The organism is Mycobacterium sp. SMC-18 (genome assembly GCF_045310895.1).
GTDB lineage: Bacteria > Actinomycetota > Actinomycetes > Mycobacteriales > Mycobacteriaceae > Mycobacterium.
The window spans coordinates 55718-169912 of sequence record NZ_JBJIAL010000008.1 but is presented as its reverse complement, the minus strand read 5'-3'; the positions used below and the strand labels follow the sequence as shown (position 1 = coordinate 169912).

Annotated in this window: 111 protein-coding genes (1 of these 111 running past the window's edge); 44 read left to right on the top strand and 67 right to left on the bottom strand. The window is 67.5% G+C overall.

The genetic code is table 11. The features are described 5' to 3' along the window. From ACJH6J_RS09920 to ACJH6J_RS09900, 5 genes are all read right to left on the bottom strand, one after another. On the bottom strand, nt 1–485 hold the 5' portion of the coding sequence (locus tag ACJH6J_RS09920; RefSeq protein WP_406803907.1) for a TetR/AcrR family transcriptional regulator. It extends 121 nt beyond the left edge of the window; 485 of the gene's 606 nt are visible here — the first part of the coding sequence; the start codon lies at nt 483–485; its stop codon lies off the left edge, out of view. Further along, a complete protein-coding gene (locus tag ACJH6J_RS09915) occupies nt 478–1083 on the bottom strand; it encodes a TetR/AcrR family transcriptional regulator (protein ID WP_406803906.1) in 606 nt (201 codons plus the stop codon). The genes ACJH6J_RS09920 and ACJH6J_RS09915 overlap by 8 nt, the downstream gene beginning before the upstream one ends. 174 nt (nt 1084–1257) lie before the next feature. Next, nucleotides 1258–2937 (bottom strand): ribonuclease J, encoded by a 1680-nt coding sequence (locus ACJH6J_RS09910; protein ID WP_406803905.1) that lies wholly within the window; start codon nt 2935–2937, stop codon nt 1258–1260. After that, entirely contained in the window at nt 2934–3836 is a 903-nt protein-coding gene (dapA, locus tag ACJH6J_RS09905) for a 4-hydroxy-tetrahydrodipicolinate synthase (protein ID WP_318984366.1), read from the bottom strand. Before dapA ends, ACJH6J_RS09910 begins: the two co-directional genes overlap by 4 nt. 80 nt (nt 3837–3916) lie before the next feature. Continuing rightward, nucleotides 3917–4684 (bottom strand): GntR family transcriptional regulator, encoded by a 768-nt coding sequence (locus ACJH6J_RS09900; protein WP_318984365.1) that lies wholly within the window; start codon nt 4682–4684, stop codon nt 3917–3919. 101 nt (nt 4685–4785) lie between these two features. Between ACJH6J_RS09900 and ACJH6J_RS09895 the strand changes: the two genes are divergently transcribed. From ACJH6J_RS09895 to ACJH6J_RS09880, 4 genes are all read left to right on the top strand, one after another. Continuing rightward, nucleotides 4786–5703, top strand: a complete 918-nt coding sequence (locus ACJH6J_RS09895; RefSeq protein ID WP_318984364.1) for a proline iminopeptidase-family hydrolase — start codon at nt 4786–4788, stop codon at nt 5701–5703. Between the two features lie 29 nt (nt 5704–5732). Continuing rightward, nucleotides 5733–7139: an APC family permease gene (locus ACJH6J_RS09890; RefSeq protein WP_406803904.1), complete on the top strand. Its 1407-nt coding sequence runs from the start codon at nt 5733–5735 to the stop codon at nt 7137–7139. Between the two features lie 22 nt (nt 7140–7161). Then, nucleotides 7162–7560: a VOC family protein gene (locus ACJH6J_RS09885; protein ID WP_346415532.1), complete on the top strand. Its 399-nt coding sequence runs from the start codon at nt 7162–7164 to the stop codon at nt 7558–7560. A gap of 202 nt (nt 7561–7762) precedes the next feature. Continuing rightward, nucleotides 7763–8155 carry an Lsr2 family protein gene (locus ACJH6J_RS09880; RefSeq protein ID WP_318984361.1) on the top strand — a complete coding sequence of 131 codons (393 nt, stop codon included), beginning with the start codon at nt 7763–7765 and terminating at the stop codon, nt 8153–8155. A gap of 6 nt (nt 8156–8161) precedes the next feature. Here the strand turns inward: ACJH6J_RS09880 and ACJH6J_RS09875 are convergent, their stop codons facing one another. Next, the gene (locus tag ACJH6J_RS09875; protein ID WP_406802834.1) at nt 8162–9397 is read right to left on the bottom strand and encodes a winged helix-turn-helix domain-containing protein; all 1236 of its coding nucleotides are present in this window, start codon (nt 9395–9397) and stop codon (nt 8162–8164) included. Between the two features lie 101 nt (nt 9398–9498). Between ACJH6J_RS09875 and ACJH6J_RS09870 the strand changes: the two genes are divergently transcribed. Genes ACJH6J_RS09870 through ACJH6J_RS09860 form a run of 3 tightly spaced genes read left to right on the top strand, consistent with a single transcriptional unit; the run spans nt 9499 to nt 14925 of the window. Next, nucleotides 9499–11532: a toprim domain-containing protein gene (locus ACJH6J_RS09870; RefSeq protein WP_318984359.1), complete on the top strand. Its 2034-nt coding sequence runs from the start codon at nt 9499–9501 to the stop codon at nt 11530–11532. A gap of 12 nt (nt 11533–11544) precedes the next feature. After that, the gene (locus ACJH6J_RS09865) at nt 11545–13686 is read left to right on the top strand and encodes a DNA gyrase subunit A (protein WP_318984358.1); all 2142 of its coding nucleotides are present in this window, start codon (nt 11545–11547) and stop codon (nt 13684–13686) included. Nucleotides 13687–13692: 6 nt separating this feature from the next. After that, complete coding sequence (locus tag ACJH6J_RS09860) at nt 13693–14925, top strand: DUF4303 domain-containing protein (RefSeq protein ID WP_406803903.1); 1233 nt, start codon at nt 13693–13695, stop codon at nt 14923–14925. Here the strand turns inward: ACJH6J_RS09860 and ACJH6J_RS09855 are convergent. Both ACJH6J_RS09855 and ACJH6J_RS09850 read right to left on the bottom strand, forming a co-directional pair. Then, nucleotides 14913–15371 carry a dihydrofolate reductase gene (locus tag ACJH6J_RS09855; protein WP_406803902.1) on the bottom strand — a complete coding sequence of 153 codons (459 nt, stop codon included), beginning with the start codon at nt 15369–15371 and terminating at the stop codon, nt 14913–14915. The two genes, ACJH6J_RS09860 and ACJH6J_RS09855, sit on opposite strands and share 13 nt — an antisense overlap. A 4-nt stretch (nt 15372–15375) precedes the next feature. Then, the gene (locus tag ACJH6J_RS09850; protein WP_406803901.1) at nt 15376–16176 is read right to left on the bottom strand and encodes a thymidylate synthase; all 801 of its coding nucleotides are present in this window, start codon (nt 16174–16176) and stop codon (nt 15376–15378) included. A 73-nt stretch (nt 16177–16249) separates the two neighbouring features. On the opposite strand from ACJH6J_RS09850, the gene ACJH6J_RS09845 reads away from it, so the two are divergent. Together ACJH6J_RS09845 and ACJH6J_RS09840 are read left to right on the top strand one after the other, a co-directional pair. Continuing rightward, nucleotides 16250–16990, top strand: coding sequence for a dienelactone hydrolase family protein (locus ACJH6J_RS09845; RefSeq protein WP_406803900.1), 741 nt, complete (start codon nt 16250–16252; stop codon nt 16988–16990). Nucleotides 16991–17034: 44 nt separating this feature from the next. Then, nucleotides 17035–17952: a CoA ester lyase gene (locus ACJH6J_RS09840; RefSeq protein ID WP_318984353.1), complete on the top strand. Its 918-nt coding sequence runs from the start codon at nt 17035–17037 to the stop codon at nt 17950–17952. Here the strand turns inward: ACJH6J_RS09840 and ACJH6J_RS09835 are convergent. The 4 genes from ACJH6J_RS09835 to dapB form a co-directional block, all read right to left on the bottom strand. Then, nucleotides 17946–18425, bottom strand: coding sequence for a hypothetical protein (locus ACJH6J_RS09835; protein WP_318984352.1), 480 nt, complete (start codon nt 18423–18425; stop codon nt 17946–17948). The genes ACJH6J_RS09840 and ACJH6J_RS09835 overlap by 7 nt on opposite strands. A 140-nt stretch (nt 18426–18565) precedes the next feature. Next, a complete protein-coding gene (locus ACJH6J_RS09830) occupies nt 18566–19015 on the bottom strand; it encodes an NAD(P)H-dependent oxidoreductase (RefSeq protein ID WP_318984351.1) in 450 nt (149 codons plus the stop codon). Then, a complete protein-coding gene (locus tag ACJH6J_RS09825; RefSeq protein WP_318984350.1) occupies nt 19012–19482 on the bottom strand; it encodes a tetratricopeptide repeat protein in 471 nt (156 codons plus the stop codon). Before ACJH6J_RS09825 ends, ACJH6J_RS09830 begins: the two co-directional genes overlap by 4 nt. A 10-nt stretch (nt 19483–19492) precedes the next feature. Then, entirely contained in the window at nt 19493–20227 is a 735-nt protein-coding gene (gene dapB, locus ACJH6J_RS09820) for a 4-hydroxy-tetrahydrodipicolinate reductase (protein ID WP_318984349.1), read from the bottom strand. 35 nt (nt 20228–20262) lie between these two features. Here dapB and ACJH6J_RS09815 point away from each other — a divergent pair, with 35 nt between their 5' ends. Continuing rightward, nucleotides 20263–21165, top strand: a complete 903-nt coding sequence (locus tag ACJH6J_RS09815; RefSeq protein WP_318984348.1) for an NAD(P)-dependent oxidoreductase — start codon at nt 20263–20265, stop codon at nt 21163–21165. A gap of 12 nt (nt 21166–21177) precedes the next feature. Here the strand turns inward: ACJH6J_RS09815 and ACJH6J_RS09810 are convergent, their stop codons facing one another. Beyond that, complete coding sequence (locus tag ACJH6J_RS09810) at nt 21178–22086, bottom strand: SDR family oxidoreductase (RefSeq protein ID WP_318984347.1); 909 nt, start codon at nt 22084–22086, stop codon at nt 21178–21180. Nucleotides 22087–22197: 111 nt separating this feature from the next. On the opposite strand from ACJH6J_RS09810, the gene ACJH6J_RS09805 reads away from it, so the two are divergent. Beyond that, complete coding sequence (locus ACJH6J_RS09805; protein ID WP_318984346.1) at nt 22198–22758, top strand: TetR family transcriptional regulator; 561 nt, start codon at nt 22198–22200, stop codon at nt 22756–22758. Between the two features lie 14 nt (nt 22759–22772). Here ACJH6J_RS09805 and ACJH6J_RS09800 read toward each other — a convergent pair whose 3' ends face one another. Beyond that, a complete protein-coding gene (locus tag ACJH6J_RS09800) occupies nt 22773–23297 on the bottom strand; it encodes an Lrp/AsnC family transcriptional regulator (protein WP_212811765.1) in 525 nt (174 codons plus the stop codon). A gap of 89 nt (nt 23298–23386) precedes the next feature. On the opposite strand from ACJH6J_RS09800, the gene ald reads away from it, so the two are divergent. Together ald and ACJH6J_RS09790 are read left to right on the top strand one after the other, a co-directional pair. Continuing rightward, nucleotides 23387–24493 carry an alanine dehydrogenase gene (gene ald / locus ACJH6J_RS09795; protein WP_406803899.1) on the top strand — a complete coding sequence of 369 codons (1107 nt, stop codon included), beginning with the start codon at nt 23387–23389 and terminating at the stop codon, nt 24491–24493. 113 nt (nt 24494–24606) lie between these two features. Next, complete coding sequence (locus tag ACJH6J_RS09790; RefSeq protein ID WP_406803898.1) at nt 24607–25161, top strand: DUF4334 domain-containing protein; 555 nt, start codon at nt 24607–24609, stop codon at nt 25159–25161. Nucleotides 25162–25214: 53 nt separating this feature from the next. Here the strand turns inward: ACJH6J_RS09790 and ACJH6J_RS09785 are convergent, their stop codons facing one another. The 4 genes from ACJH6J_RS09785 to ACJH6J_RS09770 all read right to left on the bottom strand — a co-directional run bounded on the left by ACJH6J_RS09785 (nt 25215) and on the right by ACJH6J_RS09770 (nt 30488). After that, nucleotides 25215–26567 (bottom strand): pitrilysin family protein, encoded by a 1353-nt coding sequence (locus tag ACJH6J_RS09785; RefSeq protein WP_318984342.1) that lies wholly within the window; start codon nt 26565–26567, stop codon nt 25215–25217. Beyond that, the gene (locus tag ACJH6J_RS09780) at nt 26545–28824 is read right to left on the bottom strand and encodes a polyribonucleotide nucleotidyltransferase (protein WP_406803897.1); all 2280 of its coding nucleotides are present in this window, start codon (nt 28822–28824) and stop codon (nt 26545–26547) included. The genes ACJH6J_RS09785 and ACJH6J_RS09780 overlap by 23 nt, the downstream gene beginning before the upstream one ends. Nucleotides 28825–29153: 329 nt before the next feature. Further along, nucleotides 29154–29423 carry a 30S ribosomal protein S15 gene (rpsO, locus tag ACJH6J_RS09775; protein WP_020101924.1) on the bottom strand — a complete coding sequence of 90 codons (270 nt, stop codon included), beginning with the start codon at nt 29421–29423 and terminating at the stop codon, nt 29154–29156. A 90-nt stretch (nt 29424–29513) separates the two neighbouring features. After that, nucleotides 29514–30488, bottom strand: coding sequence for a bifunctional riboflavin kinase/FAD synthetase (locus tag ACJH6J_RS09770; RefSeq protein ID WP_212811768.1), 975 nt, complete (start codon nt 30486–30488; stop codon nt 29514–29516). Between the two features lie 80 nt (nt 30489–30568). Between ACJH6J_RS09770 and mntR the strand changes: the two genes are divergently transcribed. Beyond that, entirely contained in the window at nt 30569–31279 is a 711-nt protein-coding gene (gene mntR / locus ACJH6J_RS09765; protein ID WP_212811769.1) for a metal-dependent transcriptional regulator, read from the top strand. Between the two features lie 34 nt (nt 31280–31313). Here mntR and ACJH6J_RS09760 read toward each other — a convergent pair whose 3' ends face one another. From ACJH6J_RS09760 to ACJH6J_RS09710, 11 genes are all read right to left on the bottom strand, one after another. Then, nucleotides 31314–32819 carry an aldehyde dehydrogenase family protein gene (locus ACJH6J_RS09760; protein ID WP_406803896.1) on the bottom strand — a complete coding sequence of 502 codons (1506 nt, stop codon included), beginning with the start codon at nt 32817–32819 and terminating at the stop codon, nt 31314–31316. Between the two features lie 16 nt (nt 32820–32835). After that, the gene (locus ACJH6J_RS09755) at nt 32836–33684 is read right to left on the bottom strand and encodes an SDR family oxidoreductase (RefSeq protein WP_406803895.1); all 849 of its coding nucleotides are present in this window, start codon (nt 33682–33684) and stop codon (nt 32836–32838) included. Further along, nucleotides 33681–35282: an acyl-CoA synthetase gene (locus ACJH6J_RS09750; RefSeq protein WP_406803894.1), complete on the bottom strand. Its 1602-nt coding sequence runs from the start codon at nt 35280–35282 to the stop codon at nt 33681–33683. Before ACJH6J_RS09750 ends, ACJH6J_RS09755 begins: the two co-directional genes overlap by 4 nt. Nucleotides 35283–35290: 8 nt before the next feature. Continuing rightward, nucleotides 35291–36187, bottom strand: a complete 897-nt coding sequence (locus ACJH6J_RS09745) for an alpha/beta hydrolase (protein WP_406803893.1) — start codon at nt 36185–36187, stop codon at nt 35291–35293. 65 nt (nt 36188–36252) lie between these two features. Further along, on the bottom strand, nt 36253–37521 hold the full coding sequence (locus ACJH6J_RS09740) for an acyl-CoA dehydrogenase family protein (RefSeq protein ID WP_406803892.1): 1269 nt from the start codon (nt 37519–37521) through the stop codon (nt 36253–36255). Beyond that, complete coding sequence (locus ACJH6J_RS09735; RefSeq protein WP_406803891.1) at nt 37518–38384, bottom strand: SDR family oxidoreductase; 867 nt, start codon at nt 38382–38384, stop codon at nt 37518–37520. Before ACJH6J_RS09735 ends, ACJH6J_RS09740 begins: the two co-directional genes overlap by 4 nt. Before the next feature lie 22 nt (nt 38385–38406). Further along, nucleotides 38407–39309 (bottom strand): MaoC/PaaZ C-terminal domain-containing protein, encoded by a 903-nt coding sequence (locus ACJH6J_RS09730; protein WP_406803890.1) that lies wholly within the window; start codon nt 39307–39309, stop codon nt 38407–38409. After that, complete coding sequence (locus ACJH6J_RS09725) at nt 39284–39724, bottom strand: SRPBCC family protein (protein ID WP_212811777.1); 441 nt, start codon at nt 39722–39724, stop codon at nt 39284–39286. The genes ACJH6J_RS09730 and ACJH6J_RS09725 overlap by 26 nt, the downstream gene beginning before the upstream one ends. 55 nt (nt 39725–39779) lie before the next feature. Beyond that, the gene (locus ACJH6J_RS09720) at nt 39780–40985 is read right to left on the bottom strand and encodes a lipid-transfer protein (protein WP_406803889.1); all 1206 of its coding nucleotides are present in this window, start codon (nt 40983–40985) and stop codon (nt 39780–39782) included. Between the two features lie 123 nt (nt 40986–41108). Beyond that, a complete protein-coding gene (locus ACJH6J_RS09715; protein ID WP_406803888.1) occupies nt 41109–41774 on the bottom strand; it encodes a TetR/AcrR family transcriptional regulator in 666 nt (221 codons plus the stop codon). Nucleotides 41775–41868: 94 nt separating this feature from the next. Next, a complete protein-coding gene (locus ACJH6J_RS09710) occupies nt 41869–42528 on the bottom strand; it encodes a TetR/AcrR family transcriptional regulator (protein WP_346414962.1) in 660 nt (219 codons plus the stop codon). A 195-nt stretch (nt 42529–42723) separates the two neighbouring features. On the opposite strand from ACJH6J_RS09710, the gene ACJH6J_RS09705 reads away from it, so the two are divergent. From ACJH6J_RS09705 to ACJH6J_RS09655, 11 genes are all read left to right on the top strand, one after another. Then, the gene (locus ACJH6J_RS09705; protein WP_406803887.1) at nt 42724–43263 is read left to right on the top strand and encodes an Mce protein; all 540 of its coding nucleotides are present in this window, start codon (nt 42724–42726) and stop codon (nt 43261–43263) included. Between the two features lie 148 nt (nt 43264–43411). After that, nucleotides 43412–44281 (top strand): MlaE family ABC transporter permease, encoded by an 870-nt coding sequence (locus ACJH6J_RS09700; RefSeq protein ID WP_406803886.1) that lies wholly within the window; start codon nt 43412–43414, stop codon nt 44279–44281. Between the two features lies 1 nt (nt 44282). Continuing rightward, nucleotides 44283–45140: an MlaE family ABC transporter permease gene (locus tag ACJH6J_RS09695; RefSeq protein ID WP_406803885.1), complete on the top strand. Its 858-nt coding sequence runs from the start codon at nt 44283–44285 to the stop codon at nt 45138–45140. Further along, on the top strand, nt 45141–46697 hold the full coding sequence (locus ACJH6J_RS09690; protein ID WP_406803884.1) for an MlaD family protein: 1557 nt from the start codon (nt 45141–45143) through the stop codon (nt 46695–46697). Then, nucleotides 46694–47773, top strand: a complete 1080-nt coding sequence (locus tag ACJH6J_RS09685; RefSeq protein WP_406803883.1) for an MCE family protein — start codon at nt 46694–46696, stop codon at nt 47771–47773. The genes ACJH6J_RS09690 and ACJH6J_RS09685 overlap by 4 nt, the downstream gene beginning before the upstream one ends. Continuing rightward, a complete protein-coding gene (locus ACJH6J_RS09680) occupies nt 47766–48824 on the top strand; it encodes an MCE family protein (protein ID WP_406803882.1) in 1059 nt (352 codons plus the stop codon). The genes ACJH6J_RS09685 and ACJH6J_RS09680 overlap by 8 nt, the downstream gene beginning before the upstream one ends. Further along, on the top strand, nt 48821–49939 hold the full coding sequence (locus tag ACJH6J_RS09675) for an MCE family protein (protein ID WP_406803881.1): 1119 nt from the start codon (nt 48821–48823) through the stop codon (nt 49937–49939). Before ACJH6J_RS09680 ends, ACJH6J_RS09675 begins: the two co-directional genes overlap by 4 nt. Nucleotides 49940–49986: 47 nt before the next feature. Next, complete coding sequence (locus ACJH6J_RS09670; protein ID WP_406803932.1) at nt 49987–51165, top strand: MlaD family protein; 1179 nt, start codon at nt 49987–49989, stop codon at nt 51163–51165. Beyond that, entirely contained in the window at nt 51162–52412 is a 1251-nt protein-coding gene (locus tag ACJH6J_RS09665; protein ID WP_406803880.1) for an MlaD family protein, read from the top strand. Before ACJH6J_RS09670 ends, ACJH6J_RS09665 begins: the two co-directional genes overlap by 4 nt. Nucleotides 52413–52428: 16 nt before the next feature. Then, entirely contained in the window at nt 52429–53031 is a 603-nt protein-coding gene (locus ACJH6J_RS09660) for an Mce protein (RefSeq protein WP_406803879.1), read from the top strand. A gap of 11 nt (nt 53032–53042) precedes the next feature. Further along, nucleotides 53043–53822 carry a mannan-binding protein gene (locus ACJH6J_RS09655; RefSeq protein WP_406803878.1) on the top strand — a complete coding sequence of 260 codons (780 nt, stop codon included), beginning with the start codon at nt 53043–53045 and terminating at the stop codon, nt 53820–53822. A 9-nt stretch (nt 53823–53831) separates the two neighbouring features. Here ACJH6J_RS09655 and ACJH6J_RS09650 read toward each other — a convergent pair whose 3' ends face one another. From ACJH6J_RS09650 to ACJH6J_RS09635, 4 genes are all read right to left on the bottom strand, one after another. After that, entirely contained in the window at nt 53832–55316 is a 1485-nt protein-coding gene (locus ACJH6J_RS09650) for an aldehyde dehydrogenase family protein (RefSeq protein ID WP_406803877.1), read from the bottom strand. Then, nucleotides 55303–56421, bottom strand: coding sequence for a CaiB/BaiF CoA transferase family protein (locus ACJH6J_RS09645; RefSeq protein ID WP_406803876.1), 1119 nt, complete (start codon nt 56419–56421; stop codon nt 55303–55305). The genes ACJH6J_RS09650 and ACJH6J_RS09645 overlap by 14 nt, the downstream gene beginning before the upstream one ends. Continuing rightward, the gene (locus tag ACJH6J_RS09640; protein WP_406803875.1) at nt 56421–57572 is read right to left on the bottom strand and encodes an acyl-CoA dehydrogenase family protein; all 1152 of its coding nucleotides are present in this window, start codon (nt 57570–57572) and stop codon (nt 56421–56423) included. Before ACJH6J_RS09640 ends, ACJH6J_RS09645 begins: the two co-directional genes overlap by 1 nt. 73 nt (nt 57573–57645) lie before the next feature. Next, nucleotides 57646–58728, bottom strand: coding sequence for an AraC family transcriptional regulator (locus ACJH6J_RS09635; protein WP_406803874.1), 1083 nt, complete (start codon nt 58726–58728; stop codon nt 57646–57648). 29 nt (nt 58729–58757) lie between these two features. Between ACJH6J_RS09635 and ACJH6J_RS09630 the strand changes: the two genes are divergently transcribed. The 7 genes from ACJH6J_RS09630 to ACJH6J_RS09600 all read left to right on the top strand — a co-directional run bounded on the left by ACJH6J_RS09630 (nt 58758) and on the right by ACJH6J_RS09600 (nt 65496). Beyond that, nucleotides 58758–59609: a MaoC/PaaZ C-terminal domain-containing protein gene (locus ACJH6J_RS09630; RefSeq protein ID WP_346414946.1), complete on the top strand. Its 852-nt coding sequence runs from the start codon at nt 58758–58760 to the stop codon at nt 59607–59609. Next, complete coding sequence (locus ACJH6J_RS09625) at nt 59606–60808, top strand: lipid-transfer protein (RefSeq protein WP_406803873.1); 1203 nt, start codon at nt 59606–59608, stop codon at nt 60806–60808. Before ACJH6J_RS09630 ends, ACJH6J_RS09625 begins: the two co-directional genes overlap by 4 nt. Before the next feature lie 26 nt (nt 60809–60834). Further along, nucleotides 60835–61266: an SRPBCC family protein gene (locus tag ACJH6J_RS09620; RefSeq protein WP_346414944.1), complete on the top strand. Its 432-nt coding sequence runs from the start codon at nt 60835–60837 to the stop codon at nt 61264–61266. 1 nt (nt 61267) lies between these two features. Further along, the gene (locus tag ACJH6J_RS09615; protein ID WP_406803872.1) at nt 61268–62155 is read left to right on the top strand and encodes an SDR family oxidoreductase; all 888 of its coding nucleotides are present in this window, start codon (nt 61268–61270) and stop codon (nt 62153–62155) included. A 79-nt stretch (nt 62156–62234) separates the two neighbouring features. Further along, the gene (locus ACJH6J_RS09610; protein WP_406803871.1) at nt 62235–63020 is read left to right on the top strand and encodes an alpha/beta fold hydrolase; all 786 of its coding nucleotides are present in this window, start codon (nt 62235–62237) and stop codon (nt 63018–63020) included. Between the two features lie 18 nt (nt 63021–63038). Beyond that, nucleotides 63039–63881 carry an SDR family NAD(P)-dependent oxidoreductase gene (locus ACJH6J_RS09605; protein WP_406803870.1) on the top strand — a complete coding sequence of 281 codons (843 nt, stop codon included), beginning with the start codon at nt 63039–63041 and terminating at the stop codon, nt 63879–63881. Then, nucleotides 63871–65496: an acyl-CoA synthetase gene (locus tag ACJH6J_RS09600; RefSeq protein WP_406803869.1), complete on the top strand. Its 1626-nt coding sequence runs from the start codon at nt 63871–63873 to the stop codon at nt 65494–65496. Before ACJH6J_RS09605 ends, ACJH6J_RS09600 begins: the two co-directional genes overlap by 11 nt. Before the next feature lie 54 nt (nt 65497–65550). Here the strand turns inward: ACJH6J_RS09600 and ACJH6J_RS09595 are convergent, their stop codons facing one another. Beyond that, a complete protein-coding gene (locus tag ACJH6J_RS09595) occupies nt 65551–66399 on the bottom strand; it encodes an SDR family oxidoreductase (RefSeq protein WP_406803868.1) in 849 nt (282 codons plus the stop codon). Between ACJH6J_RS09595 and ACJH6J_RS09590 the strand changes: the two genes are divergently transcribed. Continuing rightward, nucleotides 66358–67398: an AraC family transcriptional regulator gene (locus ACJH6J_RS09590; RefSeq protein WP_406803867.1), complete on the top strand. Its 1041-nt coding sequence runs from the start codon at nt 66358–66360 to the stop codon at nt 67396–67398. The two genes, ACJH6J_RS09595 and ACJH6J_RS09590, sit on opposite strands and share 42 nt — an antisense overlap. Before the next feature lie 73 nt (nt 67399–67471). Here the strand turns inward: ACJH6J_RS09590 and truB are convergent, their stop codons facing one another. From truB to ACJH6J_RS09575, 3 genes are read right to left on the bottom strand one after another with little or no spacing between them, the layout of a single operon-like run. After that, nucleotides 67472–68374, bottom strand: a complete 903-nt coding sequence (gene truB, locus ACJH6J_RS09585) for a tRNA pseudouridine(55) synthase TruB (RefSeq protein WP_406803866.1) — start codon at nt 68372–68374, stop codon at nt 67472–67474. Continuing rightward, nucleotides 68371–69036: a 4'-phosphopantetheinyl transferase gene (locus tag ACJH6J_RS09580; RefSeq protein WP_406803865.1), complete on the bottom strand. Its 666-nt coding sequence runs from the start codon at nt 69034–69036 to the stop codon at nt 68371–68373. Before ACJH6J_RS09580 ends, truB begins: the two co-directional genes overlap by 4 nt. Then, the gene (locus ACJH6J_RS09575; protein WP_406803864.1) at nt 69036–69977 is read right to left on the bottom strand and encodes a metallophosphoesterase family protein; all 942 of its coding nucleotides are present in this window, start codon (nt 69975–69977) and stop codon (nt 69036–69038) included. Before ACJH6J_RS09575 ends, ACJH6J_RS09580 begins: the two co-directional genes overlap by 1 nt. Nucleotides 69978–70139: 162 nt before the next feature. Here ACJH6J_RS09575 and ACJH6J_RS09570 point away from each other — a divergent pair, with 162 nt between their 5' ends. Continuing rightward, complete coding sequence (locus ACJH6J_RS09570; protein WP_406803863.1) at nt 70140–70715, top strand: DUF3558 domain-containing protein; 576 nt, start codon at nt 70140–70142, stop codon at nt 70713–70715. Between the two features lie 63 nt (nt 70716–70778). Next, the gene (locus tag ACJH6J_RS09565; RefSeq protein WP_406803862.1) at nt 70779–72422 is read left to right on the top strand and encodes a CocE/NonD family hydrolase; all 1644 of its coding nucleotides are present in this window, start codon (nt 70779–70781) and stop codon (nt 72420–72422) included. On the opposite strand, the gene ACJH6J_RS09560 is transcribed toward ACJH6J_RS09565, so the two are convergent. Together ACJH6J_RS09560 and ACJH6J_RS09555 are read right to left on the bottom strand one after the other, a co-directional pair. Then, nucleotides 72411–72959, bottom strand: a complete 549-nt coding sequence (locus ACJH6J_RS09560) for a DUF1802 family protein (protein WP_406803861.1) — start codon at nt 72957–72959, stop codon at nt 72411–72413. The genes ACJH6J_RS09565 and ACJH6J_RS09560 overlap by 12 nt on opposite strands. Continuing rightward, nucleotides 72956–73222 carry a DUF2277 domain-containing protein gene (locus ACJH6J_RS09555; RefSeq protein ID WP_029105342.1) on the bottom strand — a complete coding sequence of 89 codons (267 nt, stop codon included), beginning with the start codon at nt 73220–73222 and terminating at the stop codon, nt 72956–72958. The genes ACJH6J_RS09560 and ACJH6J_RS09555 overlap by 4 nt, the downstream gene beginning before the upstream one ends. A 71-nt stretch (nt 73223–73293) precedes the next feature. Here ACJH6J_RS09555 and ACJH6J_RS09550 point away from each other — a divergent pair, with 71 nt between their 5' ends. After that, nucleotides 73294–74040, top strand: coding sequence for an enoyl-CoA hydratase (locus tag ACJH6J_RS09550; RefSeq protein ID WP_212811788.1), 747 nt, complete (start codon nt 73294–73296; stop codon nt 74038–74040). On the opposite strand, the gene ACJH6J_RS09545 is transcribed toward ACJH6J_RS09550, so the two are convergent. The 8 genes from ACJH6J_RS09545 to rimP all read right to left on the bottom strand — a co-directional run bounded on the left by ACJH6J_RS09545 (nt 74041) and on the right by rimP (nt 82033). Beyond that, nucleotides 74041–74166: a hypothetical protein gene (locus ACJH6J_RS09545; RefSeq protein ID WP_318984337.1), complete on the bottom strand. Its 126-nt coding sequence runs from the start codon at nt 74164–74166 to the stop codon at nt 74041–74043. A 45-nt stretch (nt 74167–74211) separates the two neighbouring features. Continuing rightward, complete coding sequence (locus ACJH6J_RS09540) at nt 74212–75510, bottom strand: MATE family efflux transporter (protein ID WP_212811789.1); 1299 nt, start codon at nt 75508–75510, stop codon at nt 74212–74214. Between the two features lie 127 nt (nt 75511–75637). Continuing rightward, nucleotides 75638–76645 (bottom strand): bifunctional oligoribonuclease/PAP phosphatase NrnA, encoded by a 1008-nt coding sequence (locus tag ACJH6J_RS09535; RefSeq protein ID WP_305798702.1) that lies wholly within the window; start codon nt 76643–76645, stop codon nt 75638–75640. Continuing rightward, entirely contained in the window at nt 76614–77090 is a 477-nt protein-coding gene (gene rbfA, locus ACJH6J_RS09530; RefSeq protein ID WP_212811791.1) for a 30S ribosome-binding factor RbfA, read from the bottom strand. The genes ACJH6J_RS09535 and rbfA overlap by 32 nt, the downstream gene beginning before the upstream one ends. Continuing rightward, a complete protein-coding gene (gene infB / locus ACJH6J_RS09525; protein ID WP_213020313.1) occupies nt 77091–79931 on the bottom strand; it encodes a translation initiation factor IF-2 in 2841 nt (946 codons plus the stop codon). A 133-nt stretch (nt 79932–80064) separates the two neighbouring features. Beyond that, nucleotides 80065–80271, bottom strand: coding sequence for a DUF448 domain-containing protein (locus tag ACJH6J_RS09520; RefSeq protein WP_346414929.1), 207 nt, complete (start codon nt 80269–80271; stop codon nt 80065–80067). Nucleotides 80272–80438: 167 nt separating this feature from the next. After that, nucleotides 80439–81482, bottom strand: coding sequence for a transcription termination factor NusA (gene nusA, locus ACJH6J_RS09515; protein ID WP_346414928.1), 1044 nt, complete (start codon nt 81480–81482; stop codon nt 80439–80441). After that, complete coding sequence (gene rimP, locus ACJH6J_RS09510; RefSeq protein ID WP_212811794.1) at nt 81479–82033, bottom strand: ribosome maturation factor RimP; 555 nt, start codon at nt 82031–82033, stop codon at nt 81479–81481. The genes nusA and rimP overlap by 4 nt, the downstream gene beginning before the upstream one ends. Before the next feature lie 168 nt (nt 82034–82201). Here rimP and ACJH6J_RS09505 point away from each other — a divergent pair, with 168 nt between their 5' ends. Further along, a complete protein-coding gene (locus tag ACJH6J_RS09505) occupies nt 82202–82732 on the top strand; it encodes a hypothetical protein (RefSeq protein ID WP_346414927.1) in 531 nt (176 codons plus the stop codon). Beyond that, the gene (locus tag ACJH6J_RS09500; protein ID WP_406803860.1) at nt 82729–83202 is read left to right on the top strand and encodes a ferritin-like domain-containing protein; all 474 of its coding nucleotides are present in this window, start codon (nt 82729–82731) and stop codon (nt 83200–83202) included. Before ACJH6J_RS09505 ends, ACJH6J_RS09500 begins: the two co-directional genes overlap by 4 nt. Before the next feature lie 66 nt (nt 83203–83268). On the opposite strand, the gene ACJH6J_RS09495 is transcribed toward ACJH6J_RS09500, so the two are convergent. The 11 genes from ACJH6J_RS09495 to mqo all read right to left on the bottom strand — a co-directional run bounded on the left by ACJH6J_RS09495 (nt 83269) and on the right by mqo (nt 96309). Beyond that, entirely contained in the window at nt 83269–85014 is a 1746-nt protein-coding gene (locus tag ACJH6J_RS09495; RefSeq protein ID WP_406803859.1) for a proline--tRNA ligase, read from the bottom strand. Nucleotides 85015–85025: 11 nt separating this feature from the next. Beyond that, nucleotides 85026–85682: a VOC family protein gene (locus ACJH6J_RS09490; protein WP_406803931.1), complete on the bottom strand. Its 657-nt coding sequence runs from the start codon at nt 85680–85682 to the stop codon at nt 85026–85028. A 79-nt stretch (nt 85683–85761) separates the two neighbouring features. Further along, nucleotides 85762–86178, bottom strand: a complete 417-nt coding sequence (locus tag ACJH6J_RS09485) for a hypothetical protein (RefSeq protein WP_406803858.1) — start codon at nt 86176–86178, stop codon at nt 85762–85764. A gap of 60 nt (nt 86179–86238) precedes the next feature. Continuing rightward, nucleotides 86239–87606: an alpha/beta hydrolase gene (locus tag ACJH6J_RS09480; protein WP_406803857.1), complete on the bottom strand. Its 1368-nt coding sequence runs from the start codon at nt 87604–87606 to the stop codon at nt 86239–86241. Nucleotides 87607–87639: 33 nt separating this feature from the next. Continuing rightward, complete coding sequence (locus ACJH6J_RS09475) at nt 87640–89175, bottom strand: MFS transporter (RefSeq protein ID WP_244872949.1); 1536 nt, start codon at nt 89173–89175, stop codon at nt 87640–87642. A gap of 55 nt (nt 89176–89230) precedes the next feature. Beyond that, nucleotides 89231–90460 (bottom strand): uroporphyrinogen-III C-methyltransferase, encoded by a 1230-nt coding sequence (gene cobA, locus ACJH6J_RS09470; protein WP_406803856.1) that lies wholly within the window; start codon nt 90458–90460, stop codon nt 89231–89233. Nucleotides 90461–90482: 22 nt separating this feature from the next. Beyond that, nucleotides 90483–91847 carry a cobyrinate a,c-diamide synthase gene (locus tag ACJH6J_RS09465; protein ID WP_406803855.1) on the bottom strand — a complete coding sequence of 455 codons (1365 nt, stop codon included), beginning with the start codon at nt 91845–91847 and terminating at the stop codon, nt 90483–90485. Between the two features lie 19 nt (nt 91848–91866). Beyond that, nucleotides 91867–92481, bottom strand: coding sequence for a cob(I)yrinic acid a,c-diamide adenosyltransferase (cobO, locus tag ACJH6J_RS09460; protein ID WP_346414924.1), 615 nt, complete (start codon nt 92479–92481; stop codon nt 91867–91869). Between the two features lie 10 nt (nt 92482–92491). After that, nucleotides 92492–94339: a magnesium chelatase subunit D family protein gene (locus tag ACJH6J_RS09455; protein ID WP_406803854.1), complete on the bottom strand. Its 1848-nt coding sequence runs from the start codon at nt 94337–94339 to the stop codon at nt 92492–92494. Then, on the bottom strand, nt 94339–94806 hold the full coding sequence (locus tag ACJH6J_RS09450; protein ID WP_212811805.1) for a GNAT family N-acetyltransferase: 468 nt from the start codon (nt 94804–94806) through the stop codon (nt 94339–94341). Before ACJH6J_RS09450 ends, ACJH6J_RS09455 begins: the two co-directional genes overlap by 1 nt. A 6-nt stretch (nt 94807–94812) precedes the next feature. After that, entirely contained in the window at nt 94813–96309 is a 1497-nt protein-coding gene (gene mqo, locus ACJH6J_RS09445; RefSeq protein ID WP_406803853.1) for a malate dehydrogenase (quinone), read from the bottom strand. Nucleotides 96310–96450: 141 nt separating this feature from the next. Between mqo and ACJH6J_RS09440 the strand changes: the two genes are divergently transcribed. Both ACJH6J_RS09440 and mtr read left to right on the top strand, forming a co-directional pair. Continuing rightward, nucleotides 96451–97485, top strand: a complete 1035-nt coding sequence (locus ACJH6J_RS09440) for an alpha/beta hydrolase (RefSeq protein ID WP_406803852.1) — start codon at nt 96451–96453, stop codon at nt 97483–97485. Between the two features lie 4 nt (nt 97486–97489). After that, the gene (mtr, locus tag ACJH6J_RS09435; RefSeq protein WP_406803851.1) at nt 97490–98866 is read left to right on the top strand and encodes a mycothione reductase; all 1377 of its coding nucleotides are present in this window, start codon (nt 97490–97492) and stop codon (nt 98864–98866) included. Here mtr and ACJH6J_RS09430 read toward each other — a convergent pair. The 5 genes from ACJH6J_RS09430 to ACJH6J_RS09410 all read right to left on the bottom strand — a co-directional run bounded on the left by ACJH6J_RS09430 (nt 98863) and on the right by ACJH6J_RS09410 (nt 104444). Further along, nucleotides 98863–99966, bottom strand: coding sequence for a HoxN/HupN/NixA family nickel/cobalt transporter (locus tag ACJH6J_RS09430; protein WP_406803850.1), 1104 nt, complete (start codon nt 99964–99966; stop codon nt 98863–98865). The genes mtr and ACJH6J_RS09430 overlap by 4 nt on opposite strands. 15 nt (nt 99967–99981) lie before the next feature. Next, on the bottom strand, nt 99982–103218 hold the full coding sequence (locus ACJH6J_RS09425; protein ID WP_406803849.1) for an SNF2-related protein: 3237 nt from the start codon (nt 103216–103218) through the stop codon (nt 99982–99984). 98 nt (nt 103219–103316) lie between these two features. Continuing rightward, entirely contained in the window at nt 103317–103853 is a 537-nt protein-coding gene (locus ACJH6J_RS09420; RefSeq protein WP_346414917.1) for an alpha/beta hydrolase, read from the bottom strand. Nucleotides 103854–103896: 43 nt separating this feature from the next. Beyond that, entirely contained in the window at nt 103897–104238 is a 342-nt protein-coding gene (locus ACJH6J_RS09415) for a hypothetical protein (RefSeq protein WP_406803848.1), read from the bottom strand. 23 nt (nt 104239–104261) lie between these two features. Then, nucleotides 104262–104444 carry a hypothetical protein gene (locus tag ACJH6J_RS09410; protein WP_406803847.1) on the bottom strand — a complete coding sequence of 61 codons (183 nt, stop codon included), beginning with the start codon at nt 104442–104444 and terminating at the stop codon, nt 104262–104264. 153 nt (nt 104445–104597) lie between these two features. On the opposite strand from ACJH6J_RS09410, the gene ACJH6J_RS09405 reads away from it, so the two are divergent. From ACJH6J_RS09405 to ACJH6J_RS09390, 4 genes are all read left to right on the top strand, one after another. Beyond that, nucleotides 104598–105257 carry a response regulator transcription factor gene (locus ACJH6J_RS09405; protein ID WP_212811813.1) on the top strand — a complete coding sequence of 220 codons (660 nt, stop codon included), beginning with the start codon at nt 104598–104600 and terminating at the stop codon, nt 105255–105257. Nucleotide 105258: 1 nt separating this feature from the next. After that, a complete protein-coding gene (locus ACJH6J_RS09400) occupies nt 105259–106632 on the top strand; it encodes a sensor histidine kinase (protein WP_406801325.1) in 1374 nt (457 codons plus the stop codon). After that, entirely contained in the window at nt 106629–107558 is a 930-nt protein-coding gene (locus ACJH6J_RS09395) for a TAXI family TRAP transporter solute-binding subunit (protein WP_406801326.1), read from the top strand. Before ACJH6J_RS09400 ends, ACJH6J_RS09395 begins: the two co-directional genes overlap by 4 nt. Before the next feature lie 104 nt (nt 107559–107662). Beyond that, nucleotides 107663–109261 (top strand): amino acid permease, encoded by a 1599-nt coding sequence (locus tag ACJH6J_RS09390; protein WP_406801327.1) that lies wholly within the window; start codon nt 107663–107665, stop codon nt 109259–109261. On the opposite strand, the gene ACJH6J_RS09385 is transcribed toward ACJH6J_RS09390, so the two are convergent. Genes ACJH6J_RS09385 through ACJH6J_RS09370 form a run of 4 tightly spaced genes read right to left on the bottom strand, consistent with a single transcriptional unit; the run spans nt 109262 to nt 114064 of the window. Then, entirely contained in the window at nt 109262–110752 is a 1491-nt protein-coding gene (locus tag ACJH6J_RS09385; protein WP_406801328.1) for a cobyric acid synthase, read from the bottom strand. Nucleotide 110753: 1 nt separating this feature from the next. Continuing rightward, entirely contained in the window at nt 110754–111611 is an 858-nt protein-coding gene (gene map, locus ACJH6J_RS09380; protein ID WP_212811818.1) for a type I methionyl aminopeptidase, read from the bottom strand. Nucleotides 111612–111636: 25 nt separating this feature from the next. After that, nucleotides 111637–112218, bottom strand: a complete 582-nt coding sequence (locus ACJH6J_RS09375; protein WP_212811819.1) for a DUF1707 domain-containing protein — start codon at nt 112216–112218, stop codon at nt 111637–111639. 31 nt (nt 112219–112249) lie between these two features. Next, entirely contained in the window at nt 112250–114064 is a 1815-nt protein-coding gene (locus tag ACJH6J_RS09370) for a penicillin-binding transpeptidase domain-containing protein (RefSeq protein ID WP_212811820.1), read from the bottom strand. Nucleotides 114065–114195: the final 131 nt, after the last annotated feature.

The window sequence follows — 114195 nt, the reverse complement described above, 5'->3', positions numbered from 1 at the left end:
ACACACGACACCACCGCCTGTCCGGCGATGCGTACGTCGGCGTTGTCGCGAATCCAGCCCTGCCGGCGTCCCACCTCCAGGAATGCGGCCACCTGCGCACCGAGTTGGTCGTAGGCGGCGAGCACCGATTCATAGGCCTGTTCGTCCACGCCGGGTGCGGCAATCGCCACGAAGGACACCAGCGCGCGGTTTTTCGCGATGTAGGTCACGGCGCGGCGCACGCGGTCGGTGAATTCGGCGACGTACGCGGTGCGGCTGGTCCATTCGGCCGGCTCATCTTCGCCGGCGATCGCGGCCGAAATCTCTTGGACGGTCCGGGACTGGACGGAATCGAGGAGGTCCCGCTTGCTGCGGAAGTAGTTGTAGAAGGTGCCGTGGCCGACCCCGCAGCGGGCGGTGATGTCGGCGACGTCGACGTCGCGGTATCCACGCTCGATGAACAAGTCGGTGGCCGCCGCGTACAGCTCGGCAGCTCTCTCAGGCATCGCTGGTCTCCCCGTCGGCGGTGTCCTCGGTCAGCAATCCCTGATCGGCGATTCTCGAGATCGACGCCAGGAAGGTGGCGCGCGACTCGGCCGTCCTGTCCCCCCGCATCGACATCAGTAACCCCGGGCCGGACAAACCGACCACCAGGCGGCCCAGCAACGCCCACGTGTCACGGTGATCCACCGAGGCGTAGTCGGGGTTCGCCGTCTCGAACAGCCGGGCGAACGCGACGTCCACCGTCGACAGGAGCCCGCTGACCCGGAACCGCAGTTCGGGGTCGATGGCGCTGCTTTCCACCGTGAGCAGCCGGACGATCGCAGGATCCTCGTCGACGAGATCGAACAGACGGGTCCCGAACAGCGTGATGAGCTCCATGGCCTGGTGGTAGTCGGTCAGGTCCAGACTCGCCAGCGAGCCGATCCGGAGTGCCCGCGCAGCTTTCGTGACCGCGTAATCGAAGACGTCGTCGAGCAGATCCCGTTTGCTCGGGTAATACCGGTACAAGGTGCCCTGCCCGACATTGGCGTGGCGGGCGATATCCGCCATCGTCGTCTGGTCATAGCCGCGAGCGGTCAGCACGGCATACGCAGCCCGCACGATCTCCTTGCGCCTGGCAGCTCGCAAATCGGCGTTGGCCGGCCTGCCGCGCGCACGGCGATCGGAGGCTTGACCCCCCCGCGGCAAAGTCACCGGGCCGAGTTTAGTGGTACGGACCGACCCCGATGCGAGTTTCCCTCGTACCGAGGCTTTACGCCGGTTATTGTCGCGGGGCTAAATTTCGAGGACGGTCGGCACGATCATCGGCTGGCGCCGGTAGGTCTCGCCGACCCACTTGCCGACGGCCCGCCGCACCGCCTGGGCGATGCGCGCGGGATCGGTGACTTGCTCGGAGACAAGGGTTTCCAGCGCCGTCTGCGCCTTCTCGGCGCCCGGCTCGAGGGCCTTCGGGTCCTCGGAGAAGCCGCGCGAGTGCAGGTGCACCGGGGCCACCGGCTTGCGGGTCTCGCGGCTGATCACCACGGTGACCGCGATGAAACCCGAAGTCAGCGTGAGCCTTTCACCCAGGGTGGCGTCGCCGACGTCGCCCAGTACCAGACCGTCGACGAACACCTTGCCGACCGGCACGGCGCCGGCGATCCGGGCCTGCCCGTTGATCAGGTCGACACTGACGCCGTTCTCGGCGAGGACGACGTTTTCCTCCGGCACCCCGGTACGCATCGCGAGTTTGGCGTTGGCACGCAGGTGCCGCCAGGTGCCGTGCACGGGCATGACGTTGCGCGGCCGCACCCCGCGGTACAGGAACAGCAGCTCGCCGGCAAAGGCATGCCCGGAAACATGCACGCGCACTTGCTGATTGGTGACGACGCGGGCGCCGATCTTGGCCAGCGAGTCGATCACGCCGTAGACGGCTTCCTCGTTGCCGGGGATCAGCGAGCTGGACAGGATGATCAGGTCGCCGGCGGTCAGCGTGATGCTGCGGTGCTCGCCGCGGGACATCCGGGACAGCGCCGCCATGGGCTCGCCCTGGGTGCCGGTCGTGATCAGCACGACGCGGTCGGCCGGCAGCAGCTCGGCCGCACCGATGTCGATGACGTCGTCGTCGTCGACGTTGAGGAAGCCGAGTTCCTTGGCGATTCCCATGTTGCGGACCATCGAGCGGCCGACGAAGGAGACCTTGCGCCCCAGCGCCACGGCGGCGTCGATGATCTGCTGCACACGGTCGACGTTCGAGGCGAAGCACGCCACGATGACGCGGCCGTCCGCGCCGCGGATCAGCCGGTGCAGGTTGGGACCGACCTCGCTCTCGGAGGGACTGACTCCGGGAATCTCGGCGTTGGTCGAGTCGCACAGGAACAGGTCGACGCCCTGTTCGCCGAGCCGGGACATGCCGGGCAGGTCGGTGGGCCGGCCGTCCGGCGGCAGCTGGTCGAGCTTGATGTCACCGGTGTGCAGCACCGTGCCGGCGCCGGTGTGCACGGCGATGGCGAGGGCATCGGGAATCGAGTGGTTGACCGCGAAGTACTCGCACTCGAACACCCCGTGGGTACTGCGCTGACCCTCGGCGACGATCTGCATGTTCGGCTTGAGCCGGTGCTCGCGGCACTTGGCGGCCACCAGGGCCAACGTGAACCGAGAGCCCACCACGGGAATGTCCGGCCGCATCTTGAGCAGATACGGGATGGCGCCGATGTGGTCCTCGTGCGCGTGGGTGAGCACCAGGGCCTCGATATCGGCCAGCCGGTCCTCGATGTGCCGGATGTCCGGCAGGATCAGGTCGACGGCGGGCTCGTCGTGCGTCGGGAACAGCACGCCGCAGTCGATGATGAGCAGCCGGCCCAGGTGCTCGAAAACGGTCATGTTGCGGCCGATTTCGCTGATGCCGCCCAGTGCCGTCACACGCAGACCGCCCGGCTCCAATGGGCCGGGCGGTGCGAAGGCGGGTCTGGTCACGCAAGCACCGATGCCGTGCGCAGGTCCGCGGCGAGTGCCGCCAGCTGGTCCGGCGTGGCGGGCACCTGCGGCAACCGCGGGTTACCGACCTCGATACCCAGCAACCGCAGGCCTTCCTTGCTCATGGTGACGCCGCCCAGTCGGTTCTGCGCCTCGCCGAGCGAGTACAGGCCCACATGAATCTTGCGCGCGGTCGCGATGTCGCCGGAATTGAAGGCCGACAACATGTCCCGCAGCTGGCCGGCGGCCACGTGACCCCAGACGCTGATGAACCCGGTGGCGCCCATCGCGAGCCACGGCAGGTTGAGCGTGTCGTCGCCGGAGTAGTAGGCCAATCCGGTCTCGGCCATCATCTGCGCGCCGCCGTTGAGATCACCCTTGGCGTCCTTGACCGCGACGATGTTCGGGTGCGCCGACAGCGTGCGGATGGTGTCCCATTCGATCGGGACCGCCGAGCGCGGCGGGATGTCGTAGAGGACCACCGGGAGGTCGGTGGCGTCGGCGACGGCGGTGAAGTGCGCGACGAGGCCGGCCTGCGGCGGCTTCGAGTAGTACGGCGTCACCACGAGCAGACCGTGCGCGCCGGCCGCGGCGCTGGCCTTGGCCAGGTGGACGCTGTGCGCGGTGTCGTAGCTGCCGGCGCCGGCGATGATGCGGGCCCGATCACCGACCTCTTCGAGAACCGCCTCGAGCAGGGCGATCTTCTCGTCGTCGGTGGTGGTCGGCGACTCGCCGGTGGTGCCGGAAACGACGAGGCCGTCGCACCCCTTGTCGACCAGGTACTTGGCTACCTTCTTCGCACCAGCCAGATCAAGCGAGCCGTCCGGGCCGAACGGCGTCACCATGGCAGTCAGCACGGTGCCCAAGCGTGCGCTGACGTCGATTCCGGTGGTGGTCACGGGCGACAAGATTACCCGCTGGTTCGCCCTGGTTTTGCACCGCCGCCCGGTGCGGCCGCGCGCGGCGCCGAGCGGCGGGCTCAGTCGATGAGCATCCCGGCACGCCGCATCGCCGCCGAGATGTTCTCGAAATCGATTGCCACGTGAGCGCGTGCCAGCGCCTCGGCGTCATCGCCGCGGCCTTCGGTTATGGCGTCGACGAGCGTCGTGTGCTCACCCAGCGCGCGCAGTTCCATCTCCCGCATGGTCACCGGCTCGCCCCACACATGCGCCGGAGCGCCGATGCTGACGGACGCTTCCAGGTCGAGCAGCACCTGTTTGAGGACGGCGTTGTGGGCGGCATCCATGATCGCGAGGTGCAGGGCGCTGTCCGCTTGCTGGGCGGCCAAACCGCTGTCGGCCCGGCGGTAGTCGTCGAGACACCGCCGCAGCACGTCGATGTCGCCGTCGGTGCGGGATTCCGCCGCGGCGCGACTCACCGCGCCGTGGACGCGGCAGATCGCGTCACACCGGTCGCGAATCTCGTCGACCCGGATCCGCAGGGTGCGGACCACCGCCTCTGTGGACGAGTCCGGCCACTGCTGCAACACGTACGAGCCACCGCCACGGCCCCGCCGCGTCTCCACCAGGCCGCGGTCCACCAACCGGGCGAGTGCCGCGCGCACCGTCATCCGGCCGACTCGCAGCGACGCGGCCAGTTCACGTTCGGCGGGCAGCCGGGCGTTGGGCAGGTATTCGCCGATGGCGATGGCGGTGACCAGCCGATCGGTGATCTCGTCGACGCGACTCGATGATTCGAGTTCACGGGCGAGCAGGCCGGAGGCATCCACACCGTGGAGATGTGTCATCGCCGGCTCCCTTCCTGTCGACACACAGAGTATCGACACGGATTGTTAAATCTCGATTAATGGTCTTGTGGCGAGACCATTAATGAAACATGCTGGCCGTCATGCCGACCACCCGCCACCACGTGCCGTTCCGCGACTACGAGACCTGGGTCCAGGTGACCGCGCCCGAGTCGCCCGCGCCGGGTGCTCTGCCGCTTTTCGTCCTGCACGGAGGGCCGGGCATGGCCCACAACTACGTACGCAACATCGCCGAGCTGGCCGCCGAAACCGGCCGCACCGTCATCCATTACGACCAGCTCGGCTGCGGCAACAGCACCCATCTGCCCGACGCCCCCGCCGCGTTCTGGACACCGGAGCTCTTCGTCGACGAATTCCACACCGTCCGTGCCGCCCTGGGCATCGACGAGTACCACCTGCTGGGCCAGTCCTGGGGCGGCATGCTGGGCGCGGAGATCGCCGTGCGCCGACCAGCCGGGCTCGCGTCGCTCGTCATCTGCAACTCGCCGGCGTCGATGGAACTCTGGATGGCCGGCTGCGCACAGTTGCGCACGCAGTTGCCACCGGATGTCGAGGCCGCGCTGACGCGCCACGAGGAAGCAGGCACGGTCGACGATCCGGAGTACCTGGCGGCGACCGACGAGTTCTACGCGCGCCACCTGTGCCGCGTCGTCCCCATGCCACAGGATCTGACCGACACCATCGCGCAGATGGAGGCGGAGCCCACCGTCTATCACACGATGAACGGGCCCAACGAGTTTCACGTCATGGGCACGTTGCGCGCGTGGAGCATCATCGATCGGCTGCCCGCGATCGACGCGCCGACGCTCGTCATCGCCGGCGAGTTCGACGAGGCCACCCCCGACTCCTGGCAGCCGTTCCTCGACCACATCGACGGTGCCGTCGGCCACGTGTTCCCCGGCACCAGTCACTGTTCGCATCTCGAGAAGCCCGCGGAATTCCGCGCTTTCGTCGCCGCATTCCTCGCCAACCACGATCTGGCCACCGACGCCCTGGTCTGAACCCATCCGCTCGACCCGATAGGACTGCCATGGCAACCACCCGCCTCGCCACCGGCGAAGGTCAACGCGCCCTCGAATCATTCGGCTACAAGCAGGAACTCAATCGTTCCGTCTCGACCGTCGACCTCATCGTCTACGGGCTGGTGTTCATGGTGCCGATCGCACCGTGGACCATCTTCGGCGTCGTCTACAACAGCGCCGGCGGCATGGTGCCGCTGGTGTATCTGATCGGCCTGATCGCGATGGTGTTCACCGCGACGGCGTACGCGCAGATGGCCAGGTCGTTCCCGCTCGCCGGATCGGTGTTCTCGTATGTCGGCCGCGGAATCCATCCCGGCGCGGGCTTTTTCGCGGGATGGGCGATCCTCCTGGATTACCTCCTGATACCGACGCTGCTGTACGTGTTGGCCGCCGAATCGATGATCGGCCTCTTCCCCGGGACGCCGCGATGGCTGTGGGCGCTGGTGTTCGTCCTGGTCAACACCGTCATCAATCTGCTCGGCGTCGACTCGCTCAAGATGGCCAACCGGCTGTTCCTGGTACTCGAGCTCGTCTTCCTCGTGATCTTCGTGGTCATCGCGGTGCGGGCCATCAACGGTGACTCGCTGCCCAATGTGCACTGGAGCACGACGCCGATCTGGAATCCGGAAACCGTCAGCGCTCCGCTGATCGCCGCCGCGCTGTCGATCGCCGTCCTCAGTTTCCTTGGCTTCGACGGCATTTCGACCCTCGCCGAGGAATCCACGGGCACCCGCAACCCGGCCGGCAAAGCGATGATCGGCGCGTTGTTCATCGTGGCGTTCCTGTTCATCGGCCAGACCTGGCTGGCCAGCCTGCTGGCCGGCGGTCGGGCCTCGTTCAGCGACGACGAGGCGGGCAACGCATTCTTCAAACTGGTCGAGGCAGCGTCCAGCACGGGGTGGATGAACGCCTTCTTCGTCGTCAACGTGCTCGCCGTGGGATTCGCCAACGCGATGGCCGCGCAGGCCGCGACCAGCCGGCTGCTGTTCTCGATGAGCCGCGACCGGCAGCTACCGGCTTTCCTGTCCAACGTCAGCTCCCGCAAAGTGCCGTACGCCGCGATCCTGTTGGTCAGCGCGATCAGCGTGGTGCTCGTGCTGTTCTTCGTCGGCCAGATCGCGCTCATCTCGTCACTGGTGAACTTCGGCGCGCTGTTCGCCTTCTGCCTGCTGCACGTATCGGTGGTTTGGTACTACCTCGGCCGCAAGAAGTCGCGAAACTATCTACTGCACCTGGCGGTGCCGACACTCGGCTTCCTCATCATCGGCTACGTGCTGTTCAACGCGGATTCGCTGGCCAAGATCGGCGGCATCGTGTGGCTGGGCATCGGGACGGTGGTGTTCATCGTCAACAAGCTGCGCGGCCGCGCCGTGCCCGCGCTCGGCGAAACACCGCAACACGACGTCACCGGCTAGCACCCGGCATTAGAGTCGGATGATGCTCGGCCATCTCGGCATCAACGTGCCCGATCTTGGGGCGGCCAAGAATTACTACGACGAATTGATGCCGTTGGTAGGTTTCGAGCCTTTCATCGCCGCCGATGATCAGTTCGCCTTTCGCCCGGCGGGCGGCAAACCTGGCACCTTCCTGTTTTTCTATCCGACCGCAGAGCCCGGTGACTACTCGCGGCACCGCACCGGGCTGCAACACCTCGCCTTTATGGTCAAGACGCGATCCGCGGTCGAGGGCGTCCATCAGTTCGTCCAGCGGACCGGCGGCGAGGTGTTGCACAGACCACAGGCGTTCCCGCAATACCCGCCGCCCTACTTTGCCATGTTCTGGCTGGATCCGTTCGGCATGATGCTGGAAGTGGTGTGCCACCACGACGCGCAGTGATCGCGTTCGCGCGGGAACGCGCAGTGAATCATATTGGGGCCGTGGGAATTACCCGCACAATTGAATTCTCGATATTCAGTCGGATTGCCGTGAAAAAGCGCTGAGCGGGCGTACTACTACCGGCAATGAAGACTCCGGGGTGCCCTTCTTATTTTTTATCGTTACACTTCCGGCCGAACACCCCCGATAAAGGAGATCATTCGTGGCCGAACGCATTGTCGTCCAACTTGTCGACGATATTAACGGCACTGAAATCACCGACGACACGGGTGAGCGGATTAACTTCTCGGTACGCGGGGTTGATTACCAGATCGATCTTTCTGCTGCGAACGTGGCGAAGTTCGAGAAGGCGCTGGCACCGTATCTGGACGCCGCGACCCGCGTCGGCGGCCGTCGCACCCGGACCCAGAAGGTCGCGGAGCCGAGCACTCGGGCCGCCAAGAGCGGCACGTCGCGCCGCCGCGGCAAGAAGGCCGCGTCCTCGAAGGAACAGCTCGCCGCGATCCGCGAGTGGGCACAGGAGAACGGCTACGACGTCGCCGCCCGCGGCCGCATCAAGGCCGACATCGTCGAGGCGTACCACGCCGCGAACTAGCCGGCGCTAGACCCGCCGTCCCAGCTCGGCGACCAGATCCCCGCGGTCCCCGACCGTCACGTCGCCGACGCCGAGCCACGTCGCCATCGAGCTGAGCTCCGGCACCAGGGCCGCGGCCACCCGCGCGCGGTCCTGGCCGTCCTCGGCGAACGCGCCCACGACATGCAGCGCGTCGGCCGTGCGTTTCAGGTCGACGCGCGCCACCAGCCGGCCGTCGAGCAGGAAAGGCCAGACGTAGTAACCGAATTGGCGCTTCGGGGCCGGGGTGTAGATCTCGATCCGGTAGTGGAAGCCGAGCAGCCGCTCGACGCGGGGCCGGAAGAAGATCAGCGGGTCGAACGGGCACAACAGTGCGGTGCCCCGGTCCGTGCGAGGCACTTTCTGCCCGGCGCGCAGGTAGGCCGCAGTCCCGTCGATCGTGACGGGCTCCAGCTCTCCCGATGCCACCAGCGCCGCCAAAGCGGGCTTCACCTGACGGGCGCCCAGCCGGAAGTAGTCGCGAATGTCGGCCTCGGTCCCCACGCCCAGCGCCCCGGCCGCCTTGAGCACCAGTTGCCGGACCGCCTCGTCGTCGGAGACCTCCCGGGCCAGCACCTCCGCCGGCAGCACCCGCTCGACCAGGTCGTAGTGCCGTGCGAACCCGGCGCGCGTGGCCGTGGTGAGCACGCCCGCCGACCACAGCGCCTCGGCCACCCACTTGGTGTCACTGCGCCCCCACCAGGGCCCTTTCGCGCCGCGGGGTTCGGCTTCGAGGTGGGCCTCGATCTGTCCGGCCGTCGACGGCCCGAGTTCGGCGACGGCGGCGATGATCTTCTCGGCCAGCTCACCGTTGCGCTTGACGATCTCGGTGCCCCAGCGCCCGTGGGTGTACTCACGCATGCGCCAGCGCAGCAGCGGCCAGTCCTCGACCGGCAGCAACGCCGCCTCGTGCGCCCAATATTCGATGAACTGCCGCGGCGACCGCGCGCTGTGGCTCCACGCCAGCGCGTCGAGCGCGTCGCGATTGTAGGGACCGAGCCTGCTGAACACCGGCGCGTAATGCGCCCGCACGCAGACCGATACCGAATCCAATTGCAGCACTTGTATTCTGGACATCAAACGCCTCAGGTGTGCCCGGGTTACCGCCCCGGACGGCTTGGGTTCGTGAAAGCCCTGGGCGGCGACGGCGATGCGACGGGCCTGGACCGTGGTGAGTGCTGCCACTGTCACATCGTGGCGCAGACCACCGACAAACTCGCGCATGGATCTGCAAGGTTGTCGGCCGAACCGCCTACCATTCCTGCGGCACACCCTGTATTGGGGCTTCGGTCTCACCCGGCCGGCCCTGACGGAAAGGACCAGCAGTGAGCTACAACGCTGCGGACATCACCGAACTCGACGATGTTCAGCACACCCGCCTGCGACCGGCGGTCAACCTGGGCCTGGATGTGCTCAACACCGCCCTGCGCGAGCTGGTGGACAACGCGGTCGAGGAGGTCGCCGACCCCAGCCACGGCGGCTCCACCGTCACGATCACCCTGCATGCCGACGGCTCGGTGAGCGTCGCCGACGACGGACGCGGCCTTCCCATCGACTCCGACCCCGTGACCGGCAAGAACGGCATCGTCAAGACCCTCGGGACGGCGCGCGCCGGTGGCAAGTTCTCAGCCCACGCCGACGCCAGCAGCACCGGCGCCGGCCTGAACGGCATCGGCGCCGCGGCCGCGGTGTTCATCTCCGCCCGCACCGACGTCACCGTGCGCCGGGCCGGCAAGACCTACCTGCAGAGTTTCGGCCACGGCTACCCCGGCACGTTCGAGGGCAAGGAATTCGACCCGAACGCCGAGTTCACGCGTGCCGACAACCAGAAGCTGCGCGGCGTCGGCAACCGCAAACCCGACGCTCACGGCACGACCGTCCGGATCCTGTTCGACCAGGCCGTGGTGCCGGACGCCAGCGTGGACATCGCCGAGGTCCTGCTGCGCGCCCACGCCGCGGCCCGGATGTGCCCCGGTGTGCACCTGACCGTCGTCGACGAGGGCTGGCCCGGCGAGGAGGTCCCCGCCGCCCTGCTGCAGCCGTTCAACGGCCCCTGGGGCACCGAGGCGCTGCTGGACCTCATGTGCACCTCGGCCGGCACTCCCCTGCCGCCGGTGCGCGCCGTCGTGGAGGGCCGTGGCGAATACACCACCGGGCGCGGCCCCACCCCGTTCCGCTGGTCGATGACCGCCGGACCGGCCGAGCCGACCACCGTGGCCGCGTTCTGCAACACCGTGCGCACCCCGGGCGGCGGATCGCACCTGACCGCGGCCATCAAGGGACTCACGGAGGCACTGGCCGACCGCGCGTCCCGGATCCGCGACCTGGGCCTGGCCAAGGGCGAGGACGGACCCGAACCGCAAGACTTCGCCGCGGTGACCGCACTGGCCGTCGACACCCGCGCACCGGATGTGGGCTGGGACTCGCAGGCCAAGACCGCGGTCTCGTCGCGCTCGTTGAACGTCGCGATGGCCCCGGATGTGACGCGCAGCGTCAACGTCTGGGCGGCGAATCCCGCCAACAGCGAAACGGTGTCGTTGTGGACGAAGCTGGCGCTGGAGTCGGCCCGGGCGCGCCGCAGCGCCGAGGGCGCCAAGGCACGGTCCCGCGCGGCGTCGAAGGCCAAGGGGCTGGGCACCAACCTGTCGCTGCCGCCGAAGCTGCTGCCGAGCCGGGAGACCGGTCGCGGGTCGGGCGCCGAACTGTTCCTGTGCGAGGGCGACTCGGCACTGGGCACCATCAAAGCGGCGCGCGACGCCACCTTCCAGGCCGCCTTCCCGCTGAAAGGCAAGCCGCCCAACGTCTATGGCTTCACCGTGAACAAGGCGCGGGTCAAGGACGAGTTCGATTCCATCGAACGCATCCTGGGCTGCGGCGTGCGCGACAACTGCGACCCCGAACAGTGCCGCTATGACCGGATCCTGTTCGCGTCCGACGCCGACCCCGACGGCGGCAACATCAACTCGAGCCTGATCTCGATGTTCCTGGACTTCTACCGCCCGCTCGTCGAGGCCGGCATGGTCTACGTGACGCTGCCGCCGCTGTTCGTGGTCAAGGACGGCCAGGAGCGCATCTACTGCCAGGACGAGTCCGAGCGCGACACCGCCGTGGCCGAGTTGAAGGCCCGCTCGAAACGCCGGGTGGAGGTGCAGCGCAACAAGGGTCTCGGTGAGATGGACGCCGACGACTTCTGGAACACCGTGCTGGATCCGCAGCGGCGCACCGTGATTCGCGTGCACCCGGACGACGCGGAGAAGAAGCTGCACCACACCCTGTTCGGCGGGCCGCCCGAGGGCCGGCGCACGTGGATGGCCGAGGTGGCCGCCGTCGTCGACACCCTTGCGCTGGACCTGGACTAGAAAGAGTCAACCGTGACCTCGACCCTGGACGTTCCCGAGCAGAATCCGGACCTGGTCCTCGACCAGAGCGCCGACGACTACTGGAACCACTACCAGCTGACGTTCGCGCTCTACAGCGTCAGTGACCGCGCCATCCCGTCGGCGTTCGACGGCCTCAAGCCGGGCCAGCGCCGGCTGCTGTACCAGATGCACGACTCGAAACTGCTGCCCGGCAACAAGCCACAGAAGTCCTCGAAGGTGTGCTCGGCCGTCACCGGCAACCTGCACCCGCACGGCGGCGCCTCGATGTATGGCGCCGCGGCGCTGATGGCCGCCGAGTTCCAGCGTGTGAAAGTCATTGACGGACAAGGCGCTTTCCCGCGCATCCAGGGCGACATCCCCGCCGCGGACCGGTACACCGAGATGCGGCTGTCGGCTCCCGGTGCGGCACTGACCGCCGAACTCGACGACCACGCGGTACCGATGGTGCCCACGTTCGACGGCGAGTGGATCGAGCCCACGATGCTGCCGGCCCAGTGGCCGGTGCTGCTCTGCAACGGTGCCGTCGGTATCGCCGAGGGCTGGGCCACCAAGGTGCCCGCGCATAATCCGCGCGAGATCATGGCGGCCTGCCGGGCGCTGCTGAAGACGCCGAACATGACCGACGACCGGCTGGCCAAACTCATTCCCGGCCCGGACTGGGGCTGTGGGGCGACGGTGGTCGGCACGGCCGGGCTGCGTGAGTACCTCACCACCGGCCGGGGTGCGCTCACCGTGCGCGGCACCTTGTCGATCGACGGCAAGAACGTCGTCATCACCGAGCTGCCGCCCGGTGTCGCGAGCAACACTGTGCAGGACCGGATTCGGGCCCTGGTCGAGTCCGGTGAGCTGGCCGGTGTGGCCGACATGTCCGACCTGACCGACCGCCGCAACGGGCTGCGGATCGTCGTCACCGCCAAACGCGGCCATGCCGCCGAGACCATCCGCGACCAGCTGCTGGCGCTGACCCCGCTGGAGTCGACGTTCGCCGCCAGCCTGGTCGCGCTCGACGAGGACCGCGTGCCGCGCTGGTGGACGGTGCGCGAGCTGATCGGCGCGTTCCTGCACCTGCGCGACTCCGTCGTGCTGCACCGCAGCCAGTACCGGCTCGAGAAGGTCACTGCCCGTAGGCATCTGGTGGCCGGGTTGATGAAGATCCACCTCGACATCGATGCCGCCGTCGCGGTGATCCGCGGTTCCGACACCGTCGACGACGCCCGCCGCGGGCTGCAGGAACGGTTCAGCATCGACGAGGAACAGGCCAACTACGTTCTGGCACTGCAGCTTCGGCGACTGACCAAGCTCGACGTCATCGAGCTGCAGGCCGAAGCGGACAAGCTGGACGCCGAGTTCGCGGAACTCACCGAGCTGGTGTCGAACCCCGACGCCAGGCGCGTGGTGATCGACAACGAATTGAAAGAGACGGCGAAGCTGTTCGCCGGGCCCGAATTCGACCGCCGCACGGTCCTGGACTTCGAGGGCACCCCGACGGCGTCGAGCTCCGACGACGACGGCCCGCGGGAGAAGAAGGTCAACGCCAACTGGCGGCTTGACGACCGCGGCGTGTTCTCCGACACCCACGGCGACCTGCTCTCCGCCGGGCTGGGCTGGGCGGTGTGGACCGACGGGCGCATCAAGTTCACCAACGGCAATGGCCTGCCGTTCAAGACCCGCGACATCCCGGTGGCCCCGGACATCACCGGGCTGCTGCGCTCGGGTGTGCTGACGCCGGGCTATCACCTGGCACTCGTGACGCGCCGCGGCAAGATTCTGCGCATCGACCCGGCGGCGGTGAACCCGCAGGGCGCGGCAGGCAATGGTGTCGCGGGCGTGAAGCTGGCGGGCGACGGCGACGAAGTGATCGCCGCGCTGCCGATCACGTGCGGCAACGGCGAAGCCATCCTGTCGACCTCTGAAAAGGGTTGGAAGGTAACCGAAGTCGCCGACATCCCGGTCAAGGGCCGCGGCGGCGCCGGTGTGGGCTTCCATCCGTTCGTGGGTGGCGAGGACGCGCTGCTGTCGGCGGCGGTCTCCCCCACCGGGTTCGTGCGCAACGGCAAGGCGGTGCGCGCCGAGAAGCGCGCGAAGTCTTCGGTGAAGGGCACGGGCGCCGACGTGGTGCCTGCCGAGGCGTAGGCACCGGTGCAGTTCGACTGGCCGGGATTCGAAACCGATCTGACCGCCGCGGCGGTGACGGCCGTCCGGGCGCTGGTCGGCGCGGCGGCCGGGCAACAGCCGTACGCGGTGGCATTCAGCGAGTTCTACGCCGAGACCACGGGCGTCATCTACCTGCCCAATCTGGCGCTGGGCACCGAGGAGTCGGTGCCGGAGCCGTCCTGCCGGTTCAGCCCGCCGGACTGGGAGCACCAGGACTACGAGTGGAGCGACAGCGCCGGCGACTGGGGTTACCGGTTGATCGAGGCGGTGTCGGGCTTGCCGCGCGCACAGTGGGACCAGGCCTGGGAGCGGTTCGCGCAGGCGATGCTGACCATCGCAGCCGGCGTGCGAGCGGCGCTGGTCGCCGACGGCACCCTGCCGGCCGACGTCGTCGTCTACCTCGACGACGAGGACGGCGACCTGCTGGTGCGCTCATTGACGCCCGACGAATTGCGGCGACACTTCCCCGAGTACCTCGCGGCCGACGAAGCCGAGCAGGCGGTGCTGGCGTTGCCGGTCGAACAGCGGGTCGCGGCGCTCGCGGCTGCTGCCGGGTTGGTGCCCGAACCGCGGGGCGACCTGGGGCAGGAACGCGCGCGGACCCTGCTGCTCGATCTGGGCGCCGCCGCGGTGCCGGTCGCCGTCGCGGCCCTCGAACGTCGGGATACCGCCTGGCTCGGCGCCAAGCTGTTGGCCGACCTCGACATCGCATCGGCTGACGTCATCGACGCGCTGTGGGCGGCGGCGCCCCTGTCCGGCCCCGGCCACGACTGGGCGGCCACCGCGTTGGGGCGTTTGGGCTGCGGCCCGCAGGTGCTGGAGAGCGACCTGCCCGCGGCCAGCCGCGCGGCCGCCGTCACGGCGCCGTATCGGTCGTTCCGCGATCACGGCCGCAGCCATCGGCCGCTCGACTACGCGCTGCTGGCCGCGGGACTGGCCGACCCGGCCATCGCGCCGCTGATCGCGCAGGAACTGGCACCTGGTCAGGGCTACTGCACGCTGGATGCCGCCGACCTTCCCGGCGCCCGGCGGGGACTCGACCACCCCGAGCCGGTGATCCGCCGGCACGCCGTCGTCGTTCTCGGGGAACTGATCGGGCCCATGGGACCCGAAGGTCTGGACCCCGACGACGTCGCGGCACTGCGTGCCCGGATCACCGACCTGGCCGCCCTCGATCCTGACGACGACGTCCGGCGGCTCGCCGGCTACCGCCGATAGGTGCAGAACCGGTAGCGCAGGCCGGTTCTGCTGGTCTGCCACTCGCCGTGCGTGACGGTCCAGGAGTCGTCCAACTCGGGCGCGAATGCGTCACCGTCCGGCACGTCGACATCGATCTCGGTGACCTCGCACAGCGTCGCCGACGGCAGGGCCAGCGCGTACAGTTGCGCCCCGCCCATCACCCAGCCGTCGACCTCGGCGGGCAGCGCCGTCACGACCTCGGCGCCCTCGGCGACATAACCGGCGTCGCGGCTGACCACGACGTTGTGGCGGCCCGGTAGCGGCCGGAAACGCGGCGGCAGCGATTCCCAGGTGAGCCGGCCCATCACCACCGTGGAGCCGAGCGTCAGCTCCTTGAAACGCGCCATGTCCTCGGGCAGCTGCCACGGAATCTCGTTGTCGCGGCCGATGACACCGCCGTTGGCCTGGGCCCAGATCAGCTTCATGGCATCAGACCGCAACGGGTGCCTTGATGGCCGGGTGCGGGTCGTAGTTGACGATCGCGATGTCCTCGTACTGGTAATCGAAGATCGAATCACGCGGCGCGAGAACAAGTTCCGGGTACGGCCGGGGCTCGCGGGACAGCTGCAGCTGCACCTGCTCGACGTGGTTGTCGTAGATGTGGCAGTCGCCGCCGGTCCAGACGAAGTCGCCCACCTCGAGGCCCGCCTGGGCGGCCATCATGTGCGTCAGCAGCGCGTAGGAGGCGATGTTGAACGGCACGCCGAGGAACAGGTCGGCGCTGCGCTGGTACAGCTGGCAGCTCAGCTTGCCGTCGGCGACGTAGAACTGGAACAGCGCGTGGCACGGCGGCAGCGCCATCTGGGCGATCTCGCCGACGTTCCACGCCGAGACGATGTTGCGCCGGCTGTCCGGGTTGGTCTTGAGCATCTCGAGCGCCGCGCTGATCTGGTCGACGTGCTCGCCGGACGGCGTCGGCCACGACCGCCACTGGACGCCGTACACCGGCCCGAGTTCGCCTGTCTCCGAAGCCCATTCATCCCAGATGGTGACGCCGCGCTCTTGCAGCCAGCGCACGTTCGAGTCGCCGCGCAGGAACCACAGCAGTTCGTAGATCACCGACTTGGTGTGCACCTTCTTGGTGGTCAGCAGCGGGAACCCGGAGGCCAGGTCGTAGCGCAGCTGATGGCCGAACAGGCTCCGGGTGCCGGTCCCGGTGCGATCCGATTTGGGCGTGCCCTGTTCCAGCACGAGGCGCAGCAGGTCTTCATAGGGAGTCGGCACAGCCACACTGCCAGCTTACGTTCTGGGCCGAGGAGTAGAACGTAATGGGCGAGCGAAGCGACGGGAAGAGGACCAAGCCATGCCAGTGACCAAGGACACCATCACCACCGCCGACGGCACCTGTGCCGTCACCGTCGCCACCCCTGAAGGCACCGGCCCGTGGCCCGCGGTCGTCATGTACCCCGACGCCGGCGGCCCCAGGCAGACCTTCGACGACATGGCCGCACAACTCGCCGAGCTGGGCTACGTGGTGCTGGTGCCGGACATCTACTACCGCGAGGCCGGGTGGGCGCCGTTCGACATGGCGACCGCGTTCTCCGACGAGAACGAGCGGGCGCGGCTGTTCGGGATGATGCGCAACGTCACGCAGGACGTCATGGCCGCCGACGCCGGCGCCTTCTTCGACTACCTGGCGGCCCGGCCCGATGTCACGGGCGACAAGTTCGGCACCACCGGCTACTGCATGGGCGGCCGCACGTCGTTCGTCGTCGCCGGCAAGCTGCCCGACCGCGTCGCCGCGGCGATGTCGTTCCACGGCGGTGGCCTGGTCACCGACACCGACGACAGCCCGCACCTGCGCGCCGACCGGATCAGCGCCGTCGTCTACGTCGGCGCCGCCGAGAACGACGGGTCCTTCACCGCCGAGCAGGGCGAGATTCTGGACCGCGCGCTCACCGACGCCGGCGTCGAGCACACCGTCGAGTTCTACCCGGCCGCACACGGCTTCGCGGTGCCCGACAACGTCGGCGCCTACGACGAAGCCGCGGCCAAGCGGCACTGGGATGCGATGCAGCGGGTGTTCGGCGCGGCACTGAAGTAACCCCCGGGGCGGGGGCTGCTCCCGCTGTGCGGGACGATTGACGGGTGTACGACCAGACCAGCACCTACGAACCTGATGCCAACGAGCACGGATCCCGCCTGGACCCGGTACTCGCGCGCAGCTGGCTGCTGGTCAACGGATCGCAGTTCGACCGGTTCTCACCGGCGACGCGCTCCAGCGCCGACATCGTCATCATCGACATCGAGGACGCGGTAGCACCCAAGGACAAGGACTCCGCCCGCGACAACGCGGCGCGCTGGCTCGGCGGCGGCAACACCGACTGGGTGCGCGTCAACGGCTTCGGTACCCCGTGGTGGGCCGACGACCTGGAGATGCTGTCGAAGACGTCCGTCGGCGGCATCATGCTGGCAATGGTCGAGTCCGTCGACCATGTCACCGAGACCGCCAAGCGGCTGCCCAACGTGCCGATCGTCGCGCTGGTGGAGACCGCCCGCGGGCTCGAGCGCATCACCGAGATCGCGTCGGCCAAGGGCACGTTCCGGCTGGCGTTCGGTATCGGCGACTTCCGGCGTGACACCGGCTTCGGTGACAACCCGGCGACGCTGGCCTACGCCCGCTCGCGGTTCACCATCGCCGCCAAGGCCGCGCACCTGCCGGGTGCCATCGACGGCCCGACCATCGGTTCCAGCTCGCGCAAGCTCAGCGAGGCCACCGCGGTGTCTCTCGAGTTCGGCATGACCGGCAAGATCTGTCTGACTCCGGAGCAGTGCGGCACGGTCAACGAGGGCCTGTCCCCCTCACTCGACGAGATCGCTTGGGCGCAGGAGTTTTTCGCAGAGTTCGAGCGCGACGGCGGCGAAATCCGCAATGGCTCGGACCTGCCGCGCATCGCGCGCGCCAACAAGATCCTCGATCTGGCGAAGGCGTACGGCATTCACCCGTCGATGTTCGGCGACGACCCCGACCACGTGTCGGCGCCGTCGGACACGTACCACTACTGAGCGGCGTCCCCGGCCTTCTTGTTCCGGTGCAGCACTGACGAGAACGCCCGGGCGATGCCGCGCAGTGCGTACCAGCCGGACAGCACGGTGAAGACGATCAGCGCGATGAACATCGGCAGCCAGCCGGTGCGCGAGTGCTTGAGGTTCCACCAGATGATCGTGAACAGCACCGCCAGGATGAAGACGAGGATGTCGCGCAGCCGGCCCTCGCGGTTGAACGCGTAGCCGATCGCGGTCGACTTGAGCTGGCGGCTGCGGTCGACAGCTGCGATCACCTCGTCGATCCGCATGTCGATGGTGCGCTGCAACTCGGCGCGACGCTCGACCTGCTCGGCCGGCAGCCGGTCCAGCAGGTCCATGTCGGCCTTGATCGCGGCGCGCACGTCCGGTGGCTTCAGGTTGCCCGCGACGGCTCCCAGCAGCGCGCCTCCGGCGAGCGGCGCGGCTCCCAACGCCAGGTCCGCGATTCCCATGTCGGCCCCTCCCTATCGACGCAAACGTCAATCACCATACGGCGTTTTGAGATTTGATCCTGGACCCAGGGCGCATTTGTTCGAGTGCGGTGCGCCGTCACGTCGGGGTCAACGGTTCTGGGCACTGATAACGAGCTGACTCAACCCATCAACGTCGCGGCGACCGTCGCGCCCAGATTCCAGCAGGCCTCCACGTCGGCCTTGCTGGGCTTGCCCGAAACCACCACGTACTCAGCCGCTTTCACCCACCCCAGCCCGGTGGTGATGGAGGTGACGGCCTTCTCGGCGCCTTCGGTGCCTTCGTTGCCGTGCAGCCACAGACCGAATGGCCGGCCACGTGTCGCATCGAGGCACGGGTAGTAGATCTGGTCGAACGCGTGCTTCAAGGCACCCGACATGTAGCCCAGGTTCGCCGGCGAGCCGAGCAGATAGCCGTCGGCCTCCAGCACGTCGGCGGCCGACAGCGTCAGCGCCGGACGGCGCACGACGTCGACGCCCTCGATCTCGGGATCGGTTGCTCCGGCGAGCACCGCCTCGAACATCTCCTGGCAGTGCGGAGACGGAGTGTGGTGCACGACAAGGAGTTTCATCGTGATGCCTGCTCCAGCCGGACGGCCTTGCGGATCGTCTCGCGGGCCCGGGTCCGGTCCCCGGCATAGTCGTAGGCCCGGGCCAGCCGGTACCAGCCGCGCCAATCGTCAGGGCTGGCCTCGACTTCGTCGCGCACCGACTCGAACAGTGCGTCGGCGGCGTCGCGTTCGATGCGGCCCGACGGGCGCTTGGGCAGGTCACTGACGTCGAGCTCGACGCCCTCCTCGTGGGCCAGCCGGGCCAGCCGCTGGTGCGCAAAACCGGCGCGCAGCGTGGCAACCATGGCCCACAGGCCGATCAGCGGCAGCACGAAGATACCGATGCCGAGGCCGATCGCCGCGGCCTCTCCCGACTGCATCAGGATGACGCCGGAGCGCCCGAGCATCACGAAGTAGACCACCAGTGCCGCGCACAGGAATGCGACGACCAGCTGGATGCGGAGTACCTGCGAGCTCGGTTTCGTCATCACCGCCCCGTCACAGCCCCATGAGCTTCGCGATGCCGATGGTCAGCCCGGGGTACTTGGCGACCTCACGGACACCGAGCAGCACTCCGGGCACGAACGACGTGCGGTCGATGCTGTCGTGCCGGATCGTCAGCGTCTCGCCCTGCGTGCCGAACAGCACCTCCTGGTGCGCCACCAGACCACGCAGCCGCACCGAGTGCACGGGGATGCCGTCGACATCGGCGCCGCGCGCGCCCTCCAGGCCGGTGCTGGTGGCATCGGGGTTGGGCGGCAGGCCTTTTCGCGCCTCGGCGATCAGCTGGGCGGTGCGGGTGGCGGTGCCCGACGGGGCGTCGGCCTTCTGCGGGTGGTGCAGCTCGACGACCTCGGCCGACTCGAAGAACGGGGCGGCCAGCTTGGCGAAGTGCATGGACAGCACCGCGCCGATGGCGAAGTTCGGGGCGATCAGCACCGCGACTCCGGGCTTGGCGGCCACCCACTCGCGAACCTGGTCGAGGCGTTCGGCGGTGAAGCCCGTGGTTCCGACGACGGCGTGAATGCCGTTGTCGATGAGGAACTTCAGGTTGTTCATCACGACGTCGGGGTGCGTGAAGTCGACGACGACCTCGGTGCCGCTGTCGGTGAACAGGCTCAGCTCGTCACCGGCGTCGACGCCGACGGTGAACGTCAGATCGTCAGCGGCTTCCACACCGTCGACGATGGTCGCACCGACTTTGCCCTTGGCACCCAGAACTCCGACTCGCATGAGGTCAACCCTAGCGGCCCCCTACTATCAGCCCCATGCGCGGCGCCAAGATCCTCATCACCGGAGTCACCGGCCAGGTGGCCACCCCGATCGCCACGGCCCTGGCGGCCGACAACGAGGTGTGGGGTGTCGCCCGGTTCAACAACCCGCAGGCCCGGCAGAACCTGGAGCAGGGCGGTGTCCGGTGCACGGCGGTCAACCTGGCGGTCGGCGACTTCAGTGCCCTGCCAACCGATTTCGACTACGTGGTCAACCTCGCGGTGGCCAAGAGCGGCCGGTGGGACAAGGACCTCGCGGCCAATGCGGAGTCGGTCGGTCTGCTCATGGCGCACTGTCGCGACGCCAAGGCGTTCCTGCACACCTCGTCAGCGGCGGTGTACGACCCGCCCGGCGACGAGCCGCGTTCGGAGTCGGCGGCGCTGGGCGACAACCACAAGCACCTCTTCCCCACCTATTCGATCTCCAAGATCGCCGGCGAGACGGTCGTGCGCACCATGTCGCGGGTCCTCGATCTGCCGGCCACCATCGCCCGGTTCAACGTGCCGTACGGCGACAACGGCGGCTGGCCGTACTACCAGATGGAGATGATCCTGGCGAGCATCCCGATCCCGGTGCCGCCGGGTGGGCCGGCGCAGTACAACCCGATCCACGAAGACGACATCCTGGCGACGCTGCCGAAGCTGCTGGACGTGGCATCGGTGCCCGCGACGACCGTGAACTGGTGCGGCGATCAGACCGTCAGCCTGCAGGAATGGTGTACCTACATCGGTGAGCTGGTCGGCCGCGAGCCGGTCTTCGCCGAGGACCCGAACGCGCTGCGCGGCGGCCCGACCGACACGACCCGCATGCACGAACTGATCGGCGGCACGTCGGTCGACTGGCGTGACGGCATCCGCCGTCTGGTGACCAAGTTCCACCCGGAGCTGGTCGGCGTCTAGCCGCCCGCTGCCTCAGCCGGCCCGGTGCGCGAAATAGTGACCGGCCTTGAGGTCTTCGAGCAGGGTCGGACGTACGGGATCCCAGCCGAGCAGGGCCCGCGTCTTTTCACTGGAGGTCGGGTTGTCCAGCGCGGCGAAGCCCGCGAGAAAACCGAAGTGGGCCGGGACCTCGTCCGCCGGAATCTGTTGCACCGGCACGCCCAGACCGTCACCGATCGCCTGCGCGATATCGCGGAAGGCGATGCCCTGTTCTGCAGCGCCGTGCAAAACCGAACCGGCGGGCGCCGACTCCACGGCCAGCCGGTAGAGCCGCGCGGCGTCGACGGTGTGCACCGCCGGCCATCGATTAGAGCCGTCACCCTGATATCCGGATCGTCCTGCTGCACGGGCGAATTCGATGAGGCTGGGGATGAAGCCGTGGTGATCGGTGTCCCCGTGCACGGTCGGGGCGAGCCGGATCACCGATGACCGCACGCCGCGTTCGGCCAGCGCGAGCGTCGCCCGTTCTGATGCGCCCCGCGGTGCCGACCGGTCCACGTCGGCGTCCTCTGTACCGAGCCGGCCCGGCTCACCGAAGGCCAGCATGAGCGTGCCCGAGGTGTTCACGAACGGCTTGCCCGAGCCTGCCAGAGCCTCTCCCATGGCCTCTACCGCACGCAGGTCCAACTGGAGCGAGTCGGCGTAATTGGCGAAGTCGTGATTGAAGGCCAGATGGATGACGCCGTCGGAAGCGGCAGCCGCGGCAGCGAGGCCGTCCGGGTCATCCAGACTGCCGCGGTGCACCTGCGCGCCCGCGGCGGCAACGGCGGCGGCCGAGGCGTCCGATCTGGCCAGGCCGGTGACGTGGTGACCCGCTTCGAGCAGGTCGCGGACGACCACGGATCCGATGTGCCCGCTGGCGCCGGTGACGAAAATGCGCATGGTTTCAACTCCTCAGGTGATGTCAGTCCATGACATCACCAAACGTACACCCGATGTCAGCCACTGTCATCAGTCGTGCTGACAGTCACTGACATCGCCTACAATCCGCCCGTGGGCCGATGGGAACCGAACGCGCAGGGCCGCCTCGAGCAGGCCGCCCTGGAGCTGTATCTGGAGCAGGGCTTCGACGAGACGACAGTCGCCGAGATCGCCGCTCGCGCCGGCCTCACGGAACGCACGTTCTTCCGGCACTTCACCGATAAGCGCGAGGTGCTGTTTCGGGGCCGCGAACTCGCCGACGCACTCGAGACAGCCATCGACGACGCCCCCGCAGCCACCGCGCCGCTCGACGCCGTCGCCGCGGCACTGGAATCGGTGTCGGATTTCTTCGCCGAGCGCCGCCCACACGCGCGCCGACGCCAGACGGTGATCAGCGCCAACCCCAGCCTGCAGGAGCGCGAACTCATCAAGCTCGCGTCGTTGGCGACGAGCATCGCCGACGCGCTGCGCCGCCGCGGCGTCGCCGACCCCGCGGCCGGCCTGGTCGCCGAGACCGGTATCGCGGTTTTCAAGGTCGCGTTCGACCAGTGGCTCGCCGATCCGGCCGAGCGTAGCCTCGCCGAGCACATCCGCGAGGCACTCGCCGAACTCAAGGCTGCCACCCAATCCTGAACTGCGGCAACCGGTTACAGCGGTGACGCGCCGCGCAGGTGCTCGAAGATCAGCGACGTCTGGGTGCCGGCCACATCGGCGTCGGCGTTGAGGTGCTCGACCACGAACGCCCGCAGGTGCGCGGTGTCGCGCGCGGCGACGTGCAGGATGAAGTCGTCGGCGCCGGCCAGGAAGTAGACGTCCATCACCTGCGGCAGCCGCCGCATATGGGCGATGAAGTCGCGAATGCGCGCGCGGGCCCCGGATTGCAGGCTCACCGAGATCATCGCCTGCAGACCCAGGCCGATGGCCGCCGGATCGATGTCGGCGTGGAAACCGCGGATCACCCCGAGCTGTTGCAACCGGCGAACCCGGCCATGACAGGTCGACGCGGCAATCCCGACGAGCTCGGCCAACGCACTGTTGGGCATGCGTGCGTCGGCGTGCAGCGCGGTCACGATCTGCCGGTCGACGTCGTCGAGTTCGACGGGCTGAACATCCTTCGGCTGCGAGGCGTCCTGGACCGACGTTTTCGAAGATCGTTCACTGACAGGTGCCATATCGAGAATTATAATCACAGATATTGCAGGTCACTCGACGTTTATTCACACTTAGGGCACCACCTGATCCGCCTTGAGGAGAACCCCAGATGCACGTCGGTATCCCGACCGAAATCAAGAACAACGAGTACCGGGTGGCCATCACCCCGGCCGGCGTCGCCGAACTGATCAAGCACGGCCATGAGGTACTGATCCAGGCCGGGGCCGGCGAGGGATCTGCCATCGCGGACAACGACTTCAAGGCCGCCGGCGCACAGATCGTCACCACCGCGGACCAGGTCTGGGCCGAAGCCGACCTGCTCCTGAAGGTCAAAGAACCCATCGCGGCCGAGTACCACCGCATGCGCAAGGGCCAGACCCTGTTCACCTACCTCCACCTGGCCGCCTCGCGTGAGTGCACCGACGCACTGCTGGCCTCGGGCACCACCTCGATCGCCTACGAAACCGTTCAGACTGCCGACGGCCGCCTGCCCCTGCTCGCCCCGATGAGCGAGGTGGCAGGCCGGCTGTCGGCCCAGGTCGGCGCCTACCACCTGATGCGCAGCCATGGCGGCCGCGGCGTCCTGATGGGCGGCGTGCCCGGCGTCGCCCCCGCCAACGTCGTCGTCATCGGCGGTGGCACCGCGGGCTTCCACGCGGCACAGATCGCCAGTGGCATGGGCGCGCAGGTCACTGTCTTCGACCTGAACCTGGACACCCTGCGCCGGATCGACGCCGAGTTCAACGGCCGGATCCACACCCGGTACTCCTCGAGCCTGGATCTGGAAGACGCCGTCAAGCAGGCCGACCTGGTGATCGGCGCGGTGCTGGTCCCCGGCGCCAAGGCACCGAAGCTCGTGACCAATTCGACTGTGGCCCACATGAAGTCGGGTTCCGTGCTCGTCGACATCGCAATCGACCAGGGCGGCTGCTTCGAGGACTCGAAGCCCACCACGCACGACGACCCGACCTTCGCGGTGCACGACTCGGTCTTCTACTGCGTGGCCAACATGCCCGGCGCCGTGCCGCGCACGTCGACCTACGCACTGACCAACGCGACGCTGCCGTACGTCCTCAAGCTCGCCGATCAGGGCTGGCAGGCGGCGTGCCGCAACGACGCCGCGCTGGCCAAGGGCCTGTCGACGCACGACGGCGAGCTGCTGTGCAGCCAGGTCGCCGCGGACCTCGACATTCCGCTCGGCCGCGTCGCGCTGTAGCCCCCGAACCTGATACCCATCGCCCGGTCAGCGCAGCGTCGCGCTGGCCGGGCGATGACTTTCCGCCCGTCCGACACTGCCGTTCTTGACAGGTGTCAAGTATTGTCGTGGCCATGCTCTTGCAGGAACTGCTGCCCGCCCCGCCGACCACGGCGGCCCAAGCCCTCGAAATCTTCGATGCCGCGCCGGCCGTCGAACCCGACTTCATGATCGGCACCTGGCACGGCGCCGAAGTACCCACCGGACATCCGATGGACGGCCTGCTGGAAGCCAGCGGCTGGTGGGGCAAGCAGTTCATCGACGCCGAGACCGTCCACCCGCTGCTCTTCCCCGACGCGTCAGGCGAAACGCTGTGGCCGCTCAACCCGGTGCTGGCATTCTCCGGCGCCGGACTGGCGAACAAGGTGCCCCTGCACCGACTTCCCGTCGCCAAGACCATCACCGCGCTACGCCCGCTACTGCAGGCCCGTTCGGCCAAGGCTCGGTTGCGCACCACGCGCTATCGCGGAGTCGACACCGCGACAATGGTTTACGACCAGCTGCCCATCAACGACGTGTTCCGCAAGCTGACCGACGACGCCGTCCTGGGCGCCATGGATCTCCGCGGCGAAGCACAGCCGTATTTCTTCGTGCTGCGCCGGGACAACTCGCTTCGCCTCAGCCGCTGACGTGATTTGTGCACGAAAATCCGCGGCCTGCGCGGATAATCGTGCACAAATCCCTAGCCGATGGCGCGCAGCTGCTTCGGCAGTGAGCGCTTGGACCGGTGCGGGCCCAGTACCGCGGCACCGAAGGGCCGCGTCAGCAGTTCGCGCGCAACGGCGTTGACCTCTTCGAGGGTGACCGCGTCGATCGACGCGAGCGTGTCCGAGATCGACTTGTGGTTGCCGTAGTTCAGCTCGGCTCGGCCGATGCGGTGCATGCGGGAACCGGAATCCTCCAGCCCGAGAACCAGACCGCCGCGCATCGAGCCCTTGGCGATACGCAATTCGTCGGCGGTGATGCCTTCGCGCGCAACATCTTCCAGCACGTCGGTGGTCACGCGGACCACTTCGTCGAAGCGGTCGGGCAGGCACGCCGAGTACACCGACAGCGCACCGGCATCGGAGAACGTGTCGATGGTGGAGTACACCGAGTAGGCCAGACCACGGTTCTCCCGGATCTGCTGGAACAGCCGCGAACTCAACCCGCCACCGAGCGCGGTGTTGAGCACCGACAGCGCCCAGCGGTGTTCCCAGTTGCGCCCCGGCGTACGCACACCCAGGTACATGTGGGCCTGCTCCGAGTCACGTTTGACGAACTGCAGCGTCGGGGTGCCCGGCACGCGGCCGGCGCCCTTACGCGGCGGCACGGGCTTGCGGCCACGCACCAGGTGCGGCCGAAAGTGCTTGCGCACCATGGACACAACTTCGTCATGGTTGACATTGCCGGCGACGGCGACGACCATCCGGTCCGGGGTGTACCGGCGGACGTGGAACGAGTGCAGCTGGTTGCGGGTCATCGACGTGATCGAATCGATGCTGCCGATCACCGGACGACCCACGGGGTGGTTGCCGAACATGGAGCCGAGGAAGACGTCCGCGAGGGTGTCCTCGGGATCGTCGTCGCGCATGGCGATCTCTTCGAGCACCACGTCGCGTTCCAGCTCGACATCGCTTGCCGCACAACGGCCGTTGAGCACGACGTCCGATACCAGGTCGATGGCCAGCCCGAGATCGCTGTCCAGCACGTGGGCGTAGTAGCAGGTGTGCTCGCGCGCGGTGAAGGCGTTCAGCTCACCGCCGACGGCATCCATCGACTGGGCGATCTCGACAGCGGTACGCGTCGGGGTCGACTTGAACAGCAGGTGTTCCAGGAAGTGCGCGGCCCCGGCGACACTCGGGCCCTCGTCGCGTGAACCGACGTTGACCCACACACCGACGGATGCCGAGTGCACGTGCGGCAGGTGTTCGGTGACGACCCGCAGCCCGCCCGGGAGGTTGGTCTTGCGCACGGCGGCCGGGGCCTGCAGCGATGTCGCTGCAGAACCCCGGCCGTCGCGCGTTGTCGATTTAGGAGTTTGCAGGCGCGGCATCTGCCGGTGCAGTCTCCGATTCGGCAGCGGCATCGGCGGTCGTATCCGCCGCTGCCGCACCCTCTTCATCCACGAGGATCAGCGAGATCTTCTGACCCTTGCCACGGTTGTCCGCGGAGATGTCCGCGATCTCCACGCGCAGCTTGTCGCCGACGTTCACGACGTCCTCGACCTTCGCGACGCGCTTGCCCTTGCCGAGCTTGGAGATGTGCACCAGACCGTCACGGCCCGGCAATAGGGACACGAAGGCGCCAAAATCAGTGGTCTTGACCACCGTGCCGAGGAACCGCTCACCGATCTTGGGCAGCTGCGGGTTGGCGATGGCGTTGATCTTGTCGATCGCCGCCTGCGCCGCCTCGCCGTTCGAGGCGCCGACGAACACGGTGCCGTCGTCCTCGATGGAGATGTTCGCACCGGTCTCCTCGGTGATCTGGTTGATCACCTTGCCCTTGGGCCCGATCACCTCACCGATCTTGTCGACCGGCACCTTGATGGTGGTGATGCGCGGCGCGTACGGGCTCATCTCGTCCGGCTCGTCGATGGCCTCGGCCATCACGTCCAGGATGGTCAGACGCGCGTCCTTGGCCTGGGCCAGGGCACCGGCCAGCACCTTGGACGGGATGCCGTCCAGCTTGGTGTCCAGCTGCAGGGCGGTGACGAAGTCCTTGGTGCCGGCGACCTTGAAGTCCATGTCGCCGAAGGCATCTTCGGCGCCCAGGATGTCGGTCAAGGCGACGTAGCGGGTCTCACCGTCGACCTCGTCGGACACCAGGCCCATGGCGATACCGGCAACCGGGGCCTTCAGCGGCACACCGGCGTTCAGCAGCGCCAGGGTCGAGGCACAGACCGAGCCCATCGAGGTGGAACCGTTGGAGCCCAACGCTTCCGAGACCTGACGGATGGCGTACGGGAACTCCTCGACGCTCGGCAGCACCGGCATCAGGGCCCGCTCGGCCAGCGCACCGTGGCCGATCTCGCGGCGCTTGGGCGAACCCACGCGGCCGGTCTCACCGGTCGAGTACGGCGGGAAGTTGTAGTGGTGCATGTAGCGCTTGGTGGTCTCGGGACCGAGCGAGTCGATCTGCTGAGCCATCTTGATCATGTCCAGCGTGGTGATACCCATGATCTGGGTCTCGCCGCGCTCGAACAGCGCGCTGCCGTGCGCCCGCGGGATCACGGCGACCTCGGCGCTCAGGGCGCGGATGTCGGTGATGCCACGGCCGTCGATGCGGAAGTGGTCGGTCAGGATGCGCTGGCGAACCAGCTTCTTGGTCAGCGAGCGGAACGCCGCGCCGATCTCCTTCTCGCGGCCGGCGTAGGTCTCGGCCAACCGGCTGAGCACCTCGACCTTGATCTCGTCGGTGCGCTCTTCACGCTCCTGCTTGCTTGCGATGGTCAGCGCCTGCGACAGCGCGTCGGTGGCCACCGCGGCGACGGCCTGGAAGGCGTCGTCGGCGTAGTCGGGGAACAGCGGGAATTCGCCGGTCTCCTTGGCGGCAGCCTCGGCCAGCTCGGCCTGGGCGGTGCACAGTGCGGCGATGAACGGCTTGGCGGCCTCCAGGCCCTCGGCCACGACGGCCTCGGTGGGGGCGCCGGCGCCACCGGCGATCAGGTCGATCACGTTGTCGGTGGCCTCGGCCTCGACCATCATGATCGCGACGTCACCTTCAACCTTGCGGCCGGCGACGACCATGTCGAAGACAGCCTTCTCGAGCTGCTCGTTGGTCGGGAACGCGACCCACTGACCCTCGATCAGCGCGACGCGGACGCCACCGACCGGACCGGAGAACGGCAGACCGGCCAGCTGGGTGGACGCCGACGCGGCGTTGATGGCCACGACGTCGTACAGGTCCTTGGGGTCCAGGCTCAGCACGGTGACGACGACCTGGATTTCGTTGCGCAGGCCCGACACGAACGACGGGCGCAGCGGCCGGTCGATCAGGCGGCAGGTCAGGATCGCGTCGGTGGAGGGCCGGCCCTCGCGACGGAAGAACGAGCCGGGGATGCGGCCCGCGGCGTACATGCGCTCCTCGACATCCACCGTCAGGGGGAAGAAGTCGAAGTGGTCCTTGGGGCTCTTGCTGGCCGTGGTGGCCGACAGGAGCATGGTCTCGTCGTCCAGGTAGGCGACGACGGAGCCGGCGGCCTGACGTGCCAGACGGCCGGTCTCGAAGCGGATGGTGCGGGTGCCGAAGCTCCCGTTGTCGATGACGGCGGTCGACTCGAACACGCCCTCTTCAATTTCAACTGCAGACATGGATGTCGCAATAACCTCTCTGGGCCCGCCCTATGCGGGTTCCGTTTTTTCTGGTTCCTCTTTGTTACTGCTGTCGCATCGTCACACGCGAGCATCCAGAAAACCCGAAAACCATCCCGCTTACTGCTGACGGCCGTCGATCGAAGCGGCCGGGAGTCAAACCCGACAGCCACTACCGAAGACCGCCCCACGAGGTTCAGGCGGACGCTGTGTGACGTTCCGACGTCTTGGGCGCTGGGCCCAAAACAGTTTTATGTTACTACCCGTACCAACAGCCATCGCCAGGCCTGCCGGAGCAGACCTGGCGATGGTGGTGAATCAGTGGTGCGTCAGCGACGCAGACCCAGACGCTCGATCAGCGAGCGGTACCGCGCGACGTCGACCTGAGCGACGTACTTGAGCAGCCGGCGGCGACGGCCGACCAGCAGCAGCAGGCCACGACGGCTGTGGTGGTCGTGCTTATGCTGCTTGAGGTGCTCGGTCAGGTCCGAGATGCGCTTGGTCAGCAGGGCGACCTGAGCCTCCGGCGAACCGGTGTCGGTCTCATGCAGGCCGTACTGACCCAGGATCTCTTTTTTCTGCTCGGCAGTGAGTGCCACGAAACAACTCCATCAATTCGGTCCGCGAAGAACAACGAGGGCGCGGCCGCCGCGAACTGCAGCACGCGCGTCGGGCAGTTTATCAGGAAGCTACTGCGGAACCAGAATCGCGCGAGCCCGCTGCGTATCGCGGTCCATGGCCACGACCAGGTCGTCCACCGACTCGAACTTCTCCTGGCCGCGGATCCGCGAGACGAAGTCGACCGCCACGTGCTGTCCGTACAGGTCTGCCTCGGTGTCGAGCACGAAGGCCTCGACGGTGCGCGTACGCCCGGAGAACGTCGGATTGGTACCCACCGACACCGCGGCCTGGTAGCGCTCCCCCGGCGTCACGGTGCCAACCGACGGCCCGTGCCCCAGGACGGTGAACCACGCGGCGTAGACGCCGTCTGCCGGGATCGCCGAGTGCATGGGCGGGGCGACGTTGGCGGTCGGGAATCCCAGCCCACGGCCGCGGCCGTCACCCCGGACGACGACGCCCTCTACGCGGTGCGGGCGGCCCAGGGCCTCGGTCGCGGCGGCCATGTCACCGGCGTCCACGCACGACCGGATGTAGGTCGACGAGAAGGTGACGGTCTCGGCCTGGTGGTGCTCGGCCACCAGCGAGATGCCCTCGACCGCGAAGCCGAAGCGCTCGCCGGCCTTGCGCAGCAGCGGCACGTTGCCACCGGCCTTCTTGCCGAAGGTGAAGTTTTCCCCGACCACGACCTCGAGGACGTGCAGGCGCTCGACGAGCAGCTCGTGGACGTACCGCTCGGGGGTCAGCTTCATGAAGTCGGTGGTGAAGGGCATCACCAGGAACACGTCGACGCCGAGTTCCTCGACCAGTTCGGCCCGGCGGGTCAGCGTCGTCAGCTGCGCGGGATGACTGCCCGGGAGGACCACTTCCATCGGATGCGGATCGAACGTCATCAGCACCGTGGGTACGCCGCGAGACCGGCCGGCCTTCACCGCATGGCTGATCAGTTCTGCATGTCCACGATGTACGCCATCGAACACTCCGATGGTGAGCACACATCGGCCCCAATCCGTGGGGATCTCGTCCTGCCCACGCCAGCGTTGCACGACCGCAAGCCTACGGCGCGCCGCCGCGGCAGGCACCGTGAGATCCCCGGATGAGGTGACGATTGCCTAAACTTTGTGCTGTGAGTCCTGCAGAAGACGGTGGCAACCCGCCGGATCTATCCCCGGTTGCCCAGGACTACCTCAAGGTCATCTGGACCGCGCAGGAGTGGTCGCGCGAGAAAGTCAGCACGAAAATGCTGGCAGAACGCATCGGGGTGTCGGCCTCGACGGCCTCCGAGTCGATTCGCAAGCTTGCCGATCAGGGCCTGGTGCACCACGAGAAGTACGGCGCGGTGACGCTCACCGACACCGGCCGCAGCGCGGCGCTGGCCATGGTGCGACGGCACCGCTTGATGGAGACGTTCCTGGTGCGCGAGCTCGGCTACGGCTGGGACGAGGTGCACGACGAAGCCGAGGTGCTCGAGCACGCGGTGTCGGACCGGATGCTGGACCGCATCGACGCCAAGCTCGGCTTCCCCACCCGCGACCCGCACGGCGACCCGATCCCCGCGGCCGACGGCCAGGTGCCGACTCCCCCCGCCCGGCAGCTGTCCGCGTGCGCGGACGGCGACGCCGGCACGGTCGCCCGGATTTCCGATCACGACCCCGAAATGTTGCGGTACTTCGACAGCGTCGGGATCACGCTCGATTCACATCTGCGCGTGGTGGCCCGGCGCGACTTCGCCGGGATGATCTCGGTGGCGGTCACGGCTGCCGACGCCGTGAACGACGACACGACGACCGTCGACCTGGGCAGCCCGGCGGCGGAAGCGATCTGGGTCGTCGCCTGATCCAGGTGGCCCTGTCGGCCTGCCGTTGTGCCGGTCAGCCGAGCCTGCGAAGCAGATCGCGGGCACCGAGAAGACGCCCCACGCGGTGCACGATGGCCCCGCGAATCGCGGTGTACGGGTACCAGATGAACTCGCTGTCCGGTTGCACACGAGCGGACACGATCGCCTGCGGCCGTGCGTATTTGAGCACGGCATCGGCGCCGTTACGGCGGCCCAGCCCGGACTGCTTCCAGCCGCCCTGCGGCAACGACAGCGTGAACAGATTGCCGAACACGTCGTTGATGTTCACCGCGCCGACATCGAGCCGGCACGCCACTCGTTCCGCCCGAGTTCTGTTGCCGCAGAACACCGTCGCCGACAAGCCGTAATCCGAGTGGTTGGCCAGCCGGACCGCCTCGTCTTCGTCCCGCACCTTCATGATCGGCAGCGTCGGACCGAACGTCTCCCGCTGCATACACAGCATCGAGTGGTCGACCTCGACCAGGACCGTGGGCTCGAAGAAGCCGGTGCTCTCGACCCGTGCGCCGCCGGTCAGCACCGTGGCGCCGCGGGCCACCGCATCGTCCACGTGCTGTTGCACGATCGCCAGCTGCGCCTCGGTGGCCAACGGCCCCACGTCATACCGGAATTGCTGGTCGTCCTCCCCCACGCGCAAGGCTTTCAGCTTCTCGACAACGAGACCGACGAACTCGTCGTACACACCCGCCTGCACGTAGACCCGTTCGACCGAGGTACACATCTGCCCCGAATTGGCCATGCCGCCCCACACCGCCGCATTCGCCGCCCGCGCCACGTCCGCGTCGTCGAGCACGATCATCGCGTCCTTGCCGCCGAGTTCCAGACCGCACGGAATCAACCGCTCCGCTGCTGCATGCGCGATGGCCTTACCGGTTCGCGTCGACCCCGTGAACTGCATGTAGTCGACGTTGTCGACGACAGCCGCCCCGGTCTCCGCGGCACCGGTCACGCACTCCAGAACCCGCGGCGCCCCAACGGCTTTCCAGCCGTCAACCGCCGCTGCCACCGTCAACGGGGTGAACTCCGAGGGCTTGACCACCACGGCGGCCCCGGCGAGCAACGCGGGCACGGCATCCAGCAGCGACAGCCCCAGCGGGAAGTTCCACGGGGTGATCACACCCACGACCGGGTACGGCCGCTGCACCAGAAGTTGGCGTTTGGTCGCCGCGATCATGCCGTGGCGCGGCGGCGTGCGGTCCGCGAGCAATCCGGGTGCGGTCCGCGCGTAGTAGTTGATCGCATCCACGATGTACGGGATCTCGAGATTGGCCTCGGCCCATGGCTTGCCGGTCTCGCGCTGCAGCGTCACCGCCAGCCGACATTCGTTGTCCAGCAACCAGTCCCGGTATTTCAGCAGATGCGCTGCCCGCGCTCGCGGCGACAGGCCGGCCCACCCGGCCTGTTCGACACGGAGGTCCGCGATCACCGCGGCCACCGCCTCGACGCTCATCGCCGGTACCGAATCGATGACCCGGCCATCAGCCGGAGAACAGACCGTGATGGTGGCCGTGGCTGAAGTCAACGTTGGCGCCTTTCGGTCAATGCTGGAGTCTGCTGTGGTACGCCGCGCGCACCGCGGCGTCGGTATGGGTGAACGCGGTGTCGAAGTGCGCGGTGTGGGAAATCCAGTGCCGGGCACCGTCCGGCAGCGCGCCCAGGATCTTGATCATCGCGCCGAGTGCTTGCGGCACAGCCACTTTCGATCTACCTCGCGTGACGGCCTCGACGATGGCCGCCGCCACGTCGTCGGGTTCCACTTCGCTGATGGGCTGAATCCACCGCGGGGCGCTGTGGCCCGCCGAGAGCTCGGTGTGCACGACACCCGGGAGCACCGCGGTGACGTCGATGCCGGCGGCGGCGAGTTCGAGGTGCAGGGTCTCGGTGAATCCGACGACGGCATGCTTGGTGGCGCAGTAGGTGGCGAGACCGGGGAACGCACTGACGCCGGCCAGTGAGGCGACGTTCACGATGTGACCGCCGCGCCCACGCATCCGGATGGCGGCCTGTTTCGATCCGTTCAGCACGCCTCCGAGATTGATGGCGACCATGCGGTCGGTCATCTCGTCGGTCTCGTCGGCGAACAGCCCCGTGGGCATGATGCCGGCGTTGTTGATCAGAATGTCGACGGGTCCCAGCCGGCTCTCGACGTCGTCGAGGAAATCCGCGAACGACGCCCGGCTCGTGACATCGAGGTGTAGTCCGCAGACCTGTTCGCCAGTGGCGGCGAATTCGGCGGCCGTCTTCTCGACCAGCTCGACGTCGACGTCACCGAGGGCGACCCGCGCACCGGCGCGCAGGAACGCCAGGCCGGTCGCGCGTCCGATACCCCTGGCACCGCCGGTGATCGCCACCACGCGGCCGCGAATGTCGTTGTGCTTCTTGGTCATCGCTCCATCGCCTTCTGCAATTGCGCCTTGAGCACCTTGCCGGTCTCGTTGCGGGGCAGGATGTCGACGAACACGACATCACGCGGCACTTTGTGCCGCGCGAGGCCGGCCCGGACGTAGCTCTTGACCTCGTCGGCGTCGAGTTCGGCGCCGGGGCGGCGTACCACGAACGCACACAACCGCTTTCCGAACTCGGCGTCGTCCACGCCGACGACCGAGGTTTCCACCACCGCGGGATGGCCGGCGAGCAGATTCTCGACCTCCAACGGGAAGACGTTCTCACCGCCGGACACGATCATTTCGTCGTCCCTGCCGTCGACGAACCACAATCCGTTCTCGTCGAAGTGGCCGGTGTCACCCGATGACAGCAAGCCGTCGACGGACTCCTTGTTACCGCCGTCGGTGTAACCGGCGAAGCTGAGACCGCTGGAGACGAAAAGTGTTCCGCTGCGGCCGGGTTCGGTGATCCGGCGGCGCTGCTCGTCGTACGCGGCGAGGGTGCAGCCGACCGGCGGCCGCCCCACAGTGCCCGGAGCGCTGCGCAATTCGCTCGGAGTGGCGACCGCCGCGACGGCGACCTCCGTCGACCCGTAGAGGTTGTAGAGCACGTCACCGAAAGCGTCCATGGTGCGGCGGCACAGATCCGGGGACAGCGCCGAACCCGCGGTGAACACGACCCGCAGCGACGACGTGTCATGACGCGCCAGGACCTCGGCGCCGAGGTCGAGAATCCGGGTCAGCATCGTGGGGACGACGATGAGCGCCCCCACCCGGTGGCGTTCGATCGCCGCGAGCGTCGCCTCGGGACCGAACCGGCGCGCGAGCACGACACGGTTACCGAGCGCCAAACCCAAAGCGCAGGTGGCCAATCCAGTGGCATGGAACATCGGGGCGGCGACGTAGTAGGCACCGCCCGACGGCCACGGAATCCGGTCCAGTAGTTGCGCGGACTGCAACGGGCTGACCTTGTTCCGCGGCGCACCCTTCGGCGTGCCGGTGGTGCCACTGGTCAGCAGGACCATGCCCCCGACCGAGGCCGGCGCGGGCAACGGTGCCGTCGACCGGCCCGCGGCGAGCGCCGCCAGGCCGCTCACGCCGGACCAGCCGATGCGGTCGACCTCGAACGGCAGGACATCGATCAGGTCGGTGAACTCGTCGTCGGCGATCACCGCGGTGACGTTCTCCCGCTTGCACACGTCGGCCAGCTGCGGCGCCGCGAACCCGGTGTTGAGCAGAACCACTCTGGCGCCGACCTTTCCGGCGGCGAACAGCGACAGCATCAGCGCGCGGTGGTTTCGTGCGATCAGGCCGATCACGGCGCCTGCCCCGATCCCGCGGCCGGCCAGGCCCCGCGCCAATCCGTTCGACGTCGCTTCCAGGTCGGCGAAGCTCAGCGTGCCGTCCTCATCTGTGAGAGCCGGGGCATCGCCGTAACGCGATGCGACGTGTCCCACCAACCCACCGAACGACCCGTAGCGCCGCAGGCCCCGGGATGCGGCTATCGCGTCCAGCGGTCGACAGACGTCCACCAATCCCCTGCGCTGCAACACGATGGCGGCCTCGACCACATCGCGCACCTGATCCAGTAGCTGTGTCATCACGTCCTTCAGTCCTGTGCCACGGGCCGGCCGGGCTGCGTCACGGCCGCCCGGAGAAACTCACCGCCTGCCGTCATGCTGTCCAGACTTCCGTCGCGGGTGCGCGGAAACATCCAATAGGCGTGCGCCAGTCCCGGCCAGACGCGTTGCTCGCAGTGGCCCCCGGCGGCCACGACCCGGGCAGCGAACGCCTCGGCATCGGCACGCATCACTTCCCTTGTGCCATAGTGCAACTGAATGGGCGGCAGGGTCGCGAGGTCAGCGTTCAGCAGGCACAGCCGTGGGTCCTCGATATCGGCGCCACCCACGTACAACGCCACGGCACGGGCGGCGCCCCGTGGGTCGAACGGCTGCCGGCGCACCCGCGGGTCAGCCATCGGCGCTCGGTAGGCCGGGTCGATCAACGGGCCCCACAACGCCAGGGCCGCCGGTGCCGGTAGCCGTTCCCGCTTTGCCCGCAGGGCTGTCGCCACCGCGAGGTGACCGCCCGCCGAATCGCCGGCGATCACCACTTTGCGTGGGTCGTAACCCTGGACCAGTAGCCACCGATACGCGGCCATCGCCGAGTCCTCGGCCGCGGGAAAGGTGTTCTCCGGAGCCAGCGGATAACCGATGACCAAGGCCGGCAGCCCCGAATGCTGCGAGAGGTACGACGCGAATCCGCGATGCGTGCGCGGTGAGCAGATCAGGTAGCCGCTGCCGTGGAGCACCAGCACGACGCCCGCGTCGTCGCGGGCGCCCGGAGCGCGGACCCACTCACCACGCAGTGGCGCGTCGACCGGCTCGACCCGAGTTCCGGCGGCCACGGGGCTGAGGCCGACGATCGCGGTGTTCGCGGCCGGCCGCAGCCGGGTGATCAACCACGGGTTGGCGGTCAGCAGCCGCAGGGCGACACCGAAAGTCATGCGTGCAGCCGAGTTCGCAGTCAGCCGATCGACAATCGCCATCATGGTGAGTGGGGCCGCGGTTCTCATCCGGCGAGCAGCCCCTTCGCAATGTGGGTCACCTGGACCTCATTGCTGCCCGCATAGATCATCAGTGACTTGGCATCCCGGGCAAGTTGTTCGACGCGGTACTCGGCCATGTAACCGTTGCCACCGAACAGCTGCACGGCGTCCATGGCCACCTCGGTCGCGACCTCCGACGAGTACAGCTTGACGGCGGAGGCCTCCGACAGCGCCGGAATCTTGCCGGCCTGCACCTTCTCCAGCGTCTGGAACACCATGTTCTGCACGTTGATTCGGGCGATCTCCATCTTGGCCAGCTTGAGCTGGATCAGCTGGAACTGCCCGATGTTCTGGCCCCAGAGCGTGCGGGTCCTGGCGTAGTCGAGGCAACGCCGGTGGCATTCGTTGATGATTCCCAACGCCATCAGCGCGACGCCGAGCCGTTCGGCGACGAAATTCGCCCGGGCGCTTTCCCGCCCGTCGCCGCCGCCGTGATCTTCGGTCTCGCCGAGCAGACGGTCCGGCGTGATGCGCACGTTGTCGAAGAACAGCTCGCCCGTCGGCGAGGACATCATGCCCATCTTCTTGAAGGCCCTGCCCTGCGTCAGCCCCGGCATCCCCGCCTCGAGGACGAACGTCAGCACCTTGCGGTTGCGGCGATCGGCATCGGGATCGCCTTCATCCAGCTTGGCGTACACGATCAGCACGTCGGCATCGGGGCCGTTGGTGATGAACGTCTTCTGGCCGTTGAGGATGTAGTCAGCCCCATCACGCTTGACGTAGGTCTTCATGCCGCCGAACGCATCTGAGCCGGCATCCGGCTCGGTGATCGCCCAGCACGCGATCTTCTCCAGCGTCACCAGCTCGGGCAGCCAGCGCTCCTTCTGCGCCAAGGTGCCGCGGCTGGCGATGGTGGCCGCACCCAATCCAAGGCTGACACCGACGGTGCTCAGCAGACCGATACTGACCCCGGCGATCTCGGACACCAGCACCGCGGCCATCGAAATCTGACCACCGAGATCGCCCATGCCGGCGGACGAGCCCGCGCGCTTCTCCGGCTTCGGCTCCCCCGCAGCCACCGCGGCGGCCTTGGCCCGCTCCTTCTCCAGCATGGTCTTGATCGCTTCCGCGGCCACCGCGTCAAGTCCGAACTCGCTGAACAGTTTCCGCACGACCGGATACGGCGATATCTCGCCGCGCTCCAATCCGTCCCGGTGCGGCTCGATCTCCTTGTCGATGAACTCGCGGACACTCTCGCGAATGAGTTCATCGGATTCAGACCACTCGATCATGACAACCTCGCCGCGATGTCGTCGATCTCCCACAGGCCGTCGGTCTCGATGGTCGACACGTCGTGCCAGCCGCCGAGTTCGGAAATCGCACCGCCCTGCACCGCGAAAACCTTTCCGGTGACGGGGCATTTCTCGGTCGCCAGGTAGGCCACCAGCGGCGAGATGTTCGCCGGGCTGAACAGGTCGACCTCGCCCTCATCGGGTTCGGCCATCAGGGCACCCATGCCCGGGGTGGCGAGCGTGAGCCGGGTGCGCGCGATGGGGGCGATGGCGTTGGCCCGCACGCCATAGCGCTCGAGTTCTTCGGCCGCCACCAACGTCAACGCCGCGATACCCGCCTTGGCCGCGCCGTAGTTTGCCTGGCCCGCGTTGGGGATGGTCAGGCCCGACCCCGATGCCGTGTTGATGACCGAGGCGTTCGGCAGATTACCGGCCTTGCTCTGCGCCTTCCAGTAGGCGGCGGCGTGCCGGAGCACCGAGAAGTGGCCCTTGAGGTGCACCGAAACCACAGCGTCCCACTGCGATTCCTCGAGCGTCGGGATGAAACCGTCACGCAGAATCCCGGCGTTGTTGACCACGATGTCGAGACCACCGAACTCGTTGACCGCCTGATCGATCAGGCCGGCCGCACCATCCCAGGTGGCGATGTTGTCGGTGTTGGCGACGGCCTTTCCGCCGGCGGCGACGATCTCGTCGACGACGGCCTGTGCCGGTCCGGCATCGGCGCCTTCACCGGAGTTGCTCCCACCGAGGTCGTTGACGACGACGCTGGCCCCCTCTCGCGCGAACAGCAGCGCGTGTTCGCGGCCGATGCCGCGCCCGGCGCCGGTGATGACGGCGATCCGTCCTGCCAAAGCTCCCATGTCTGAGGTCCTTTCAAGTCAATTAGTCGGCGAAGACGGCCAGGCCGTCGGTAATGGCGAATTCCTCGCCGGCTGCTCCATTGCGCGCGGTCTCGAACGCGTAGGTCGTCTCACCGGCGCTGCTTCCGGTCTGCCAGATCCGGGTCTCGAGATCGTCACCGGGCAGCACCATCTTCGAGAACCGCACCGCAAACCGCTTGAGCCGGTTCACATCCGATCCCCCGACCTCGGTGAGCAACGCCCATGAGGTGAACGCCATGATGCACAGACCGTGCGCGATGATGCCCGGCAGACCGGCGTCCCTGGCCACCTCTTCCTCCAGGTGGATCGGCATCGGATCACCGGAAGCCGGCGCGTACCGGAAGGTCTGGTCGGCATCGACGTGCTGCACGACCTTGGCCAACGGTGCTCCGTCGCGCAGCGCAGTGTCGAACTTGTGGTTGGGCACTTGTTCTCCGACCGCCACGCCTGCGTTGACACCGCGGAAGAAACCGATCAGGTATTGCTCATTGACCAGCTCGCCGTCCTGTGCCCGGGACTCCAGGTGAATCGACACCCGCGCGCCCGAATCCACGGTGTCGTACCCGATCACCCGGGCCCGCGACGTCAGCTTGTCTCCCGGACGGATCGGACGATGGAAGTGAAAATCCTGTTCGCCGTGGACGATTCGACCGAAGATCTCGATCGGGACGACGTCGATCACGGGTCCCATCAGCGCGTCGAACGCAGGCACGATGGCGAACACCGGCGGCGCGATATCACCGCTGCGGTGCGCCTCGATGGGGTCGTTTGTCGCCGCGGCGTACTCGGCGATTCGTTCCCGGGTGACCTCGAAGGTCTCCGGGTCGGCCCAGACATTCAGTCCCGAGTTGTCGAACTCGGCTACCGGCTCCACCACGTCAGACCGCCGCCGTGGCGAGGGCATCGAGCTGCTCGAGCGTCTTGTCGAGCTGCTTGGCGCCGTCCTTCTCGACGGCCTTGGCCAGCGCGCCCTTCACCAGCGCACCCTCGAAATCGCCGGCCACCTTGAACTCCGAACCGTCACCAGACGGCGTCACCGTGAACTCGAAGAGCGCCTTCACACCCGCCATGCCGGTCCCGGACAACGCGAACGAAGTCGGGGCGTCCATCTTCTGGATCGTCCATTCGATCTTGTTGGCCATACCGAGCATCACGATCTTCGCGGTCAGCGTGGTGCCCGGGGTGACGGTCGCGGGCACGTCGCTCAGCCACTTCTCGTGGACGGTGAACCACTTGTCCCAGGTGGAGAGATCCGAAACGATCGACCACAGCGCCTCCGGGCTGGCCGACAGCTGCTTGGTGGCTTCGATGTGTCCCATGGTTGTACTCCTAGTTCTTGTTGATCGGTTGTGTTGCGTTCGTTGATGTTTCGGTTCAGCGCTCGGCGCGCTGGTAAGCGGTGACGACGGCGGCCCCACCCAGGCCGATGTTGTGCTGCAGCGCGGCCGTGACGTTCTCGACCTGACGCTTGTCGGCGGTGCCGCGCAGCTGCCAGGTGAGCTCGGCACATTGCGCCAGGCCCGTGGCGCCCAGCGGATGCCCCTTCGAGATGAGACCGCCAGAAGGGTTGACCACCCAACGTCCGCCGTAGGTGGTTTCACCGTTGTCGATCAGCTTCGCGGCTTCACCTTCGCCGCACAGCCCCAGCGCTTCGTACAGCAACAATTCGTTGGCACTGAAGCAGTCGTGCAGCTCGATCACCTGGAAGTCCTCGGCGCCCAGGCCGGCCTGTTCGTAAACCTGCTGTGCGGCAGCGACATTCATGTGGTAGCCGATCAGCGCCTTACAGGTGCCGTCGAAGCTGTTCTCGAAGTCGGTGGTCATCGCCTGTCCGACGATCTCCACCGCGCGGTCGGCCAACCCGTGCTTGTCGACGAATGCCTCACTCGCGAGGACCGCCGCACCGGAGCCGTCCGACGTCGGCGAGCACTGCAGCTTGGTGAGCGGGTCGTAGATCATCCGCGCGCCCAGGATGTCGTCCAGGGAGTACTCCTCCTGGAACTGCGCGTACGGGTTGTTGACCGAATGCTTGTGGTTCTTGTACCCGATCTTGGCGAAATGTTCAGCGGTGGAACCATATTGCTTCATGTGCTCGCGACCGGCCGCGCCGAACATCCACGGCGCCGGCGGGAACAGCACCTCGGAGATCTCCGCCAGTGCCAGGAAGTGCTTCGCCATGGGCTGCTCGCGGTCGTCGTAGGTCGAGCCGAGCGAGCCGGGCTGCATCTTCTCGAAGCCGAGAGCCAGCGCGCAGTCGGCCAGGCCGCTGCGCACCGCCCGTGCCGCGAGATACAGCGCGGTGGACCCGGTCGAGCAATTGTTGTTGACGTTGACGACCGGAATGCCGGTCATGCCGAGCTCGTAAACCGCCCGCTGACCTGACGTCGACTCCCCGTAGACATATCCCACGTACGCCTCTTGAACCTCACGGTAGTCAATTCCCGCGTCTGACAATGCCTTTGAGCCGGACTCGCGAGCCATGTCCGGGTAGTCCCAGGGTGACCCGTCCGGATTGAGCCGAGCGCCGGGCTTCTCGAACTTCGTCATGCCGACGCCGATCACACACACCTTGTTGGGCATGAACCCTCTCTTTCTGTGCGGTGGCAGAAACATACCAACCTGTTTGTATCTTTACAAGAGGGTAGCGGGAACCCATTGCGGCCAAGGTCGGTCAGATGCCCGAAACGCCCCGAAAAGGACTGGTCAGGAAGAGATTTCGCCGGTCAGCGTTTCAGCGACGAGAGCCTCGTCGAGCAGTCCGCGCAGCTGCGCGCACACGCGGTCCCAGCGCTTCTTGGCCCGCTTCATATCGTGATCCACAAAGCTCGAGAGCAGAATCCCCCGCAGCGCATCCATGGCAGTGAAAGAGAGATCACGCAGTTCCTTCTGCGCGGCCCGGTCCGGAACCAATTGGGCCAGTGCACCGATCAGCGCCCCGATGACGATGGGCTCGACGCGCTCGATGTGTTCGGCCAGCACCCGGTCGGTGCGCGCCGCCACCCAAAGTTCAAGCGTGGCGACAAAGATGGGTCCTTGATGCGACTCCCACAGGTAGTCCAACATCATCGACACTGCATCTGGAGTGTTCGCGACCCGTCCGAGATCACGGATCGCAGCCTGGACGCGCTGCTCGGCCAGATGCTCGACAGCGGCCGCCACCAGGTCTTCCTTCGACCGGAAGTGGTGGACCTGCGCACCGCGCGTGACGCCGGCGATCTCGGCGACCCGCTGTGTCGTGGTGCCGGAGTAACCGTAGGTGACCAGGCATTCCACCGTGGCATCCAGCAGGCGAGTGCGCATGGCGGCGCTGCGCTCGGCCTGCGTACGTCGCCTGGCCGGCCCCTCCACACCTGCAGTCACGCGTTGCATCTTACGTGGACGCAGATCAAAGCCGGACCATAAACGATGCCGATCGGTATGTAAATGTGCCGATCGGCAATATGCGGAGCCTCCTGGGCGGCGGTTACCCGACCTCGAACACCGCCTCGACAGGCGGCGCGTCAGTCATGAGCGCCGGCAGCACGAACACCCGGACGTATCGCCGAATCTGCTCCGGGTCGTCACCGCCGGGCACCAGCCCCGACAGCAGCGCCAGCGTCGAGGTGATGACAAAGTGTGCGGCATCGATAGGGCGTAGACCCTTGCGCAGGAACGGCTTTCCGCCGCCGTGCTGAATGCCCATGAGGAGCGCCTCCACTGCGGCGACCAGAGATTCGCGAGCGGGAAGACTCGCGATGTTCTCGCGATCGCTTCGATCGGTGAGGATCATGTACACCGGGTCCTGCGCCATCCCGGTGACGAACTCGACGATGGCCTCGACGATCTTGGCGCCGGCACCCGCCGTCCTGGCTTGGCGCTTCACCAATCTCGCCACCAATTGCGCCGTCCGGCGCATCAGCACCGCATCCATCAACTCGTCGCGGGTGGCGAAGTGGCGATAGACCATCGTCCGGGTGTAGCCGGCCTCCGCTGCGATGACCTCCATCGTCGACGCGCGATACCCACGCTCCAGCAACGACCGCTCCGCCGCGTCCAAGAGCGCCTCGCACGACTGATCAGCAGAATTGCCACCGCCGGGCGGCCGACCACGAGTGCGCTTTGCCGGTGCCTCGGTCGTCTTCATTCACCTACTCCTGCATGCCTGAAAGCTCGAATCCATTGGATCACACCGCCGCAGCGGAGCGACTCGACTCGCCTCAGATCATTAAAGCAGCTAATTGACATTGAATCGCTGTTGTGTACTAATTCGTGGCACTGCGGCCCGACGCCGTTCGGTCCGGCCCCGTTGTTTCGCAGCAAGACGAAGGGCGAATTGCTCATGACGAAATCTCCAGACGACGCTTCTGAGAGCACAGACACCGAGTCCGCGCGAGCGCAGATCCGCGGCTCCACCACACGGCGACGGCTTGCCGCCCTCGCGCTCGCGACCGCGCTGGGCGCCGCGGGTTACGAGGGCTGGCTACTGTTCCAGCAAAATCAGGTCAACGCCGCCGCAGCGGCCGCACTGGACGCCGCCAAGGCGTTCACACTGAATCTGACCACGGTCGATCCGAACCGGATCGACCAGAGCTTCACCGCCGTCAACAACGGTGCCACCGGCGACTTCAAGCAGCTGTACACCGCAGCCGGCGGGCAACTGCGTCGCGCGCTGGTCGAGAACAAGGCGGCTGCGCAAGGCACCGTCATCGACGCCGCGGTCAAGACCGCGACCAAAGACACAGTTCAGGTCATCCTGTTCGTCGACCAGTCGGTACGCAACGCCACCACCCCCACACCGCAATTGGACCGCAGCCGCGTCACCGTGACCATGCAAGACGCGAACGGGCGCTGGCTCGCCAGCAAGGTCGACCTGTCGTGACACGACGACCGACCAGGGCGACTCCCCCGCCGCTGACCACCGCCGTTCCCACCACAGCAGCAGAGGATGTGTCGATCATTATTGACATCAATCAATATTTGATGACTAAAAGACTGCTGATTGTCGCGCTCGACCAGCCGCCGCGTCGATGACGACGTACCACGCAGGGCTTCCCACCGACGCCAACAGGACCGAGGGCGCCGCCGCCATCGGTGAGTGGACCACCGGGTACGTGAAGCGGCACCCCCGAGCCTCACTCACCACGGTCGGCGACCAGTACGTCCTCGGTGTGCGCACCGTCCAGTACTTCTTCGCCGACTTGTTCACCGGCCGATTCCAATGGGGAGAGTTCCTTCGGCAGGGCGCCTTCATGGCCGGAACCGCCGTTCTGCCAACCATTTTGGTGGGGCTTCCGATCGGAGTGACACTCTCCATCCAATTCGCCCTGCTGGCCAATCAAGTCGGCGCCACCTCACTCGCCGGGGCCGCCAGCGGCCTGGCCATCATTCGGCAGGCTGCATCCCTGGTGGCCGCGGTGATGATGGCGTCGGCGGTCGGCTCGGCCATCACGGCCGATCTGGGATCCCGCACGATGCGTGAGGAGACCGACGCCATGGAGGTCATGGGCGTCTCGGTGATCCGGCGTCTCGTGGTCCCGCGTTTCGCCGCCGCGGTCACGATCGGTGTCGCGCTCACCGGAATCACCTGCTTTGTAGGGTTTTTGGCGAGCTACCTGTTCAATGTGTATTTCCAGCACGGCGCGCCCGGAAGCTTCGTCGCGACGTTCTCGTCGTTCGCCACCCCGGAAGACATGGTGCTGGCCCTGGTCAAGGCCATCGCGTACGGCGCCATCGTCGCGATCGTCGCCTGCCAGAAGGGACTGTCCACCAGGGGTGGGCCGACCGGCGTGGCCGATTCGGTGAATGCCGCTGTGGTGGAGGCGATCCTGGTGCTGATGATCGTCAACGTCGGCATCAGTCAGCTGTACAACATGCTCTTCCCGCGAGCGGGGCTGTGACATGACCGTCGCCACCTACATGCCGGCCATCGCCCGGCCCGTCGTGCGTGCCTACCAGAGAACCAGCAAGCCGGTTATCCGCTTGGGGCACATGCTCGTCTTCTTCATCCGGGCCGTGGTGTCGGTTCCCGCGGTACTGCGCCAATACCGCAACGAATTCCTGCGGCTGCTCTCGGACATCGCCTGGGGCAACGGCTCCATCGTCGTCGGCGGCGGTACCGCCGGTGTGGCAGTCGTGCTCGGTGTCACCGCGGGTGCACTCGTGGCGATCGAGGGCTACAACTTCCTCAACCTCTTGGGCCTCGGCCCGGCCACCGGCATCATCTCTTCGCTGGTCAACACCCGAGAGCTCGCGCCAATCATGGCCGCACTCGCGTTCGCCATGCAGGCCGGTTGCCGGTTCACCGCGCAACTGGGTGCGATGCGAATCGCCGAAGAGATCGACGCGCTGGATTCGATAGCGATCCGGCCCATCCCCTTCCTGGTCACCACCCGGCTGATGGCCGCGATCATCGCCGTCATCCCGCTGTATGTGGCATGCCTGGCGTTCACCTATGTGTCCTGTCAGGTCGTCGCGGGAATCGTCAGCGGCGGCTCCCTCGGCCCCTACACGCACTACTTCGCAATGATGTTGAGCGGCAAGGACATCGTCTACTCGGTGATCAAATGCGTGGTCTTCGTCTGGATCGCCTCCACCGTGCAGTGCTACTACGGCTTCTACGCCAGCGGTGGTCCCGAGGGGGTCGGCGTCGCCGCCGGGCACGCCATGCGCGCCAGCATCACCGTGGTGATCGTCCTCAACATGCTGCTCACCATGGCGATGTGGAGCATCGATGCCGGCGCGAGATTCGGTGGCTAGATGGCGAATTCACTGGATACCGATGGCCGCGGCCCCTCCGAAGCACAACTACTCACCTGCGGGGCCGGGGTATTGCTGGTGATGGCCGTGATCACCACGACCATGCTGCTGAAGTCCACCGGCCGGCTCGACGACTACGTCCGGGTGGTCGCCGACCTCGTGAACGTCGGCGACGGCCTGCCGGCGCAGTCCGACGTCAAATATCACGGGCTGCTGGTCGGCACCGTCGACGACGTCGACCCCGCGGCGTTCGGGAAACCCAACTACGTACACATCAACCTGAAACCCGAGTACGCCAAAGACATTCCGGCCACCGTGACCGCGCGCGTGGTGCCGAGCAACGTCTTCGCGGTGTCCTCGGTGCAACTCGTCGACCGGCCGGGCGAACAGCCTGCCGGCACCACCATCCGCGACGGCGCGCATGTCCCCGAGGACACCGAGCTGCCGACGGTCATCTTCCAGACCACGATCAGTAAGCTGCGCGACATTCTCGCGGCCACGGCCCGCGGACGCGACGACCACAGCACCGGCATCCTGGCCGCCGTCGGCGCCGCCACCGAGAACCGCGGTGGCAAGTTGCTCGCCGCCGGTGGCCAACTCAGCCGGATACTGGACCAGCTCAACGCCATTGTTGCCACCGACGCCGGCCCGTCGACGGTGCAGGCATTGGTCGACGCGACGCGCGGCCTGCAGTCGACGGCTCCCGAACTCGTCGACGCCCTCCATCAGGCGGTCAAACCCATGCAGACCTTCGCCGAAAAGCGCGCAGAACTCAGCACATTGCTCGCCGGATCACTACACACACTGGGCACCACGCGACAGGCACTCGACAACCACACCGACCAGCTGATCCAGATCACGCACAACCTCACGCCCGTCCTCGGCGTGTTCGCCAACAACGCCGACAAGTTCGAACCCATCTTCGCCAGGGTTAAGACGCTGTCCGACAAGTTCTTCGAAGAAGTCTGGCTGCCGGACTTCGATACCGGAAACATGCGGATCAACCTGTCGCTGACGCCGACCTACACCTATACCCGGGCCGACTGTCCCCAATACGGCCAGCTGAAGGGTCCGAGCTGCTTCACGGCGCCGGAGATTTCGGTCCGGCCCGACCTACCCCAGGTGTTGCTGCCCCAGAATTACCAGCCGCCAAAGGATCTCGCGCCGCCACCGGGCACGGTCGTCGGCCCAGATGGGAATCTCGTCGCCGTCGGCCCACCGCTGATCAACCCCAATCCCAATCTGGCAGACCCGAACCCACCGCTCCCGTGGTGGACGGGACCGGCGCCCCGGGTGCCCGGGACCGCCGATCCCGACGACGCACCGCCGATGCCTCCGGCGACGGCACCGCTGGTCCCCCAGCCGCCCGTGCTGCCCGCCGAGGCCGCACCCGCGGCGTACGGCGGCAACGTGGGTCCTGTTGGTAGCCAACAAGAACGGAGCCAACTCGGCGTGCTCACCGGGCAGGTGCGTCCGGCATCCGTGGCAACCCAACTGCTGCTCGGTCCGGTGGTGCGCGGCATGACCGTCTCGATGAATGCGGAGGGGCAGAAATGAAGTTCCGTGGGCCACTGATCGGGCTGTCCATCTTCATGACGGTCGCGACCGTGCTGACGTGGCTCGTGTACGCCACGCTGCGCCGCGACGTGGCGGGTTCGACGACGCGTTACGCGGCCGTGTTCACCGACGTCTTCGGCTTGCGGGAAGGTGACGACGTGCGCATGGCCGGCGTTCGCGTGGGCCGTGTCGAGAAGATCGACCTCGACGGGAAACAGGCACGGGTCGCGTTCATCGTGCAGAGCGACCAACATGTGTACCGCAACACCATCGCCTCGGTCACCTACCAGAACATCATCGGGCAGCGTTACCTCGGGCTCTCCCTGGACAAGTCCGGCGCCACCGACCTCCTGCCGGCAGGAGGCGTTATCCCCCTGGCGCGAACCGAATCATCGTTCGATGTCGGCACCCTGCTCAACGGATTCGAACCGCTTTTCAGCCTGCTGAATCCCAAGCAGGCCGACGACCTCACCAAAGGTGTCATCCAATCGCTTCAGGGCGATCAGGGATCGCTCGTCAAGCTCGTCGACCAGACCTCGACGCTCACCCGAACGCTGTCCGGACGCGACCAGGCCCTCGGCGATCTGATCACGAGCCTCAGCAAGGTCACCGCGAACGTCGCCCGCCAGAACGACGAGCTGGACCACACACTCCGCCAGGCCCACAACGTCGTCGCCGATTTCGATGCGCGCCGTCCGGCGTTGCAGAGTTCGATCGGGTCGTTCGCGCAGGTGTCGCGCCGGTTGTCGACGGTGATGACTGAGGTCTACCCCGCCCTGGATCAGCTCATCACCCGCGAACCCGGGTTCACCAGCCACTTGATCGACATCGAACCGCAGTTGGCGTTCATGGGCGACAACCTGCCGCTGCTGCTGAAGGGGCTGGCCCGGCTCGTCGAGCAAGGCTCATATGGCAACGCGTACGCCTGCGACCTGAACGCGACCGGTTTCTTCCCGGGGCTCAACGACATCACCACCTTCATCGTCAACGCCGCGACTCCGGGCAATGACCACCCGATCACCACCCAGAACCTGGGACAGCACACCCCGAGGTGCAGGAACATGGCCAATGGCTGACTCATCGACCATCACACCGCATCGGCGCGGCCGCCGGCGCCGTCCACTGGAGTCGTACAACCGAACTTGGCTGGGCATCATGGCGCTGGCCGTGGTCGGTGTGCTCGTCGCGGCATCGCTGTTCGTCAAGCTGCTCGGCGTCGGATACACCAGGTACACAGCCGAATTCGCGCAGGCCGCGGCCCTGCGCCCCGGAAACCCCGTCACCATCGCCGGAATCGAGGTCGGGACCGTCTCCGACATCGCGCTCGCCGGCGACCACGTCACGGCCGGGTTCAAGATTCGTGACAACATCCCGCTCGGCCGGGACACCAGAGCGGCCATCAAAGTGATGACGATCCTCGGGTCCCGCTATCTGGAGCTGGCACCCGACGGCCAAAGTGCACTGCCGAACAAGACGATCAGCCTTGCCCGCACCCAGGTTCCGTACGACCTGCAGTCCGCACTACAAGATGCGACCACGACGTTCGATCAGGTCGACTCCGATCAGTTCGCGCAGTCGCTCGCCGTCCTGGGCACGCAGCTCGACGGTCTGCCGGCGGTCATCCCCGCCGCCATGGCGAACCTGCGCACCCTGTCGACGATCACCGCGGGCCGGCGCGACCAACTCGGCACCCTGCTCAAGAGCACCCAGCGGGTGGCCAACACACTCCGAGCTCAGCAGAGCAACCTGGGTAGTCTCATCGACCAGGGCCAGGACCTGATCGGCCAATTCGTCCAGCGCCGAGCCACATTCCACGCCATGCTCGCGGCGCTGGCCAGTCTGGCCGACACACTGGACAAGATCGTGGTGAACGACCGGCCAATGCTGAGCAAGATGCTGGCCGACCTGCATGTGCTCACCAACATGATCGGCCAGCACGACGACCTGTTCCGCAACCTGCTTCAGATTGCCCCGGTGCCACTGCGTGGCCTGACCAACGCCACCGGATACGGCCCGGTTGTGGAGATGAATCTGCCCAACGGAATCGCCATCGACTCGTGGATGTGCGCGATCAGTGGGCGCGCCAAGCAATTCGGCATGATCGAGTACTTCAAGGACTGCAAATGAGCACCGGTAGGCGCAAAGCCATCACACTGGTCGCCGCGATCGCCGTAATAATCCTCGCCGCGGCCGGATTCGCGGTGTACCACATCAAGTCCCGGCTCGACACGATGACCGTGACCGCCCAATTCGACAGTGCGGCAGGGCTCTATCGCGACAACGTCGTCGCGGTCCTCGGCATGCCGGTCGGCACGGTCACCAAGATCACGCCGCGGGGCGGCTACGTCGAAGTCGAGTTCACCGTGGACCGCAACGTCAAGATTCCCGCCGACGTCCACGCCGTCACCATCAGCACATCGATCCTCACCGACCGGCAGATCGAACTGACACCTGCCTATCACGGTGGGCCGCTGCTGCAGAACCACGACACGATCGGCCTCGAGCGAACCAAGACCCCAGTCGCATTCGACCGGGTACTCGACATGCTCGACAAGATTTCGAAATCGCTCAAGGGCGATGGCCACGGTGGCGGACCGGTGGCAGACATCATCAACGCCGGCGCCCGCACCGCAGATGGCAACGGCGAGAAGATCAAGGCTGCTCTCGACGAACTCTCGAACGCACTGCGACTCAGCTCCGACGGCGGCGCGCAGACCGGAGACCAACTGACCACGATCATCCGCGACCTCAGCTCGTTGGTCGATGCCGCTGCCCGCAATGACGCCAAAGTGCGCCAGTTCGGATCCACCACCCGTCAGCTGACCCAGGTGCTCGCCGACGAGGATCTGGGATCGGGTTCCACCGGCCGCATGATCAACCAGATCGTCACACAGGCAACAACTCTCATCGACCAGAACCGCGACCATCTGAAGCAGAGCGTGATCAATGGCGATACCGCGGTGAAGACACTGGTCGACCGTCAGCGCGAGGTGTCCGAGCTGCTCGATGTCCTGCCGCTGGCGCTGGACAACATCTACAACACCGTCGACCAGACCAACGGCTCCATTCGCGTGCACGCACTCGCCGACAAGCTGCTGACCGAGAGCCAGCTGCCCAAAGAGATGTGCAACCTCATGCACCTACGCCAATTGGGCTGCAGTACCGGCACATTGCAGGATTACGGCCCGGACTTCGGCCTGACCTACGTGTTGGACGGCCTCGCAGCGATGGGACAGAAGTGACGACGCGGCGCACGACACGGGCGCTGGCCATCGCCGTGACCACCGCGATGATCACCACTGCGTGTGCCACGAGTGGGCTGGGCAGCCTCCCGCTGCCGGCACCGGGCGTCGGCACGGGCGGGTATCTGATCACCGCCGTCTTCTCCAACGCGCTGAATCTCCCGGCGCACGCCAAGGTGAAGCTCGCCGGCGCCGATGTGGGGCAACTCGAATCGATGACCGCGCGCAACTACACCGCGGTGACGACCCTGCGCATCATGGACGGCGTCCGGATACCGGTGACCAGCACCGCCGAACTACGCTCCGCAACGCCGCTCGGCGACGTCTTCGTCGCGATCAAGCCGCCCACCCCGCTGGACCCGTCCGCGCCGCTGCTCAAGGGTGGCGACACCATCGGCCTGCAATCGACCACGGCAGCCGCCACGGTTGAATCAGTGCTCAGCACAGCAGCGTTGGTCGTCAACGGTGGCGCCGTGCGCAACTTCACCAACTTCGTCAACGGTGCCGGAAAGGCAACGGGCGACCAGGGCCGGGCATTGGGCAATCTCATCGCGCAGTCCAACGAACTGCTGACCAAGCTCAACGCTCGATCCGACCAGATCGACACGGCAGTGACCGAGACCGCCCGGCTCGCCGACCGCATGAGCGAGAAGAATCAGGCCATCAGCGACATCCTGACCGCCGCCGGCCCGGCCACGGAAGTGTTGTCCGCCAACACCGATCAACTTGCCGACGTCATCGATCAGGTCGGCGCCACCAGTCGCCAGCTGGCCAAGCTCCCGTCGATCGCAGGTACCGACACCAGCGGCCACAGCCTCATCGGCGATGCCAACACCATCGCAGGTGCGTGGAATAACGTTGCGCAGAGCCCCAATACGAGCCTCGCCGCACTCAACAGATTGATGCCGCCGTTCGTCAAACTCACGTCGAGCGACTCGATCTCGGTACGTGCCTCGATCGACCGGCTGGTCCTGGGATCGATGCCGGACGCTGGGTTCAAGGGCGATCCGGCGTTCCACGGACCCAAGCGTTACGACTGGGCCAAGCTGGTCGGATCGATCAAATACGCGCTGTGGCGACTGCAGGAACGCGTCGTGGGCCAAGGCCCGGACACCCCGATGGGACAGAACCAGTGGACGCCTGTCGGTCCGCCCCTGGCGCCTGCCCCCGAGGACCACCTGCAGCCACCACCAGCCGAGCCATCGGCCCAGGAGGCACCGCGGTGATCGACGCAATCAGCACGTTCATTGTCAACGTGGTTCGCGCCGGTCACCGCCGACGGACCTGGATCTCCGGCCTGGCGTTGGCCCTGACGTTCGTGCTCGCGACTGCCTACCTGTTGATCGGCGCGCTGCGGTTCAACCCGGCGATCTCCACGTACCGGATCACCATCGCGCTGCCCAATTCCGGCGGCCTGCTGCCCAACCAGGACATCGCCATGCGCGGCGTACCGGTCGGGCGCATCGAGTCACTGCGGATCACCCCGTCGGGTGTCAGCGCCGTCGCCACGATCAACTCGGACATCAAGATCCCGGCATCGAGTCATGTGCGGGTGTCGGGGCTGTCTGCGGCAGGTGAGCAGTACATCGACTTCCAGGCCGCCTCGAACAACGGGCCCTACCTGGCCGACGGTAGCGTCGTCAGCCAGCGGCAGGCCAGCACGCCGATCCCGTTGTCGGAGCTGCTCGCCGACGCCAATGGGATTCTCGCCCAGACTGATCCGGCCAAACTGACTCTCATCAAACGTGAGCTCAGCATGAGCGGAGCGGGCCCGGACAAACTCCGCGACATCGTCGATGGCGGCACCTTCCTGCTGTCCACGCTCGACTCGGTACTCCCCGAGACGGTGAGTCTGCTCAAGTCGAGCCGGGTCGTGTTCACGATGCTCGCCGACGTCGATGCGGGCCTGTCCGCGACATCGCGGAACGCCGGCCAGGTACTGGCAGGCGTCAACAAGATGGACCCCGGTTACCGGAAGCTCCTCGACCAGACACCGGGACTGCTGTCGTCGGTTGACAACCTCTTCAACGACAACTCCGACACCATGGTGGGCCTGCTCGCCAATCTGGTCACGACATCACAACTGCTGTATGTACGGGTTCCGGCACTGAATGCACTCTTTCCGAACTATCGCGGCTCGACAGTCGGAGCCATCACGAGCGTCTTCCACGACAACGGATTGTGGGCGACGGGCGACATCTACCCGCGCTACGTGTGCGATTACGGCACCCCGCGACGCGTGTCGTCGGCGGCCGACTTTCCCGAGCCGTTCCTTCACACCTACTGCCGGGACGACGATCCCGAAGTGCTGATCCGGGGAGCCAAGAATGCTCCGCGACCGGCCGGCGACGACACCGCCGGTCCCCCACCAGGCGCCAACCTGGGCCAGACCGCGGACCCGACGCCCAAGGGCCGCTTCACCATTCCCACCCCCTACGGCGGGCCGACGCTGCCGATCGAACCACCGCACTGACGCCCGAGGAGCAATCATGACAGTGACGACCCATGACGACCGCGATGTCGACGATGCTGGCCATATCGAAGACACCGTGGCGGAGCAGGATTCGACTGACGTCCTGCAGGACACTTCAACCGAAGCGGCCGCGCCGCAGCGGTGGCGCCGCCGCACCGTCAGGACCCTGATACTGACGACATTCATCGGCGCATACGGCCTGACGGGTTTTCTGGGTTGGCAACTGTGGCAGTCGCACGCAGTGGCCGAGGCCGGGAAAGCAGCACAGCACAAGGCGATCGAGTACGCGCACGTGTTGACGAGCATCGACTCGAACAGCGTCGACCAGAACTTCGCCACGGTGCTGAACGGCGCAACCGGCGAGTTCAAGGACATGTACACCAAATCCAGTCTGCAACTTCGGCAATTGCTGATCGACAACAAAGCGACGGCGCACGGCGTTGTCACCGATTCGGCGATCCAGTCCGTATCGCGAGACAAGGTGGTCGTGTTGTTGATGGTCAACCAAACGGTCAGCAACACTGCCCGCCCCGACCCGCGCGTCGACCGCAGCCGCATGAAGATCACGATGGAACTGGTGGACGGGCGTTGGTTGGCAAGCAAGGTCGAACTGCCCTAGGAGCTGCTGACATGTTCGGAAACCGTTTGGCAGCAGCCGTGATCGGTATCGGCGTCACCATCGCCACCGCGCCGACGTCGGCGGCCTCCGCGCCGTCGTTCTGCGGAGAACTCGGTGGTGACTGGGATGGCCAGTACTGCCACACGTCGGTGCTCTCGCAACGCAAGGCGACCCGCGACATCAAGGTGGCAGTACCGGGTGATCTCGTGGACAACCCCATTACCGGCCCGGTACTTCGCCCGTACCTACGCGACCTGTACACCAACTGGCGGGCCAAAGGCGCCTCGATGGTCCAGGACAGCTGGGGCGAGGAGAACTTTCAGGTATTGCGGCACGGCAACGCCCTCAGCGTGGTGTTCCACGAGGACTATCACGCGGACGGACCGTGGATCAACAACGCCTACCGCACCTTCACGTTCGACATGGCGACCGGAAAGCAGTTGGCGCTGAGCGACATCGTCAGGGCGGGAGTGGATCCCGGCGCCGCCATTCCCCCGCTGGCCGGGCAATTCATCTCCGAAGCCCTCGACAGAGCAGCCTGGCAGCACGCACCGGGTGCCTACCCGTTCTCGCCCGACCGCTGGACAGCGGACAAGCCGTACTCCGGCGGCTACCGGGCCTGGGCACTGACGCCCGATGAGTTGATCCTGTACATGCCGGACTATCCGGTCGGGCACGACTCACCGATCCAGTACGACCAGCTTCAGCAGTGGTCGATGGACGGTGGCACTGTCGAGCCGCACATCCCGCTCACGGCCCTCGCGTCGATCCTGCGCCCTGAGTACAGCTGAAGTCTCGAGTCAGCCGAGTTTGCGGAGCAGGCCCCGCCCGGCGCTGATTCGTAGCACGGCCTTGACCATCGCGGTCCGTGCCGGCGTGTACGGGAACCAATGCGGATCACGCTGGAGATCAACCCGATTCCACATCGTCGTCTGAACGCGGCAGTACTTGCGAATGCCCGCGGCGCCACCGTTCCGCCCACCGATCCCCGATTCCTTACGACCGGTCATGGCTGCGGGAAACGCCGCGACGTTGGTCAACACGTCGTTGATGTTCACCGCGCCGACCTCGAGCCGGTCCGCCACCCGTCTTCCGCGGGCGCGGTCGCGCGTCCAGACGCTGGCCGACAAACCGTAGCGCGAATCATTGGCCAGCCGGATGGCTTCCATCTCGCCACTGACCCGCATGATGGGCAGCAGTGGACCGAACGTCTCCTCGGTCATGCACAGCATCGAGTGGTCGACATCCGTCAGCACCGTGGGCGCGAAGGCCAGGGTTTCCTCTGTGCGGCTTCCCCCGGTCAACACTGTGGCGCCACGGGCACAGGCATCGGTGACGTGCCGCTCGACGATCGCCAGCTGTGCTTCATTGATCATCGGACCGATGTCGATGGCGCGGGCATTTTCCCCCTCGACGCCGTGACGCAGCCGTGCCGTTTCGTCGAGTACGCGCCGGACGAATTCGTCGTACACCGCGTCGACGACGTATACGCGTTCGACCGATACGCAGGCCTGTCCGGTGTTGTAGAACGCGCCGAACACGGCGCCCCGAGCAGCACGGCCGAGGTCGGCGTCGGCCAACACCAGCATCGCATCCTTTCCGCCGAGTTCCAGGCTGCACGGGATCAGACGCTGCGCTGCAGCAGCGGCAACGAGCTTCCCCGTCGCACACGAGCCGGTGAATTGGACGTAGTCCACGTGGTCGACCACCGCTGCGCCCGCGCCTGCGTCTCCGGGTGTGCAGGCCAGTACGGCAGGTGCACCGATCTCATTCCATCCATCGATCACGAATCGGGTGGCGACGGTGGTGAATTCGGATGGCTTGACGATGACCGCGGCGCCGGCGGCCAGCGCGGGCACTGCGTCCATCATCGCCAGGGCAATCGGGAAGTTCCAGGGCGCAATCACTCCGACGAGCGGATACGGACGGTAGCGGTGCTGAATTCGCTTGTTGACGGTGATGAGCGACCGCGGCCGGGGATGCTCGTCGGCGAGAATCCGATGGGCCTGGCCGCGGTAGTAGTTGATCGCCTCAGCGGCATAGGCGATTTCGAGAGCTGCCTCCGACCGAACCTTGTGTGTTTCGTCCTGGATCGCCGTCACGATCTCAAACTGGTTGTCGAACAACCAGTCCCGGTATCGCAGCAACCACGAGGCCCGGCCCCGGGTACCCATCGCTTCCCACTCGCCTTGAGCGTCTCGGAGTCGACGTGCCAGCTCCGGTACGACGCCGCCGGCGTGCGGCCCCGACCGGATTGTGCGAGCAGTCGTTTCAGCTGCCGACATGAGCACTCGACGCGGCGACGCTCCACCTGCTGAGGAGCTGTTCGACATCTGACGTTTCGGTCGACATCGGCGCCGGAACTCCGGCGGCGGTGCGGCTGAATCGCGGCGCCGGGGCGGGCTGGCGAAGACCGTCGATCTCCAGGTAGGCGCCACGTGCTTGGTTGTGCGGATGTTCGTGGGCTTCCCACGGCGACAGGACCGGCGTGACGCAGGCATCGCTGTCTGCGAAGTGCTCGGCCCACTCATCGCGGCTGCGCTGCTTGAACTTTGCGGCGATGCGAGCCCTGAGCTCAGCCCAGCCGGTGGTGTCGAGCTGAAACGGCAGATCCGGGTCATCGACACCAAGGCGTTCGAGCATCTGCAGATAGAACGGATACTCCACACAACCGACCGCGACATGACGCCCGTCGGCACATTCGTAGGTGTCGTAGAACGGTGCGCCGCCATCGAGCATGTTGTGGCCCCGTGGTTGGTTCCAGAGGCCGTTGGCATGCAGGCCGTGCATGAACGCGGTGTAGAGGGCCGCACCGTCGACCATCGCCGCGTCGATGATCTGGCCGATGCCCGACTGTGCGCGTTCGTACAGCGCCGCGATGACGCCGAGGGCCAAGAGCATTCCACCGCCGGCGAAGTCACCGACAATGTTGCCCGGCGGCACGGGTCGTTCGTCGGCACGGCCAACCAGGTCGAGTACCCCGGACAAGGCAATGTAGTTGATGTCGTGGCCGGCAGTGGGTGCGAGTGGACCTTGCTGCCCCCATCCGGTCATGCGTGCGTACACGATGCGGGGGTTCCGGCTACTGATGTCGGCCGGGCCGAGTCCCAGGCGTTCGGCGACACCGGGCCGGAATCCCTCGACGAAGACGTCCGCGTTGTCGGTGATCGCATACAGGCGGTCCCGGTCGTCCGGATTCTTCAGATCAAGGGCGAGGCTGTATTTGCCGCGGTCCAGCGGCCCGGCTGGCGGTGTCAGTCCGTCCGAGGCGGTGGCGCGCTCGACCCGCAAGACCTCGGCCCCGAGATCGGCGAGAATCATGCAGCCGAACGGGGCCGGCGCGAGGCCGGCGATCTCAACGACCCGCAGCCCGGTGAGTGGTCCCGCCATCACAGTGCCTTCGCGATGATCGTCTTCATGATCTCGTTGGTACCGCCGTACACCTTCTGGATCCGGGCGTCGGTGTACATCCGCGCGATGGGGTACTCGGACATGTACCCGTAGCCGCCGAAAAGCTGCATACACCGGTCGATGACCTGGCACTGCTGCTCGGTGAGCCACCACTTCGCCTTGGCTGCCATGGGGATATCGAGTTCTCCCCCAAGGTGTTTGACGATGCAGTCATCGAGGAAGGTCCACGCCACCGTCTTGAGCGTGTCGCATTCGGCAAGCTCGAATTGGCTGTTCTGAAAGCCGAACACCGGACGCCCGAACGCCTCACGATCTTTGGTGTACGCCACCGTCAGGTTGACCGCTACCTCGATCGACGCGGCCGCGGCGACGGCCAGGAAGAGCCGTTCTTGCGCCAGTTGCTGCATCAGTTGGATGAACCCGAGGCCTTCGGTGTCCCCGATCAGGTTGGTCTGCGGCACCTCGACGTCGTCGAAGAACAGCTCGCAGGTGTCCTGGCCGTGCTGGCCGATCTTGTGCAGGTTGCGGCCACGGCGGAACCCGGCGCGATCGGTTTCGACAGCGATCAGCGAAACGCTGTCCACGCCTCTGCTGTCCGGGTCGGTCTTGGCCGCGACGATCACCAGATCGGCCAACAAGCCGTTGGAGATGAAAGTCTTTGCGCCACTGATGCGGTAGTTGTCGCCGTCCTTGACGGCTTTCGTCTTGATGGCCTGCAGGTCGGAACCCGTACCGGGTTCTGTCATGGCGATAGCGGTGATGATTTCACCGGTAGCCATCTTGGGCAGCCACTGCTGCTTCTGGCTTTCCGCGCCGTAGGAGTTGATGTAGTGGGCGATGATGCCGCTGTGCAGCATGCCGCCGAAGCTCGGTGCCAGGGCCCGAACTTGTTCGATCGAGACCACCGCGTCATGGGCAAACGTACCGCCACCGCCGCCGTAGACCTCGGGAATGCTCATGCAGAGCAGTCCCAGCTCGCCGGCCCGCGTCCAGACATCGCGATCGACGTGATGTTGTTCTGCCCAGCGCGCCTCGTGCGGTGCACATTCGGATTCGAAGAAGCGCCGCGCCAGGTCGGCGAGCGCATCCAGATCCTTGTCCATCCATCCCGAGCGATGTTGTTGAGTCATGTCAGGGACGCTATGGCGTACCGGGGCTGCGCAGCCATGACCGCGGCGATCACATGGCTTGACCGAAACGCGCCTACCGGGGCTGGTATGACCGGGGCGCGCTACCGGTCCATCGGCGAAACGCCCTGGTGAACGCGCTCGGCTCCGAGAAGCCCAGTCGCGCAGAAATTTCGGCAATCGACTCGTCGCCACGGGCCAAGCCCGCTATCGCAGCATCGCGCAGGACCGTCTCGCGCAGTTCACGGATCGACGTTCCCTCCTCACGCAGCTTGCGCCGCACGCTCTGCGGGCTGAGCGCCAGCGCCCGGGCGATGTCGTCGGTATTGGGTCCCGGACCGTTGAGTCCGCGCTGAAGCATGTGCCGTACCCGGTCCGACAGCGACGTGGCGTAATCGCGCCGGGCGAGAAAGTCGGCCGGGGCATTGCGGACGAACGACTCGACTTCTTCCTGCGTGCGCACCAATGGTGAGCCGAGGATCTTGCTGTTGATCACCAGCGCGGGCATCGGTGCAGAGAAAACGACTGGCGCGCCGAAAATCAGGTCATAGTCGTCGATGTCGCCAGGCTTCGGATACGGCACCTCGATGCGGTGCAGAGGCAGCGGCGCATTGATCGACCATTCGAGAAACCGCTGCGTGATCGCCAGGAGCGCGTCGACGAGAACATCGATGGGACCGTCGACGGCACTCAGATCGATCGACAACGTCGTCTCTTCGGGACCGAACTCGACGTGTATCGGCGGGGTACCCGGCAATGCGCCATTGAACTCCACGAACCGCTGCAAACCCTCACGCAGGTCCGCGGCAGTGCCGATCAGCGCATGACAAACCAGGCGGAAAGTGCCGCGCGGCACCGGGGTGGTGCCGAATCCGAGGAGCTCGTCATCAGTTACCCGCCACAATTCACGCACGAAGATCGTCGCCTGGTCTGTCGTGACCCGGGATCGGCCTTCGGCCAACAACATCGGAGACACACCGGCCCGGTGCATGAATGCGGATACATCCCAGCCGTTGGCCAGCGCAAACCTGACGAACGCCTGGATACGCCCGATCGGCACGGTATGAGGCACATCGCTCGCGGGTGTTCCGGTCACAATCGCAAACCATAGTCCGTGCGCGTTTGGGTCAACTGATCTGAGTTGTTCGGTCATCGGCATGGCCGCCGGCGGTGAATAGCGTCATCGGCATGTCAACTCCAGATGGATTCAACCTGGACCGCCTCGACCGATGGGGCGAGGAACAGGAATTCAAAGTCGAAGCCGAGCAGACCATCGCCTACGCCAAGGCGACGAACGATCCGATTGCCGCTCACCTGGACGGCACCTACGCGCCGCCGGTCTTCGCCGTCGTTCCGGTCACCGCGATGATGGCCGATGCCACCCTCGCGGTGGTGCCGGACGACCTGATGATGCGATTGCTGCACGGGGAACATGACTTCCGCATCCACCGGCCGATCGAGCCGGGTGAGCTGCTCACCGTCCGCGCCAAGCCGATCGGCATCACCGGCAAGCAATCTGGCGCGGTGGTGACGACGCTGGTCGAGACTCGCAGTGACCGCGGCGACCTGGTCAATGAGCAGTACTTCGTCGGATTCTTCCGGGGCGGCCAATTCGACGGAACCGTAGGCGATTTCAGTCCGGAGCACGGATTCCCCGAACTGTTGCGGACCCGCCGGCCGGATTTCACCGCAGTGCAGCAGTTCGATGAGGACCAGACGTTCCGGTATGCCGAGCCCGCAGGCGATCCGATGCCGATTCATCTCGACGACGACTTCGCCAAGGCCATGGGCCTTCCCGGGATCATCATCCACGGTCTGTGCACCATCGCGTTCACCTCACATGCGTTGCTGACCAACATCAGCCCTGATGATCCGACCCGGCTGAAGAGACTGGCGGTACGCCTGTCCAAGCCTGCGCTGCCGAAGGAAACCATCACCACCTCGGTGTGGCGCCACGACGAGCACTACGCATTCGAAACTGCCGGCGACGAAAAGCCGGGCAAGTACGTGATCACCGACGGAAGGGCAGAATTCGCATGAGCAACAAGGTCTTCGTCATCGGCGTGGGTATGACGAAGTTTGAGAAGCCCGGTCGCAAGGCCGGTTGGGATTACCCGGCGATGGCCAATGAATCGGGGACGAAAGCTCTTGCCGATGCCGGGATTTCCTACGACCTGATCGAACAGGCCTATGCCGGTTACTGCTACGGCGAATCGACAGCCGGCCATCGCGCCGTGTACGAACTCGGTCTGACCGCGATCCCGATTTTCAACGTCAACAGCAACTGCTCGACCGGCTCCAGCGCGTTGTTCCTTGCCGCGCAGGCTATTCGCGGCGGCATCGCCGACTGCACGTTGGCGCTCGGCTTCGAGAAGATGAGCCCGGGCTCGTTGGGTACGAACGGCTACGAGGACCGCGAGCAGCCGATGCAGCGCCATCTCATGGCGATGGCCGAGCTCCGCGAGATCTACTTCCCGCCCGCCCCATGGATGTTCGGCGCAGCCGGCCTTGAGCACAACGAGATGTACGGCTCTACCCCGGACCATTTCGTCAAGATCGCGGCTAAGAACCATCGGCACTCGGTCAACAACCCGTATGCGCAGTTCCAGGAACTGTATTCAGAAGATCAGATAAAGGCCGACAAGGTGGTCTACCCGGCGGCGGGCATGACGAGGTCCATGTGCTCTCCGACCTCCGACGGATCGGCCGCGGTGGTCCTGGCCAGTGAACGGTTCGTCAACGATCACGACCTTGCCGGCCGTGCCGTCGAAATCGTGGGCCAGGCGCTGGTGACGGACGTCGCCGGAACCTTCGAGTCCGGCAGCTTCGCCACACTGGTCGGCGCGGACATGAGCCGCACTGCCGCGCAACGTGTCTACGAGCAGGCACAGCTCGGTCCCGACGACATCGACGTCATCGAGCTGCACGACTGCTTCGCACCCAACGAACTGTTGACATACGAAGCTCTCGGTTTGTGCGACATCGGCGGTGGACACAAGCTCGTCGACGCCGGCGACACCACCTACGGCGGGCGTTGGGTCGTCAACCCGTCGGGCGGTCTCATCTCCAAGGGACATCCGCTGGGCGCCACCGGACTGGCGCAGTGCAGTGAACTCACCTGGCAATTGCGCGGCGAGGCCGACCAACGCCAGGTCGCGGGCGCGAAGGTCGCGCTGCAACACAACATCGGACTCGGCGGTTCGGCGGTGGTCACCGCATACCGGCCCGCTGACCGCTGAAACCCACAAGATAAGGAGAACGAAACATGGCACGTACAACGGCATCCAAGGACATCGCCGCACCGCCGGAGAAGATCTGGGCAGTGCTCGCCGACCCGCGGCGTAACGAGGAGTGGAACACCCTGCACACCCGCTGGAAGGACGAGCCCCCCGCCGAAATGTCGCAGGGCGCTCAGATGACCGCGGTGCTCACCATCATGGGAATGGCGAACACCATCACGCAGACCGTCGACAAGTACGACCCGCCAACATCATTCACGGTGTCGGGCAACGGCATGGCCGGCGCCAAGGTCAGCCTCACCGCGACGGTCGAGCCGAAGGGCGACGGCTCGGCGGTGACCATCGACGCCGAGTTCATCAGCCAGATGATGGTCGGTGCCATCGGCGGCGCGATCGAACGTGCCTCCAAGAAGGAGCTCGAGGCTTCGCTGAACAACCTTGCCGGATTGGTGAGTTGATATGGGACGCTTCGATGATCGGGTTGCCATCGTCACCGGTGCGGGACGGGGTATCGGCCGCGAGCACGCACTGTTGCTGGCAGCCGAAGGGGCGAAGGTCGTGGTCAACGACGCCGGCGGCGCCAACGACGGCAGCGGGTCCGACAGCGGGCCGGCGCAAACCGTTGTGGACGAAATCCTGGCGCGCGGCGGCCAGGCCGTTGCCAACACCAGCAGCGTCGCGGACTGGAACGAGGCCAAAGCACTTGTCGATCAGGCGATCGCGGAATTCGGCGGCCTGGACATCCTCGTGAACAATGCGGGGATCCTGCGGGACGGCTTCATCGCCGGGCTGGACGAAAGTCAGTTCGACACCGTCATCGCCGTACACCTCAAGGGGCATTTCAACACGCTGCACCATGCTGCTGTTCACTGGAAGGACCGGTCCAAGGCAGGCGACCAGCCCAACGCGGCGGTGATCAACACGGCCTCGGCATCCGGTACGTTCTCGGTGCTCGCCGGCCAGGCGAATTACGGTGCGGCCAAGGCCGGTATCGCCGCGCTGACACTCGTCGCAGCCGAGGAACTCGAGCGCTACGGAGTGCGGGTCAATGCCATTGCGCCGGTTGCCCGGACGCGCCTGACCCTGGCCACCCCCGGCATGGGCGCGATCTTCGCCGAAGAGGTGCCCGAAGGCGAGTTCGATGCCTTCAGCCCGGCCAACATCGCCCCGATCATGGCCTACCTGGCGAGCGAAAAGTGCCCGCTGACCGGTCATGTGCTCGCGGTTCAGGGTGGCGCCGTCTCACGGCTGCAGGGCTGGACGATCGAGGAAACCGTCGAGGTCGACGGCCCTTGGCACCTCGACGAACTGCCCGGACATTTCGACAACTGGGCCACCGGAGCCTAGCCGGATGGTGACGGTACGCACAGCGGCCTATGCGGGATACCGGACGCGTGAACTGTCTGTCGCGGGGACAGGGCCGAAAGTGGTTCTGTTGCATGGCTTTGCGCACCCGGCCGGTTCGTGGCAGGGCATCCTGCAACGCTGCGCGGCAGCCGGAATCCCCGCGGTGGCAGCTGATCTACCGGGATTCGGTGCCGCGGACCCGTTTCAAACGGGTCCGCGGCTACCGCAGCTCGACAGCTTCGTGAACGAACTGATCGAGGTGCACAGCAGCCAGGCGCCGGTCGTGGTCGTCGGCAACTCGCTCGGCGGACTGCTGGCGGTGCGCGCAGCCGCCGCGCGTGCCGATGACTGCGTCGGAGCAGTGATGCCGGTGAACGCGGCCGGTTTCGGTTGGACTCCCCTGGGCCACGTGGCCGCCTTTGCCGCGGGCCGGCGCTTGGATTGGCTGGGTATGGTCCCGGCACCGGCGGCCATCCGACGCTGGGTATCAGCCACTATCGCCAGATTCGCCCTGTACGGCGACAGGCGGTCACCGGTCGACCCCGCGATGGTCCGCCTGTTGACCGACCAGCTCGAGCGGCGTGGTGATCGCCTGCAGCTGTTGACACTGGCCCGGGAGGTCGTCACAGAAGTGAATGCCCTCCGCGGCGTGCCACCGGTGCGGTGCGCCGCGACTGTCGTGCATGGCCGCGCTGACCCGATCGTGGCGCTCGCGGCGTCGCGTCGAATCGCAGCCGCAATCCCCGGGGCACAACTGAAGATGCTCGACCGCGCCGGTCATTGCCCCCAGATCGATGCCCCGGACCTGCTTTTCGCAACCTTGCGGAACTTGGTCGGAACTGTCCGCGATGCCCAGACCGCATGAGATGAATGGACGATGTACATGAACGCACGAAAAGTCGCCATCACCGGCGGGGCTCGCGGTATCGGCCGGGCCACCGCCGCGGCGTTCCTCGCCGCGGGGGCACGCGTTGCGATAGGAGATCTTGACGGAGGCCACTGCCGTGACGTGGCGGCACAACTCGATCCAGCCGCGGTCGGACTTCCCCTGGACGTCACCAACGCCGCATCATTCGCCGATTTCCTCGACCGAGCCAGTACCGCGATGGGCGGGCTCGACGTCGTCGTCAACAACGCCGGCATCATGCCGACCGGCGCGTTTCTCGACGAAGACGACATCAAGACCGACCGCATGGTCGCCATCAATCTGCGCGGCGTGATCACGGGAACGCGGCTCGCGGCCAACCATTTCCGGCAGAACGGCCGGCATGGCAGCATCGTCAACGTCGCTTCGCTCGCGGGACTGTTCGGAGCGCCCGCCATCGCCACGTACTGCGCCACCAAGGCCGCCGTGGTGATGCTCACCGAATCCCTGGCAAAAGAGTTTTCCAGCAATGGGATTCATGTGGCCGTCGTCCTTCCCGGTGTCGTGCGCACAGAGCTGTCGGGGGGCGCGCACTACCCGCGGTGGATGGAGCGGTTCGCCGCCGTTGCTCCCGAAGACATCGCGCAGGCGATCACATCAGTGGTGACGACGAAGCGGACGCGAGTGTCGGTGCCACCCTCCCTCAATACCGTTGTCGCGGTGCGAAACCTGCTGCCGTATGAGGTACGTCAGCGCCTGGACCGCATCGTGGGCCTGGATTCTGCCTTCACTCGGGCTGATCCGGCCGCCCGGGCACGGTATCACCGACGACTGGCAGGTGATCTCAATAGTGTTGACTGACAAGACCAACCGGACCGCCGAGGAAGTACGGGCCCTCTTCGCCTGTCTGCATGCCGGCGTACTCGGGCCGGTGGCGCCCCGTGCCGCAGCATCGGCCGTCCGTGCGATCCACAGTTACGGCGCCACTGGAGCCGTCACCACCATCGCCGCCCTACGGCACGGTGACCGTACCGGACTGATCGACGAACGCGGTCCCTTGACCTACAACGAAATCGACGCGCGTTCCAATGCCGTCGCCAACGCCTGGAGGGCACAAGGCCTCCGCGCCGAACACTCCGTCGGCATCATGTGCCGTAACCATCGCGGACTGCTGGACGCGCTGTTCGCCGCAGCCAAATGTGGCGTCCGGGTCGTATTGCTCAACTACGACTTCGCAGGCCCTCAAGTCGCGGCCGTCGTCGAACGGGAAAAGATAGATCTGCTCGTCCACGACGACGAATACACCGACCACGTTGACGGTCTCGACCGACTCACCTTCGGCAAGTGGCGGACCTGGGTCGACGAGGCCCGACCGGACACCCTGGAATATCTCGTCGAATCGGGTGACCCCCGGGTCGTACCGGCACCACGCAAGCACGCCGGTGTCGTCATTCTGACCAGTGGCACCACGGGTACGCCGAAAGGGGCACAACGGCCCGACCCACGGTCACTGAGTCCGATCGGCGGCCTGCTGGACAAAGTGCCGTTCCGCGGGCGGCAGGTCACCGAATGCTGCGTGCCGATCTTCCACGCCCTCGGCTTCAGCCATGCCATCCTGGCGCTGATGATGGGCTCCACCCTGATCATCCGTCGGCGATTCGATGCTCGCGCCACGCTGGACAGCCTGGAAAGTCATCGTGTTACCGCGATGATCGTCGCGCCAGTCATGCTGCAACGCCTGCTGGACACCGAGCCCAATCCTCGTGAATCTCATAATCTTTCGCATCTGCGCATCATCTTCGTGGCGGGCTCGCAGCTGGGATCATCGTTGTGCCTGCGCGCGACGGCAGCATTCGGCCCGGTGCTCTACAACCTCTACGGCTCTACTGAGGTGGCCTACGCGACGATCGCCACACCCGACGAGCTGAAGCGAGAGCCTGGCAGTGTCGGTTCGGTTGTTCGCGGAGCGCGGGTGGAGATTCGCGGTGACCACGGTGAACTGCTGGGGCCCGGCGTAACTGGCCGCATCTTCGTCGGAAACTCGTTCCAGTTCACGGGATACACCGATGGCCGGACCAAAAACACCATCAACGGCCTGATGTCCAGCGGTGACGTCGGCCATCTGGATGAGACCGGTCTACTGTTCATCGACGGCCGTGACGACGACATGATCGTCTCCGGCGGAGAGAACATCTATCCGGCCGAAGTGGAGGAAACCCTCACCGCACATCCCGGCGTCGTGGAGGCAGCCGTCATCGGAGTGGCTGACGAGGAATACGGAGCGCGACTGCGGGCCTATGTGGTGCCCGCACCCGGCGTGCACCTGACGCCCCAGGAGGTCCGCGACCACGTCAAAGCCAATCTCGCCCGCTTCAAAGTCCCCAGAGACGTTGTCTTCCTGGATGAATTGCCGCGGAATCCGACAGGCAAGGTCGTCAAGCGAGCGCTTCCCCCGTCGGCTCCGGTGCAGCCCTGACTGACGTCCGACGAGCTGCAGCTCGAGTGCATTTGTCAGAGAACGACTTTCGCCTCAAGTGGAGGTTTGCAGATACTGGCGCAGACTCTCGGGAGCATGTCCGGTCACCGCGCGGACGTCGTTGGTGACGTCGGCGAGATCGCCGGCGGCGATTGCAGTGTAGGTCGATACCCAGGCGTCGTACTGCCACTGTGGAACGTTCCAGAGTCGTCGGCGTGACGCATAGGCTTCTTCTATCGTCTCGTTGTGGTAGGTCACCGAGCGTCCCGAGACCTCAGAGATGATCCGGGTGACCTCAGTCAACGTCAGCGCTTCCGGACCTGTGAGGGTATAGGTCGCGTCGGCGTGCGCGGCCGGCTCTTTGACGACAGCTGCGGCAACACGAGCTACGTCAGCACGCGTGACAGGAGCCAGCCGCCCGTCTCCGGCGGGACCTCGCAGGACGTCGTCCTCACCCACGAACTCCGGGAGCACGTCTGCGTAAAAGTTGTTCCGAAGAAACGTATACGAGATACCGCTGGCGCGGATGTACTGCTCGGTGCCCCAGTGGTCACGCGCCAAGGTGAAGACGGCATCACTCGCTGCGCCGGCGAACGAGGTGTAGACGATGTGACGGACGCCGGCGGAGACCGCCGCATCGATGAACGCCCGATGCTGGTCGAGACGGTCGGCGCTCTCGGCGCCCGACACCATGAACAGAACATCGACGCCGACCAAACTGGCACGCGTGACGTCGTCGTCGGCATATGAGCTCTGGACCGCTACCGCACCCGCGAGGGCGGGAGCCTTCTGCGGATTGCGGGAGAGCAGCCGCAGCGCAGCCCCTTCGTTCGCGAGCCGACGAGCGACGATCCCACCGAGATGACCGGTCGATCCGGTGACGGCGAGCGACGGATAGTTCATGGATCCTCAATCTGTGACAACGATATTGAACCTATCCTTGGGCCCACCGAAGGCATTGTCATGGTGATTCGAGGTCATACGATGAACAAAATTGGACATTCGAGCATCTTGAACGTCCGTTACGCGACGAGTCGGCTTTCGATCGAAGTGATATCTCTCCGCGAATTGCGGTTACGTGCCCGGCCGATAACGGATCAGTTCTTGCGGCCTCAGCGAGTGGACTTCGATCTGCTGGTGGTGTGCGACGCGGGAACGTTTCGCCACACCGTGGATTTCGTCGAGTACGTGCTCAGTCCGGGAGACGTGCTCTGGGTGCGTGCCGGCCAGGTCCAGGAATGGCAGCCGTCCGCCGTTATCGCGTCACACACGCTGAAGGCCATCGACTACGCGGATGTCGCCGCGACCATCGTGCTATTTCAACCCACCCGGCTTGACGAGCGAGCGCGCGCGCTGAGTGGATCAGTTCAACCGCGGTCTTTGTGGTCCCGGGCGGCTGCGCACGCGTCTCCCGCCCGCCGCCGCCTCGACGACCTCATCGAAACCGCAGCACGTTCGCTGCCACCAAGCATGCAGGAAGAACTCCTGGCCCGGATGCTGGGCATGCTGGTAGTCGAACTTGCCCTCGCCGATCCGGTGGAGAACGCTGCACATGGAACATCAGAAGACCTTTTCAGCGCTCTGACCGCGGCGATCGACGCCAACTTTGCCTCCACGAGAAACACCGGCGACTACGCCCGGCAACTGGGCTACTCGGCGCGCACAATCAATCGCAGTGCATTACGCAACACCGGCCTGACGGTCAAACAGCTCGTCGATCAGCGAGCGTTACTCGAGGCCAAACGCCTCCTCGTCCACGACACCGCATCGGTGCAAGCCGTCGGCCGTGCCGTGGGCTTCCCCGAACCGACCACATTCACTCGGTTCTTCCGGCATCGCGCGGGTGTCACACCACTCGAGTTCCGGGCAGCTCAGATGACTCCACGATCTGTCGCGCAATGACCTGGAGCAAGTCCGATGACCGGCCGGGCTCGACCGGTCAAAGGCGGCTTTCGTGGATGGGAATGCGCCACCGCTACAGCGTCGCCGGGCGCAGGACGACGACGCTGCTGGTGCGCTTGGGCCCGTCTTCCAACAGCGCGATGACCCGCCCGTCGGGTGCGGTGGCGGCGTAGGTCCCGTCGATGCCGGCCGGCTTCAGGGCCCGGCCATGCCGGGTGTCCTCGGTCTCGTCGTCGGTCAGGTCGCGCCGGGGGAACCCGAGCAGGCACGCGGCGTCCAGCGAGTAGCTCAGTTCGGCCGCATCGTTCAACTGTTCCAGCGTGCGCGCCTCGTCCAAGTCGTAGCGACCAACCCTGGTGCGCCGCAACGCCGTCAGGTGTCCACCGACGCCGAGCGCGGCGCCGACGTCGCGGGCCAGCGCCCGGATGTAGGTGCCCGACGAGCAGTCCACGGTGACGTCCACGTCGACGAACTCCTCGACGCGACGGACCGCGTCCACCGTGAAGCGTTCGATGCGCACCCGGCGGGCCGCCAGTTCCGGCGCCTTACCTTCACGCACCAGCTTGTACGCGCGCTCGCCGTCGACCTTGATGGCACTGACGGCCGAGGGCACCTGGTCGATCTCGCCCCGCAATGCCGCGACCGCCGACTCGATCTTGTCGTCGGTCACGTGCGCGGCCGAAACCGTCTCCAGCACTTCGCCTTCGGCGTCTTCGGTCGACGTGGTCTGGCCGAGCCGGATGGTCGCGATGTACTGCTTGTCGGTGGCGGTCAGCAGACCGAGGATCTTGGTGGCCCGTTCGATGCCGACCACCAGCACGCCGGTGGCCATCGGATCCAACGTGCCGGCATGCCCGACCTTGCGGGTCCCGAACAGTCGCCGGCACCGGCCGACGACATCGTGGCTCGTCATCCCGGCGGGCTTGTCGACGATCACCAGACCCGGCGGCGGGGCCGGCTTCGATGCAGGTTTCACAGCGAGATCGCCGTCAGGACAAGGCCGTTGGACACGGTGAAGCGCCCGGGCAGTTCGGTCAGCGGCGGCCCGGACTCGGCGGCCGGGTCGATCAGGATGCGCGACAGGAACGTTCCCGAGGTCCCCGACGAGTCCAGCTCGAAGGTGATGTGCGCGTCCTCGAAACCCAGCCAGCGATGGGTCAGCGGGAACCAGGCCTTGTACGTCGCCTCCTTGGCGCAGAACAGGATTCGATCCCAGTGGAGGTCACCCTCCATCGTCGTCACGGCGTCCTGCTCGGCAGGCAACGCGACCGCGCCCAGCACGCCCTTGGGCAGCACGCCGTGCGGTTCGGCATCGATACCGACAGACCGCACGTCGGCGGCGCGAGCCACCACGGCGCCACGGAAGCCCTCGCAGTGCGTCAGGCTGCCGACGATGCCGTCGGGCCAGCACGGTTCACCCTTGTCCCCCTTGAGGATCGGGACCGGGCCGACATCGAGCTTGCTCAATGCCTCACGGGCGCAGTGCCGCACGGTGATGAACTCGTTGCGCCGTTTGGCCACCGAACGCGCGATCAGGGGCTCTTCCTCCGGCAGTGGAACGAGATCGGCCGGGTCCGAATACGTCTCGGCGGTGGCCACCACGTCGGGCAGCACCTGCGATAACAGGGCGTCGCTCATCACAACCGCCTCGAATTGATCCGGTCCTGCATCTTCTGCGCGTGCTCCCGCATTTCCTGGGTGATCTCGAAGTGGCCACCGAAGTCGTTGAGGTAGCCGGGTGGGTACTGGGGGTCCGGCAGGATTTGGCGCATCCACCGATAAGGCTTGCGGCGCCGCCACTCTCGCGGATAGCCGACCGACACTTCCTCGAACCGCACCCCGTCGTAGTAGGTGGTGCGCGGGATGTGCAGGTGGCCGTACACCGAGCAGATGGCGTTGTAGCGGGTGTGCCAGTCCTTGGTCGCGGTGGTGCCGCACCACAGCGAGAACTCCGGATAGAACATGGCATCGCACGGTTCGCGCACCAGCGGGAAGTGGTTGACCAGGACCGTCGACTCCATCCAGTCCAGGTCGTCGAGCCTTTTGCGGGTGACGTTCAGCCGGTCCCGGCACCACGCGTCGCGGGTGGCGTACGGCTCGCTCGACAGCAGGAACTCGTCGGTGCCGACGACGTTGCGTTCCTTGGCCAGCGCGAGCCCCTCGGCCTTCGTCGCCGTGCCCGCGGGCAGGAAGCTGTAGTCGTACAGCAGGAACATCGGCACGATGGTCGCCGCGCCGCCGGGGCCGGTCCAGACCGGAAACGGGTGCTCGGGGGTCACGATGCCCATCTGGTCGCACATGTCGACCAGGTAGTCGTAGCGGGCCTTCCCGAAGATCTGCATCGGGTCCTTGTTGGTGGTCCACAGTTCGTGGTTGCCGGGCACCCAGATGACCTTGGCGAAACGCTTGCGCAGCAGGTCCAGGGACCACCGGATGTCGTCGGTGCGCTCGGCGACATCGCCGGCGACGATCAGCCAGTCGTCGGGCGAGGCCGGGTGCAGCGACTCGGTGACCGGCTTGTTTCCGGTGTGCCCGATGTGCAGGTCACTGATTGCCCAAAGGGTCGGCTGGGTCGACACAAAAAACCAGCCTACTTGGGCGACAGCAACGCCCGCTGGAGTGCCAACCGTCCCGCGCAGCGGGAGAAACTAGAACAGGTTCTCCCATCCTGTCCGGTGTGACGCAGGCGACTTGTAGACTCCCCGCAGTATTGCTCGGATCTAAGGGGTGTCATGGCAGCGATGGCCGGGAAACTGCGGCTCGTGTCGGCGCTGTGTGCGCTTCTGACGGCAGGCGTGGTGGTCGCACAGACCAACCCGGTGTCACCGACCGGCGGCGACGACGTCGAGCTGCGCTCCACCTCCGCCCCGCTCAGCAGCACCATCAAGTCGCCGATCATCTCCACGACGAACCCGAGCCCATTCGACCCGTGCGACCAGATTCCGCTCGACGCCATCAACGCCATGGGCCTGGGCTTCACCCCGCCCGACCACGAGGACGGCCTGCGCTGCCACTACGACGCCGGTAACTACCAGATGGCCGTCGAGCCGATCGTGTGGCGCACCTACGAGCAGACGCTGCCGGCCGACGCCGTCGAGCTGAACATCGCCGGACACCGCGCCGCGCAGTACTGGATCATGAAGCCGACCGACTGGAATGACCGGTGGTGGGTGACGTGCATGATCACCTTCAAGACCAGCTACGGCCTGATCAACCAGTCGCTGTTCTACTCACCGATCGAGTCGCCGGACCGCCCGGACTGCCTGCAGACCAACCTGCAGCGCGCCAACCAGCTGGTGCCGTTCTACAAGTTCTGATTTCGGGTCGCCCGCCGAGCTTGCGGACGGCAACGGACGGTACGGATCGGTACCATCCGAAGGGTGAGCTCCCGAATCGCCCATCTCGGCTCCCGGTTGCTGAGCCGCGCCCTCGACGTCCCACCCCCGACGACGGACTACACCGTCAGCCGCGTCACCACCCCGATGCGCGACGGCGTCGAACTCGTCGGCAGCCACTACGCGCCCACCGGCACCGCGAAGGGCACCCTGCTGGTGCGGTGCCCCTACGGCCGTGGCTTCCCGTTCGGCCCGGTGTTCGGCGCGACGTACGCCCGCCGCGGCTACCACGTGCTGCTGCAGAGTGTGCGCGGCACATTCGGCTCCGGTGGTGACTTCGAACCGATGGTCAACGAGATCGCGGACGCCGTGGACACCGCCGCCTGGCTGCGCGACCAGCCGTGGTTCACCGGATCGTTCGCGACGATCGGGTTGTCGTACCTGGGCTTCACGCAGTGGGCGCTACTCACCGATCCCCCGCCCGAGCTCAAGGCCGCGATCGTCATGGTCGGCCCCCACGACTTCGCCGAATCAACTTGGGGTACCGGCGCTTTCACGCTCGACAACTTCCTCGGCTGGAGCGACATGATGGCGCACCAGGAAGAGCGACCGCTCGCCGTGCTGCTGCGGCGGTTCCGGGCGCCCCGCCTGGTCGCCCGCACCCACACGCAGGTACCCGCCGGGGCAGCCGGCCGCCGGCTGCTGCGTTCCGGAGCGACCTGGTACGAATCGTGGCTGAGCCACCCCGACGGCACCGACCCGTTCTGGGAGAACATGGCCCTCGCCGACACGCTCGACAAGGTGGATGTGCCGGTGCTGCTCATCGGTGGCTGGCAGGATCTGTTCCTAGAGCAGACCCTGACGCAGTTCCAGCGCCTGAAGTCGCGCGGCGTACCGACCGCGGTCACCATCGGATCGTGGACCCACACCCAGGTCATGACCCGCGGCGGTGCCACGGTGCTGCGCGAATCGCTGGCCTGGCTCGACACCCACCTCGCCGAGCGCACCCCGGCGTCCGAACGGGCCGCCGTCCGCGTCGAGGTCAACGGGCAGGGCTGGCTGACCATGCCGGACTGGCCACCGGCCGCCACCGAACTCGAGCTCTACCTGCAGCCGGCGCACCGGCTCGGCACAACCGCGCCCGCCGATACCGCGCCTCCGTCGCGATTCACCTTCGATCCCGCGGCGCCGACGCCCACGCTGGGCGGCCGGCTGCTGTCATCGGCGGCGGGTTACCAGGAGGACTCCGCGCTCAGCCGTCGGCCCGACGTCGTCGACTTCACCGGTGAGCCGCTGACCGAAGACCTGTACCTGGTCGGCAACCCGGTGATCGAGCTGACCCAGTCGTGCGACAACCCCAACCGGGACATCTTCGTCCGGCTCAGCGTGGTCGACACAAAGGGCAAGTCCACCAACGTCAGCGATGGATTCCGAAGGCTCACAACACTTTCCGACGAACCCGAGACCGTCCGGCTCGAGCTCGATGCCGTCGCACACCGGATCCCGGCCGGGTCCCGGCTGCGGGTGATCGTCGCGGGCGGTTGCCACCCGCGCTACGACCGGAATCTCGGTACCGGCGAGCCCGTCGTCTCCGGCGAGCGCATGGTGCCGGCCACGCACACGGTCCACCACGGCGCGGGCGGAGTGTCCCGGTTGCTGTTGCCGAAGGTCGCGCTGTCAGCCGACTGAGTCGCGCACCCGCTCGGCGATGGCAGCCAGCGCCGCGTCGTCGTACACCGGCGGGCCCCATTCGGGCGTGAGGGGCAGGTCCACCCAGCTGCGGCACCCGGCGTAGTCCGGGGTGCGCGGCAGCCGTACCGGCGCCACAAGCGGTTTGGCCTGCACCACCAGGACCGTCAGCCGGTGGCGGGGCCGGAAATCGAGCCGGTCACTCTGTACGGATTCCGCGGTCCAGATGTGCAGATCGGCGATGGCGTCCAGCTGCTCCGGGCGCTCCACCGCCACGGCGGCAACGACTTTCGCGCCGCCGCGCAGTATCACCTCGGATTCGGTGCTGTCGCCCGCCGCCCGTTCGAGAAGATCGGTGAACTCAGGGCGGACCCGCGCCGCATGGCTGTGCTCGACCGTCGGGAAGAACACGAACTCCGGTGCCGATACCTCGAAACGCTTCTCGCCGATACCGCCCTTGCGCAACAGCACCGTCTGGCGTCCGTCGAGCAGCGCCTGTACCGCCGCGCCCCACTCCTTGAGCGCGGGCGAGTTCACTTGGCGGCCAACCTCGCCTGCACCTCGGGCCGCCGCAGCGGCGGCACCGTCTTGGGCGGCTGCCGACGGGCCGGCAGCTGGTTCAGCAATCGCTCGGTGACAGCCGTGACCTCCGCGACCGCGGCTTCGAAGGCGTCGACGTTGGCGGCGGTAGGACGGGTGATCCCGCTGACCTTGCGGATGTATTGACGCGCGGCGGCCTCGATCTCCTCGGCCGTGGCGGCCGGCTCCAGGCCACGCAGTTCGGTGATGTTGCGGCACATGGCCTCCACGATAGGCGCGTTCAGGCCGCAAGTTACGGTGTCGGTGGGTGACCGCAACGCAAGGAGCCAACGTGACCGACGTCCTACTGATCGACACCACCGACCGGGTTCGCACCCTGACGCTGAACCGGCCGAAGTCCCGGAACGCGCTGTCCTACGAGCTGCGCGATGCCTTCTACGGCGCACTGCGCCAGGCCGAGGCCGACCCGGACGTCGACGTGGTGATCCTGACGGGCGCCGACCCGGTGTTCTGCGCCGGTCTGGACCTCAAGGAACTCGGCGAGGGCGCGGATCTGCCGGACATCTCGCCGAAGTGGCCCAACATGACCAAGCCCGTCATCGGCGCCATCAACGGCGCGGCCGTCACCGGCGGCCTGGAGCTGGCGCTGTACTGCGACATCCTGATCGCCTCGGAGAACGCCAAGTTCGCCGACACCCACGCCCGCGTCGGACTGCTGCCGACGTGGGGCCTGAGTGTGCGGCTACCGCAGAAGGCCGGTGTCGGCCTGGCCCGCCGGATGAGCCTGACCGGCGACTACCTGTCGGCGGCCGAGGCGCTGCGCGCCGGGCTGGTCACCGAGGTGGTGCCGCATGACGAGCTGCTGCCGACCGCGCGGCGCGTCGCCGCCTCGATCGTCGGCAACAACCAGAACGCCGTGCGCGCGCTGCTGGACTCGTACCACAAGATCGACGGCTCCCAGACCGACGCCGGGCTGTGGATCGAGGCCGCGTCAGCCCGGGCCTGGAACAGCGCAGTAGGCAACGACATCGCCGCCAACCGCGACGCCGTCATGGCGCGTGGCCGCACCCAGGTCTAGTCAATCTCCCGCGAGCGGCCGTGTTTGTACGCCGACACGCCGCTCCAGCTGTACAAGAACGTCCCGCTCACCGGCGATGAGCGGGACGTTCTTGTACGGGAACCACGGCGTGTCGGGTGCAGTCACGGCCGCTCGCGAGAGGTGGGGGACGACGCCTTTCGGGCGACCTGCTCACGCCCAGCGGCCGGACAACGCGCGCCAGCCGACGAAGACGAGTCGCAACACCAGGAACGTGCTCAGCCCCGACCAGATGCCGGCCAGCCCCCAGCCGAACGCCAGCGACAGCCAGATCAGCGGCAGGAAGCCGACGAGCCCGCTGATCAGGGTGGCGTTGCGCATGAACTTCGCGTCACCGGCGCCGAGCAGCACCCCGTCGAGGGCGAAAACGACTCCGGCGATGGGCAATTGGGCCACCATGAACCACCACGGGATGCCGATCTGGTCCCGCACCGCATGGTCGGCGGTGAACACTGCCGGCAGCACGCCGGAGCCCACTGCGAACGCCGCCGCCAGCGCCGTCGCCGCGGCGGCCGAATAGACCGTCACGCGCCGCGCCACTGTCTTGGCATGCGCCGGCTCCCCCGCGCCGAGTGCCGCACCGACGAGTGACTGTGCCGCGATGGCCAGCGAATCCAGCACCAGCGCAAGGAAATTCCACAACTGCAGCACCACCTGGTGGGCGGCGACGGCGGCCGCACCGAACCGGGCCGCGACCGCGCCGGCAGACAGGAAACACACCTGGAAGGCCAGGGACCGCAGCACCAGGTCGCGGCCCATGGTCAGTTGCGCGCGCAGCACGTCGGGCCGTAGGCGCAGCGAAACCCGTTCGGACAGCAGGGCATACCCGAACAGCGCCGCGGCGATCCACTGCCCGACGAGGTTGGCGACCGCCGAGCCCGTTAGGCCGAGCCGCGGCAGTCCGAGCCACCCGAAGACCAGCACCGGACACAGCACCGCTGAAATACCCACGCCGACAAGCACATACCGCAGCGGCCGGACGGTGTCCTGCACTCCCCGCAACCAGCCGTTGCCGGCCATGGACATCAGGATCGCGGGTACGGCCAGTATCGCGACGCGCAGCCACGGCAGCGCGGTCTCGGCGATGCCGCCCCGAGACCCGGCGATGGCCGTCAGCAGAAAGGGCGCCAGCGCCTGCACAACCACGACGATCAGCACGCCGAGGGCGAGCGCCAGCCACGTGGCCTGCACGCCCTCCCCGACCGCACCGGCGCGGTCACCGGCGCCGAAGCTCCGGGCCGACCGCGACGTCGTGCCGTACGACAGGAACGTCAGCTGCGACCCGACGAGGCTGAGGATCAGGCCGCCGACCGCCAGACCTGCCAAGGGCAGTGCGCCGAGCCTGCCGACGACCGCGGTGTCCAGCAGGAGGTAGATCGGTTCGGCGGCGAGCACCCCGAGGGCGGGAAAAGCGAGTCCCGCGATGCGACGACCGGTGACCTCGGTGGTCATGACGCGCACGCTCGCCAGCCACGAGCGGCACGAATGTGCACACCAAACACGGCGTGTCGGCGTACAGACACGGCCACTCGCGGGGAGGGGGTGGACACGGGCAAGGGCACGGGCACGGGGAGAGGGATCAAGAGAGGGCGGCGACGAGGGCCGCGACGACGTCGCCGGCGGTTCCGGTGGGCGAGTAGCCCGCCGCGAACCGGTGGCCACCGCCGCCGAAGGAGCTCGCCAGCACAGACACGTCGACCTCGGTCTTGGCGCGCAGGGACACCGACCACTGCCCCGGCTCGATCTCCTTGAGCACCGCGGCCACCTCGGCCTCGGATGTGGTGCGCACGATGTCGACGATGCTCTCGACCTCTTCCGATCGCGCCGCCGCGTACTCCTGGTGCGACACCACGGCGTACACCAGACCCTTGCCGCCGGCGGCCTCGGGCACCAGGCACGCCGTCGACAGCACGCGGGACAGCATGGGCAGCCACGAGTACGGGTGCGTGTCGAGCAGGGCGCGGCTGACGGCGGCGTTGTCGACGCCGATGTCGAGCAGCCGCGCCGCGAGCCGGTACGCGCGGGCGCTGGCCCACCGGAACGAGCCGGTGTCGGTGGTCAGGCCGGCGTACAGGCAGTGCGCCACCGGCAGTTCGATCGGCTTGCCCCAGGCGTCCAGCAGCTCGGCCACCAGCATGGTGGTCGAATCTGCCGACGGGTCAACGTAATTCGCGGTGCCGAACAACCGGTTCGAGGCGTGGTGATCGATCACCAGCACCTGCCGTCCGGGATCGGCCAGCTTGGCCAGCGACCCCAGCCGGTTCACACTCGGGATGTCGACGGTGACCACCAGGTCGGCGTCCGGACGCATCTGGTCCGGCGGCACCAGCAGGTGCCCACCGGGCAGGGTCTGCAGCGATTCCGGCACGGTCGCCGGGGCGGCAAAGCCGACCTGCACGTCCTTACCGGCCTCGCTGAGCACCAATGCGAGCGCGAGGCCCGCCCCGATGGTGTCGGCGTCGGGGTAGACGTGGGCAACCACGCTCACGCTCTCGACCGCACCGAGCAGATCAGCCGCACCGCGCGCGTCAACCCGCGCGCCGTGCGGCCGAATCTCAGTCGTCGGTTCGATCGCGGTCACCTGCATCCTCGGAATCGCTGTCCCCCACCACACGGTACGGATCGGCGTCACCGGCGTGCGTGGCACCTTCCCGGATCCGGGCCACGTCCGCGTCCGCGGCGCGGGCCCGGGCCAGCAGCTCCTCCATCTTCAGAGCCGCATCCGGCACGGTGTCGCGCTCGAAAGTCAGCGTGGGCGTGAACCGAACCCCGGTTCCCGCACCGACTTTCGAGCGCAACGCGCCCTTGGCCTTCTCCAGGGCAGCCGCGACGCCGGCGTAGTCCGGCTCCTCGTCGAGGCTGGTCCCGATCACGGTGTAGTACAGCGTCGCGTCGTGCAGATCACCGGTCATCTTGGCATCGGTGATCGTCACGCCGTCGAGCCGCGGATCCTTGATCTCGTACTCGATCGCCGAGGCGACGATCGTCGAAATGCGCTTGGCCAATCGCTTGGCGCGTGCTGGATCCGCCACCTAGGTACGAGCCTTCTCGACGAGTTCGTACGTCTCGATGACGTCGCCTTCCTTGATGTCGTTGTAGGTCAGCGTCAGACCGCATTCGTAACCTTCGCGCACCTCGGTGGCGTCGTCCTTCTCGCGCTTGAGCGAAGACACCGTGAGGTTCTCGGCGATGACGATGTTGTCGCGCAGCAGGCGGGCCTTGGCGTTACGCCGCATGATGCCCGACTGCACGAGGCAACCAGCGATGTTGCCGACCTTCGACGACCGGAAGATGGCGCGGATCTCGGCGCGGCCGAGCTCCTTCTCCTCGTAGACCGGCTTGAGCATGCCCTTGAGCGCGCTCTCGATCTCGTCGATGGCCTGGTAGATCACCGAGTAGTACCGGATCTCCACGCCCTCGCGGTTCGCCAGCTCCGTCGCCTTGCCCTCGGCACGAACGTTGAAGCCGATGATGATCGCATCCGACGCCGACGCCAGGTTGACGTTGGTCTCGGTGACGCCACCGACACCGCGGTCGATGACGCGCAGTTCCACCTCGTCGTCGATCTGGATGCCCATCAAGGCCTCCTCGAGCGCCTCGACGGTGCCCGAGTTGTCGCCCTTCAGGATCAGGTTCAGCTGGCTGGTTTCCTTCAGCGCCGAATCCAGGTCTTCCAGGCTGATGCGCTTGCGCGAACGTGCGGCCAGCGCATTGCGCTTACGCGCGCTGCGCCGGTCGGCGATCTGGCGGGCGATGCGGTCTTCGTCGACGACCAGGAAGTTGTCGCCGGCGCCGGGCACCGAGGTGAAACCGATGACCTGGACCGGACGCGACGGGAACGCCTCTTCGACGTCCTCGCCGTGCTCGTCGACCATGCGGCGGACGCGGCCGTAGGCGTCACCGGCGACCACCGAGTCACCGACGCGCAGCGTGCCGCGCTGCACCAGCACCGTGGCGACCGGGCCGCGACCGCGGTCCAGGTGCGCCTCGATGGCCACACCCTGGGCCTCCATGTCGGGGTTGGCCCGCAGGTCCAGCGAAGCGTCCGCCGTCAGCAGCACGGCTTCGAGCAGACCGTCGATGTTGGTGCCCTGCTTGGCCGAGATGTCCACGAACATGGTGTCGCCGCCGTAATCCTCGGCCACCAGGTTGTACTCGGTCAGCTGCGCCCGGATCTTCTGCGGATCCGCGCCTTCCTTGTCGATCTTGTTGACCGCCACCACGATCGGCACATCAGCGGCCTGAGCGTGGTTGATGGCCTCCACCGTCTGCGGCATGACGCCGTCGTCGGCGGCGACCACGAGGATCGCGATGTCGGTGGCCTTGGCACCACGGGCACGCATGGCGGTGAACGCCTCGTGACCCGGGGTGTCGATGAACGTCACCAGACGCTCGTTGCCGTCCAGCTCGGTCAGCACCTGGTAGGCGCCGATGTGCTGGGTGATGCCACCGGCTTCGCCCTCACGGACGTTCGCCTTACGGATCGTGTCGAGCAGTCGCGTCTTACCGTGGTCGACGTGGCCCATGACGGTGACCACCGGGGGCCGGCTGGCCAGGTCGTCCTCGTCGCCGGCGTCCTCGCCGTAGGTCAGGTCGAACGACTCGAGCAGCTCGCGGTCCTCGTCCTCCGGGGACACGACCTGCACGACGTAGTTCATCTCGCTGCCCAGCAGCTCGAGGGTGTCGTCACCCACCGACTGGGTGGCGGTCACCATCTCGCCCAGGTTGAACAGCGCCTGCACCAGCGAAGCCGGGTTGGCGTTGATCTTCTCGGCGAAGTCGCTCAGCGACGCACCGCGAGCGAGGCGGATGACCTCGCCGTTGCCGTGCGGCAACCGCACGCCACCGACGATCGGGGCCTGCATGTTCTCGTATTCGGCGCGTTTTGCGCGCTTCGACTTACGGCCACGACGGGGTGCGCCACCGGGACGCCCGAAGGCACCCGCGGCACCGCCGCGCTGACCCGGACGACCGCCGCCACCGGGGCCACCGCCACCGGGAGCACCGCCACCACCGGGACGGCCACGGAAGCCACCACCGGCACCGGCACCTGCGCCACCACCGGCGCCACCGCCGCGGTAGTTACCGCCGCCACCGGCACCGCCGGGACGAGGGCCACCACCGGGACGCGGACCGCCACCGGGGCCGGGACGCGGACCACCCGGACGACCGACGGCACCCGGACGGGCACCTGGCGGACGCGGGGGCATGTTGCCCGGCGTGACACCCGGACGCGGGCCACCGCCCGGACGGGGACCACCGGCGCCGGGGCCCGGACGCGGGCCACCGGGACCGGGAGCCGGACGCGGGGCCGGGCGTTCGACCGGCTGCTGGGATGAGAACGGGTTGTTGCCGACGCGCGGAGCCCGCGGGGCCGGCTTGGGTGCGCCGGGCCGCGGACCCGGGGTTGCACCCGGGGTGGCCGGACGCGGCTGGGCCGGAGCCGCCGGGGCGGCCGACGCTGCCGGCGCGGCAGGAGCCGGGGCCTGGGGCTGCGGAGCCGCGGGCCGGGGTGCGCCGGGCTTGGGTCCACCGGGGGTCGGAGCTGCCGGTGCGGGCGCTGCGGGTGCCGGAGCAGCCGCGGCCGGGGCCGGGGCTGCAGGCGCGGCAGGTGCCGCTGCGGGGGCCGGCTTCGGGGCGCCGGGCTTCGGGGCGCCCGACGGCTTGGCGGCCGCGGGGGCGGCCGGCGCCTCGGACTTGGCGGGCTTGCCGCCGCCGAAGGCTTCACGCAACCGGCGTGCGACGGGCGCCTCCACTGTGGAGGACGCAGATTTCACGAATTCGCCCTGTTCGCTCAGTCGGGCGAGCACTTCCTTGCTGGTGACACCGAGTTCTTTTGCCAACTCGTGTACGCGTGCCTTACCTGCTGCCACTTCTCTCCTCGTCGTGAGGCGTCAGCGGTGGGTAGGCCGCGCCTCGGTTTAGCTATGACGCATGGTCATCGGGACTTCACGGTGTGCTCATGTTCTTCGCTACCTGTTCTCTTGCTGTGGCGTTCCGGGTCCGTCAGGCGGGTAAGGCACTGAAGAACTCTTCGACCGCAGAGGTGTCCGGCGAACCGGTGATGCGCAACGCTCGGGCGAATGCTCGCCGCCGAACTGCCGCGTCGAGGCACTGCTGAACCGGGTGCAACCACGCACCCCGACCCGGCAGGTTACCCGCTGAATCGACCGAGACGACGCATTTACCGTCCCCGTCGCGTACAGCTGCCACTCGAAGCAAGTCGACGGCCAGCTCTCGTTTCCGGCAGCCGATGCAGGTACGCACCGGAGCTGTCGGAGTCTCGCGCTGGATCACAGTGCAGTCTACCGTCTCGGGGCCCTTGGACTTCAATCGCGGTCGCGGCCCCGACACGCCGCCGGTAACTGCGGGTTTTGGCCTCAGCGGTCGCGGCCGGCACCGTGGCCCGTCGACCGGCCGCCGGCGTCTGCCCCCTGACCGTCTGCGTCGCTACGGATGTCGATGCGCCACCCGGTGAGACGCGCCGCCAGGCGGGCGTTCTGGCCCTCCTTGCCGATCGCCAGCGACAGCTGGAAATCGGGCACCACGACCCGCGCCGCGCGCTGCGCCTCGTCGATCACCGTCACCGACACGACCTTGGCCGGCGACAGGGCGTTGGCGACGAACTTCGCCGGGTCCTCGTCGTAGTCGATGATGTCGATCTTCTCGCCCGAGAGCTCGCTCATCACGTTGCGCACGCGCTGACCCATCGGGCCGATGCAGGCGCCCTTGGCGTTCAGCCCCGGCACGCGCGACGCGACCGCGATCTTGGACCGGTGGCCGGCCTCACGCGCCACCGCGACGATCTCGACCGACTCGTCGGCGATCTCGGGGACCTCCAGCGAGAAGAGCTTGCGCACCAGGTTCGGGTGGGTCCGCGACAGCGTGATGACGGGTTCGCGGGCGCCGCGGGTGACCCCGACGACGTAGCAGCGCACGCGGTCGCCGTGCACGTAGCTCTCCCCCGGCACCTGCTCGGCGGCCGGGATCACGCCTTCGGAGCCCTTGGCCTCCGTACCGACCCGCACCACCACGAGGCCGCGGGCGTTGGCCCGCGCGTCGCGCTGGATGACGCCGGCGACGATGTCGCCCTCACGCGCCGAGAACTCGCCGTAGTTCTTCTCGTTCTCCGCATCGCGCAACCGCTGCAGGATCACCTGACGCGCGGTGGTCGCCGCGATCCGGCCGAATCCCTCGGGGGTGTCGTCCCACTCGTGGATGACGGTCCCGTCGGTGTCGGTCTGGCGCGCGATCACCCGCACGATGCCCGACTTGCGGTCGATGTCGATGTACGCGTCGGGCTCGTGCCCTTCGGTGTGCCGGTACGCGGTCAGCAGCGCCGTCTTGATCGTGTCGACGACGACGTCGACGCTGATTCCCTTGTCCGCCTCGATGGCATGCAGTGCCGCCATGTCGATATTCATCCGTCGGCCCCCTCTCCGGTCATACCCGCCAGCTCCAGTTCCCGGCGATTGGGTGGTGAAAATTCAACCTGTACAACAGCTTTCGTAATGTCCGCGAGCGCGACGGTCTGCACCGACAGCACCCCGCGGTTGGCGACGACCAGTTGGATCGCGCTGCCGTCGTGCTCGCCCAGCCGGCCCGTCAGCGACGTGCCGTCGGCCAGGGTCAGCTCGACCTTGCGACCACGGGCGCGGCGGTAGTGCCGCTCCGCGGTCAGCGGGCGCTCCACGCCGGGCGAGGTGACCTCCAGCACATACGGCTCGGAATCGGCGGTCACCTGGTCCAGCAGCTCGGATGCGAGGCGCGAGAGGTCGGCGACGGCGTCGAGGTCCAGACCCGAGTCGCCGTCGGCCACCACGACGATGCGCGGGGGCCGCGCGGCAGCGTCCACCCGCACATCTTCGATGTCGTATCCGGCGTCCGCAAAAGCACTGCTGAGCAGCTCAAGCACTTGGCCTGTGGTCGGTAACCGACTGGGTGGCAGCGGTCGTTCCGGCGTGTCCCGGGCCACGGCGAGCTCCTCATCTTGAGTTGTGCGGACAGGGCCCCCAGAAGGGTGAACCCGGTACCAACGATACGCCAGCAGCGCATGGCCGAATGGCAATCGCGATCGCGGCACCGGAGAACATCCGGCGCCGCGGTGCCCGGCGGCCGGTGTCCGCAATGGCAGGATGTGGCTGTGCCGCACACCGAAACCACCGTCAGCCGACGGCGTGTCCTGTTGGGCACGGCGGCTCTGGCGCTGCTCGGCGGCGCGGCGTCGGCCTGCGGGTCGGCACCGCAGCGCGATCCCGCCCTGGACATCCTGACCGCCGAACTCGACCGGGCCCGTCGCGACAGCCGACTGGCCGCGTCCGCCGCCACCGGCGTACCGCCGCAACTGGCGCCGGCGCTGACGGCCGTCGCGGCACTCCGGGACGCGCACGCTCGCGCGCTGTCCGACGAACTGACCCGGATGGGCAACCCGCCGTCAGCCGCGCCGTCGTCCACCACCGAGACCTCCGCCGCCGCGTCGCCGACGCCTGGCGCCACCCCGCCGCCGGCACCCCCGACACCTCAGGAAGTCGTGGCAGCGCTGGAACAGGCCGCCGACAGTGCGGGCCGCGCTGCGGCCGGCCAATCGGGTTACCGGGCCGGGCTGCTGGCCTCGATCGCCGCCGCGTGCACGGCGGCGCACACCGTCACCCTCGCCGGACAGGCCGCGCCATGACCAGCCCGCAACCCACCCCGACCCGCCCGGGCAGCGCTGCCGACGCCGCGCTGTACGACGCGATCGCCACCGAACACGGCACCATCTACGGCTACGGCCTGGTGTCCGCGCACACCACACCCGACGTCAACGATCTGGTGGCCGAGGCCATGGCCAAGCACCGCGCCAACCGTGAAGCCGGCATCACCGCGCTGGCCGGACGGTCGGTGCCGGCTCCGCTGCCGGCCGCGGGCTATCAGCTCCCCATCGACGCGAACAATCCGGCGGACGCGAGCAAGCTGGCGCTGCAGATGGAAGAGGAGACCGCCGTCGCGTGGCGCGCCGTGGCCGAGCAGGCCACCACCACCGAGGACCGGACGCTGGCCGTCAAGGCCCTCACCGACTGCGCGGTGCTGGCCGCCCAGTGGCGCGCAGCCCTCGGCATGACGCCGGCCGTCGTGGCGTTCCCCGGCGGCGCCGAGCAGTCCTAGCCGGCAACGCCGCGGATCGCAGTCACCTGGTGACCGCAATCCGCGGCACAACGAGGGCTACGAGGCCTACCCCGCCAGCGCGGCCGTGATCGCCGCCGCGGCGCCGTCGACCGGCACCTCGGTCTTCTCACCGGTGAAGCGGTTGCGCAGCTCGACGGTGCCGTCGGCCCAGCCGCGGCCGACCACGACGATCCACGGCACACCCAGCAGCTCGGCGTCCTTGAACTTCACGCCCGGCGACGAGGTGCGGTCGTCGAGGAGCACGTCCAGGCCGAGTCGGTCGAGTTCGCCGGCCAGCTCGGTCGCGCCGGTGCGGGCTTCGGCGTCCTTGTTGGCGATGACCAGGTGCAGGTCGAACGGCGACACCGACGACGGCCAGCGCAGGCCGAGCTCGTCGTGGTGCTGCTCGGCGATCACCGCGACCATGCGCGAGACACCGATGCCGTAGGAGCCCATGGTCAGCCGCACCGGCTTGCCGTTCTCGCCGAGGACATCGGCGCTGAACGCATCGGTGTACTTGCGGCCCAGCTGAAAGACGTGCCCGATCTCGATGCCACGCGCCGACACCAGCGGCCCGGCGCCGTCGGGCGAGGGGTCACCGTCGCGGACGTCGGCGGCCTCGATGGTGCCGTCGGCGACGAAGTCGCGGCCGGCCACCATGCCGACGATGTGCTTGTTGGGCGCGTCGGCGCCGGTGATCCACGACGAACCGTCGACGATGCGCGGGTCCACCAGGAATCGAATGCCGTTCTCCAGCAAGGCTTTCGGGCCCACGTAGCCCTTCACGAGGAACGGGTTGGCGGCGAAGTCGGCGTCGTCGAGCAGCGCGTACTCGGCGGGCTCGAGCGCCGCGGCCAGGCGCTTTTCGTCGATCTCGCGGTCGCCGGGCACGCCGATGCCCAGCAGTTCCCACTCCCCGCCCGGCTGGCGCACCTTCAGCAGCACGTTCTTCAGTGTGTCGGCGGCGGTGATCTCCCGGCCAAGGCCGGCCGTGTTGGCCCACTCCACCAGGGTGGCGATGGTCGGGGCGTCCGGCGTGTCGTAGACGACGGCCTCGGGCTGGCCCTCGATCGGCAGCGAATCGGGCACCGCGGTGACGACGGCTTCGACGTTGGCCGCGTAGCCGGACTGCAGGCAGCGCACGAAGGTGTCCTCACCGACCTCGCTCTCGGCCAGGAACTCCTCGGAGGCACTGCCGCCCATGGCGCCCGACACCGCGGACACGATGACGTACTTGACCGCCAGCCGGTCGAAGATGCGCTGATAGGCCTCGCGGTGAGCGTGGTAGGCGTCCTTGAGTCCGCTGTCGTCGATGTCGAACGAGTACGAGTCCTTCATGATGAACTCGCGGCCACGGAGGATGCCGGCACGCGGGCGGGCCTCGTCGCGGTACTTGGTCTGGATTTGGTACAGCCGCAGCGGGAAGTCCTTGTAGGACGAGTACTCACCCTTGACCGTCAGGGTGAACATCTCCTCGTGGGTGGGCCCCAGCAGGTAGTCGTTCTTGCGGCGGTCCTGCAGGCGGAACAGGTTGTCGCCGTACTCGGTCCAGCGGTCGGTGGCCTCGTAGGGGGCCCGCGGCAGCAGCGCCGGGAAGAGGATCTCCTGTGCGCCGATGGCGTTCATCTCGCTGCGGATGACGTCCTCGATCTTGCGCAGCACCTTCAGGCCCAGCGGCAGCCAGCTGTACAGGCCGGGCGCGATCGGGCGGACGTAGCCGGCCCGGATCAGCAGCTTGTGGCTCGGCACTTCGGCGTCGGCGGGGTCGTCGCGCAGCGTGCGCAGGAACAGCTCGGACATGCGGGTGATCACGGGTGGCCAGCTTAATCGCGGCCCTGCCAGGTGCAGACACACACCTCGTTGCCTTCGGCGTCGGCGAGCACCCAGAACGCGGGTGCCGCTCGGTCACTGAGCAGCACCCCGCCCGCCGCCAGTGCCGCGTCGATGCGTGCGGACGCCCGGTCGTGCGGGACGTCGACGTCGAGGTGGATGCGATTGCGTTGCGGCCGTGGCACATCCATCTGCTGGAACCACAGAGCGGGGCCACGGCCGGTGGGATCGACGAGTCCCCCGCTCAGATCCGACGGCCCCGCTTCGTCGACGTAGCCGGTGACGGCCTTCCAGAACGGGCGCACCGCGGGGATGTCCATGGCGTCGATCGCGATCTCGATCGCCTGTACCGCGACATCGCCCGGCGTGGACGCCGCGCCGCGCTCGGCGAGTGATTCAGAGATGCGGCGTGCCAGCGCGATGTCGTGCGCGGTGACCCCGTCGGCCGAGCACAGCCGCATGACGATCCGGTCGGCGCGAACGTCGACGGTCAAGTGGCCCTGCGCCTCTGGGCCGGTCTCCTCGACCACCACGGCCGCGAGCGCCGCCGCCGCGGCCAAGCCGGCCACCGGCACCTCCGTGCAGACGGCACCGAGCACCAGGCGCCACCCCAGCGGGTTTACCGCATCCGAAATCTCCTGCCGCTGCATCATGATTCGGCCCCCGCGACCATGTCGAACCCCCTGGCGGTCATGCCTCATGCATAGCACTGCGGCGCGTGAGAGGTCCTCAGAGCAGCGCTTTGTTCACCACCCGCTCGTATGCGGTCTTGTCCGCCACGGTGACCGTCGGGCCGAACTGCAGGACGATGTTCATCGCCTGGAACGTGCCCGGCGTCGCTCCCGCATACCCTTCGGCCGCGCCGGTCGTGGAGAACACCAGCACCGTCACGGTGTCGGTCTCGATGGCCTCGATGCACTTGATGTCGGGGCATTTCTGCTTGGCCACATCCCGCGGGTTGGCCACCGGCAGGCCCGCGGCACCCATGTCCCGCACCACGGCCTGCGCGGTGACGGTGTTGAGGATCGGGGCGCCCGTCAGCGCACCGGCCTGTGGCCCGGGAGCCGGCGGGCGCTGGCATCCGGTGATCACCGTTGCGGCGAGCACAGCCGCCGCGATCACAGCTCGGGCTCGCATTGCAGTCATGCACCATCAATAGCAGCGCAACCTGGAGCGCCGGCCACCGGGCGAAGATGCGGACGGCCCTTACAGCGTCGGGACGGCGTGCGAGCCGGGCGGTGCCGCGGCTCCCGGCGTGCGCAGCTTGCCTGCCACCCACGGCAGCGAATCCGCGAAGGCCTCGTTGGCGAAGCCCCAGTCGTGCAGGCCGAGCAGGGCCCGGATGTCGGCGTTGATGCCGTGCTGCTGGGCGATTTCGCACAAGGTGCCGGCCGCGATGTCCTGGCCCTCCGGATTCGCCCGCGCATCGCGCGGCACACCGGGGCCGGGTGCGTGGCAGGCCGCGACGGTGCCGGGGATCTCGAACAACCCGGAGATGCCGTGGTACCGGCCGTACTGCCGCATCACGGTGCTCGGATCGAACTCGGCCCATTTGGCCGCGTCACCCCCGTAGAGCTTGGCGATGGTCTGGTCTTTGCTGCCGATATTCGGGCTCAGGTCGCCGGCGATGTCGACGAACGCGCTGAACAGGTTGGGGTGGCGCGTCGTGAGCTGCACCGCGCAGGTGCCGCCCATGGACCAGCCGACGATGCCCCACTTCTCCGGCTTGGGACTGACGCCGAAGTTCGAGATGAGATACGGAACGACCTCTTTGGTCAGGTGGACCGACGAATTGCCGTGGCTGCCGTTGACGCATTCGGTGTCGTTGTTGAACGAGCCGGTGGCGTCGGCGAAGACGAACACCGGCGCCTCACCGCCGTGGGCCGCCGCGTAGTTGTCGATCGTGGCCTTGGCGTTGCCGGCCCAGATCCAGTCCGCCGGGGTGTTCAGCTGCGAGCCGATCATCATCACCGTCGGCAGCTGCGGCGGCGGATTGCTCGCGAACCATGCCGGTGGCAGGTAGACGAGTTCGGCGCGGTGCGTGAAGTTCGATTCCTGCGAGGTGGTCACGATGGGCACCACGACACCGCGCGGCGGCCGGATGCCTTTGAGCTGCATGGCCGTGACCGTCCAGCGGTCCACCTCGTCGGGCACCTTGCCGACGGTGAACTTGTGCCACGCCACGTACGCGGTCGGGAAATACCCGACCCAGACATTCATCATCAGCAGCGCGCAGAGTGCGCACAGGGGCACCGCGAGCAGGGCCACCCCGCGGCGCCGCCAGGGGGATCCGCGCCAGCCGAGGATCAGGACCGTGGCGGCGAACCCGCCGAGCGCCGTCCAGATCCACAGCAGTACCGGGGCCGGGTCGCCGGCGATACCGAGCGAGGTGATGTACCAGTACAGACCGGCCGCGCACGCGACGCCGACCGCGAGTGCCCACGGCAGCCGGCTGATGCTCCACTGCCGCGACCGCCGCCCGACCGCACAGCACAGCGCCGCGAAAGTCAGTAGCTGGATCAGAAACGGAAGCCACCCATGCGTCAGCGACGCATGGGTGACGAACGAAGGCACGCCGATCCTCCAGGAAGCTACGTCGAGATCGAGCTACAGCTCGCCGGCGTCCAGCGCTTCCTTGGTGTCCTGCGCCGCCGCAACCTCGTCGGCGGTGTAGGTGATGAACAGCGACACCACGCCGACGATCACCGCCACCGCGGCGACCCAGAGCAGGCCGTAGGTGTAACCGTGGTCGAGGGCCGTGTGCTGCGCGGCGTTCATCTTGGCGACCGGACCGGTGGTCCCGCCGAGGTACAGCGTGCGCGACGTGATGACGGCCTGGATGACGGCCAGCACGACCGGCCCACCCAGGTTCTGCAGCATCAGCGCGATGGCCGACAGCGGGCCGATGTCGCTCAGCGCGACGCCGGCGATGGCCGAGACGGTCAGCGGCACCACGATCATGCCGATACCGAAACCACCGACGGTGATCGGGATGACGAGGTTCGGGAAGTACGGGATACCGCCGTTGAGGGTGGACCCGTAGATCATCGCGGCGAGCACCAGGATGCCGCCGGCGATCACCAGCACGCGCGGCGAGAACATCGCCACCAGCTGCGACGACAGGCCCAGACCGATGCCGAGCGCGATGACGAACGGGATGAAGCCGATGCCGGCCTTCAGCGCGCTGTAGCCCATGATGTCCTGCACGTACAGGCCGATCAGGACGGTCAGCGTGAACATCACGCCACCGGCGAGGAAGACCGCGGCGAAGGTGGCCACGCGGTTGCGGTCCCGGAACAGGCTGAACGGCACGACGGGGTGCTCGGCGCTGCGCTCGACGAACAGGAACGCCAGGAACAGCACGGCCGCCGCGGCGCCGGAGCCCAGCGTCAGCGGGGACAGCCAGCCCTTCTCCGGCCCCATCGAGAAGCCGAACACCGCCGCGGTGCAGGCCAGGGTCGCCAGGATGGCGCCGGCCGCGTCGAGCTTCATGCGCTCGCGGGACGTCTCGGTCAGCGTGGTGCGGGCCAGGTAGATCATGACGAGGCCGATCGGCACGTTCACCAGGAACGCGTAGCGCCACGAGAACACCGTCAGCGCGCCGCCGACGACGAGGCCCATCACCGAGCCGACGCCGGTCATGGCCGCGAAGATCGCGGTGGCGGCGTTTCGGGCCGGACCCTTCGGGAAGGTGGTGGCGACGAGCGCCAGGCCGGTCGGCGAGGCGATCGCCGAACCGACACCCTGCAGCAGCCGGGCGATGACCAGGGTCGTCTCGTCCCACGCGACACCGCACAGGATGGAAGCGATGGTGAAGAGCGCGACACCGACGATGAAGGTGCGCTTGCGGCCGATGGTGTCGCCGAGGCGGCCACCGAGCAGCATCAGACCACCGAACGTCAGCACATAAGCAGTGATCACCCAGCTGCGGCCGGCATCGGAAAGCCCGAGCTCGTCCTGAATCTTAGGAAGGGCAACGATGGCGACGGTGCTGTCCATCGTGGCCAGCAGCTGCATGCCACCGATGGCGATGACCGCGGAAAGAAAGCGGGGGGACGGAAGCCAAGCTGGATACCAGCTCTTTCGTTCGTCCTCGGTCTGCCCCACGTGAATCGTGAGCGGTTCGCGGCGGCTGTGTGCCATGGCGGTGCGCTCAGCGTCGTTGAGAGCCGTCATGGAAAGCTACCTTACAGTAATCTTAAGATTTCTTTAACCCTGCGAAGGCCGCGACGTCCCCGATCACGATGATCGCGGGGGGTCGGATACCCTCGGAACGGATGTCCTCCGCCGCGTCGACGAGCGTGGTCTGCAGCGTCTGCTGTGCCGCCGTCGTCCCGTGTTGAACCACCAGTACCGGTGTTTCCGCAGGTCGGCCGCCTTGCAGCAGAACCTTCGCGAAAAGCTCGATGCGCTCGACGGCCATCAGCAGCACGATCGTGCCGCGCATCGCGGCTAGTGCGTCCCAATTCACTAACGATTCCGGGTGCCCGGGCGCGACGTGGCCGCTGACCACCACGAATTCGTGCGTGACGGCCCGGTGGGTGACGGGAACGCCGGCGAGAGCCGGAACCGCTATGGCGCTGGTCACACCGGGTACGACGGTGACCGGAATGCCGGCGTCGGCGCATGCCAGCACCTCTTCATAGCCGCGCGCGAAGACGAACGGGTCACCGCCTTTGAGCCGGACCACGAACTTGCCTTCCTTGGCCCGGTCGATCAGGACAGCGTTGATCGCGTCCTGGGCCATCGCCCGGCCGTACGGAATCTTGGCGGCGTCGATCACCTCGACGTGCGGGCCGAGTTCGGCGAGCAGCTCCTGCGGGGCCAGCCGGTCGGCCACCACCACGTCGGCGTGGGCCAGCAGCCGGCGACCGCGGACGGTGATCAGCTCGGGGTCCCCCGGGCCACCGCCGACGAGCGCCACACCGCGGTAGCTGTCGGGTTCGGCGGCGTCGCCGATGGCGCCGCGCTGCAGCGCCTCGTGGATGGCGGTACGCAGCGCCGCCGAGCGCCGGTGCTCACCGCCGGCCAGCACACCGACCGTCAGGCCGTCGTACTCGAAAGACGCCGGGGTCACCGCCGATCCTTCCTGGCCGGCGTCGGCGCGGACGCAGAAGATTCGGCGCCGGTCGGCTTCCGCGGCCACCGCGGCGTTGACGGCGTCATCGTCGGTCGCGGCCAGGACGTACCAGGCACCGTCGAGATCGTCGTTCTGGAATTCCCGCGAGATAAAGGTGATGCCGGTGCCGTCGGGGTTGTCGACGAGTGCTTCGACCACCGGGGTCGCGGCGGGTGCCACGACGTGGACGTCGGCGCCGCTGGCGATCAGCAGCGGCAGGCGGCGCTGGGCGACGCTGCCGGCACCCACGACCACGACCTTCTTGCCGGACAGATGCAGCCCCACGAGGTAGGCATGCTGGGACGTCATTTTGCTCCTCGCGTGCGCAGTATCACTCGGCGAGTTTAGTTGCCGCCGATACGAACCGATGCACCGAGTGCGGATGCGCGGCCGGATGGGTGTGCAGGTAGCCCGCGTGCACGCCGCCGCGGACGGCCCCGTCGTGCACGGCGGCCTGCCCAGCGCCCCGGAAAACCCAAGCCGGCTGCTGCTGCTCGGTGAATTCGACTGTGGTGCGGTGAAATTCGTGGCCGGTGACGCGCTCCCCCGCGGTGTGCATGCTGGAGTCGACCGTCGCCACGGCATCGCGGTAGCCGAGGGTCAGCCGCTCGGTGAAGCGCGCCGAGCCGGGCAGCACGCCACACATGGGGTGCCCGTCGAGGTCGTCGACCAGGTAGGTGAGGCCGGCACACTCGGCATGCACCGGCGCGCCGGCGGCCGCCAGCGCGGCAATTTGTTCGCGGACAACGGCATTGGCCGACAGTTCCGCGGTGAACTGCTCGGGGAAACCACCGGGTATGACGAGCGCCTGCGTGCCATCCGGCAGTGGGTCGGTGAGTGGGTCGAACGCCACGACCTCGGCGCCGGCCATCTCGAGCAGCTCGGCGTGCTCGGCGTACCCGAAACTGAAGGCCTTGCCGGCGGCGAGCGCAACGGTTGCGGCCGGACCGGACTCCGGCTCGGGAGCCCACTGCGGTTCAAGAGTGCCGATCCCGGCACACCGGGCCACCGCCTCGATGTCGACGTGGCGGGCGACGAGCTCGGTCATGACGTCGACGGCCTCGTGCGCCCGGCGGCCGTGTTCGACGGCGGTGACCAGGCCGAGATGCCGCGACGGAATCTCCAGTCCGCTGTTGCGCGGGATGGCGCCGAACACCGGGACGCCCGCCTGCTCGCAGGCCTGCCGCAGGACCTCTTCGTGCCGCGGCGAGCCGACCTTGTTGAGGATCACCCCGGCGATCCGCACGGCTCGGTCGAACGTCGAAAAGCCGTGCAGCAGAGCGGCAATGCTCTGGCTCTGTCCCCGGGCATCGACGACCAGCACCACCGGCGCGCCGAGCAGCCCGGCGACGTGGGCGGTCGACCCGGGCGCCGGCGACATCGGCTGCTCGGTGATGCGGCCGTCGAACAGGCCCATGACGCCCTCGATGACGGTGACGTCGGCGCCCGCGCTGCCGTGCCGGTAGAGCGGACCGATCAGCTCGGCGCCGACGAGGACCGGGTCCAGGTTGCGGCCCGGCCGGCCGGTGGCCAGCGCGTGATAGCCGGGGTCGATGAAGTCGGGGCCGACCTTCGCGGCGCTCACCGTGTGGCCGGCGCGGCGCAGGGCACCCATCAGGCCGGTGGCCACGGTCGTCTTGCCGCTGCCCGACGCCGGCGCCGCGATCACGACCGCCGGGACGGGATTCGTAATCACTTCGTCCCCGCGGGAGAACTCACCATTCGATGCCGCGCTGGCCCTTGCGGCCCGCGTCCATCGGGTGCTTGACCTTGGTCATCTCGGTCACGAGATCGGCGGCGTCGAGGAGCTGCGGCGGGGCGTCGCGGCCGGTGATGACGACGTGTTGGGTGCCGGGGCGCTGGGTCAGCGTCGACACCACCTCGTCGATGTCCAGCCAGCCCCACTTGAGCGGGTAGGTGAACTCGTCCAGTACGTAGAAGTCGTGCTGCTCGGCGGCCAGCCGCCGCGAGATCTCGGCCCAGCCTTCGACGGCCGCGGCGGCGTGGTCCTCGTCGGAGCCCTGCCGGCGCGTCCACGACCAGCCCGAGCCCATCTTGTGCCACTGCACCGGTCCCCCGATGCCCTGCTCGTCGTGCAGGCGGCCGAGCGTCTGGAATGCCGCTTCCTCGCCCACCTTCCACTTGGCGCTCTTGACGAACTGGAACACCGCGACGTCGAACCCCTGGTTCCAGGCGCGCAGCGCCATCCCGAAGGCGGCAGTGGACTTTCCCTTGCCCGGCCCGGTGTGCACGGCCAGGATCGGCGCGTTGCGCCGCGCCTTGGTGGTCAGTCCGTCGTTGGGGACGACGAGTGGTTGTCCTTGTGGCATAACAGTTTCCTTACGCGGCGGCTTGCCCGGCCCGGACCACACGGGCCAGGTTGTCGGCGCGCAGCTGCGCCAGTTGCACGGCGGCCGCACCGAGCTGGCCGGCCAACTGCTGCGCCAATCCCAGTCGAATATAAGAGGTTTCGCAATCGACGACGACGGCGGCCGCACCCTCGGCGACGAGGAGGCCCGCTGCGGTCCGGGTCCGGCCGAGTGGATCGGGGCCACCAGTGGCGCGGCCGTCGGTCAGCACGACCACCAGCGGGCGACGGGCCCGGTCCCGGGTCTTCTCGCGCAGCACGACATCCCGCGCGGCCAGGAGCCCCTGCGCCAGCGGCGTTTTCCCGCCGGTGTCGAAACGGGCCAGGCGCCGGCTCGCGATGTGCACCGACGACGTCGGCGGCAACAGCAGGGCGGCCTCGGCGCCACGGAAGGTGACGACGGCGACCTTGTCGCGGCGTTGGTAGGCATCACGCAGCAGGGACAGCGTCGCGCCGCTGACCGCGGACATGCGGTCCCGCGCGGCCATGGAGCCCGACGCGTCGACCACGAAGATCACCAGATTGCCTTCGCGCCCTTCGCGAATCGCGTGGCGGACGTCGCTGGGGGCCACCTGCAGGCGCCCGGCCTGTGGCCTGCGGTCGGCCGCGGCGAGCAGCGTGCCGAACACATGCACGCCGTGTCCGGCCTGGGCGTCGTCGGTCGCCGAGATCGGGGTGCCGGTGCGGTTGCGCGCCCGCGACCGCCGACCGGGAGCGCCCTCCCCGACGCCGGGCACCACCAGCGCCCGGGTCCGGAACGTCGCCGACGGCGGCGCGCTGGGCCGCGACGCGCTGCCGGGCCCGGCCGAGCTTCCTTGCGGCGCCGCCTCTTCCGAGCTGTCCGCCGAGACGCCGCCGCCCGGCGGATCGGGTTCGGGGTCCGGCTCCGGCTCCGGCTGCGCTTCGGCTTCGGCCTGCGCCATGGCGTCGTCGAGCTGCTGCGGGTCCAGGCCCGGGTCGTCGAAGGGGTCGCGACGGCGCCGGTGCGGCAACGCGAGTTCCGCGGCGACCCGGACGTCCTCCGCATCCACCGCGGACGCGCCGCGCCAGGCGGCGTGGGCGACGGCCGTGCGGGCCACCACCAGATCGGCACGCATGCCGTCGACTTCGAACGCCGCGCACAGCGCCGCGATCCGGCGCAACTCGTTGTCCGGCAACGACACCGACGCCACCGCGGCGCGCGCCTTGGCGATCCGGCCGGCCAGCTCGGCGTCATCGACGGCGTACCGCTCGGCGAAACCGGCCGGGTCGGCCTCGTAGGACATGCGGCGCCGGATCACCTCGACCCGGACGTCGACGTCCCGGGAGGCGTAGACGTCGACGGTCAATCCGAAACGGTCGAGCAGCTGCGGACGCAGCTCGCCCTCCTCCGGATTCATGGTGCCCACCAACATGAATCGGGCCTCGTGCGAATGCGAGACGCCATCGCGCTCGATGTGCACGCGACCCATGGCGGCGGCATCCAGCAGCACGTCGACCAGGTGGTCGTGCAGCAGGTTCACCTCGTCGACGTACAGGACGCCGCCGTGCGCGCGGGCCAGCAGGCCGGGCGAGAAGGCGTGTTCGCCGTCGCGCAACACCTTCTGCAGGTCGATCGACCCGACCACGCGGTCCTCGGTCGCCCCGATCGGCAGTTCCACCAGTCGGGCGTCGGCGTCCACGGCGGCCAGTACCTCGGCCAGACCACGCACCGCGGTGGATTTCGCGGTGCCCTTCTCGCCGCGGATCAGCACGCCGCCGATATCGGGACGCACCGCGCACAGGATGAGCGCCAGCCGGAGCTGGTCCTGGCCCACCAGCGCGCTGAACGGATAGGTCACTACTGCTGCCCCGCTCCCAGACCTGGTCTGATCATCGGCACATGCGGTATGCCGTCCTCCAGAAATTCCTCACCGTCGCGGACGAATCCGTGGCGGGCGTACATGTCCTCGAGATAGGTCTGGGCGTCGATCCGGCAGGGGTAGGTACCCACCTCGGCCAGGGCCGCCTGCATCAACCGGGTGGTGTGGCCCTGCCCCCGGTCGCTGCGTTTGGTACACACCCGGCCGATGCGGAACACCTTCTCACCGCCGGGATGTTCCTCCATCAGCCGCAGCGTCGAGATGACTTCTCCGTCAGGGCTTTCCAGCCAGAAGTGCCGGGTTTCCGCCAGCAGGTCGCGACCGTCGAGTTCGGGGTACGGGCACGCCTGCTCGACCACGAAGACCTCGACCCGCAACTTGAGCAGCTCGTAAAGCGTTGCGGCATCGAGATCCTTGGCCCAGCTGCGCCTCGGCGCGACCGTCATGCGCGATCAGGCCGGCTGGTCGAGCTTGAGCACCTTGGTCCCCCAGTCCCACACCTCGCGGTACAGCTTGGGTTCGCCGGACAGGCTCACGCCCAGCGACGGCACCATCTCCTTGAGCTTGGGCAGCCAGGTCTGGTAGCGGTCGCCGAAGCAGCGCTCGAGCACCTCGATCATGGCCGGCACCGCGGTGGAGGCGCCCGGCGACGCACCGAGCAGACCGGCGATCCGGCCGTCCTCGGCGGTCAGGACCGTGGTGCCGAACTCCAGCACGCCACCGATGCCCTTGCGGCGGATCACCTGCACGCGCTGACCCGCGACATCCAGCTCCCAGTCGGAATCGACTGCGCTGGGGGCGAATTCGCGCAGCGAATCGACCCGCTCACCCTCGCTGAGGGCCAGCTGCTCGAGCAGGTACTTCACCAGGCCCAATTCGGTGACGCCCACACCGAGCATCGACGCGAGGTTGTTGGGCTTGACCGACAACGGCAGGTCGGTGATCGAGCCCTGCTTCAGGAACTTCGGCGACCAGCCGGCGAACGGCCCGAACAGCAGCCAGGACTGGCCGTTGATGATGCGGGTGTCCAAGTGCGGCACCGACATCGGCGGGGCGCCGACCGATGCCTGGCCGTACACCTTGGCCTGGTGCTTGACCGTCAGGTCCTGGTTGTCGGTGCGCAGGAACGCGCCGCCGACCGGGAAACCGCCGAAGCCCTTGGCCTCGGGGATGCCGGCCTTCTGCAGCAGGTGCAGCGCACCGCCACCGGCGCCGAGGAACACGAACTTGGCGTTGATCTTCTGCCGGTCGCCGGTGCGCCGGTTCACGACGCCCAGCTTCCAGCTGCCGTCGGACTGCTTGCTGAGGTTGGTCACCTCGTGCCCGAACAGCGTCTCCATGCCGCGCTGCGCGGCGAACCCGATGAGCTGCTTGGACAGTGAACCGAAGTCGACGTCGGTGCCGTCGGTGGTCCAGTTCAGTGCGACCGGGTCACTGAAGTCGCGCTGCTCGGCCATGAACGGCAGCCGGCGGGCGAACTCGTCCTTGTCGTCGATGTACTCCATGGTGGCGAACAGCGGGTTGGTCACCAGCGTCTCGCGCCGCTTGCGCAGGTAGTCGATGCTGTCGGCACCGTGCACGAAGCTGACATGCGGGATGGGGTTGAGGAAGCTCTTGACGTCCGGCAGCACCCCGTTCTCCACGGCGTACGCCCAGAACTGCCGCGTCACCTGGAACTGCTCGTTGACGGTGACGGCCTTCTTGATGTCGATGGTGCCGTCGGAGTTCTGCGGCGTGTAGTTGAGCTCGCACAGCGCCGAGTGGCCGGTGCCCGCGTTGTTCCACGGATCGCTGCTCTCGGCGGCGGCGCCGTCGAGGCGCTCGATCATGGTGATGGACCACTCCGGCTCGAGCAGCCGGATCAGTGCCCCGAGAGTGGCGCTCATGATCCCCGCGCCCACGAGGACGACGTCGGTCTGTGCGCTCCCAGCTACGTTTGCATTCGACACGTGATCGCTCGTCCTTCGCACTCGGGTTACCCGCCGGTATTGACGGATGCTCGGTGCTCAAGGTTATCGCGACCGCTTTCGCCGCTGACGCGCTATCTCCTCCCATCGACCATGATGTTCGTCGCAGTTAGGGTTGAACACGTGACGCCGCAGGAGCCACAGGGACAACCCGAGTGGCAGCCGGACGTGCTGCCCGGGTACTGGCAGCAGACCATCGCACTGGGTCCCGACCCCGACGGCGAGGGCGACCTGGTCGCCACCGTCGTGCGGCGCGGTGAGCCGGGCCGGGCCGAGCACGCCGTGCTGGTGGTCCACGGCTACACCGACTACTTCTTCCACACCGAGCTCGCCGACCGGTTCGCCGCCCGCGGCATCGCCTTCTACGCCATCGACCTGCACAAATGCGGGCGCTCGCGGCGCCCCGGACAGACCCCGCACTTCACCACCGATCTGGCGTCCTATTACGACGAACTCCGTCGGGCGCTGCAGCTCGTCGGCGCGGACACCGCCGGCGCGCGGGTGTGCCTGTACGGCCACTCCGCCGGCGGACTGATCGCGACGCTGTTCACCGACCGCCTGCGCCGCGACGGCGCGCTGGCGGCGCACCGGGTGACGGGCCTGATCCTCAACAGCCCGTTCTTCGATCTGCACGGGCCGGCCGCGCTGCGCTCGGCGCCGGTGTCCGGCACGCTGCGGGCCCTGGCCCGGTTCCGCAAACTGGCGGTGATCCGCAAACCGACCGAGGGCGGCTACGGCACGAGCCTGCACCGCGACCACGGCGGGGAATTCGACTACAACCTGGACTGGAAACCGTTGGGCGGCTTCCCGGTCACCGTCGGCTGGATCAACGCCATCCGCCGTGGACAGCTGCAGCTGCATCGCGGCCTCGACGTCGGGGTGCCGAACCTGATCCTGCGGTCGGACCACACGGTCGCCGAGACCACGACCGCGGCCCGCATGGAGCGCGGCGACGCGGTGCTGGACGTCAGCCAGATCGCCCGCTGGGCGGGGTGTGTCGGCAACCGCAGCACCATCGTCCCGGTCACCGACGCCAAACACGACGTGTTCCTCTCACTGCCGGAGCCGCGTGCCGTCGCGTTCGGCGAGCTGAACCACTGGCTGGATTGGTATCTCCCCCAAGCGGTCTCCCACACCACCCAACACGAACAGGCCTGACGTCATGGAGCACTACGACCTGACCATCATCGGAACCGGCTCGGGCAACAGCGTGCTCGACGAGCGGTACGACGGCCTGAAGGTCGCGATCTGCGAGCAGGGCAAGTTCGGTGGCACCTGCCTGAACGTCGGCTGCATCCCGACCAAGATGTTCGTCTACGCCGCCGACGTGGCCCAGACCATCCGGCACAGCGCCACTTTCGGCGTCGACTCGCACATCGACGGGGTGCGCTGGCCGGACATCGTCGAGCGCGTCTTCGGCCGGATCGACCCGATCGCGGCCGGTGGCGAGGACTACCGCCGCGGCCTGCCGAACGTCACGGTCTACGGCAGCCACACCCGCTTCGGGCCGACGCTGCCCGACGGCACCTACACGTTGCGGACCGCCGACGGCGACGAGTTCAGCTCCGACCGGGTGGTCATCGCCGCGGGCTCGCGCAGCTGGATTCCCCCGAACATCGCCGGCTCCGGTGTCCCCTACTTCACCAGCGACGACATCATGCGCATCCCGGCGCTGCCCGAGCATCTGGTGATCATCGGCGGCGGGTTCATCTCGGTGGAGTTCGCGCACGTGTTCTCGTCGCTCGGATCGAAGGTGACGATCGTCCTTCGTGGCGACCGGCTGCTGCGGCGCTGCGACGAGGAGATCTGCCGGCGGTTCAGCGCGGTGGTCGGCAAGAAATGGGACCTGCGCACGCAGGAGAACGTCGTCGGCGCCCAGCGCGACGGTGACGGCGTCGTGCTCGAGTTCGACGACGGCGAGACGCTGCGCGCCGACGCCCTGCTGGTCGCCACGGGCCGGGTGCCCAACGGCGACCTGCTCGACGTGCAGCTGGCCGGCGTGGTTCTCGACGATGACGGCTACGTCGTCGTCGACGAGTTCCAACGCACCACGGCGCGTGGGATTTTCGCGCTGGGTGACGTATCGTCGCGCCACCAGCTCAAGCACGTGGCCAACCACGAGGCGCGGACGGTGAAGGAGAACCTGCTGCGCGACTGGGACGGCGAGCTGGTGGCCAGCGACCACCGGTTCATTCCCGCTGCGGTGTTCACCGATCCGCAGGTCGCGATGGTCGGCATGAACGAAGCCGAGGCGCGGGAAGCGGGCTTCGACGTCGTGGTCAAGGTGCAGGAGTACGGCGACACCGCGTACGGCTGGGCCATGGAAGACACGACGGGCATCGTCAAACTGATCGGCGAGCGCGGCACCGGGCGGATTCTGGGCGCGCACCTGATGGGTTATCAGGCGTCGTCGCTGATTCAGCCCCTGATCCAGGCGATGTCGTTCGGGCAGACGGCGCAGGACGTGGCCCGCGGGCAGTACTGGATTCACCCTGCGCTGCCCGAGGTGATCGAAAACGCGCTGCTGGGCTTGAGCTAGCTGTCAGCCGGGCTGAGCCGGGCCGTCCACTTCTCCTCGATCCGGCCCCACCGCCACACCAGCAGCGCCACCACCCAGGTGACGACGAACAGCCCGACGATGCCGAATCCGACGGTGTTCAGGTCGATTCCGCCGATCCACGCCCAGACGCCGCCGGACCAGCCCAGCTCCTCGGCCAGCAGGCCCAGCAATTCGATGGTGCCGATCACCAGCGCCACCATGACCGACAACCCGGTGATGGTGATGTTGTAGTAGACCTTGCGCACCGGCCGGGCCAGCGCCCAGCCGTACGCGACATTCATGAACGCGCCGTCGACGGTGTCCAGCAGGCTCATCCCGGCCGCGAAGAGCACCGGCAGACAAAGGATTGCGTACCAGGGCAGTCCGGCCGAGGCGCCGGTCCCCGCCAGCACCAGCAGCGCCACCTCGGTGGCGGTGTCGAAGCCGAGGCCGAACAGCGCGCCGAGCGGATACATCTGCCACGGCTTGCTGATGGTGCGGGTGAACCGGCGCAGGATGCGGTTCATGAACCCGCGGTTGTTGAGTTGATGTTCGAGTGCGGCCTCGTCGTACTCACCGCGGCGCATCCGCATGAACACCTGCAGGATGCCCACCAGGACAACGACATTGATGGCCGCGATCAGGTACAGGAAGAAGCCCGAGACGCCGGCGCCGATGAGCCCGGTGTACCGGTGCAGCATCGACGAATCGTCCTGCAGCGGACCGACGATCGACGTGATGCCCAGCGACAGCAGCAGGGCCAGGCCGAACACGATGGTCGAATGCCCGAGCGAGAAGAAGAATCCGACGCTGAGCGGCCGGCTGCCACTGCGACCCTGCGGGGCAACGGCGTTGTCCGCCATGAGCTTGCGGGTGGTGTTGTCGATGGCGGCGATGTGGTCGGCATCGAACGCGTGCCGCAGGCCCAGGGTGTACGCGGTGAGGCCGACTCCGATGCCGAGCGCCGTCCCGCCGACGGTGTGGTGCTCGGGTACGACGACGAGGATCAGGGTCCCCCAGCCGATGACGTGCAGTGCGGCGATGACGCCGAACATCGCCGCCAGCCGCCCCCAATCCTGACCGGACAACGAAAGCCGCATGCGGTTCAGTCTCCCTCAGCTCAGCAGTTCGCGTATGTCGGAGGCGGTGATTGCGGTGCCGAACATGTCGCCGTCGTCGATCACGGCGGCGAACAGCGCGCGCTTGCGCTCTTGCAGCGCGATGACCTTTTCCTCGATCGTGTTCTCGGACACCAGCCGATAGACGTTCACCGGGCGCTGCTGGCCGATGCGGTGCGCCCGGTCGACGGCCTGCGCTTCGGCGGCCGGGCTCCACCACGGGTCGCACAGGAAGCAGTAGTCGGCGGCGGTGAGGTTCAGTCCGAAACCGCCGGCTTTGAGACTGATCAGGAACACCTTGGTCCGGCCGGCGCTGAAGTCGTCGATGGCCTGCGCCCGGCTCCGTGCGTCCACCGACCCGTCCAGGTAGCTGTACTCGATCCCGGCCGCGTCCAGGCGGTCGCGCAGGATCGCCAGAAAACCGGTGAACTGGCTGAACACCAGCGCGCTGTGGTCCTCGGCGACCAGCTGGTCCAGTTGTTCGATCAGGAAGTCCACCTTGGTGGACCCGGCCTCCATGGTCTCGGCATCGACGAGCCCGGGGTGCAGGCTGAGCTGGCGCAACAGCGTGAGTGACCGGAAGATCTGGAAGCGGTTCTTCTCCCACTCCCCCAGCAGGCCGAGCACCTTCTGCCGCTCGCGCGCCAGCCGGGTGTCGTAGATCTTGCGGTGTCTGGCCGACAGTTCGATGGCCAGCACCTGCTCCTGCTTGGGCGGCAGCTCCTTGACGACCTGATCCTTGGTGCGGCGCAACAACACCGGCTTGATGCGCCGCCGCAGCAGCGCCAGCCGTCCGGGCTCGCCGTCGGACTCGATGGGCTTACGGAAGTAGCGCTCGAAAATCTTGGGGCTGGGGAACAGACCGGGCACCGTGATCGACAGCAGCGACCACAGCTCCATCAGGTTGTTCTCCATCGGGGTGCCGGTGATGGCCAGTTTGAACGGCGCATCGAGACGACGCGCGCACTGGTGCGTCTTGCTGTGATGATTCTTGACAAATTGCGCCTCGTCGAGAATCATTCCGGCCCAAGCGATTTCCCGATACCGGTCGTTGTCGATCCGCAGCAGCGTGTAGGTCGTGACGACGATGTCGGCCGCCGCGACCTGCTCGGCGATGGGCACCGCGCCGCGCGCTTCGGTACTCGAGACGACGACGGTGGTGAGCCCGGGCGCGAATTTCGCACACTCCGCCGCCCAGTTGGATGCCACGCTGGTCGGCGCGACGACGAGAAACTTGCCCGCGCCCTGCTCGACGGCGCGACTGATCAGGGCCAGGGTCTGCACCGTCTTGCCGAGACCCATGTCGTCGCCCAGCACACCGCCGAGTCCGTTGTCCCACAGGAACGCCAGCCAATTGAGCCCGTCGCGCTGATAGTCGCGCAGCTCGGCCTGCAGTCCGGCCGGCGTGGGCACCGAAACCGGCGGCTGCGCCGCGGCCAGCCGCGCCATGTTGTCGCGCCACTGCGCCAGTTCTCGGTCGACGACGCCGAGGCCCAGCAGCTCGTCCCACAATGTCGCGTTCAGCGATGACGCGTTGACCCGGTCGCCGTCGAGCTCCCCCAGCGCCTGGGCCTCTTCGATCAGGGCCCGGAGCTTGAGCAGTTCGGGGGTGTCGAGCCGGAAGTAGACGCCGTTCGACAGCAGCATGTGGGTGGCACCGGACGCCAGTTCGGCGATGACGGCCGACAGCGCGACGGGGTAACCGTCGACATCGATGGTGATGTGCAGGTCGAACCAGTCCTGCGCCGGCGCCTCGTCGGAGGACGCGGCACCGAACCCCAGTTGCGCCCCGGCGACCGAGCGCCGGAATGCCGCGGCCCGCTCGTCGATCTCGACGATCAGCTGTTCGTACCCGGCGAGCTGCGGCAGCACCTCGTGGCACAGCACCGCGATCTGCGGCAGGGACAGCCGGCGCGACAGCAGCAGCGAGGCCAGTGGGTCCTCCTGCGCCGACAGTCCCGAAATCAGTTCCAGCGCGGGCGCGATGGCCCGCCACATCGCATCCTCGGCGGCGTTGTCCCGGATGCCGCTCGTGCGGGTGACGCCCGCCGCGTCGAACTCCTGGCGCCGGCCGTTCACCTCGTACCGGGTGCGCCACTTCACGCGACCGTCAACCTCGTCGGCCGCGATGCTCAGTACGGGCAACGGCCCCACGATGTCCGGTTCGGCGAACAGACCCTCCGGCATGTCGACGGGCACCGTCCGGCGCAGCTGCGGCAGCACGTCCGTCGCGAACTCCGAGAGCGCCTCGGGCGGAATCTGTACCTTCTCGTCGTTCGCGATCAACTTGAGCAGCGTGGGACCGGGTACCGGCGCGAAAGCCCCGAGATGCAGGATGCCGTCCACCAATTGATGGATGCCGTGGGGTGTGGGTGCGCCCACGAGCCCGACGCCTTCGGGCGCCCGCGGCTCGCCGTCGACGACGAGCACCGTCGACATCTGCGCACCGCCGGTGTCGGAGACGGTGAAGTCCAGCCGCAACTGGACGTCCTTGGCGAGCTCCACCGCCCGGATGCCCGCTCCCGGGATGAGCGTGACGCCGGCCTCGACCGCTGTGTCGAGATCATTCCAAAAGCTCTGTCCCACAGCGGAAAGCACCAACTGGTCGCTGCTGTACGGATAGTAGCCGGGGACGGCGAGCACCAGCGCCCGCAGCGCGTTGTACTGCTGCCGGTCGAACTCGCCCGGGTCGGCGGTGTCGAACAGGCGCCGCCAGCTGATCCCGCTCTTGATCCAGTTTCCGCGCTTGCCGACCGTCAACGTCCGGAGCGTCGCGATGGGCGTCGTGTGATACCGCCCCGCCGGCAGCATCCCGAACTCGAGCGCCAACGGCTTACCGGCGGCGTCGGTATCGGCATCGGTCATCTCGTGCAACAGCGAACCCAGCACCACTTGCCAGCGTTGCGGGGCCGTCCGGTCAGGTGCGCTCGGGATCGCCGCCAACAGCAGCGCGACGGCATGCTTGCAGTAGCGCCCCACCGGGCAGGTGCAGACCGTGTACTCGATCTCCAGGCCGGTGCGGGGACCCGACAACGCCACTTCGACGTCGTAGTACTCGGACTTCGAACCCAGGCACGAGCCGGTGAGCGTCCCGTCGACGGCGTCGTACCGAGCAGCGACCACCCGACCCTGGTTCGCGTAGGTCTCGCCGCGCGCCAGCGTCTGGGCGTTGAAGGCGCGAAGCACCTCGTGGGGCGCGAGCGCCAGCCCGGCCGTCGAGTCCGTGCCTTCCATGTCGTCACGATAACGGCCGGGACCGACAGGGGCAGTTCCCGTCGCTTCGCTCGCCCCTAGCGGCAGTTCCCGTCGCTCCGCTCGCCCCTAGTAGGCGGTCACCAGGTACTGCTGCGCAGCACGATCTCGTTCGCCACCTGGGCGGTGAACTCCTCGGCACTGCGCCGGCCCATCAGCTCCGACAGCCGGAACTCGCCGTAGATGAAGCGTTGTCCGGCCTGCGCCCGTGCGCGGGCATCGGCGCTGGTTACGACGACGGTGGTGTTGATCTCCACCGGCGGGCACCCGTCGCCCGCTGCCCCGTCGGCGCGCGGATGGCTGCCGTCGACGGCCACCAGGGCGGTGAACCGGTCCAGCCGAGTGGCCGCCAGCCGCCAGGCCAGCTCGCCCGCGCTGCGGTCGGCGAACAACAACGCCCACTTCACCCCGAGCGTATCCAGTATGCCGACAACCGAATTCACGGTCAGCCGGTCGTCGGCCTCGATCACCACGGTGCGCAGCGAAGCGGTGTGGAGCAGCTCGCACAGGGCGCCCGTCGCCTGCTTGGTCGTGAGCATGACGACTGTCGTGGCGGCGTCGGGGCCAGACACGTCGACGGTGGCGCCGAAACCGTCGACGGTCGGGATGATTGGCATGACGCCACCGTAGCGAACGTAACCGGACCGCAGGTACCGATATTCAGCAGCCGCCACCACCGCCGCCTCCGCAGCCACCGCCGCCCCCGCAACCTCCACCACCGCAGCCGCCGCCCCCGCCGCAGCCGCTCGAGCCACCGCTGTCCAAGAATCCGGCGCCCCACCCGCCGTCGGAACCCGCGCCCACGCCATAGGCCGCAGCACCACGGCGGCCCGCACCACGGCGGCGCGCTGCACGACGGCGGCGCGAGCGCCAGGCCGCGAAGATGTGCATTCCGAGGATGGACCCGACGACCAAAAGGGACACGATCATCGGCACCCACGAAGAATCACTGTCGGCGGTGTCCGCCATTCCGATTTCGGCTACGACGCTGACAACGTTCATGGTTTCGTCCGCTCTCTTGCCGCTCAGGCCGTCGGCCGCGAGTACAGCGTGTCCGTCATGACGACGACATCGCAGGAATGGCCGGCCAGTGCCACGGCGAACGTGAATTCAGTTGGGCTCCACCCGGACCCGAGGGAACCGAAAGCAACGAGTACGCCGGCCACGACGGCGACCGTCGCCTGGGCGAATAAGGTGTTCGGGTACATCGTGACCTCCTCAGGTCTGTTGGTGAGCACATGGTTTCCGCGCGCCGGGTCCACCGGAATGCTCCGCGGCGCGCGCCGGGCCTTTCCTTGCACGATCCTCAGATTCACTGCGAAATCAGCGGGTTCACCGAGCCCGCGCCCTACCATCGGCCCATGCGCGTGCTGCTCGTCGAGGACGATCAGGGGGTCGCCGCTGCACTGGTCGAGCTGCTGGAACAGACGGGGCTCACCGTCACCCACACCACCCGCGGCGACGACGCGCTCAATCGCGTCAAGGGCTGCGACCTGGTGTTACTGGATTTGGGCCTGCCCGACATGGACGGGCTGGACGTCCTTCGCACACTGCGCCGGGCGTCGACCGCGCCGGTCATCATCATGACGGCACGCGACAGCGACGGCGCCGTGGTGCTGGGGCTGCGCGCCGGGGCCGACGACTACCTGGTCAAGCCCGTCCGAAAGGCGGTGCTGCTGGCCCGGATCGAGGCCGTCATGCGGCGAGTGCAGCGCAGCACCGGTCCCGTCGCGCGCCCGCCCGTGGTGGCCGGGCCGGTGACCATCGATCGCGACCGGCACGAGGTGACCGTGGCCGGCCAGACACAGGCGCTGACCAAGACCGAGTACCAGATTCTGGCCACGCTGGCTGCCCGTCAGGGTGAGGCGGTCAGCCGTGAAGAGGTGATGCTCGAGTGCTGGGGCACCGCGGTGGTGGGCCGCTCCCGGTCCCTGGATTTCTTCGTGGGCCAGATTCGGTCCAAGCTGGCCGGAATACCGCTGCACACCGTGCGTGGCTTCGGTTACCGGTTGGATCACTGACGTGGGTCTGCGGGTTCGTGCGCTGCTGATGACGCTGCTGCTCATCGCGACGGCGGCGTTGGCGATCCCGCTTGCCCTGAGCCTGGCCGACCACCGCACCAACGTGCTGCACACCGAACGCGAGCGGCAACTGACGACGCTGGCCGACGTCGCTGCCAGCGCGGGCGCACTCGACACCGAACTGGTCGAGCGTTACCACCGGGTGTACGGCGAAGGCGTGCTGATCGTCGACGCGGACGGCCGGACGCTCGCCGCCGCCGGGTTGTCGGTCACCGATCCCGGGGTGACGACGGCCGCCGAGCGCGCGCTGTCCGACGCTCCCGCCGCACCGCGGAGCCGGATCATGCCGTGGGACCGGCGACCGATGCTGCAGGCCAAGGGAATTCGGCGCAACGGCGAGCTGGTCGGAGCGGTGGTCCTGGGCGTCGACCCGGCCACCGCCGCACACGACATCACCGTGGACTGGTTGTGGATCGCGGCGGGCTGCATCGTGTTGCTCGGGGTTGCGGCCGTCACCGCGCAGAGCGTGACCCGGTGGGTGCTGCGGCCGCTGGTCGGGCTGGAGCGGGCCGTCGAGGACATGGCCGGCGGCATCGCCGGCCAGCCGGCTCACGTGTCGGGACCGCCTGAGCTGCGGCGCTTCACGTCGGCGTTCAACGCCATGGCGCAGGCGGTGCACGCCTCGCTCGATCATCAACGCCGGCTGATCGCCGACGCCTCCCACCAGTTGCGCAACCCACTGGCCGCAGTGCGGCTGCGCGCCGACACCCTCGAAGACCACGTCGCCGCATCGGGGCGCCCGACCTACGACTCGATGTCGGCGGAGCTGGACCGGTTGGAGAACCTGCTGGCCCAGTTGCTCCGCCTGGCGCGCGCCGAGGAGGCCAGCCACAGCCACCGTTCCGGTCTGGTTGCGGCAGTGCATGATTCGACAGATCTGGACAGCGTCGTCGAGCAGCGGCTGGACTTCTGGCAGACCAACGCAGACGCCGATGACCAGCGGCTGCGCTTCGAGACCGCCCACCCCCACCTCGCCGTCCGGATGCCGCGCCACGATGTCGAGCAACTCTTGGACATCGCACTGGACAACGCCTTGCGCTACTCCGGTACGGGCACCACCGTCACCGTGTCGACGGTGCCCACCGACGCCGGCATCGATCTCACCGTCAGCGACAACGGCCCCGGCCTACCCGCCGACACCGTCGCGCGGGCGGCCACCCGGTTCTGGCGCGGGCACGACGACAGCCAGGGCACCGGCCTCGGCCTGGCCATCGCCACCGAAATCGCCGCCGCACACGGCGGATCGGCATCGGTCGAGCGGTCCCCCGACGGCGGTCTCGCGGTCCGCTATCACCTGCCGGCGAGCACATCATGACCCTGACCCGGCGCGCGTTCCTCGCCTCCTCCGCCGCTGCGGTCGCCGCGGCCTGCCTGCCGAACAACACCCAGGGCACCATTCGGCTGGCCGCCGGGGATCGCGGCGGCCTGTATCTGGCGGTGGGCGAGATCTTCGCCCAGCGCCTACGGGTTCGGTATCCCGGCATCACGGTCACCGTGATGCCCACCGCCGGCAGCGTCGACAATCTCGAGCTCCTGCGGTCGGGCCAGGCGGACATGGCACTCGCGCAGGCCGACGTGGTCGAGCAGCAGTTGCGAGCCCGGCCGGCCACCGATGTCCCGCCTGCGGTCGCGCGAGTCTACGAGAACTATCTGCAGCTGGTCGTCCCCGACCACTCCGCCATCCGGCAGGTGAATGACCTTGCCGGACTGACGGTTTCCACCGGACCGTCCGGCTCCGGCGTCGCGGCCATCACCACGGTGCTGTTTCGCGCGGCGAACCTGGCCGACCGGGTCCGGCGGGTCGACCTGCGCCTGAACGATGCGGTGGCCGCCCTCGGCAACCACACCATCGACGCGCTGGTCTGGTCCGGCGGCATCCCCACACCCGCCATCGCCGAGCTCGACAAGACGCTGCCGCTGCGCATCCTGGACCTGACGCCGTGGGTCGCACCGATGACGGAACTGGCGTCCTATCCCTACCTGCTCCTGCGGGCGCCGATCGGCGCCTATGTGCCGTCCAGCGTGTACACCATCGGCTCCCCCGATCTGCTGCTGTGCCGGCCCGGCCTGCCGAACGCGCTGGCGGCGGCCGCGGTCGATGTCTTGGCGAACGACGCGACGCAGCTCATGCCGCCGGAAGTCCGCGGGTTGCAGTACCTGCAGCCGCCGTCGATGATCCAGACCGGCCGAATCCCGTTGCACCCCGGCGCCATCGAGGAATACCGCATCCTGCACGGCTGAGCGCGGGCCGAAACATCGCCGTAACGCCAGGACCCGTTGGCCAGCGCGAAACCCGGACTGACCCTATTGTTCTTCAACATCCGGGGGCGCCTAAGGAGGCCACAGTGCCAGAAGGACACGAAGCACTTACCGAAGACGAGCTGCTACTGGCCAAGCTCGGATACAGCCAGGAACTGCAGCGCTCCTGGTCCGGGTTCAGCAATTTCGCCATCTCGTTCTCGATCATCTCCATCCTCTCGGGGTGCTTCACCTCGTTCGGGCTGGGCTGGAACAACGGCGGACCGGCCGCGATCGCCTGGGGCTGGCCGATCGTCGCGGCATTCATCCTCGTCATCGGCCTCTGTATGTCCGAACTGGTGTCGGCCTTCCCTACCTCCGGCGGAATCTATTGGTGGGCAGCAAAACTCGGCGGCGCGAAAGCCGGCTTCTACGCCGGCTGGCTCAACCTCATCGGACTGGTGGCCATCCTCGCGTCCGTGGCCTACGGCTGCGCGACGTTCATCGACCTCACCTTGGGCACTCTCAGCGCCGATTGGCTGGCGGGATACAGCCTCACCCGGACCTTCGTCATCTTCGTTGCGATCCTGGGCATCTCGGCGCTGATCAACATCTTCTCCAGCCATCTGCTGGCGATCATCAACAACGTCTCCGTATGGTGGCACGTCTTCGGCGCGGCCGCGGTCATCGGCATCCTGATCTTCGTACCGACTCACCACGCGAGTTTCTCGGACGTCTTCGCCAAGACGATCAACAACAGCGGCATGTTCGGCGGCGCCACCTCGGGCGCCGGTTGGCTGTTGGTGGTGCTGCCGATCTCGGTGATCCTCACGCAGTACACGATCACCGGCTACGACGCGTCGGCACACCTGTCGGAGGAAACCAAGAGCGCGGCGGGTGCGGCCGCCAAGGGCATCTGGCGGTCCATCTTCTACTCGGCCGTCGGCGGCTGGATCCTCTTGCTGGCCTTCCTGTTTGCCGTCCAGGATTCCGACGCGGTATCCAAGGGCGGCGGCGCGGTGGCCGCCATCTTCAACCAGGCCATGAGTTCGAACTGGGCGACGGCAGTGCTGTTCATCTCGACAGCCGGCCAGTTCTTCTGCGCCGTCGCCTGCCAGACCAGCGCATCCCGGATGCTGTTCGCGTTCAGCCGGGACCGCGCGGTGCCCGGCCATCGGTGGTGGTCGGAGGTCAACAAGCACCGGGTGCCGACACACAGCGTCACGATCACCGCGGTCGTGGCCGCCGCACTCACCCTGCCGGCCCTGGTCAAGGTCGACATCAACGGCACGCCCACACCGGTGGCGTTCTACGCCGTCGTCTCCATCGGGGTCGTCGGGGTCTACCTGTGCTTCGCGGTGCCGATCTACTACCGCTGGCGTGCCGGCGATGAATTCCAAACGGGCAGTTGGAATCTGCGCGGCCACCATCGCTGGATGGCGCCGGTGGCGCTGGCCGAGATCACGATCACCTCGATCATCGCGATGTTCCCGACATCCCTCGGCGGCGTGCCGTGGGACCCGAGCTTCGAGTGGAAGTTCGTGAACTACACGCCGTTGCTGGTCGGTGGTGTCCTGGTCTTGCTCTACATCTACTGGCACGTGTCGGTGAAGAACTGGTTCACCGGCCCCATCAAGCAGGTCGAGGAGCCGATAGAACCGACGGCGCCGACAGCACCGGCAGAGCCCGTGGGCGAACCGAGCTGATCACGCGAGCAGGCTGCCGGTGATCACCGGCCGGGCCGGCGCACCGGACTCGACGAGCTTCAGCACCGCGTCGACATCCACATGTGCGGCAAGCAGATCGGCCATCACGTCGAGTTGCGCGTCGCGCAACGCAGCGACGTTCACGTCGTCGGCCACGACGAACCCGTCCTTGCCACAGCCCGTGGCGACCTCGGTGAGCCAGGCCCGCCGCACGGCGTCGTTGTCGAGCAGCCCGTGCCAGTGGGTGCCGTACACCTGACCCCGCCGGATACCGACCCCCAGCCAGTCCAGCTCGGCGCATCGCGCGACCCGGCCGTGGTGAATCTCGTAGCCGTACAACGGGGTGTCCCAGTGTTTCAGGGTCTTGTCGGCGTCGAACTCGATGTCGGCATCCAGCAGACCCAGTCCGGGCACCCGGCCCGCAGCGGACTCGACGGTGTCGTGGATCGTCGTGCACAGCATCTGGAACCCGCCGCAGACGCCGAGCACCGCATGCCCCGACCGGGCATGCGCGACAACGGCTTCGGCGAGTCCACGGTCGCGCAACCAGTTCAGATCGGAGACCGTCGCCTTGCTGCCGGGCAGCACCACCACATCGGCGTCGGCCAGCTCGGCCGCGGTGTCGACCCAGCGGACGTGCACCCCCGGCTCGCACGCAAGGGCCTCGACGTCGGTGGAGTTCGAGATGCGGGGCAGACGCACGGCGGCCACGGTCAGGACATCCCGGCCGCGCGGCGCCGTCGGCCGGCCCAGCTGCCCGCGTGGCGTGACCGACAGCGAGTCCTCGGCGTCGAGCCACAGGTCGTCGGAATACGGGATCACGCCGTAGGTCGGGCGGCCGGTGAGCGACTCCAGTTGTCGCAGGCCGGGTTCCAGCAGCGCCGGGTCGCCCCGGAACTTGTTGACTAGGAATCCCGCGATCAGTTTCTGGTCCGCGGGTTCGAGTACCGCCACCGTGCCGTACAGGTGCGCCAGCAGCCCGCCGCGGTCGATGTCGCCGACGACGACCACCGGCAGGTTCGCGGCGCGGGCCAGGCCCATGTTGGCCACGTCGGTGGCGCGCAGGTTGATCTCGGCGGGCGAGCCGGCGCCTTCGCAGATCACCACATCGAATTCGCTTCGCAGCGCGGCCAATTCGTCGGCCACGACGCCGGCCAGCTGCGTCCGGCGGGTGAAGTAGTCCCCCGCCGCCACCGTGCCGGCGACGACGCCGCGCACCACGAGTTGTGACGTCCGGTCCCCGCCCGGCTTGAGCAGGACCGGGTTGAACCGCACGCTCGGCGCCAGCCCGGCCGCCCGGGCCTGCATCGCCTGGGCGCGCCCGATCTCGCCGCCCTCGACCGTGACGGCCGAGTTGTTGGACATGTTCTGGGCCTTGAACGGCGCGACCCGCACGCCCTTGCGGGTCAGCAGCCGGCACAGCCCGGCCACCACCATCGACTTACCGGCGTCCGATGTGGTGCCGGCGACCAGCAGAGCCCCGCCGGTCACATCACGGCAGGGTCAGGATTTCGGCGCCGTCGTCGGTCACCACGAGGGTGTGCTCGAACTGCGCCGTCCACTTCTTGTCCACGGTCGCGACGGTCCAGTCGTCGTCCCAGATCTCGTAGTCCAGCGAGCCGAGGTTGATCATCGGCTCGATGGTGAAGGTCATGCCCGGCTCCAGCACGGTGTCGACCTCGGGCTTGTCGTAGTGCAGCACGATCAGGCCGTTGTGGAACGTCTCGCCGATGCCGTGCCCGGTGAAGTCGCGAACGACGTTGTAGCCGAATCGGTTTGCGTACGACTCGATGACGCGGCCGATCACCGACAGCTGCCGCCCCGGCTTGACGGCCTTGATGGCCCGCATGGTGGCTTCGTGGGTGCGCTCGACCAGCAGGCGGTGCTCCTCGGACACGTCGCCGGCCAGGAACGTGGCGTTGGTGTCGCCGTGCACGCCGTCCTTGTAGGCGGTGACGTCGATGTTGACGATGTCACCGTCCTCGATCACCGTCGAATCGGGGATGCCGTGGCAGATGATCTCGTTCAGCGAGGTGCAGCAGGACTTGGGAAAACCCTTGTAGCCCAGCGTCGACGGGTAGGCGCCGTGGTCGAGCATGTACTCGTGCGCCACCCGGTCCAGGTGGTCGGTCGTGACGCCGGGTGCGACGGCCTTGCCGGCCTCGGCGAGCGCCTGGGCCGCGATGCGGCCGGCGACGCGCATCTTCTCGATCACCTCGGGCGTCTGCACCCAGGGCTCGCTGCCTTCGCGCACCGTCGGCTTCCACGCGTACTCGGGGCGCGGGATCGACTTGGGCACCGGCAGGGTCGGAGACACCTCGCCGGGGCGAAGCGCGGTTCGAACAGACATCGTCCCAGCTTAGCGAGCGCCGGAGTTATCGGTCGCCGCGGCCGAACCACGTCCGGCGCGGCCCGCGGATATCGACCGACCCGAAGACCACCCGCCCGGTGAGGATGACGTGCGGGGTGCCGTCGGCGGGCGCGTCCTTGCGATGGTCGGTGGCACTGCCGACCGCCACCTCGACGTCGTCGATGGAGGCGCTGGCGCCCTCGGGCAGCCGGAGATCCAGAGAGCTGAACTTGAGATCGAGTTCGATGACCACGATGGGCCCGCCGAACCGGGCCCGGGTCAGGTCCAGGTCGATCGAGCCGACGCGGCGGACCAGCGCTAGCCGGGTCGGCACGACCCACTCACCCTGCCGCTTGAGCGACCCCATGACACCGCGAAGCTCGACGCGGTCGGCCGAGCCGGTCACGATCGCGTTGGGCGCGGGCAGGTCGCCGACCAGTACCGCCAGCTCGCCCTGCTGACGGGCAAGAGCGACCAGCGCGGACCGCTCGGAGAACTCGTCCATGTCGATGAGCCCCAGGGCCACCGCGTTGTGCAGCCGCCGGAGCGTGCCGTTGCGGTCGGCGTCGGAGACGCGCAGGACCGCGATCTCGTCGCTGTTGGTCACCCAAACAGGCTACTCATGTCAGGGGCTTCGGTCAGGCCAGGTAATCGGGCGGCAGGCCCTTGAACATGTCCCGGCACATCCGGACCGCCGTCTCCGACCCGCCACCGCCGACGATGAGGGCCGCGAAGGCCATGTCACCGCGGTAGCCGGCGAACCAGGCGTGCGAACCACCCTGGAACTCGGCTTCCCCGGTCTTGCCGCGCACGTCGCCGCTGCCGCGCAGATCCTTGGCTGTGCCGTTGGTCACCACCAGCTGCATCATGGGCCGTAGACCGTCGACCATCTTGGGCGTGATCGGCGCCGTATTGCCGGAGACGGTGGTCGGGCGGCCTTCGATCAGCCGCGGGAGCGGGGTCTTTCCGGCCGCGACCGTCGCCGCCGCCAGTGCCATGCCGAACGGGCTGACCACCACCTTGCCCTGGCCGAAGCCGTCCTCGGTGCGCTCGGCCAGGTTCACGGTGGGCGGCACCTTCCCGGTGACGGTGTCGATGCCGGCGACCTGGTAGTCGGCGCCGATGCCGTACTGCGCGGCCGCGTTCGTCAGGGCGCGCGGCGGCATCCGGCTGGCCAGTTCGGCGAAGGTCGTGTTGCACGAGTTCGCGAAGGCCCTCGACATCGGGACGACGCCGAGGTCGAACCGGTCGTAGTTCGGGATGGTGCGATGCCCGATGTCGATGGTGCCGGGGCAGCCGAGCAGCGTGTTGGGCCCGGCCATGTCGGTCTCGATGGCAGCGCCGGCGGTGACCATCTTGAACGTCGACCCGGGCGGGTAGAGGCCCATGGTGGCGGTGGGGCCGTCGGCGTCGGCGGCCGCGTTCTGGGCCACGGCCAGGATTTCGCCGGTCGACGGCTTGATGGCGACGATCATCGCCTTGCGGCCCACCATGTTCACCGCATCCTGGGCCGCGTTCTGCACGTTGCGGTCCAGGCTGATGGTGATCGACGGGGCCGGCTTACCCGGGACCTCGTTCAGGACGTCGATGTCGGCGCCGTTCTGGTTGACGCTGACGACGCGCCAACCCGGCTGGCCGACCAGCTGATCGGCGACCTGCTTCTTGACCTCGGTGACGATGGCCGGCGCGAATCGGGGATCGGTGGGGACCATCTCCGGCTGCGGGGTGATCACCACACCGGGCAGATGGCCGAGCAACCCCGACACCTTGTCGTTGTCCTCGCGGCGCAGGGTGATCAGGTTGAGCGGTCCGGTGGACGAGCTGGCCTGTTCGGCGAGCCGCTGGGCGTCCATGGTGTTGTCGAACTGCCGCAGCACGTCGGCGACCACGCGGGAGGTCCGCATCAGCTCGCCCGCCGCGGACCGGGCGTTCAGCGCGTAGTTGTAGTGGTACCCCGGTACCAGAACGTTCGTGCCGCCGAGCTCGTTGACCGAGGCGCGGATCGGCTGGTCGGCGCGCAGCTGAAAGCTCTGGTGCTCCCCCAGGTTGGGATGCAAATCCGTGCTGCCCCAACGGACTTGCCACCGGCCGTCCTGCCGGATCATGTTGAGCTGTCCGGTGTAGGCCCAGGTGCGATCCTTGGGCAGGTGCCAGGTGTACCGGTAGGTGATCTTGCCGGTGTCCTGGGTGTACTTGGAGCCGAGCACCTGCGCGTCGAGCTTGGTTGCCTGCAGGCCGGACCAGGCCTGGTTGATCGCGGTGCGGGCCTCGTTGGGCTTGTCGGACAGGTCGGCGGCGGCACCGGTGTCGCCGCGGCCGAGCGCGGCGAAGAACGCCTGCGCGGTGGGCTCGGGGCCGTTGGGCTTCGGGGTGCAGGCCGTCATCGCTCCTGCGACCGCCACCACCGACAACAACGCGGCCGAGCGTGAAACGGATGATGTGTGCGTTGCCATTGGGGCTGATGTTAGAAGTGTGACCAGCCCGTGGCATGGAGGCACACCGAGATACAACCGTGACAGTTTTGTGAGCTACGTCGGATTGCGAGCCTTGCCGGCCCCCGGCGGGCGACCTCGAGATCGACGTT

Excerpts from the sequence above, each read along its gene's own strand:
- ACJH6J_RS09425 (WP_406803849.1), bottom strand. The coding sequence starts at position 103,218 with ATGGAAGGCACGGACTCGACGGCCGGGCTGGCGCTCGCGCCCCACGAG.
- ACJH6J_RS09700 (WP_406803886.1), top strand. The coding sequence starts at position 43,412 with ATGACGACGTACCACGCAGGGCTTCCCACCGACGCCAACAGGACCGAG.
- ACJH6J_RS09485 (WP_406803858.1), bottom strand. The coding sequence starts at position 86,178 with ATGACTGCAATGCGAGCCCGAGCTGTGATCGCGGCGGCTGTGCTCGCC.
- ACJH6J_RS09750 (WP_406803894.1), bottom strand. The coding sequence starts at position 35,282 with ATGACACAGCTACTGGATCAGGTGCGCGATGTGGTCGAGGCCGCCATC.
- ACJH6J_RS09640 (WP_406803875.1), bottom strand. The coding sequence starts at position 57,572 with ATGACTCAACAACATCGCTCGGGATGGATGGACAAGGATCTGGATGCG.
- ACJH6J_RS09735 (WP_406803891.1), bottom strand. The coding sequence starts at position 38,384 with ATGGGAGCTTTGGCAGGACGGATCGCCGTCATCACCGGCGCCGGGCGC.
- ACJH6J_RS09825 (WP_318984350.1), bottom strand. The coding sequence starts at position 19,482 with ATGACGAAACCGAGCTCGCAGGTACTCCGCATCCAGCTGGTCGTCGCA.
- ACJH6J_RS09395 (WP_406801326.1), top strand. The coding sequence starts at position 106,629 with ATGACCCTGACCCGGCGCGCGTTCCTCGCCTCCTCCGCCGCTGCGGTC.
- mtr (WP_406803851.1), top strand. The coding sequence starts at position 97,490 with ATGGAGCACTACGACCTGACCATCATCGGAACCGGCTCGGGCAACAGC.
- ACJH6J_RS09780 (WP_406803897.1), bottom strand. The coding sequence starts at position 28,824 with ATGTCTGCAGTTGAAATTGAAGAGGGCGTGTTCGAGTCGACCGCCGTC.
- ACJH6J_RS09730 (WP_406803890.1), bottom strand. The coding sequence starts at position 39,309 with ATGCCCTCGCCACGGCGGCGGTCTGACGTGGTGGAGCCGGTAGCCGAG.
- ACJH6J_RS09615 (WP_406803872.1), top strand. The coding sequence starts at position 61,268 with ATGGGACGCTTCGATGATCGGGTTGCCATCGTCACCGGTGCGGGACGG.
- ACJH6J_RS09625 (WP_406803873.1), top strand. The coding sequence starts at position 59,606 with ATGAGCAACAAGGTCTTCGTCATCGGCGTGGGTATGACGAAGTTTGAG.
- ACJH6J_RS09675 (WP_406803881.1), top strand. The coding sequence starts at position 48,821 with ATGAGCACCGGTAGGCGCAAAGCCATCACACTGGTCGCCGCGATCGCC.
- ACJH6J_RS09835 (WP_318984352.1), bottom strand. The coding sequence starts at position 18,425 with ATGGGAATCGCGGACCTGGCGTTGGGAGCCGCGCCGCTCGCCGGAGGC.
- ACJH6J_RS09755 (WP_406803895.1), bottom strand. The coding sequence starts at position 33,684 with ATGACCAAGAAGCACAACGACATTCGCGGCCGCGTGGTGGCGATCACC.
- ACJH6J_RS09685 (WP_406803883.1), top strand. The coding sequence starts at position 46,694 with ATGAAGTTCCGTGGGCCACTGATCGGGCTGTCCATCTTCATGACGGTC.
- ACJH6J_RS09605 (WP_406803870.1), top strand. The coding sequence starts at position 63,039 with ATGAACGCACGAAAAGTCGCCATCACCGGCGGGGCTCGCGGTATCGGC.
- ACJH6J_RS09885 (WP_346415532.1), top strand. The coding sequence starts at position 7,162 with ATGCTCGGCCATCTCGGCATCAACGTGCCCGATCTTGGGGCGGCCAAG.
- ACJH6J_RS09845 (WP_406803900.1), top strand. The coding sequence starts at position 16,250 with ATGCCAGTGACCAAGGACACCATCACCACCGCCGACGGCACCTGTGCC.
- ACJH6J_RS09475 (WP_244872949.1), bottom strand. The coding sequence starts at position 89,175 with ATGGCACACAGCCGCCGCGAACCGCTCACGATTCACGTGGGGCAGACC.
- ACJH6J_RS09895 (WP_318984364.1), top strand. The coding sequence starts at position 4,786 with ATGCCGACCACCCGCCACCACGTGCCGTTCCGCGACTACGAGACCTGG.
- ACJH6J_RS09855 (WP_406803902.1), bottom strand. The coding sequence starts at position 15,371 with ATGAAGCTGATCTGGGCCCAGGCCAACGGCGGTGTCATCGGCCGCGAC.
- dapB (WP_318984349.1), bottom strand. The coding sequence starts at position 20,227 with ATGCGAGTCGGAGTTCTGGGTGCCAAGGGCAAAGTCGGTGCGACCATC.
- ACJH6J_RS09415 (WP_406803848.1), bottom strand. The coding sequence starts at position 104,238 with ATGAACGTTGTCAGCGTCGTAGCCGAAATCGGAATGGCGGACACCGCC.
- ACJH6J_RS09815 (WP_318984348.1), top strand. The coding sequence starts at position 20,263 with ATGCGCGGCGCCAAGATCCTCATCACCGGAGTCACCGGCCAGGTGGCC.
- ACJH6J_RS09875 (WP_406802834.1), bottom strand. The coding sequence starts at position 9,397 with ATGCGCGAGTTTGTCGGTGGTCTGCGCCACGATGTGACAGTGGCAGCA.
- ACJH6J_RS09900 (WP_318984365.1), bottom strand. The coding sequence starts at position 4,684 with ATGACACATCTCCACGGTGTGGATGCCTCCGGCCTGCTCGCCCGTGAA.
- ACJH6J_RS09740 (WP_406803892.1), bottom strand. The coding sequence starts at position 37,521 with ATGATCGAGTGGTCTGAATCCGATGAACTCATTCGCGAGAGTGTCCGC.
- ACJH6J_RS09410 (WP_406803847.1), bottom strand. The coding sequence starts at position 104,444 with ATGTACCCGAACACCTTATTCGCCCAGGCGACGGTCGCCGTCGTGGCC.
- ACJH6J_RS09430 (WP_406803850.1), bottom strand. The coding sequence starts at position 99,966 with ATGCGGCTTTCGTTGTCCGGTCAGGATTGGGGGCGGCTGGCGGCGATG.
- cobO (WP_346414924.1), bottom strand. The coding sequence starts at position 92,481 with ATGCCACAAGGACAACCACTCGTCGTCCCCAACGACGGACTGACCACC.
- ACJH6J_RS09645 (WP_406803876.1), bottom strand. The coding sequence starts at position 56,421 with ATGGCGGGACCACTCACCGGGCTGCGGGTCGTTGAGATCGCCGGCCTC.
- ACJH6J_RS09690 (WP_406803884.1), top strand. The coding sequence starts at position 45,141 with ATGGCGAATTCACTGGATACCGATGGCCGCGGCCCCTCCGAAGCACAA.
- ACJH6J_RS09490 (WP_406803931.1), bottom strand. The coding sequence starts at position 85,682 with ATGCAGCGGCAGGAGATTTCGGATGCGGTAAACCCGCTGGGGTGGCGC.
- ACJH6J_RS09745 (WP_406803893.1), bottom strand. The coding sequence starts at position 36,187 with ATGACTTTCGGTGTCGCCCTGCGGCTGCTGACCGCCAACCCGTGGTTG.
- ACJH6J_RS09635 (WP_406803874.1), bottom strand. The coding sequence starts at position 58,728 with ATGCCGATGACCGAACAACTCAGATCAGTTGACCCAAACGCGCACGGA.
- ACJH6J_RS09405 (WP_212811813.1), top strand. The coding sequence starts at position 104,598 with ATGCGCGTGCTGCTCGTCGAGGACGATCAGGGGGTCGCCGCTGCACTG.
- ACJH6J_RS09655 (WP_406803878.1), top strand. The coding sequence starts at position 53,043 with ATGTTCGGAAACCGTTTGGCAGCAGCCGTGATCGGTATCGGCGTCACC.
- ACJH6J_RS09810 (WP_318984347.1), bottom strand. The coding sequence starts at position 22,086 with ATGCGCATTTTCGTCACCGGCGCCAGCGGGCACATCGGATCCGTGGTC.
- ACJH6J_RS09695 (WP_406803885.1), top strand. The coding sequence starts at position 44,283 with ATGACCGTCGCCACCTACATGCCGGCCATCGCCCGGCCCGTCGTGCGT.
- ACJH6J_RS09660 (WP_406803879.1), top strand. The coding sequence starts at position 52,429 with ATGACAGTGACGACCCATGACGACCGCGATGTCGACGATGCTGGCCAT.
- ACJH6J_RS09705 (WP_406803887.1), top strand. The coding sequence starts at position 42,724 with ATGACGAAATCTCCAGACGACGCTTCTGAGAGCACAGACACCGAGTCC.
- ACJH6J_RS09450 (WP_212811805.1), bottom strand. The coding sequence starts at position 94,806 with ATGACGGTCGCGCCGAGGCGCAGCTGGGCCAAGGATCTCGATGCCGCA.
- ACJH6J_RS09720 (WP_406803889.1), bottom strand. The coding sequence starts at position 40,985 with ATGCCCAACAAGGTGTGTGTGATCGGCGTCGGCATGACGAAGTTCGAG.
- ACJH6J_RS09800 (WP_212811765.1), bottom strand. The coding sequence starts at position 23,297 with ATGGCACCTGTCAGTGAACGATCTTCGAAAACGTCGGTCCAGGACGCC.
- ACJH6J_RS09370 (WP_212811820.1), bottom strand. The coding sequence starts at position 114,064 with ATGGCAACGCACACATCATCCGTTTCACGCTCGGCCGCGTTGTTGTCG.
- ACJH6J_RS09650 (WP_406803877.1), bottom strand. The coding sequence starts at position 55,316 with ATGTCGGCAGCTGAAACGACTGCTCGCACAATCCGGTCGGGGCCGCAC.
- ACJH6J_RS09590 (WP_406803867.1), top strand. The coding sequence starts at position 66,358 with ATGACCGGTCGATCCGGTGACGGCGAGCGACGGATAGTTCATGGATCC.
- ald (WP_406803899.1), top strand. The coding sequence starts at position 23,387 with ATGCACGTCGGTATCCCGACCGAAATCAAGAACAACGAGTACCGGGTG.
- ACJH6J_RS09570 (WP_406803863.1), top strand. The coding sequence starts at position 70,140 with ATGGCCGGGAAACTGCGGCTCGTGTCGGCGCTGTGTGCGCTTCTGACG.
- ACJH6J_RS09790 (WP_406803898.1), top strand. The coding sequence starts at position 24,607 with ATGCTCTTGCAGGAACTGCTGCCCGCCCCGCCGACCACGGCGGCCCAA.
- ACJH6J_RS09540 (WP_212811789.1), bottom strand. The coding sequence starts at position 75,510 with ATGACCACCGAGGTCACCGGTCGTCGCATCGCGGGACTCGCTTTTCCC.
- ACJH6J_RS09785 (WP_318984342.1), bottom strand. The coding sequence starts at position 26,567 with ATGCCGCGCCTGCAAACTCCTAAATCGACAACGCGCGACGGCCGGGGT.
- nusA (WP_346414928.1), bottom strand. The coding sequence starts at position 81,482 with ATGAATATCGACATGGCGGCACTGCATGCCATCGAGGCGGACAAGGGA.
- ACJH6J_RS09420 (WP_346414917.1), bottom strand. The coding sequence starts at position 103,853 with ATGCCAATCATCCCGACCGTCGACGGTTTCGGCGCCACCGTCGACGTG.
- ACJH6J_RS09670 (WP_406803932.1), top strand. The coding sequence starts at position 49,987 with ATGATCACCACTGCGTGTGCCACGAGTGGGCTGGGCAGCCTCCCGCTG.
- ACJH6J_RS09830 (WP_318984351.1), bottom strand. The coding sequence starts at position 19,015 with ATGAAACTCCTTGTCGTGCACCACACTCCGTCTCCGCACTGCCAGGAG.
- ACJH6J_RS09620 (WP_346414944.1), top strand. The coding sequence starts at position 60,835 with ATGGCACGTACAACGGCATCCAAGGACATCGCCGCACCGCCGGAGAAG.
- ACJH6J_RS09680 (WP_406803882.1), top strand. The coding sequence starts at position 47,766 with ATGGCTGACTCATCGACCATCACACCGCATCGGCGCGGCCGCCGGCGC.
- ACJH6J_RS09500 (WP_406803860.1), top strand. The coding sequence starts at position 82,729 with ATGACCAGCCCGCAACCCACCCCGACCCGCCCGGGCAGCGCTGCCGAC.
- ACJH6J_RS09715 (WP_406803888.1), bottom strand. The coding sequence starts at position 41,774 with ATGCAACGCGTGACTGCAGGTGTGGAGGGGCCGGCCAGGCGACGTACG.
- cobA (WP_406803856.1), bottom strand. The coding sequence starts at position 90,460 with ATGACGTCCCAGCATGCCTACCTCGTGGGGCTGCATCTGTCCGGCAAG.
- ACJH6J_RS09555 (WP_029105342.1), bottom strand. The coding sequence starts at position 73,222 with ATGTGCCGCAACATCACCGAACTGCGTGGCCTGGAGCCGGCCGCCACG.
- ACJH6J_RS09580 (WP_406803865.1), bottom strand. The coding sequence starts at position 69,036 with ATGAGCGACGCCCTGTTATCGCAGGTGCTGCCCGACGTGGTGGCCACC.
- ACJH6J_RS09595 (WP_406803868.1), bottom strand. The coding sequence starts at position 66,399 with ATGAACTATCCGTCGCTCGCCGTCACCGGATCGACCGGTCATCTCGGT.
- ACJH6J_RS09725 (WP_212811777.1), bottom strand. The coding sequence starts at position 39,724 with ATGGGACACATCGAAGCCACCAAGCAGCTGTCGGCCAGCCCGGAGGCG.
- map (WP_212811818.1), bottom strand. The coding sequence starts at position 111,611 with ATGTCTGTTCGAACCGCGCTTCGCCCCGGCGAGGTGTCTCCGACCCTG.
- ACJH6J_RS09535 (WP_305798702.1), bottom strand. The coding sequence starts at position 76,645 with ATGCAGGTGACCGCGATCGAACCGACGACTGAGATTCGGCCGCACGGC.
- ACJH6J_RS09890 (WP_406803904.1), top strand. The coding sequence starts at position 5,733 with ATGGCAACCACCCGCCTCGCCACCGGCGAAGGTCAACGCGCCCTCGAA.
- ACJH6J_RS09630 (WP_346414946.1), top strand. The coding sequence starts at position 58,758 with ATGTCAACTCCAGATGGATTCAACCTGGACCGCCTCGACCGATGGGGC.
- ACJH6J_RS09710 (WP_346414962.1), bottom strand. The coding sequence starts at position 42,528 with ATGAAGACGACCGAGGCACCGGCAAAGCGCACTCGTGGTCGGCCGCCC.